General features: G+C 37.5%; 91 protein-coding genes, 1 tRNA gene and 1 pseudogene. 29 read left to right on the plus strand and 64 right to left on the minus strand.

Going from position 1 to position 89659, the window contains the following annotated elements:
- Positions 1-166: 166 nt before the first annotated feature.
- From ACE198_RS19530 to ACE198_RS19555, 6 genes are all read right to left on the minus strand, one after another.
- A complete protein-coding gene (locus ACE198_RS19530) occupies positions 167-2461 on the minus strand; it encodes a thiamine pyrophosphate-dependent enzyme (RefSeq protein WP_375376747.1) in 2295 nt (764 codons plus the stop codon).
- A complete protein-coding gene (locus ACE198_RS19535; RefSeq protein ID WP_375376748.1) occupies positions 2461-3474 on the minus strand; it encodes a 2-oxoacid:acceptor oxidoreductase family protein in 1014 nt (337 codons plus the stop codon). The genes ACE198_RS19530 and ACE198_RS19535 overlap by 1 nt, the downstream gene beginning before the upstream one ends.
- Positions 3475-3750: 276 nt before the next feature.
- A complete protein-coding gene (locus ACE198_RS19540) occupies positions 3751-4470 on the minus strand; it encodes a LutC/YkgG family protein (RefSeq protein ID WP_375376749.1) in 720 nt (239 codons plus the stop codon).
- Positions 4471-4472: 2 nt separating this feature from the next.
- Entirely contained in the window at positions 4473-5897 is a 1425-nt protein-coding gene (locus tag ACE198_RS19545; protein ID WP_375376750.1) for a LutB/LldF family L-lactate oxidation iron-sulfur protein, read from the minus strand.
- A gap of 83 nt (positions 5898-5980) precedes the next feature.
- Positions 5981-6697, minus strand: a complete 717-nt coding sequence (locus ACE198_RS19550) for a (Fe-S)-binding protein (protein WP_098572552.1) — start codon at positions 6695-6697, stop codon at positions 5981-5983.
- A 221-nt stretch (positions 6698-6918) separates the two neighbouring features.
- On the minus strand, positions 6919-7647 hold the full coding sequence (locus tag ACE198_RS19555) for a FadR/GntR family transcriptional regulator (RefSeq protein ID WP_375376751.1): 729 nt from the start codon (positions 7645-7647) through the stop codon (positions 6919-6921).
- A gap of 321 nt (positions 7648-7968) precedes the next feature.
- On the opposite strand from ACE198_RS19555, the gene ACE198_RS19560 reads away from it, so the two are divergent.
- Complete coding sequence (locus ACE198_RS19560) at positions 7969-9660, plus strand: L-lactate permease (RefSeq protein WP_098572550.1); 1692 nt, start codon at positions 7969-7971, stop codon at positions 9658-9660.
- Between the two features lie 119 nt (positions 9661-9779).
- Positions 9780-11525 carry a B12-binding domain-containing radical SAM protein gene (locus ACE198_RS19565; protein ID WP_375376752.1) on the plus strand — a complete coding sequence of 582 codons (1746 nt, stop codon included), beginning with the start codon at positions 9780-9782 and terminating at the stop codon, positions 11523-11525.
- Between the two features lie 18 nt (positions 11526-11543).
- Here the strand turns inward: ACE198_RS19565 and ACE198_RS19570 are convergent, their stop codons facing one another.
- Entirely contained in the window at positions 11544-11681 is a 138-nt protein-coding gene (locus ACE198_RS19570) for a hypothetical protein (protein WP_180230027.1), read from the minus strand.
- Complete coding sequence (locus tag ACE198_RS19575; RefSeq protein WP_166257651.1) at positions 11681-11842, minus strand: hypothetical protein; 162 nt, start codon at positions 11840-11842, stop codon at positions 11681-11683. The genes ACE198_RS19570 and ACE198_RS19575 overlap by 1 nt, the downstream gene beginning before the upstream one ends.
- A gap of 140 nt (positions 11843-11982) precedes the next feature.
- Here ACE198_RS19575 and ACE198_RS19580 point away from each other — a divergent pair, with 140 nt between their 5' ends.
- The 6 genes from ACE198_RS19580 (at position 11983) to ACE198_RS19605 (ending at position 17016) form a co-directional block, all read left to right on the plus strand.
- Entirely contained in the window at positions 11983-12336 is a 354-nt protein-coding gene (locus ACE198_RS19580; RefSeq protein ID WP_375376753.1) for a DUF3905 domain-containing protein, read from the plus strand.
- A 110-nt stretch (positions 12337-12446) separates the two neighbouring features.
- Positions 12447-13574: a CdaR family transcriptional regulator gene (locus ACE198_RS19585; protein WP_375376754.1), complete on the plus strand. Its 1128-nt coding sequence runs from the start codon at positions 12447-12449 to the stop codon at positions 13572-13574.
- Positions 13575-13695: 121 nt separating this feature from the next.
- Complete coding sequence (gene glcD / locus ACE198_RS19590) at positions 13696-15159, plus strand: glycolate oxidase subunit GlcD (RefSeq protein ID WP_375376755.1); 1464 nt, start codon at positions 13696-13698, stop codon at positions 15157-15159.
- Positions 15156-16481, plus strand: coding sequence for a (Fe-S)-binding protein (locus ACE198_RS19595; protein WP_375376756.1), 1326 nt, complete (start codon positions 15156-15158; stop codon positions 16479-16481). Before glcD ends, ACE198_RS19595 begins: the two co-directional genes overlap by 4 nt.
- 39 nt (positions 16482-16520) lie before the next feature.
- Positions 16521-16688: a multidrug transporter gene (locus tag ACE198_RS19600; RefSeq protein ID WP_375376805.1), complete on the plus strand. Its 168-nt coding sequence runs from the start codon at positions 16521-16523 to the stop codon at positions 16686-16688.
- A gap of 130 nt (positions 16689-16818) precedes the next feature.
- The gene (locus ACE198_RS19605) at positions 16819-17016 is read left to right on the plus strand and encodes an alpha/beta-type small acid-soluble spore protein (RefSeq protein WP_026566245.1); all 198 of its coding nucleotides are present in this window, start codon (positions 16819-16821) and stop codon (positions 17014-17016) included.
- Positions 17017-17060: 44 nt separating this feature from the next.
- Here ACE198_RS19605 and ACE198_RS19610 read toward each other — a convergent pair whose 3' ends face one another.
- The 6 genes from ACE198_RS19610 to ACE198_RS19635 all read right to left on the minus strand — a co-directional run bounded on the left by ACE198_RS19610 (position 17061) and on the right by ACE198_RS19635 (position 24301).
- Positions 17061-18302: an anti-sigma factor domain-containing protein gene (locus ACE198_RS19610; RefSeq protein WP_375376757.1), complete on the minus strand. Its 1242-nt coding sequence runs from the start codon at positions 18300-18302 to the stop codon at positions 17061-17063.
- Positions 18299-19048, minus strand: coding sequence for an RNA polymerase sigma factor SigI (gene sigI, locus ACE198_RS19615; RefSeq protein WP_375376758.1), 750 nt, complete (start codon positions 19046-19048; stop codon positions 18299-18301). The genes ACE198_RS19610 and sigI overlap by 4 nt, the downstream gene beginning before the upstream one ends.
- A 309-nt stretch (positions 19049-19357) precedes the next feature.
- Positions 19358-19822, minus strand: a complete 465-nt coding sequence (locus tag ACE198_RS19620) for a hypothetical protein (RefSeq protein ID WP_098572542.1) — start codon at positions 19820-19822, stop codon at positions 19358-19360.
- Between the two features lie 277 nt (positions 19823-20099).
- Positions 20100-21467 carry an aldehyde dehydrogenase family protein gene (locus tag ACE198_RS19625; RefSeq protein WP_375376759.1) on the minus strand — a complete coding sequence of 456 codons (1368 nt, stop codon included), beginning with the start codon at positions 21465-21467 and terminating at the stop codon, positions 20100-20102.
- A 15-nt stretch (positions 21468-21482) separates the two neighbouring features.
- Complete coding sequence (locus ACE198_RS19630) at positions 21483-22580, minus strand: SDR family oxidoreductase (RefSeq protein ID WP_375376760.1); 1098 nt, start codon at positions 22578-22580, stop codon at positions 21483-21485.
- 140 nt (positions 22581-22720) lie between these two features.
- Entirely contained in the window at positions 22721-24301 is a 1581-nt protein-coding gene (locus ACE198_RS19635) for a peptide chain release factor 3 (protein WP_375376761.1), read from the minus strand.
- Positions 24302-24476: 175 nt separating this feature from the next.
- Here ACE198_RS19635 and ACE198_RS19640 point away from each other — a divergent pair, with 175 nt between their 5' ends.
- The 3 genes from ACE198_RS19640 (at position 24477) to ACE198_RS19650 (ending at position 27169) form a co-directional block, all read left to right on the plus strand.
- Positions 24477-24737, plus strand: coding sequence for a hypothetical protein (locus tag ACE198_RS19640; protein WP_251456326.1), 261 nt, complete (start codon positions 24477-24479; stop codon positions 24735-24737).
- A 150-nt stretch (positions 24738-24887) separates the two neighbouring features.
- A complete protein-coding gene (locus tag ACE198_RS19645; RefSeq protein ID WP_251456328.1) occupies positions 24888-26627 on the plus strand; it encodes an AAA family ATPase in 1740 nt (579 codons plus the stop codon).
- A 125-nt stretch (positions 26628-26752) separates the two neighbouring features.
- On the plus strand, positions 26753-27169 hold the full coding sequence (locus ACE198_RS19650; protein WP_251456330.1) for a YkvA family protein: 417 nt from the start codon (positions 26753-26755) through the stop codon (positions 27167-27169).
- Positions 27170-27194: 25 nt separating this feature from the next.
- Here ACE198_RS19650 and ACE198_RS19655 read toward each other — a convergent pair whose 3' ends face one another.
- Both ACE198_RS19655 and ACE198_RS19660 read right to left on the minus strand, forming a co-directional pair.
- Positions 27195-27320: a YjcZ family sporulation protein gene (locus ACE198_RS19655; protein ID WP_375376762.1), complete on the minus strand. Its 126-nt coding sequence runs from the start codon at positions 27318-27320 to the stop codon at positions 27195-27197.
- A gap of 34 nt (positions 27321-27354) precedes the next feature.
- Positions 27355-27450 carry a YjcZ family sporulation protein gene (locus ACE198_RS19660; protein WP_098572537.1) on the minus strand — a complete coding sequence of 32 codons (96 nt, stop codon included), beginning with the start codon at positions 27448-27450 and terminating at the stop codon, positions 27355-27357.
- Between the two features lie 244 nt (positions 27451-27694).
- Here ACE198_RS19660 and ACE198_RS19665 point away from each other — a divergent pair, with 244 nt between their 5' ends.
- A complete protein-coding gene (locus tag ACE198_RS19665) occupies positions 27695-28501 on the plus strand; it encodes a glycerophosphodiester phosphodiesterase (protein ID WP_251456334.1) in 807 nt (268 codons plus the stop codon).
- A gap of 86 nt (positions 28502-28587) precedes the next feature.
- Here ACE198_RS19665 and ACE198_RS19670 read toward each other — a convergent pair whose 3' ends face one another.
- The 4 genes from ACE198_RS19670 to phaQ form a co-directional block, all read right to left on the minus strand.
- The gene (locus ACE198_RS19670; protein ID WP_098572535.1) at positions 28588-29424 is read right to left on the minus strand and encodes an undecaprenyl-diphosphate phosphatase; all 837 of its coding nucleotides are present in this window, start codon (positions 29422-29424) and stop codon (positions 28588-28590) included.
- Between the two features lie 223 nt (positions 29425-29647).
- Positions 29648-30847, minus strand: coding sequence for a coiled-coil domain-containing protein (locus ACE198_RS19675; RefSeq protein WP_375376806.1), 1200 nt, complete (start codon positions 30845-30847; stop codon positions 29648-29650).
- Positions 30848-31068: 221 nt separating this feature from the next.
- The gene (locus tag ACE198_RS19680) at positions 31069-31668 is read right to left on the minus strand and encodes a hypothetical protein (RefSeq protein WP_375376763.1); all 600 of its coding nucleotides are present in this window, start codon (positions 31666-31668) and stop codon (positions 31069-31071) included.
- Positions 31649-32086, minus strand: coding sequence for a poly-beta-hydroxybutyrate-responsive repressor (gene phaQ, locus ACE198_RS19685; protein WP_098572532.1), 438 nt, complete (start codon positions 32084-32086; stop codon positions 31649-31651). The genes ACE198_RS19680 and phaQ overlap by 20 nt, the downstream gene beginning before the upstream one ends.
- 145 nt (positions 32087-32231) lie before the next feature.
- Between phaQ and ACE198_RS19690 the strand changes: the two genes are divergently transcribed.
- Positions 32232-33014 carry an alpha/beta fold hydrolase gene (locus tag ACE198_RS19690; protein WP_375376764.1) on the plus strand — a complete coding sequence of 261 codons (783 nt, stop codon included), beginning with the start codon at positions 32232-32234 and terminating at the stop codon, positions 33012-33014.
- 74 nt (positions 33015-33088) lie between these two features.
- On the opposite strand, the gene ACE198_RS19695 is transcribed toward ACE198_RS19690, so the two are convergent.
- The 9 genes and pseudogenes from ACE198_RS19695 to ACE198_RS19735 form a co-directional block, all read right to left on the minus strand.
- Positions 33089-34141, minus strand: a complete 1053-nt coding sequence (locus tag ACE198_RS19695) for an alpha/beta fold hydrolase (RefSeq protein WP_375376765.1) — start codon at positions 34139-34141, stop codon at positions 33089-33091.
- Between the two features lie 5 nt (positions 34142-34146).
- Positions 34147-34695: a polyhydroxyalkanoate biosynthesis repressor PhaR gene (locus ACE198_RS19700; RefSeq protein WP_375376766.1), complete on the minus strand. Its 549-nt coding sequence runs from the start codon at positions 34693-34695 to the stop codon at positions 34147-34149.
- Positions 34696-34713: 18 nt separating this feature from the next.
- The gene (locus ACE198_RS19705) at positions 34714-35367 is read right to left on the minus strand and encodes a hypothetical protein (RefSeq protein ID WP_375376767.1); all 654 of its coding nucleotides are present in this window, start codon (positions 35365-35367) and stop codon (positions 34714-34716) included.
- Between the two features lie 38 nt (positions 35368-35405).
- Positions 35406-36833: pseudogene (locus ACE198_RS19710) on the minus strand (iron-containing alcohol dehydrogenase); the annotation flags it as partial.
- A gap of 224 nt (positions 36834-37057) precedes the next feature.
- Entirely contained in the window at positions 37058-39817 is a 2760-nt protein-coding gene (ppc, locus tag ACE198_RS19715; protein ID WP_375376768.1) for a phosphoenolpyruvate carboxylase, read from the minus strand.
- Positions 39818-39987: 170 nt separating this feature from the next.
- Complete coding sequence (locus ACE198_RS19720; protein ID WP_375376769.1) at positions 39988-41139, minus strand: cadherin-like beta sandwich domain-containing protein; 1152 nt, start codon at positions 41137-41139, stop codon at positions 39988-39990.
- Positions 41140-41223: 84 nt separating this feature from the next.
- The gene (locus tag ACE198_RS19725) at positions 41224-41673 is read right to left on the minus strand and encodes an SRPBCC family protein (RefSeq protein ID WP_375376770.1); all 450 of its coding nucleotides are present in this window, start codon (positions 41671-41673) and stop codon (positions 41224-41226) included.
- Positions 41674-41811: 138 nt separating this feature from the next.
- Positions 41812-42696, minus strand: a complete 885-nt coding sequence (locus tag ACE198_RS19730; protein ID WP_375376771.1) for an aminotransferase class I/II-fold pyridoxal phosphate-dependent enzyme — start codon at positions 42694-42696, stop codon at positions 41812-41814.
- Positions 42696-42986 (minus strand): hypothetical protein, encoded by a 291-nt coding sequence (locus ACE198_RS19735; RefSeq protein ID WP_375376772.1) that lies wholly within the window; start codon positions 42984-42986, stop codon positions 42696-42698. The genes ACE198_RS19730 and ACE198_RS19735 overlap by 1 nt, the downstream gene beginning before the upstream one ends.
- A 178-nt stretch (positions 42987-43164) precedes the next feature.
- Between ACE198_RS19735 and ACE198_RS19740 the strand changes: the two genes are divergently transcribed.
- Positions 43165-43800 carry a YczE/YyaS/YitT family protein gene (locus tag ACE198_RS19740; protein WP_375376773.1) on the plus strand — a complete coding sequence of 212 codons (636 nt, stop codon included), beginning with the start codon at positions 43165-43167 and terminating at the stop codon, positions 43798-43800.
- 74 nt (positions 43801-43874) lie between these two features.
- On the opposite strand, the gene ACE198_RS19745 is transcribed toward ACE198_RS19740, so the two are convergent.
- The 10 genes from ACE198_RS19745 to pabB all read right to left on the minus strand — a co-directional run bounded on the left by ACE198_RS19745 (position 43875) and on the right by pabB (position 53641).
- A complete protein-coding gene (locus ACE198_RS19745) occupies positions 43875-44531 on the minus strand; it encodes a YcnI family copper-binding membrane protein (protein ID WP_375376807.1) in 657 nt (218 codons plus the stop codon).
- A gap of 31 nt (positions 44532-44562) precedes the next feature.
- Positions 44563-46212, minus strand: a complete 1650-nt coding sequence (locus tag ACE198_RS19750) for a copper resistance protein CopC (protein WP_375376774.1) — start codon at positions 46210-46212, stop codon at positions 44563-44565.
- Between the two features lie 310 nt (positions 46213-46522).
- Positions 46523-47890, minus strand: a complete 1368-nt coding sequence (locus ACE198_RS19755; RefSeq protein WP_375376775.1) for a 4Fe-4S binding protein — start codon at positions 47888-47890, stop codon at positions 46523-46525.
- Positions 47877-48257: a hypothetical protein gene (locus tag ACE198_RS19760; RefSeq protein ID WP_375376776.1), complete on the minus strand. Its 381-nt coding sequence runs from the start codon at positions 48255-48257 to the stop codon at positions 47877-47879. Before ACE198_RS19760 ends, ACE198_RS19755 begins: the two co-directional genes overlap by 14 nt.
- A 237-nt stretch (positions 48258-48494) precedes the next feature.
- Positions 48495-49229, minus strand: coding sequence for an urease accessory protein UreH domain-containing protein (locus ACE198_RS19765; RefSeq protein ID WP_375376777.1), 735 nt, complete (start codon positions 49227-49229; stop codon positions 48495-48497).
- Positions 49230-49262: 33 nt separating this feature from the next.
- On the minus strand, positions 49263-49835 hold the full coding sequence (locus ACE198_RS19770; RefSeq protein WP_375376778.1) for a YdhK family protein: 573 nt from the start codon (positions 49833-49835) through the stop codon (positions 49263-49265).
- Between the two features lie 173 nt (positions 49836-50008).
- Entirely contained in the window at positions 50009-50779 is a 771-nt protein-coding gene (locus ACE198_RS19775) for a nucleotidyltransferase domain-containing protein (RefSeq protein WP_375376779.1), read from the minus strand.
- Between the two features lie 2 nt (positions 50780-50781).
- Positions 50782-51648 (minus strand): aminodeoxychorismate lyase, encoded by an 867-nt coding sequence (gene pabC, locus ACE198_RS19780; protein WP_375376780.1) that lies wholly within the window; start codon positions 51646-51648, stop codon positions 50782-50784.
- Between the two features lie 2 nt (positions 51649-51650).
- On the minus strand, positions 51651-52244 hold the full coding sequence (gene pabA, locus ACE198_RS19785) for an aminodeoxychorismate/anthranilate synthase component II (protein ID WP_375376781.1): 594 nt from the start codon (positions 52242-52244) through the stop codon (positions 51651-51653).
- Positions 52241-53641: an aminodeoxychorismate synthase, component I gene (gene pabB, locus ACE198_RS19790; RefSeq protein WP_375376782.1), complete on the minus strand. Its 1401-nt coding sequence runs from the start codon at positions 53639-53641 to the stop codon at positions 52241-52243. The genes pabA and pabB overlap by 4 nt, the downstream gene beginning before the upstream one ends.
- A 174-nt stretch (positions 53642-53815) precedes the next feature.
- On the opposite strand from pabB, the gene ACE198_RS19795 reads away from it, so the two are divergent.
- From ACE198_RS19795 to ACE198_RS19810, 4 genes are all read left to right on the plus strand, one after another.
- The gene (locus tag ACE198_RS19795) at positions 53816-54511 is read left to right on the plus strand and encodes a response regulator transcription factor (RefSeq protein ID WP_375376783.1); all 696 of its coding nucleotides are present in this window, start codon (positions 53816-53818) and stop codon (positions 54509-54511) included.
- Entirely contained in the window at positions 54508-55866 is a 1359-nt protein-coding gene (locus ACE198_RS19800) for a sensor histidine kinase (protein WP_375376784.1), read from the plus strand. Before ACE198_RS19795 ends, ACE198_RS19800 begins: the two co-directional genes overlap by 4 nt.
- A gap of 68 nt (positions 55867-55934) precedes the next feature.
- Positions 55935-56726 (plus strand): PepSY domain-containing protein, encoded by a 792-nt coding sequence (locus ACE198_RS19805; RefSeq protein WP_251456371.1) that lies wholly within the window; start codon positions 55935-55937, stop codon positions 56724-56726.
- Between the two features lie 125 nt (positions 56727-56851).
- The gene (locus ACE198_RS19810; RefSeq protein ID WP_251456373.1) at positions 56852-57334 is read left to right on the plus strand and encodes a PepSY domain-containing protein; all 483 of its coding nucleotides are present in this window, start codon (positions 56852-56854) and stop codon (positions 57332-57334) included.
- A gap of 186 nt (positions 57335-57520) precedes the next feature.
- Here ACE198_RS19810 and ACE198_RS19815 read toward each other — a convergent pair whose 3' ends face one another.
- The 3 genes from ACE198_RS19815 to ACE198_RS19825 form a co-directional block, all read right to left on the minus strand.
- The gene (locus tag ACE198_RS19815) at positions 57521-57715 is read right to left on the minus strand and encodes an IDEAL domain-containing protein (protein ID WP_098572509.1); all 195 of its coding nucleotides are present in this window, start codon (positions 57713-57715) and stop codon (positions 57521-57523) included.
- Positions 57716-57870: 155 nt separating this feature from the next.
- Positions 57871-58713 carry an ABC transporter permease subunit gene (locus ACE198_RS19820; protein WP_375376785.1) on the minus strand — a complete coding sequence of 281 codons (843 nt, stop codon included), beginning with the start codon at positions 58711-58713 and terminating at the stop codon, positions 57871-57873.
- A complete protein-coding gene (locus ACE198_RS19825; protein WP_375376786.1) occupies positions 58706-59614 on the minus strand; it encodes an ABC transporter ATP-binding protein in 909 nt (302 codons plus the stop codon). The genes ACE198_RS19820 and ACE198_RS19825 overlap by 8 nt, the downstream gene beginning before the upstream one ends.
- A gap of 268 nt (positions 59615-59882) precedes the next feature.
- On the opposite strand from ACE198_RS19825, the gene ACE198_RS19830 reads away from it, so the two are divergent.
- Positions 59883-60734, plus strand: a complete 852-nt coding sequence (locus ACE198_RS19830; RefSeq protein ID WP_375376787.1) for an alpha/beta fold hydrolase — start codon at positions 59883-59885, stop codon at positions 60732-60734.
- An 81-nt stretch (positions 60735-60815) separates the two neighbouring features.
- Here the strand turns inward: ACE198_RS19830 and ACE198_RS19835 are convergent, their stop codons facing one another.
- Positions 60816-61415 (minus strand): response regulator, encoded by a 600-nt coding sequence (locus tag ACE198_RS19835; RefSeq protein ID WP_375376788.1) that lies wholly within the window; start codon positions 61413-61415, stop codon positions 60816-60818.
- Positions 61408-62550 (minus strand): sensor histidine kinase, encoded by a 1143-nt coding sequence (locus tag ACE198_RS19840; RefSeq protein WP_375376789.1) that lies wholly within the window; start codon positions 62548-62550, stop codon positions 61408-61410. Before ACE198_RS19840 ends, ACE198_RS19835 begins: the two co-directional genes overlap by 8 nt.
- A 273-nt stretch (positions 62551-62823) precedes the next feature.
- Here ACE198_RS19840 and ACE198_RS19845 point away from each other — a divergent pair, with 273 nt between their 5' ends.
- A complete protein-coding gene (locus tag ACE198_RS19845) occupies positions 62824-63606 on the plus strand; it encodes an alpha/beta fold hydrolase (protein ID WP_375376790.1) in 783 nt (260 codons plus the stop codon).
- 68 nt (positions 63607-63674) lie between these two features.
- On the opposite strand, the gene ACE198_RS19850 is transcribed toward ACE198_RS19845, so the two are convergent.
- Genes ACE198_RS19850 through ACE198_RS19865 form a run of 4 tightly spaced genes read right to left on the minus strand, consistent with a single transcriptional unit; the run spans position 63675 to position 66434 of the window.
- Positions 63675-64745, minus strand: coding sequence for an alpha/beta fold hydrolase (locus ACE198_RS19850; RefSeq protein WP_375376791.1), 1071 nt, complete (start codon positions 64743-64745; stop codon positions 63675-63677).
- A gap of 19 nt (positions 64746-64764) precedes the next feature.
- Entirely contained in the window at positions 64765-65331 is a 567-nt protein-coding gene (locus ACE198_RS19855) for a polyhydroxyalkanoate biosynthesis repressor PhaR (protein ID WP_375376792.1), read from the minus strand.
- A 22-nt stretch (positions 65332-65353) separates the two neighbouring features.
- On the minus strand, positions 65354-65977 hold the full coding sequence (locus ACE198_RS19860) for a hypothetical protein (RefSeq protein ID WP_375376793.1): 624 nt from the start codon (positions 65975-65977) through the stop codon (positions 65354-65356).
- On the minus strand, positions 65967-66434 hold the full coding sequence (locus ACE198_RS19865; RefSeq protein WP_375376794.1) for a hypothetical protein: 468 nt from the start codon (positions 66432-66434) through the stop codon (positions 65967-65969). The genes ACE198_RS19860 and ACE198_RS19865 overlap by 11 nt, the downstream gene beginning before the upstream one ends.
- Before the next feature lie 585 nt (positions 66435-67019).
- Here ACE198_RS19865 and ACE198_RS19870 point away from each other — a divergent pair.
- Positions 67020-67823, plus strand: a complete 804-nt coding sequence (locus tag ACE198_RS19870; RefSeq protein ID WP_375376795.1) for an alpha/beta fold hydrolase — start codon at positions 67020-67022, stop codon at positions 67821-67823.
- 104 nt (positions 67824-67927) lie between these two features.
- On the opposite strand, the gene ACE198_RS19875 is transcribed toward ACE198_RS19870, so the two are convergent.
- From ACE198_RS19875 to yknW, 7 genes are all read right to left on the minus strand, one after another.
- Positions 67928-68521, minus strand: coding sequence for a YitT family protein (locus ACE198_RS19875; RefSeq protein ID WP_251456396.1), 594 nt, complete (start codon positions 68519-68521; stop codon positions 67928-67930).
- Between the two features lie 195 nt (positions 68522-68716).
- Positions 68717-69595: a GNAT family N-acetyltransferase gene (locus ACE198_RS19880; RefSeq protein WP_251456398.1), complete on the minus strand. Its 879-nt coding sequence runs from the start codon at positions 69593-69595 to the stop codon at positions 68717-68719.
- 64 nt (positions 69596-69659) lie between these two features.
- Entirely contained in the window at positions 69660-70826 is a 1167-nt protein-coding gene (gene trpB, locus ACE198_RS19885; protein ID WP_251456745.1) for a tryptophan synthase subunit beta, read from the minus strand.
- A 181-nt stretch (positions 70827-71007) separates the two neighbouring features.
- The gene (locus ACE198_RS19890) at positions 71008-72201 is read right to left on the minus strand and encodes an ABC transporter permease (RefSeq protein ID WP_251456400.1); all 1194 of its coding nucleotides are present in this window, start codon (positions 72199-72201) and stop codon (positions 71008-71010) included.
- On the minus strand, positions 72198-72890 hold the full coding sequence (locus ACE198_RS19895; RefSeq protein ID WP_251456402.1) for an ABC transporter ATP-binding protein: 693 nt from the start codon (positions 72888-72890) through the stop codon (positions 72198-72200). The genes ACE198_RS19890 and ACE198_RS19895 overlap by 4 nt, the downstream gene beginning before the upstream one ends.
- On the minus strand, positions 72887-74008 hold the full coding sequence (locus tag ACE198_RS19900; protein ID WP_251456404.1) for an efflux RND transporter periplasmic adaptor subunit: 1122 nt from the start codon (positions 74006-74008) through the stop codon (positions 72887-72889). Before ACE198_RS19900 ends, ACE198_RS19895 begins: the two co-directional genes overlap by 4 nt.
- On the minus strand, positions 74008-74679 hold the full coding sequence (gene yknW / locus ACE198_RS19905; RefSeq protein ID WP_375376796.1) for a YknW family membrane protein: 672 nt from the start codon (positions 74677-74679) through the stop codon (positions 74008-74010). Before yknW ends, ACE198_RS19900 begins: the two co-directional genes overlap by 1 nt.
- 178 nt (positions 74680-74857) lie before the next feature.
- Between yknW and ACE198_RS19910 the strand changes: the two genes are divergently transcribed.
- Positions 74858-75076, plus strand: coding sequence for a hypothetical protein (locus ACE198_RS19910; protein WP_375376797.1), 219 nt, complete (start codon positions 74858-74860; stop codon positions 75074-75076).
- A gap of 15 nt (positions 75077-75091) precedes the next feature.
- Positions 75092-76192 (plus strand): AI-2E family transporter, encoded by a 1101-nt coding sequence (locus ACE198_RS19915; protein WP_251456410.1) that lies wholly within the window; start codon positions 75092-75094, stop codon positions 76190-76192.
- 91 nt (positions 76193-76283) lie between these two features.
- Here the strand turns inward: ACE198_RS19915 and ACE198_RS19920 are convergent, their stop codons facing one another.
- The 7 genes from ACE198_RS19920 to ACE198_RS19950 form a co-directional block, all read right to left on the minus strand.
- On the minus strand, positions 76284-76841 hold the full coding sequence (locus ACE198_RS19920) for a hypothetical protein (RefSeq protein ID WP_251456412.1): 558 nt from the start codon (positions 76839-76841) through the stop codon (positions 76284-76286).
- Positions 76842-76843: 2 nt separating this feature from the next.
- Entirely contained in the window at positions 76844-77476 is a 633-nt protein-coding gene (locus ACE198_RS19925; RefSeq protein ID WP_375376798.1) for an SCO family protein, read from the minus strand.
- A gap of 119 nt (positions 77477-77595) precedes the next feature.
- The gene (locus ACE198_RS19930) at positions 77596-79275 is read right to left on the minus strand and encodes a cbb3-type cytochrome c oxidase subunit I (protein ID WP_375376799.1); all 1680 of its coding nucleotides are present in this window, start codon (positions 79273-79275) and stop codon (positions 77596-77598) included.
- A 14-nt stretch (positions 79276-79289) separates the two neighbouring features.
- Positions 79290-79757, minus strand: coding sequence for a cytochrome c oxidase subunit II (locus tag ACE198_RS19935; RefSeq protein ID WP_251456415.1), 468 nt, complete (start codon positions 79755-79757; stop codon positions 79290-79292).
- Between the two features lie 12 nt (positions 79758-79769).
- The gene (locus ACE198_RS19940; protein WP_375376800.1) at positions 79770-79919 is read right to left on the minus strand and encodes a hypothetical protein; all 150 of its coding nucleotides are present in this window, start codon (positions 79917-79919) and stop codon (positions 79770-79772) included.
- A gap of 195 nt (positions 79920-80114) precedes the next feature.
- Positions 80115-81059, minus strand: coding sequence for a heme o synthase (gene cyoE / locus ACE198_RS19945; protein WP_285850887.1), 945 nt, complete (start codon positions 81057-81059; stop codon positions 80115-80117).
- A gap of 211 nt (positions 81060-81270) precedes the next feature.
- Positions 81271-82254, minus strand: a complete 984-nt coding sequence (locus ACE198_RS19950; protein WP_375376808.1) for a 2-hydroxyacid dehydrogenase — start codon at positions 82252-82254, stop codon at positions 81271-81273.
- A 220-nt stretch (positions 82255-82474) separates the two neighbouring features.
- Here ACE198_RS19950 and ACE198_RS19955 point away from each other — a divergent pair, with 220 nt between their 5' ends.
- Entirely contained in the window at positions 82475-83347 is an 873-nt protein-coding gene (locus tag ACE198_RS19955) for a DNA-3-methyladenine glycosylase family protein (RefSeq protein WP_375376809.1), read from the plus strand.
- A 198-nt stretch (positions 83348-83545) separates the two neighbouring features.
- Here ACE198_RS19955 and ACE198_RS19960 read toward each other — a convergent pair whose 3' ends face one another.
- Entirely contained in the window at positions 83546-84478 is a 933-nt protein-coding gene (locus ACE198_RS19960; protein ID WP_375376801.1) for a DMT family transporter, read from the minus strand.
- A gap of 208 nt (positions 84479-84686) precedes the next feature.
- On the opposite strand from ACE198_RS19960, the gene ACE198_RS19965 reads away from it, so the two are divergent.
- From ACE198_RS19965 to ACE198_RS19980, 4 genes are read left to right on the plus strand one after another with little or no spacing between them, the layout of a single operon-like run.
- A complete protein-coding gene (locus tag ACE198_RS19965) occupies positions 84687-86285 on the plus strand; it encodes a spore germination protein (protein WP_375376802.1) in 1599 nt (532 codons plus the stop codon).
- Positions 86282-87391, plus strand: a complete 1110-nt coding sequence (locus tag ACE198_RS19970) for a GerAB/ArcD/ProY family transporter (protein ID WP_375376803.1) — start codon at positions 86282-86284, stop codon at positions 87389-87391. The genes ACE198_RS19965 and ACE198_RS19970 overlap by 4 nt, the downstream gene beginning before the upstream one ends.
- On the plus strand, positions 87388-88599 hold the full coding sequence (locus tag ACE198_RS19975; RefSeq protein ID WP_375376804.1) for a Ger(x)C family spore germination protein: 1212 nt from the start codon (positions 87388-87390) through the stop codon (positions 88597-88599). Before ACE198_RS19970 ends, ACE198_RS19975 begins: the two co-directional genes overlap by 4 nt.
- Positions 88596-88820 (plus strand): hypothetical protein, encoded by a 225-nt coding sequence (locus tag ACE198_RS19980; protein ID WP_098572479.1) that lies wholly within the window; start codon positions 88596-88598, stop codon positions 88818-88820. The genes ACE198_RS19975 and ACE198_RS19980 overlap by 4 nt, the downstream gene beginning before the upstream one ends.
- A 123-nt stretch (positions 88821-88943) precedes the next feature.
- Here ACE198_RS19980 and ACE198_RS19985 read toward each other — a convergent pair.
- Positions 88944-89015: transfer RNA gene (locus ACE198_RS19985), tRNA-Val, on the minus strand.
- Between the two features lie 262 nt (positions 89016-89277).
- On the opposite strand from ACE198_RS19985, the gene ACE198_RS19990 reads away from it, so the two are divergent.
- Positions 89278-89487, plus strand: coding sequence for a hypothetical protein (locus ACE198_RS19990; RefSeq protein ID WP_251456433.1), 210 nt, complete (start codon positions 89278-89280; stop codon positions 89485-89487).
- Positions 89488-89659: the final 172 nt, after the last annotated feature.

The following is an 89659-nucleotide window of genomic DNA, read 5'->3' on the forward strand; positions in this document are numbered from 1 at the left end:
GCTCCCCGAACCGCCCGCGGAAAGCGAAGCCGCCTGGAACGGAAATCAACAGACTAGTTTAATGAGCCAAACAAAAAAGACTGTCGATTTAAAACCCGAAATCCTTCGGATTTGTCGACAGTCTGAAACACTCCCAAAAGGAAGTGTCTTTGATCTATTCTACTATTTACAACATTGGATTTTCATCTTTTGCTTTTAGACGCTGCCATCTTTTCTCAACTTCAGCTTCAAACTCTTCTAACATTGGCTTGTTCTCTTCTTTTAGTAGATGTTTTGTTTTTCCCATATACTTTAACCAATCCGAAAGTGGAATTCGTTTATTCTTTTCTTCTGGATTGTAAGTGATTGTTGTAACACCCTGTTCGACTTCATAAAGCGGGAAGAAACAAGAGTTTACCGCAGCCTCCACAATGGTTGTGCCAAAACGGTCATCGGATTTCCAGTTAAGTGGGCATGTGATGAGAATTTTACCATAAACTGTTCCAACATTTTGTGCATACCATTGTGCTTTTGCACCCTTTTTCACTAGGTCCTGAGGGAATGCCTCGGAACCAGTAAATACATATGGAATATTCGTTGCTGCCATTATTTGTGCGGTATCTTTATGATGGAAAGCTTTACCACGCTGTGTTTTTCCTACACCAGAAGTACTTGTCATATGACCGATTGGCGTGGAATATGACATTTGTGAGCCGGTATTCATGTAGCCCTCATTATCATATTCAAGCATAATTAGCTTATGACCACGAAGAGCTGTACCAATAGCTGATCCCATTCCGATATCCATTCCGCCATCGCCAGTAATCATTACAAATGTAGCATCATCAGATACTTGAATTTCACCGCGGCGTTTTAATTCCATGAATGCTTCAACTGTACCTGATAACGTTGCAGCACCGTTTTGGAATAAATTATGCATCATTGTTTGCTTATGGGATGTGCTTGGATAGGATGTTGTTGTTACATAGGCACATCCAGTTTGGAATAGTGTAACGATGTCTCCTTCAATTCCTTTAAAGAACAACTCAAGACCAGCAAAAATACCACAGCCCGGACATGCACCGTGACCTGATGCAATTCGTTTCGGTTTACCAGTTAAGGCCCTAAGTGGTGGAATTTTCACTTTTAATTTATTGGTTTCTTCATCCATCTTTACATCAATTAATCCGGTTTTAAAGACATCCCCATGTTGTGGTAAAATAACTGGTTTGAGAATTTTCTCAGGATTGCCAGGGATATGTCCATAGTAATCAAATGGCTTTTCGGCAAAGCCTTTTTCCAATGTATCCAATGCCATATCAAAGAAAGCCTCGGCATCACTTGCATAGAAATCCTTACCTCCAAGTCCAAATACACGACTTAACACAATCGTCTTGTTGTCTTTGTCATCTTGAAGGGCAGATTTCACTTCATGTGTAAGATTAGGCCCATTTGCTCCATAAGAATCCGCGCGTTCCCCAATTAATAATGATTTTACATTCTTAAGAGCTTCGCGAATTTCTTTTGCTGGGAATGGACGAATAATATTCGGGCTGATCACACCAGCCTTTATTCCTTTTTCACGAAGTTGATCCACAACATCTTTAGCAGATTCTGCTGCAGAGTTTAATAGAAATAAAGCTACCTCTGCATCTTCCATTTTATATAAATCTAGTATAGGATATTCTCTTCCAGAAAGCTTCGCGTATTCTTCAGCTACTTCTTTAAATACCTCACCAGCATTATACATTGCTTCTGACTGCTGGAAGTGATTATTAAGGAAATCATCTCCGCTCATATGCGCACCAATTGTTACTGGTTTACTTAAATCCCTGATAAAGTTGTAATCTGTTGGGCATTCACCCACAAATTGCTGCACAACACTGCGATCCTTAAAGAATTCCACCCGGCGCTTTTGGTGAGAAGTAAAGAATCCATCATAAGCCACAATAACAGGTAAACGGACTTTAGAATGTTCTGCAATTTTTAAAGCCATAATATTCATATCATAAACTGCTTGCGGGGTTTTTGCTGTTAATATGACCCAGCCTGTATTTAAAGCATAATATAAGTCAGAATGATCTCCGCGAATATCTAATGGACCACTGACAGCACGTGTAACAAGATTCATTACCATAGGAAAACGAGTACCTGATTGGACTGGCATCTGCTCAAGCATATACAAGAATCCATTTGCACTTGTTGCATTGATTACCCTTGCACCAGTTGCTGCTGCACCATAGCAAATCCCGGCCGAACCATGCTCACCATCTGCAGGAATCAGTTTAATATCATGTTCTCCACGTGTTTTCATTTGATCTAGAAATTGAGCAACCTCTGTGGAAGGCGTAATTGGGAAGTATCCCATAATATGATAATTGATTTGGGCTGCAGCCATTGCGGCCATTTCATTCCCTGATTCAAAAGTAGAAATTTGTTCTGCAATCCTTTTTGCTGTTAATTTATCTTCTAAAATAGACATTATTGGACCCCTCCTGCAATATACGGAAAGTTTTGCTTTACGCGGTGTTCATCTGCATACCCAAGTAACTCACGAAGATCACCAAGGGCATCTGTTGGACAGGCCTCCACGCATTTCAGGCAGCCCTTACAGTATTGATAATCAATACCTTTAAGGAACATTTGTTTTCTGCCGCGCTTATCCTCCCCTTCTTCCCAAACGAAACAAAAGTCCGGACAAACATTGTCACAAGCTGCACAGTTAATACATTTCTCTTGCTGGAATTCTGGAAGGAATCCTTGGCGTGAGCCGCTTAAATCTTTATAAATACTATTAGCTTGTGAAACCATGACTCCACCGATTTCCTGGGTCATGTATCCAAGCATTGGCAATGAACGGGTAAAGGATTTTCCTTCCGCACCGGCTGGTACTTCGTATGTTTTAAATTGAACCTCATTATAACCGCGATCAAAAGTACGGATATTTGGTTCAACTAGATGTGGGTATTTTTTTGTGAACGTTTTCCTTATTACATCTCTCATTGATTCTGGATCTAAAAAGTCACAAATGCGATAGAGTGCACCTAGCATGGCTGTATTTACTTTCGTTTTTTCCTCAACGGCAATCGAAAGGGCATCTATTATAGCAAGTGTACCGTATTGCAATTGTAAATCCTTTTTTACTTCATCAAAATCTCTCGAGGTATTAACGAGTACGATACCATCAGCATTTAATCCGCTGACAACATTAACAGTTCTATATAAAGCTTCATGGAAAACCCCAACAATATGTGGTTGTTCAATTGGACTATGGTCTCTAATTTCCACTTCTGGTTCACAGAAGCGGATGAAACTCTTTACTGGAGAGCCCTTTTTTTCGGATCCGTAGGATGAAAAATTGGATCCTTTCAAGCCAAGACTCAAAACGCCTGCCTCCGCCAACATTTTTCCAGCAAGGTTAGCACCTAACCCCCCAATTGATTCAAGACGGATTTCAAAAAATCCTAGTTCATTTTTTTTCGGTAAAATAGACATAATGTCCCTCCCTGACTTCGTTCAATAAAACTCCACGAAATAGACATAAAATTTTACTATCCCACAACCATTGTAAAACGAATATTTTTATTAATCTGTGATAAAAGTCAAACACAAAGAAAAAAATTTTGTAACACAAAAGTTAATTATTGAATAAACGCAAGTATATATGATATTCAAGACGACATTTCATTATATAACAGATTATAAATTGTTGTATAACAGGATAAAACAAAAAAGGCCTGCACCGATTATGGTACAGACCTCTAAAAATTTTTATAAATCATTAATGACAATATATGATGCCTTTACAGGTCCATGAACTCCAACGACAAGATTCAATTCAATATCTGCAGAGTTACTCGGTCCAGTAATAAAATTGATGCATGAAGCTACGTGACCAGTTTTCTTATGAATCTCCCGCATCTTTTGAGATGCTTGCGTAATGCGCGGTACTAGTGTACTTTTCGGTATAAGTGCGATATAGGTGGCAGGGAGAAAACTGACAGTTCTCCCCTTATTCTCATCGCTAAACAATACGACCGTTCCGGATTCAGCCAGTGTTATTTCACTAATTGTAATCCCCACATTGGCCTTCTCTGCTTTTGCAATGTTTTGGTGCCCCTTGCTATGATTCCATTCGTAAACTTCTATATTCTGTGCTGGCCATTCCTTTTTTATAAGTGGATCGAGTCCCCACTTGGAAAAGCGTTCATCTTTCCATGTGACAATCGGACCACCGCCAAAGCCAGAGACTACTTCATTTAGGACTGAAGGTAAATCATTGCTATCAGTTACATAAAGGCGCGTATGAATTTTTTCACATTGCTCTTTAAGAACCTCTAACAATTCATCTTGTGTAGCATCCTTTAATACCTCATATTGGGGCTGGAATTTCCAGGCCGGCCTTTCAACGGGGGAGGAAATGCGCGGCCGCCCAAGACTGCCCGCAATTTGGTTTAGAAATTTATCTCGATTGTGAATCGTCCCAACCATGATTATTTGCCTCCTTTTTCACGGTTTTTAAACCAATCTCTGAATCGCTCTTTATTTGGTGCCGGAAAATCTCGAATATCTGTCCAAGCCTTTAATGGACCTGGTCCTTTAGTTATCTTCTCACCCACTGTAAAAGGGTTCATGGCAGCGGGTGCCATCTTAGATCCTATCTTATACATGATTGGAGAGGCTGCCCCTAAACCAAAAGCTTTCATTAATAGCTTTTCGGATATTGGTGCTTTTCCCTCTTTTTCGACAATAACTTCTCGGTGTTTATGAAGAAGGTTATGTAACGGGATTTTTACTGGACATACTTCTGTGCAAGCACCACATAGGGTAGAAGCGTAAGGAAGCTCTTTAAATTCGTCATATCCGCCTAATAATGGTGATAGGACTGCACCGATAGGGCCGGAATAAATAGAGCCGTATGAGTGCCCGCCCACATGCCGATACACTGGACATACGTTAATACAGGCAGCACAGCGGATACACTGTAAAACAGATTGGAACTCTCCCCCAAGTATCTTGGATCTTCCGTTATCAACAATGACAAGGTGAAATTCCTCCGGACCATCGACATCTAATGCTTCTTTCGGTCCTGTTAACACAGTAATATAGCTAGTTAATTTCTGACCTACCGCACTTCTCGTTAGTAAACTAACTAAAACTTCCATCTCTTCAAAGGTTGGAACCAGTCTTTCCATTCCCATAACTGTAATTTGTGTTTTAGGTAATGCTGTTACTAAATCAGCATTTCCTTCGTTAGTTACTAGACTAAAAGAACCAGTTTCGGCCACAGCAAAATTACAGCCAGTAATTCCGATATCGGCTGATAGGTATTCCTTACGAAGCATCTCACGGGCATGCCATGCTAATTCTTCTGGTTTTGATGTTTTTGTGTAACCTAACCTATCCGTAAACACATCACGAATTTGTTCTTTATTTTTATGAAGCGCTGGTACAACAATATGTGATGGGGGATCATGATCATCAATTTGAAGAATGTATTCACCAAGGTCTGTTTCTATAACCTCACATCCCTCTTTTTCCAACATTGCATTTAAACTGATTTCTTCAGTTACCATCGATTTCGATTTAACAATTTTCTTGGCTTCCTTCTTTTTTACAATCCCTTGGATGTACTCATTTGCTTCTTCCTTAGTTTGTGCAAAAAATACATGTCCGCCACGCTTGGCAACATTCTCACTTAGTTGTTCTAAATAATAATCCAAGTTTTCCAGTACATGTTGGCGGATTTCTTCTCCATGCGAGCGCCATTCTTCCCAGTTTCCTAGTTCCTCAGCGGCGACTCTTCTTTTTACACCCATACCGTCCTGTGCTCCAGCAACAGCCCCGCGCATGAAGTCATCATGAATTCCTTTATCAACACGTTCTTTAAAATGTTCTGTGCTAATCTTCATTGCCATACAATCATTCCTCCATTCTTCTAAGTTAATAAAACTTGTCTGTTGATTTCCGCTCCAGGCACTTCAATCAACAGAGTCCAAAATCAACGGCTATTTAATACCTCGGCAATATGCATTACCTTGATTGGCTTACCAACTCTATCAATTCTTCCGCCGATATTCATCAAACAGGCTGCATCCGCACCGATTAGATACTCAGCCCCAGTTTCTTCAACGTGTCGGACTTTTTCATCCACCATTTGCTCTGAAATTTGAGCCATTTTTACCGCAAAAGTCCCCCCAAAACCACAGCATTGTTCCTTCCCAGGCAATTCAGTAAACCTTAGACCTTTTACATTACTTAATAGAATCATAGGAGCTTTCTTTACACCCAACAATCTTGTCATGTGACAGGAGGTATGATAGGTTACACTTCCTTCAAAACGGGCACCGACATCTTCAATTTTCAAAACATCAACAATGAATTGCGTAAGTTCAAATGATTTTTCAGCAAGTCTTTTTGCTTTTGGTTCCCAAACCGGGTCTCCCTTAAAGATATGCTGATATTCATGGAACATAGTTATGCAGGACCCTGATGGAGAGACTATGTATTCAGCATCGCTAAACGTGTCGATCATTCGTTTCATAGCTTCTTTTGTTTCTTTAACATAACCACTATTATATGATGGCTGCCCGCAACAAACTTGCGATTCAGGAAAATCAATTTCACACCCGAGCCTCTCAAGTAATTCGACAGTGGCCTTTCCTACATTACTTTTGAACATATCTACAATACAAGTTGCAAAAAGTGTAACCTTCATGATTGTCTTCCTCTCCTATTTTTCAAATTTACACGAGTTCCGCTGATGAACTGGTCATCTGATGACTAATTGAAAAAAATTAAGATTTTTATATCATTCATACTACAATAAAAGTAGACCCTATTGAAAGTGCTTCCAGTAAAAAAAAAGAAAATTTTAAAAAACATGCGTTCCAAATTAGTTTGGAGGCTGCATGTTTTTTGAATTAATTATACAAAAAGTTAGCTTGTAAAATTCGCAGATTGAAAATATTTTTGTAATACGGCTTCAACGTTCTCAAGATGTAAAAGCATAAACTTTCTTGCTTTTTCTTCATCCTGTTCTTTAACCGCTTCAAATATATCCTTATGTTCATCATAAAGTCGTTCCATCGTGGTTTGTTTAGAAAAGAGCCAAACACGACGTGTTTCTTTCATGGTTTCTCCCATTAATCCAGAAACATGATTCATCAAGCTAAGCAGCAAAGGGTTTTGCGCGGCATCGGCAAGAGCAAAATGAAATTGGAGATCAGCTTTTTCGCCCAGTGTTTCATTCCCTTGAGCATTTCTCATTTCTTCAAGTGCTTCCTCCATCATTACTAAATGGTGACTTGTTCTTTTTTTCGCAGCTGCAGCAGCCGTTCCAATTTCAATAATCTTACGAACCTCTAATAATTGAGCAATGTCTTCTTGGTTCATTAAAATAGCTGTTGATAGTGGGAAAGTAATTTGATCTGATTCAAATTCCTTTATGAAAGTACCTTCCCCTTGCTTCATTTCAACGAGCCCCATCGCTCTTAAAGAGGTTAACGCTTCACGGATGGCGGAGCGGCCTACTTGGAAATTTTCTGCAAGTTGTTGTACCGAATCAAGTTTTTCCCCAGGTTTAACCTGACCCGTTCGAATCATTTCATATATGGCCTCTGCTACTTCTTCATAGATCTTTTTTGGTTTTATTTTTTTATAATTCACCGGTCCAGCCCCTAACAAGCATTTGTTTCTTAGATCCATCTTCATTATACAGTTTTTTCAAAAATCTGCCTATATAATCAACTTTATCACTATAAACAAGATTCCACTATTCGTTACGTAATAATATTTAATAATGGAAATTTTTTAAAAAAAGATTGAATTTCTTCGGTTTCGTCCCTATAATTCATTTTAGAAGCAAGAAACATCTAGTCATCTGATGACCTTGTCACCATTTGTAAGCGATTGCTAATTTAAGGGAGGGTAGAATTTATTATTTGGAGAAAAAATCAAAAAAAGCTAATTCGGGGGGATTAAGCTATTATGACATTTACTCAAAACTTTACAGCAGTGGGAGATAATCTCGCATTATCTGCTGTTGTTGCACTAATTCCGATTCTTTACTTTTTCTGGGCTTTAGCCATTAAACGGATGAAAGGCTATCTTGCAGGAGTATCTACACTTGCTATAGCCTTGGTGATTGCTATTTTTGCCTATAAAATGCCTGCAGGTATGGCATTTATGTCGGCCTCACAAGGTGCTGTCTATGGAATACTGCCGATTGGCTGGATTATCATTACATCAGTATTCCTCTATAAACTTACTGTAAAGACTGGACAATTTGATATTATTCGAACCTCTGTTGTTTCTATTACGGAGGACCGCCGTTTACAAGCATTATTGGTAGCGTTTTCCTTTGGAGCTTTTCTTGAAGGTGCCGCTGGTTTTGGTGCACCTGTTGCCATTTCCGCTGCTCTTTTGGTAGGATTAGGATTTAATCCTTTATATGCTGCAGGGCTTTGTCTAATTGCTAATACTGCACCTGTTGCATTCGGAGCGATTGGTGCACCGATTATTGCCATGGAAGGGCCAACTGGTATTGCAGCAACAGAGATCTCAAAAATGGTAGGCCGCCAGTTGCCATTTTTATCGGCCTTTATCCCATTCTATCTAGTATTTATCATGGCCGGCTGGAAAAAAACGAAAGAAGTCATGCCAGCTATTCTCGTATCAGGAGTAGCATTTGCTGGTACTCAATTTTTTACCTCTAACTTTATGGGACCAGAACTTCCCGATATCTTATCAGCTTTAGTTTCCTTATTTGCACTAGCTGTCTTCTTAAAATTCTGGAAGCCAAAAACAATCTTCCGATTTTCTTCTGAGCAAGAACTTGCTGCTACATCGGCAAGGAAACTTAAAACACAAGAAGTTAAACATACGGGAGGGCAAATTTTCAAGGCATGGTCACCTTTCCTATTGTTAACAGCAATTATTACATTATGGGGTATTCCTACCGTTAAGCTTGCATTAACTGGTCATTACGAGGGGGCAAACGCCATCTTAAAAGCAGTTAATTCTATTGGGCATGCACTTACATATATTCCAAATGTGCCATTAATAAATAATAAAATCATTAACACAGCAGGAGCTCCAATCCCAGCAATATATAAATTGGAACTTCTTGGAGCAGCCGGTACAGCAATCTTAATCGCAGCAATTTTAACAAAATTCATCGTTGGCATCTCTTGGAAAAATTGGGCTATTACTTTTGGCGAAACCATCAATGAATTAAAATATCCAGTCATTACAATTGCTGCTGTTGTTGGTTTTGCCTATGTTACGAATGCATCTGGAATGAGTACTACTCTTGGAATGACACTTGCCAAAACAGGTTCATTACTATTTCCGTTTTTCTCACCTTTCCTTGGCTGGCTTGGTGTGTTCATTACTGGGTCTGATACTTCTGCAAACTTATTATTCGGTAACCTCCAAAAAATCACTGCGACTTCTATTGGTATGGATCCGGTGTTAGCTCTGGCAGCTAACTCTTCCGGCGGAGTAACCGGAAAAATGATTTCACCACAATCAATAGCTGTTGCCTGTGCCGCTGTTGGACTTGCAGGTAAGGAATCCGAACTGTTCCGCTTCACAATCAAACACAGCTTCTTCCTAGTAATAATTATTGGAATTATGACCTTTGTTCAGAGTCATTACCTCAGTTTTATGATTCCTTAATAATTATTTTGTAAGACCCATGCCAAACCGGCATGGGTCTTTTGTATCGTTTGCTTCTTTTTTTCTCTAAACTAGGCTATAATAAAATATTGTTTTCATTTATGCAAAGGAGTTTTTATATGAATGTTATTTGTTCAACCCTGAATGCTAAGTTTATTCATACCAACCTAGCGATTCGCTGTCTAAAGGCTTATGCAGCACCAGATTTTAATATACAAATTAAGGAATATACCATAAAGGACCCTATTTTAAATATTGTGACAGATCTCTATCAACAGAAACCGAAGGTGATTGGATTTAGCTGTTATATCTGGAACATTGAAGAAACCATTAAAGTGGTGAATCTGTTAAAAAAAGTGGACCCATCGCTAGTTATTGTTCTAGGCGGACCTGAGGTTACTTATGACACACGTGAATGGATGGAAAAAGTCCCTGAGGTGGACTTTATTGTTATGGGTGAAGGTGAACAAACCTTTAAACAGTTACTAACTGAAATCCAAAATAATCATAACTTTAAAAAAGTACCTGGAATTGCCTTACGTGAGAATCAGCAAATAGTCATTACTCCCCAAATGAATAAGTTGGACCTAAAGGAATTACCTTCACCCTATCGTTTCCCTGAAGATATCTCCAATTTAGGCAAACGAGTCACCTATATTGAGACTAGCCGTGGTTGTCCATTCAGCTGTCAATTTTGCTTGTCATCGATTGAGGTGGGTGTCCGATACTTTGACCGTGAAAAAATTAAAGAAGATATACGCTATTTAATGGCTAATGGGGCAAAAACAATTAAGTTTGTCGATCGTACCTTTAATATTAGCAGGAGTTATGCTATGGAAATGTTTCGTTTCTTAATTGATGAACATCTTCCTGGAACCGTCTTTCAGTTTGAAATTACAGCAGATATCATGCGTCCTGAAGTAATTGAATTTCTTAATCAAGAAGCACCTAAAGGTCTTTTCCGCTTTGAAATCGGTGTTCAATCCACCAATGACTTTACCAATGAACTGGTGATGCGAAAACAAAATTTTTCGAAACTGACTAGGACAGTCTCAATGGTAAAAGAAGGTAGGAAAATAGACCAGCATCTTGATTTAATAGCTGGTTTACCTGAAGAAGATTACGCTTCTTTTCGAAAGACTTTCAATGATGTATTTGAGCTCCGTCCGGAAGAGCTGCAATTAGGTTTTCTAAAAATGCTCAGAGGCACAGGAGTAAGGCTTCGGGCAGATGACCATAAATATATATATATGGATCATTCTCCCTATGAAATCTTAAGCAACAATGTCCTCTCTTTCGACGATATTGTTAGAATTAAGCAAGTTGAGGATGTGTTGGAAAAATACTGGAATGACCATCGGATGGATGCTACTGTGGAATATTTAATAACCAATGTATTTCCTTCACCGTTTGACTTCTTTCAAGAATTTGGTTCTTTCTGGGAAAGCCAAGGCTGGTCCAGAATTGGTCATCAACTTGAAGATTTATTCCGTAGACTGTATACCTTTTTAGAACACCAGGATGTTGCTGAGCTTGATGTTATTGTTGGGCTAATGAAGTATGATTACCTTTTGAAGCACAAATTCAAACCAAGAAAACCTTGGTGGGAAGCAAGCTTTAATAAAGAAAAAAGAACACAAATTTACAAACAAATTTCCGAACATCCGTTTATTTTAGGGGATTCGTTTGTTGAACTTGGCCTCGATGAAAAAGAATTGTTTAAACATACGATGCTTGAAGAACTCACCTTTGATTTATCAGAATTCCTAACAAGCGGGAAGATTTTTAAACATCCTTCATGTCTTTTAGCTTATTTTGACCCCATGAACAGTCGTACACAGATTTTTTCATATTTAGAAAAATAACAAGCCGGCGTTGCCGGCTTATTTCTTTTTATTATTTTTCTTCTCTTTTTGTGTCACCTGCATAATGTCATATAATTTTGTGCCGTTAACATCGCCAAATTCGATGCTGAATTCTTCAGTAGGAATACGTGGTGGGGTTTTACGGCGGCTTTTCATTAACTTCTTCCCTTTTTCCCTAGTTTTGAGTTTCGATTTTGAAATCTAATCGCATTGTTATTATCAGTGAATTCCGCTGAAAATTCACTTTCTTGAACATTTTTATGAGGTGTTTTTGTATATTTTTCCACTGCATCAAATTCTGCTTTACGTTTTGCCATCAAATAATCCTCCCAGAAAATAGTTTAACCTTACTACCCTAGTTTTGAACAAACTAAAGGTAATCATTCCTTTCCTTTTTTTTCATAAATAAATTTGCTCTACTCGAAGAAAATAAAGAAAAAACAGGAGTGATTTGAAAATGAAAAAAATGAAAAATACACAGTCCCCCGAGCCAGTAAGCTTGAATGAAACCATGCCTCATCAAATCAGTGCCCCTAGCTTTGAGGGTACTGGAATAAAAATGGAGCCTCCCTTTGTTAATGAACATGGTGTTACGATTGGTGATAGTATTTATGCCTCGCCTAATTCTCCTCTAGAGAACTGGACAAAAGATACCGACCCTTCGATTATGGCGGGAGATAAATGGGTTCATCCGACTAATGATATTGGCTGGAACACAAGTGAAAACCGTGAGTTATTGGAAAGTAAAAAGAAACCGCAAGCATACCCTTTTATGCATCCTTCAAAAGATGTAAGTCAAGGAAGTGATTAAGTTCATCATTTTCACCAAACTCTGGATGACACATCCAGAGTTTTTTTTACCAAACAACCTGCAGGCAAACACTGCTATAATAGAAGCAGTTGTTCTTGGAGGTGTCACCCTTGATATTACCTGAATTAGCTGAAAAAATTGTCAAAGAAGTCCAGAAGTTAATTGGTGAAGATATTATTGTTGTAAACACGGAAGGCTATATCATTGCAAGCACTGACTTCGATCGAGTAGGGTCTTTCCATGAAGGAGCTTTGATTGCATTACAACAAAAAAGAAAGATGATCATTACACATGAAGACCAATTAAAGTTAACAGGTGTAAAAGCTGGGATTAATTTACCGATTTTCTTTCAACATGATGTGATTGGAGTAATTGGAATTACTGGCGAACCAAATAAAGTTACCCCTTTTGGTGAAGTAATCCGAAAAATGACTGAACTCCTTATTAGTGAAAATTATTATGCCGAACAGTTTGAATGGCATACGCGAGCATTAGAATCATTCATAATGGATTGGGTCCAAGCCAAAGAGTGGAATTACTCTTTCTTAGACCGAGCTAAGCTTCTTTCAATTGACATAACAGTCAAAAGATTGGTTGTAATTATTGAATTTATCGGGTTAAACGCACCACTTTCGAGGGATAGTTGGACAATGATTTTTAATAGGTTTCAGCAAAATTCAAAAGAAGTTGTCGCTAGGTCTGGCAATGATAGGATGGTATTACTCATAAATTGCTCTAATCGACCTACACGGGAGAGTATTGAGAGACGTTTACAGCATTTTTTTCAATTCTTGACAAACAATTTCGGGATTCAAGCGATTGCTGGTGTTGGTCAGGCAACGAATTCTCAGGAAATTAGTGATTCCTATCGACAAGCTGAAAGATCTTTGAACATAGCAAAGTTAAATACCTCGATTATTTTCGATGAAGATTTGACTCTTGAAATGATTTCTGAAGAAATAAATCCCAAAACCAAAGCTGATTTTATTACAAGAACCATTGGACCCCTTTTGAAGGAAACAGAACTATTAGAAACCATTAAAGAATTATTTAAGCAAAATCATTCGTTGAAGAACACATCGAATACATTACATATACATATCAATACCCTCCACTATCGTTTAAAAAAAGTTGAGGAATTAACACAATTAACCCCTAATAATATCCATGATTTAGTTACATTGTATCTTGGCATTCTCTTTTTGGATGAACAAACAAAAATCAAAAAATATTATTGAGTTTTTTTAGATGTTTATCCATAGCAGGCAGATGCCTGTTTTTTTTATACTTAATTTAGAACATAAAAACACATTTACCTTGTAGGCGTATTCAGTGAATGAAGTGAATGGAGGAAACAGCATGCTTTCCAAAGTAGTAAAAGACAAATTAATCAGCATTGTTTCAAGGGAAAATTTTGATGATGCCAAAACCGAAAGACTTGTTTATTCCTATGATTCAACCCCAAACTTGCAGGCAATGCCGGATGCGGTTGTCAGCCCAAGGAATACAAAGGAAGTTTCAGAAGTTGTTAAGGTATGTAATGAAAATAAAGTGCCTATTGTACCGAGAGGTTCCGGGACAAATCTTTGTGGAGGCACATGCCCAACTGAGGGTGGCGTAGTTATTCTTTTCAAGCATATGAACAGTATTGTTGACTTAGATGAAGAAAATTTAACGATTACTGTCCAGCCAGGGGTCATATGCCTGGATGTAGCTAACGCTGCTTCAGCAAAAGGACTTTTTTATCCACCCGATCCAGGTTCAATGAAAATTGCCACGATTGGTGGAGCCATTAACGAAAACTCTGGTGGATTACGTGGACTTAAATATGGAGTCACCCGGGATTATGTGATTGGTCTTGAGGTTGTCATGCCAAACGGAGATATCGTAAGAACAGGTGGAAAACTGGCAAAGGATGTCGCAGGGTATGATCTTACCCGGTTAATGGTAGGTTCAGAAGGAACTCTTGGGATCATCACTGAAGCAATTTTAAAACTTATCCCCATGCCTGAAACTAAGAAAACGATGCTAGCCTTGTATCAGGATCTAGAAGCTGCAGCAAAATCTGTTTCCAAAATTATTGCCAATAAAATTATACCTGTCACACTTGAGTTCCTAGATCAACCTACGATCAGAGTAGTTGAAGACTATTCTCAAATTGGATTACCTACAGACGTTCAAGCAGTTCTATTAATTGAACAAGATGGCTCACCTGAAGTCGTCGAACGTGATATTGAAAAAATCATCAAGGTTTGTAAGCAGGAAGGTGCCGTCTCCGTTCAAGTAGCATCTTCAGAAGAAGAAGCATTAGCCTTAGCTGCTGCAAGGCGCACAGCACTTTCTGCACTTGCACGACTCAAGCCAACTACTGTACTTGAAGATGCTACTGTCCCAAGGTCAGAAATAGCGAAAATGGTAAACGCAATTAATAACATTGCTGACAAATACAATCTGCAAATTTGTACCTTTGGCCATGCAGGTGATGGAAATCTCCATCCTACATGCCCAACGGATGCAAGAAATCACGAAGAAATGGAACGTGTCGAGATGGCTTTTGCAGAAATCTTTGAAAGAGCAGTGGAACTTGGCGGAACCATTACAGGTGAGCATGGTGTCGGAGTTATGAAAGCACCGTATCTTGAATGGAAACTGGGTAAAGAAGGAATTGCCGTGATGAAAGCCATTAAACTTGCTTTGGATCCAAATAATATCATGAATCCGGGTAAGGTTTTTGCAAAAAGTTATAGGAAGCGCGTGGTAGTTTCTGGCCAGGGAACAGTTTTCGCAGCAGACGACAAAAAACACATGGTGGTTTCAAAATGACAACAGTGAAAGAAAAAGAAATCATCCAAGAACAGTTTAAAGTGAGAATGAATGAAGATGAATTATTAAATTGTATGCGCTGTGGTTTTTGTTTACCCGCGTGTCCCACATATATTGAATCAGGCTATAAAGAATCACATTCCCCGCGGGGCAGAATCGCCTTAATGAAGGCTGTTACCGATGGTTTAATTGAACCGGATGAAGACTTTGAGCGTTCGCTTAACCTATGTCTTGGCTGCGTAGCATGTGAAACTGTTTGCCCATCTGGAGTAAAGTATGGTCATTTACTTGAAGAAGCACGTGATATTGTCAGTCAGAATAAGAAACACTCATTATCGACTAGCATCGTTCGAAAAACAGTTTTCGAGGGATTGTTCCCACATCCAAAACGAATGAAAAATGTGACAGGGCTAATTGGGTTTTACCAACGTTCTGGTTTACAAACTATGGCGAGAAAAATTGGATTTTTAGGTATGTTGCCTGAGCATTTAACCTTAATGGAAAAAATACTTCCTCCAGTTTCAACGATGAAAGAACTGAAAAATAGACCGGTTCATGCAGAACCAATTGGAAAACAAACACACCGAGTTGCTTTCTTTAGCGGCTGTTTGATGGACTCCATGTTTATGAAAACAAATGATGCTACCATTAAATTACTCCAACTGGCTGGTTGTGAAATTGTTATTCCTGAGGAGCAAACCTGTTGTGGTGCCCTGCACGGTCATTATGGTGAAAAAGGAGGTTCAAAAGATCTTGCCAAGAGAAATATCAAAGCATTTGAGGATTTAAATGTTGATTTTATCATTACGAATGCCGGCGGTTGTGGTGCATTCTTACTTGGTTATGATCACTTATTAAAAGAAGACCCAGAGTGGAGTGACCGCGCTAAGAAGTTTACCGAAAAAATTCAAGATGTAACTGAAATTTTAGTTTCAGTTAACTTCCATGAAAGGGTAAAATTAGAGCTCCCACCTCAGATAATTACTTATCAGGATTCTTGTCATTTAAGAAATGTGATGAAAACTGCATCTGCCCCTAGGCTCCTTCTGCAGTCCATTAAAGGAGCTAAATATGTTGAAATGAATGATGCAGACCGTTGCTGCGGTTCGGCCGGTATATACAATATTATCGAATCAGAAATGTCAATGAAAATGCTTGATTACAAAATGGACCAAGCAAAAAATACCCACGCTTCCACAATTGTTACTACTAACCCTGGCTGCTTATTACAAGTAAAAGTTGGGATTGAAAAGGAAGGACTTGCTGATAAAATGCGAGGTGTTCACATCGTTGACCTCTTATTAGAGGCAGTGAAGGTATAGTAAAAAAGAGCCGTTTGGCTCTTTTTTATTTAATTGGCTGTGTTAAAAATTAATTTTAACACTCTGTTGATTGGAGTGGAAGGCACGAAGACTCCTGCGGGAGTACGGGGCAGGGGAGACCCCGCAGGCGCTAAAAGCGCCGAGGAGGCTCTCCGGCACGCCCGCGAACCGCTTGTGCCTGGAACGGAAATCAACAGACAAGTTTAACACAGCCATTTTATTAAAAATTTATATCCAATAACGAAAAACATTTCCACTTATAAAACAACAAAATAAATTAATAATACCTATACAGAGGTAAAATTATCTCTGTATTGAAAATAAGGAGCTGATTTATATGGCTAATAGCAGTAACAAGTTGTTAGTACCTGGGATTGAACAATATTTAGATCAAGTTAAATATGAAATCGCCCAAGAATTTGGAGTCAATTTAGGGTCAGATACAGTTTCAAGAGCAAATGGATCTGTAGGCGGGGAAATTACAAAACGCCTTGTCCAACAGGCACAAGCACAATTATCTGGACAACAACAATAATTTCATAAATATGGAAAAAGTCCGGAATTACTTCCGGACTTTATTTATCTATTTCTTCCATGAGAATTTTTATTTTTTTGGTCATCATCTTTATTTTTATTGATATGATGTTTATAGTTTTTATCCTCATGTTTATTTATTTCTTTTTCTTTATTTTTCCATTTACTTTGGTTTTTATCGATACCATTATGATTGTCTTTCTTTTTAGACTTTTCTTGGTTCAACGAATTTTTGTTCTCAGCTTTTTTTTCTTTGAAGGAGTCTCTATGACTGTCTTTCCCGTTAGACTTTTCTTGGTTCTGTGATTTTTTGTTTTCAGCCTTTTTTTCTTTTTGTTTATTATTTTGTTTTATAGGCCGCTCTTGATTTTGTTTTATATTATGTTCATCTATCTTTTTCAATTGTCCAGGTGGATTAACTTTTCCATTTATCCATTTCTTTTCCAATTGCCTTTTGTTTTCTGCAAATGCCTTATTTTGAACGGCCTTATTTTCTGTTTGTTTCTTCACTGGCCCTGAAGGAGTAGAGTGAACAGGCTGTTTCTTTTGTTTAGGTTTACTATCAGAAGTTTTCTTTTTATCTTTCGTTTTCACTTCATTTGTTCTATTAATGGAAACTTTGGTGTTATTATCGTGTAATTTACCAGCTGTAATGCCAAGTTTATGCGCTTTTTTTAATTCTTCTTTAGTAGGATTTACAACTATAAGTTCAACCTTTTGTTTGTCAACTGATGCTTTAATTTCTTCAATGTTTGCTTTAAGTTCCTTTTCCACTTTTTCATCAGGATCGGTGGTCCTTACTGCGGAAATGGTAACGTGTTCTTTTGTACTCAAAAAACCTTCTTTATTCATTTCAGCGAAAATCGTTTGTGCTAATTCAGAAACATTTTTCTTTTTCCAATTAGTCAGGTGTGAGACAATCTTCTTACCATCATTGTTAAATCCTATAATTTCAACAACCTGCATCTTTTTATTAACACCAAGTTCGATACTTGGATTAACATCAATTGACATATAGGCATACGCTTTATTACTTTGATACATTGGGAAAAATGAGCCAAGTATAATAACGAACGCAGCCACTAGTGCCCAAACAGGTTTAAATTTAAAAATGCTATTAAACCAACTAAAAGGATTTGAGCTTTTAACATGATCTATGGGAAAAAAGTGAATTTCTTCCCCAATTGCATAGGGCTGATTTTGCCTTCTGCTATGTAAAAACTCACCTTCAGGGGTCATAAGCGTTAGGAATTCTTCTTCTATTTCCATTATAATTCCCTTTTTCATGTGTCTAGCACCCCCTTTATATAATCTTTCATATAAACATAATCACTAGATAATATAAGTGCAATGGCAATAATATATTTCCTATTTCGTTCAATCGTCTTCCTGCTGACATCTACCATTTTCTCTAACTGTTTAATGGGCAGCCGTTTATTATTAAATAACATTTCTTTTAATTCTTCGTTTTCGACTAACAATTTTGCAGCGATAATTGCGTTTTTGCGTGCATCGACATGCTTAGGTGAATTCTCAACTAAGTCAGAAAAACTTAAATCAAAAGTAGTTAATAATTTCTGAAAATGAACAATTTCATCTTTTCTTAATTGTTCATCATTCTTTTTCTTGTAATCATCTAATGAGAGTTCATTAACAATAATTGTTCCAGCTGTTTCTTCTTCATTTGTATCATTAGTTAAGTCAAAACTTAAATGTTGATTTTTGGATTGCTTACGAATATAGTCAATTACTCTTCTTTTGATTATGACTTCAGAAAAACTCAATAAGGAGTTCCCACGCTCTGTAGAATATTTCTCAATCGCTTCATTGAACGCGATGAGCCCAATACTAAATTCATCATCGGTTTCATAGATATATCGTTTGCATACAGAAGATACTGTTTTTGCTATAAATGGTTTGTAGGAATTAATAATTTCATCAAGTAAATAACGGTCACCTTGTTGAATCAGAAGAACCGTTTCTTCCAAGGTGTTCTTCTTTTTCTTTTTGTCCATAAACAATAAACCTAGCATATGCTCACCTCTATTCGACCAATTATAACATATGAGTGTTATCTTGGACTTTTTTGGGGGTAAGCATTTAAAAAAAACAGCCCCAACAAAGGCTATCTTTTCCTGTTTATTGTTATAACCCTTATTTATTTATTTTTCTTTTTCCCAAACCACATCCTTTTATCTTGTTCCTAATGTATAAAAAGTTTATTTTCACTACATAGTTACGCTCCATCTGAAGCAATTTGTGGGGGTTCATTTTAAAAAAATTTTCCCAATAAAAAGCTTCAAACCAGAATATCCTGATTTGAAGCTTTTTATAAGTAATTTTTATTTTTGAAACTTTAAAGACAATAAAAATTTAATTAAAAAACCAATAAGCAACCCAGGGATTAAAAACAGCATCGGTAAAAAAACTGGGCCAGGATGAATTTGAAAAATTGTAACCTTAGGCGATACCATTAATCCTACAGTAACAAAATAGGCACCGAAGACAAATGGAAAAAACGAGTATTTTTCATTTTCAGGCATAGCTGAACGATAACCATCCCACAAGGAAAACAAATAGACACACGGGTAAAACATAAGCCATTGATAATTAAGTACCTTCTCTGCATTGTTAATTTCTCCTAAGAAACTATACATGATTGCCGAATTAAAGTGACTATTTGAATTGATCATTACTTCTAATGTAACAAACAATATTCCTTTGATATATTGACCCATTAACAATTGACTAAAACCAGGAAAAGCAATATTCCAAAAAACAGCTTCAAGTTTGCTCATCTTTTTCATCGTACAGTCCCGCTTCTCGTGGCATATTTTTAAAGCTAAGAATTCACTTAACTTAGTTTATCCATCTCTGCCAAAAAATAGCGGATATTCTATTATTTTTCCCAACTTAATTCTTTTTGAGGATGCGTAAGTAGGTTTTTGAAAATATAATCCAGTTTCGATTAGCTTGGAAATAACTTTTAAAAAGCTGAAGAAATAATGGGTATTTTCCTTGATAAGGATACCAATGAATTTCACTCTTTTTCCGGCCGAGGTCCTCGACAATAGCTTTTTCATGTCAAAAAATTCTTAACCCGGCATCCCCATGGTACCTGCCGATTCCACTTTGTTTTGCCCCTCCAAAGGGAAGGCCATGATGGGCAATACTAATAATAGCGTCATTTATCACTACTGCTCCTGATACGAGTTTAGAGGATACTCTTCTGGCTTTTACATGATCAGTTGACCAAACGCTTGCATTTAACCCATAAACCGTATCATTTGCAAGACTAATTACTTCAGCTTCACTCTCAAATGGAATGACTGGCAGAATCGGTCCAAAGGATTCCTCCTGGATTATTTTCATATCATGGTTCACATTTGTAACTACAATAAGCGGTAAAAACATTCCATTGTTCCATTTTTCAGGCATTAGACCTGTCTCAAGTCTTGCTCCCTTGCTCAATGCATCCTCTAACTGGTCTCTTAAAATTTCTATTTGAGCTGGGAAAGTCATCGAACCGACATCGTCATCTTCATTGTTCCCCTGTTTTAAGTTTAAAATTTCTTTTTTTAGTAAAGATAGAAATTTAGGATAAATTGATTTTTCAACATACAGCCTTTCTGCACTCATACATACTTGACCACTGTTAGTAAATGCCGCCCACACTGCCCCTTTTGCCGCACGCTCCAAATGAGCGTCTGCAAATACAATCATTGGATCCTTGCCGCCAAGTTCTAGGGTTGTTGGAATTAGATGTTTTGAAGCAACTTGTTGAATGATTTTCCCAGTCCGGACAGATCCAGTAAAGAAAATATAATCTGGTTTCCCATTTGTGAAAGCTTCCCCTACCTCTTTTCCACCATGTGCAACTTGAACAACTCCCATAGGAATGCCCGCTTTAGCAAAAATCCCCTCCATACATTTCCCTACTAGTGGAGTTACTTCTGATGGTTTTAAAATCACTGTATTCCCAGAAGCCAAAGCACTAAGCATCGGGACCATTGCCAATTGAAAGGGATAATTCCATGGAGAAATTACCAAAACCACTCCCCTTGGCATGTATTCAATAAATGATTTCTTTCCTATCAATAAAAGAGGCGTTTTTACTCTTTGGCGCTGAAGAATTTTCTCCCCATGTTTTATTATGTGATCAATACTGTCCAGGGTTGGCATGATATCAGCTACCAAGGCCTCCGTTACCACTTTTCCAGTGTCCGCAGCGATTGTTTTTGCTATATCTTCCATCTGCTCTACGATAATATCTTTAAGTCTTAATAGATACTTTCCTCTTTCAGACATAGTCAGATTACTCCACTGCTTAAACGCTGTTTTACTCCTATGATAAAAGGAATCGACTTCGTTAACAGATGTTACAGGAATTTCCCCCAGCCGCTCTCCTGTTGCTGGGGCAACTATTTTAAGCTTTTCTTGAATTGCATCCATTTATTATCACCCCCGTTAAATAATTTTAATATGAAAGGTTGGGTTATCTTTTTGTTGTAAGTAAAATTCTGTCATTGGTTTAATTCCATCTTTAAAGTCGGGACAGGCGATCCCTGATTCCCTTAGGTCTGTGACAGCTTGTGTACAATCGAATTGTCCCCTCCAAGTAAAGTAGTCCAATGCTTCTTTCTCTACTCCCAGAAATTTGCGCAACGGTTTAATAGAAAGGAACCATTTCCCGACAGTTAATGGAATCATTCCTTTTGGTTGTTTGTTTAGCATTTCTTTCATCAGGATTTCATATATTTCTGAAGCACGGTAGGGATGTGGGTCTGTTAGATGATACGTTTTTCCAGCAGCATTGTCTAATTGGCTAAGATACACAGTTGCTTGAATAATATAATCGATGGGAACAAGGTTCACATAAGCTTCACCTTTCCCTAGTCGAGGTATGAGAGGAAGAAATTTCAACCGATCTAAAAAGTTCATAATAAAATAAGGGCCATCAAATTTAGTGGTTTCTCCCGTATCGGAATGGCCTTTGACAATCCCCGGCCGAATGATAGTAACAGGTATTTCTTTTTTTAATGTTTCCACTAAAACCTCTGCTTCATATTTCGTTTGTTCATAATGATTTTTAAAACCAGGTGGTGTAATAAGTTCCGTCTCATAAAGAGTACCTTCTCTATTTCCGACCACATAGGCAGTACTAAAATAAATATATCTATTTAGGTTTGGTAATCTTCGCACCCATTCATTTACGTTTTCCGTACCATTTACATTCACTATTTGCGCTATTTCTCTTGGAACCGCTAAATCATAAATGGCTGCTAGATGAAAAACATGGGTAACCCTTTGTTGTAAGATTTCCTGTTCTTCTTCTGTAATAGCAAGAAACGGTTTGGTTATATCTCCAACAATAATGTGGAAGGTGTACTCATCTAACCCGTATTCCGCTATTATAGCTTCCGATTCTTTTTTTGCTCTTTCAACCATATTAGGCAGGACTAGGACAAAAACAGATCCTATCAATTGATTATTTTTTATTACTTCGCGAATCAATTGATTACAAATAAACCCAGGAAACCCAGTAAAGAAGAAACCATTTCCCAACTTATCTCCTCCTTAGTCTTTATCAAGACGATTGTAATCATTGTAAAGTCCTAAGAAAAGATTTGTCCATGGGTAATTAGTCTGAATTTTCAGTTTAATAAACATTAAGAAAAGTGGCGGATTCTATTCCGCCACTCTTCTTAATCATTTTGATCCATTGGATTATAGAGTTTAACCGATGGATTTTTCTCTTGAAACCATCTGAGAGCAAAGTCATTTTCAAACAAAAATACATAATGATCATATCTATCTTTCACTAACATTGAACGAGAACTCGATAGATTTTCATCAACCGTTTCACTATCTACCCACCTGGCAATTTTTGAACCCATTCTTTCCATTAAAACTTCGGCATTATATTCATTTCTCATCCGATGCTCAAAAACTTCAAATTGTAATTGACCAACGGCACCTAATAAATAATCATCCGTTTTAACGGTTTTATATAGCTGAATGGCTCCTTCTTGAACCAGTTGCTGAATTCCTTTATAAAAGGACTTCTGCTTCATGACGTTTTTAGCGGAAACCCTAACATATAATTCTGGTGTAAATTGCGGAAGTCTTTCATATTGAAAATCATTTTTCCCGGTAGTCAAAGTATCACCAATTTGATATGTGCCTGTGTCATATAATCCGATAATATCTCCACTAACCGCTTCATCGACAGTATTCCGTTCTTCAGCCATAAATGAAGTTGATTGCGAGAGCTTGATTTGTTTATTCAAACGCGGAATATTCACTGTCATTCCCCGCTCAAATTTCCCAGAACACACACGGACAAAGGCAATCCTATCTCTGTGGGCAGGATTCATATTTGCTTGAATCTTAAACACAAAACCTGAAAATTGTTCCCCTAACGGATCAATTTCTCCTATGGATGAATTGCGCGCCATTGGAGGCGGAGCAAACTTTAAGTATGACTCTAAGAATGTTTGAACTCCAAAGGCAGTTAACGCACTTCCAAAAAATACTGGTGTTAAGTTACCTGCTGCAATTCTTTCAGCTGAGAACTCATTCCCTGCTTCATTGAGGAGCATAATTTCATCTAGTGTTTGATCATAAAGTCCAGAATTTTTTAGTGGATGGTCTCCGGCAATCTCTCCGTCATCATTTAACGGTATAAAACGGTCATCATCCTCTACTCGGAACTGTTCCACTCGATTGTTATATCGATCATAAATACCAAGGAATTCTTTCCCCATCCCAATCGGCCAGTTCATCGGATATGATTCTATGCCTAGAACCTCTTCTAATTCAGCTAACAGTTCAAGCGGCGGCTTGCCCTGACGATCGAGTTTATTCATAAATGTGAAAATAGGAATCCCGCGCATCCGGCATACTTTAAATAGTTTGAGTGTTTGTGCCTCTATCCCCTTGGCAGCATCAACGATCATTACAGCACTATCTACAGCCATTAAAGTACGATACGTATCTTCACTGAAATCTTGGTGTCCAGGCGTATCCAAAATGTTAACTCGGAATCCTTCATAGTCAAATTGCATGACACTGGAGGTAACGGAAATCCCCCGTTGCTTTTCAATTTCCATCCAGTCACTGGTTGCAAACTTTCCTGTTTTTTTCGCTTTTACAGTTCCCGCGTCTCGAATAGCTCCTCCGAATAATAATAATTTTTCGGTTAGCGTAGTTTTTCCGGCATCTGGGTGGGAAATAATCGCAAATGTCCGGCGTGACAATACATCTTCTTTAAAATTGTTACCCATTTCGTTTTCCTCTCTTTTGACAATAAAAATTTTTGTCCATAACTTCAATCTTATCTCTCAAACGGAAACTTTGCAATATTTCTTTAAACCCGAAAGCATAAAGAATATAATGAAAGAAAGCGGTAATGATGAAAAATAAATATCGTGATTACATAACACATCGGAGGTACCTGACTTGGATATTACTAAAATCGATCAACAGACTTTGAATTTATTGCATAAAGCCTTTGAAATTATCCTCAACGAAAACAAGATTTCTTATAAAAAAATAGGTATTGCTGAAGAGGATGCCCAATTATTGTTCTTGATTGAAGGAAAAGATGAAAAAGTTCATGTTTTTAAATGGAATAAAGCATCCTGTATCGGTGCCAGCATTGGCTCAATTGCTCAAAGTGTATTACATCCAATCATTCCACATCTTCGCTTATTATCGTAGTTTTTATAAACCACACCAGCGCATTTTAAAAAAATTGTGCTGGTTTATTTTTTTATGCGGGCATTTCTAGTTTCCCAACGATTCCCACATCCATTTTTCTGGAAACCCCTTTATAATAGAGGAGAACTCTGTTGAAGGAGATGAAGAAAATTGAAACCAAGTATAAAAAAAGTCTCGAAATTTATTCCGCTCATTGCAGCGTTAATATTAGTTATTGCAGGAATCGTCTGGATTATTCAAACTACCAATAATGAAGTTGCTATACCATTCTCCTCTGTTGAGAAAACTATTCAAGCACAACAAGGGAAAACTGTAAGTATAACTGAAAAACCCGATGGAAGCCTTTATATTCATGCTGGTGAAACGGTATATCTTTCCCATGTCCCACCGAACAGCCAAATGGTAGATAAATTGGTTGTTAAATATAATATTGAATACTCCTATTCAAAGAGCAGTAAATATGGAAAATGGATATTAGGCGGCGTTATTCTTCTGTTGGCTGGAGCAGCATTCACGCTTCAAAAAACAAAAGGTGGATTGGGAATAAATAATTCAATGAAGAATAGTGTTGCAAAGTCGCGAACCCTTCCCTCCATTAGTTTGAAGGATGTAGGTGGACTCGGGGACGAAATGAAGGAAGAAATTTTACAAACTCTCTCGATCCTAAAAGAACCTGAGCGTGCTTCAAAATTAGGGATTACACCACCAAAAGGTATTCTTTTGTACGGCCCGCCAGGTACAGGTAAAACATTACTCGCTCAAGCAATTGCCCGTGAATTAAACGCTGCTTTCTTTTCGGCAAGCGGTTCGTCATTTAATGAAATGTTTATTGGAGTGGGGGCTAGCCGGGTCCGATCATTGTTCAAAGCAGCAAGAAAGCAAGGCCCTGCCGTTGTTTTCATTGATGAGGTCGATGCTTTAGCAGCAAAAAGAAAGGCACATGGCGGCGAGGAAGCCGAAAAAACCTTAACAGAATTACTTGTACAACTTGATGGCGGACATTCAAATGATGGAATTCTTTTTATTGCTGCCACAAACAGAAAAGACATGTTGGATGAAGCCTTCCTTCGTCCAGGAAGAATCGATTTTTCCTTCCATGTACCACTTCCAGATACAAAAGGAAGAAGAGAGATAATTGCTATCCATGCTAAAGATAAATCATTTGATAAAGATGCTCTTGCACAATTAGATGAATTGGCAGAAAGTACTTCAGGTTTTTCAGGTGCAGAGCTCCAATCACTTTTCGAAACGGCTAGCAGAAGAGCTGTTCGGAACGGCCAAGAGTCCATCCAAAAGCAGGACATTGACTATGCCCTTGATCGAACGATTTTAGGAAGCACTTCCCGGTCATTACAAGATTATGATACAAAACGCAGGGTCGCAATTCATGAGGCTGGTCATGCCATTGTAGCATCATTGACGAAACCTGGTTCCGTTAGGAAAGCAACCATTATCCCTCGTGGAGAGGCGCTCGGTTATGTTGCACCAATTCCAAAGGAATTGCATCTATCTACGACCAGTGACTTATTAGAGCGCGTAGCAATGATATTAGCTGGCGGGGTTGCTGAGAGAATTCATTTAGGAGAACACAGCATCGGCGTAAGTGGCGACGTTCAACAAGCAAAACAAATTATCGAACAAATGGTAGATACTGGTATGCTTCAAGAAGGATTTACATTGACCTTCAAAAAACAAGATAAAGAAGAAAAGATGCAAGAGCTATTTGAAAAAGCTTTACAAAAAGCAGAGAGTCTTATTAATAACCATCAATATCAGTATCAACAATTAGTCGATGCATTATTAAAAAAAGAAACACTTGAAGGCTCAGAGATTGAAGAAATAGTTTGGGGAACACCGGCAACCATAAGTGATAATATGGTCTTAGTATAAAGATAGCCTATGAAAACCAGGTGCTGTTTATTGGGCACCTGGTTTTCATTTATGATGAAATATCTAATGTTTTTTTTATTTGGTGGTAAACTAAGCATGGACTTCACAAAAAGGAAGTGAATGCATTGTTCGGTAAAACTAAGGTTTTTGAAAAAGAGCAGCATAAATATTCTAACGAAGCTAAAGAATACCTTGGCAACCCGCAAAAAACAGAAGGATTGCTTAACAAAGCGATCAAAATGGCAAATGAGAAAAAGGGAAGTTTAGGAGATGTTTGGGAAAAACTGCAATTATTTTTTGAATTAGTTAAAGCCTATTCAAAAGGTGAATATAAAAATGTCTCACCCAGCACAATTCTTACTGTCATTGGTACCCTTCTTTACTTTGTTTCGCCACTTGACTTAGTACCAGATTTCATTATTGGTCTGGGGATCCTGGATGATGCAGCTTTGATTGGCTTTACTGTAAAGAAAATCTCCAATGAATTAGATGCTTTTAGTAAATGGAAACGGGCTTTTTCAAATGAAAACCCGCTTGATTAAACAAGCGGGCCTCCATTTTACGTTTTTATCTAAAGCAAGCTGCACCGACAATAATCAAGAGGATAAATAATACTACGATTAAAGCAAAACCGCTGCCGTAACCGCAACCTCCATATCCGTATCCGCATCCTCCAAATCCGTAACCAAACATTTTTCAAGACCTCCTTTTTATCTAAGTTGATTTCTTAGTAGCACCATGAAGCCCCAATAATGATTAACAAAATAAATAAAACGACCAGTAGGGCAAATCCGCCGCCGTATCCACCAGCAACACCTGACATTTACATTACCTCCTTTTCTTAATTCCATATATCCTATTCACTTGATTAAAAATGTGCGATAGACACATATCCAAATTACCCAGTTTAATAAAAAAGAAGAAGCCCATAATTAAGGAAAAATTCAAGTACAATAAAGGAATTAGCCCTCAGAAAAATATTTTTTACAATTTTATCCTCTTCGAATTGACATTCTTATCTATTTTTCATACCATGTTCACAAATATATATAGATTGGGGCACCAACTTGAGAAATGCTGCTACGCTTTTATTCGTACTTATCATGATCATATACAGAGCAATCACACGGTTTAGTGAGAAAAAGAAAGAAACCCTCCCCTTGAAAATCGGTCATAGAGGTGCGGCAGGCTACTGTCCAGAGAATACAATTTCATCCTTTAGGAAAGCCGTAGAATTAGGTGTCGACTACCTCGAGCTTGACATTCAAATGACAAAAGATCATGAATTAGTTGTGATACATGATCCAACCGTTAACAGAACAACAAATGGGAAAGGGAAAGTAAAGGATTTTACTTTACAAGAAATTCAAAGTCTTGATGCAGGAAGTTGGTTTCATTGTAATTTTACGGGTGAGAAGATCCCCTCTCTCTCTGAGGTATTTGAGGAGTTTGCAGGGAAAATCGGCTTTTTAATTGAATTAAAAAAACCCTCACTTTATCCCCTGGTTGAGGAAAAACTTGCGGAGGAATTGAAGAAAAGAGAGTTAACATCCGTTGACAAGCAAATTATTGTTCAGTCCTTTGACCGTGGTGCGCTAAAACGGTTTCACGACCTTCTGCCTACCATTCCAATAGGCATTTTGATTAAAAACTCCGGTGTGAAGATGATTTCGAATAAAAATTTAAAGTCCTTTACAAGCTATGTGTCGTATGTAAATCCCAAAATAACCATGGTGAATAAGCGGTTGATTAAAAGAATTCACCACCATGGCTTTAAAACAATGATTTGGACTGTTAATAAAAAGAATGACTTAAAAACGCTTAATCATTTCCATGTTGAAGGAATTATCAGTGACTTTCCAGATTTATCATAAATAGAAATAGGGTCTATTATTGACTTAATAGACCCACTTACATTCTTTATTAACCTTTTGGTTTAACAATACAGAGAAGGCACGGATTAGATAAATATTACATACAGGATAATAGCCAGCACAATCCGATAAATAGCAAATGGTAATAATCTTATTTTGTTAATAAGCTTTAGGAAAAAGCGTATAGACAAAAGAGCGAAAATAAAGGCACTAATAAATCCTGCAATAAAAATTGGAAGGGCATCCAACGTCATATACTCCCAATTCTTTAATAAAGAGAGAAAACTAGCTCCAGCCATGATTGGCACAGCCATGATAAAGGTAAAGTCTGCGGCAGCACGGTGACTCATCCCCATCAAAACTCCTCCTGAAATTGTTGAACCCGAACGAGAAAATCCTGGCCAAAGTGAAAAACATTGAAACAAGCCAACAGTCAATGCTTGTTTGTAGGTAATTTGGTCAACTGTTTGTACTTTTGGACGTTTTGGACCAAAAATATCCGCAAGAATCATTAGGATCGCCCCAATAACTAAGCCAATTAAAACAGTTGCAGTTGAAAATAAGTGCTCATCAATATAGTCGTTAAAAAGGACGCCTAGTACACCGGCAGGGATTAAACCCACAATTACTTGAGAAAGTTTTAAACGGCCTTGTACTTGTCCTGAAGCTGCTTGTTTTTTTAAGCGCCCCAATCCTAATAAATCAATAAAACGATCTTTAAAGGTGACAACAACCGCCAATATGGAACCAAGTTGGATAACGACTTTAAATGTGTTTGCTCCATGCTGTGTTAAAAACTTTTCGGATTGCAGCCACATATCATCCACGATAATCATGTGCCCGGTAGATGATACGGGGGCAAATTCTGTTAATCCTTCTACCAGCCCTAGAATAATAGCTTTAATAATCATAAGTAGTTCCATTTCTGATAATCTCCTAACCTTGTTGCAAAAGTATTGTAAGTGATTAAATTTATAACTCATCTATTTTACTCATTAAACAATAACAATGCAATATTTTTTAAATTCCAATTTACTCTCCACTAATAATAACGCAATTATTCAAAAATTAGTTTCATGTATATTTTTCCAAAGAAAAAATGCAGCCTTAAATTATTGCCACATTCAGTGTTTTTTCATTATATGGTTAGTCGTTGATAATTCTCATAACACGCCCATTAAACTTCTTTTTGTAAAATCCTTGCGTTAAATCTGCAACGGCTATTCCGGTTGAACCTTGAGAACCAATAAATTTACCTCCGCCAAGGTAAATCCCTACATGCCCATCTATTTTATAAGTGTCAAAAAAAACTAGATCTCCAGGACGCGCCTCACTTAGGGTAACTCTTTCCCCAGTATTTTTTAGGATATCTGTATGAGCGCCCACTTTAAATCCTGCCTGTCTGAAGGCCCACGCAACAAATCCTGAACAATCAAATCTACCATGGGCAACATCATAAGAGTTTCTTCCCCCGCCAAATACATAAACGGAGTTCTCAATATATTTTTCTCCAGCATGAATGACCACATTAATGGCTTCATTGGTGGTTGTAGGTAATGGAACATCCAAATTCACGGTTTCATTATTTTTATCTGTTCCCTTAGAATTCTGAGCCTCGTTTAATAAGAGCGCTTCTTTTATTGCTAGTGTTCCATCTTTCTGTTGTAAATCAGCTTTCTCAGAAAGTTTTTCCAGCTCTTTCATCTTAAGTTCTGCTTTTAAAGCATCATTTTGCTTTTTTTGTTCTAATATTTGTTCTTGCATCCATAAAAGTTCTGTTTTCATATTTTGCAATTCGTTTAACTTTTTCACCACTGAAGATTGTTTAGTTTGGACTTCATCCTGATCTTCTTTATAATGTTTAACTAGATCTTGGTCTGCTTCCACCATCGAGGCAACTGCACCAAGTCTTTCTACAAAATCACTAAAGCTCGAAGAACCTAGAACAACGTGTATATATCTAACCTGACCACCACTTTCTTGTAGCGATAAGGCACGTTTTTTTATTAATTCATTTCGTTTATTAATTCTCTCTTGAATGGATACTATTTCTTGCTGAAGATCCTGTACTTGGGATTGTGAGGCTTTTACCTTTTCTTCTGTTTGTTCAATCATTTTTTTATTATCTTTAATGGCTTGCTCAACTCTAATAATTTGTTCAGCTAGTCTAATTAATTCATCTTGGACTTGAAAAATTTCTAAATTTGCTTTTGAAATATCTGTTTGAAGACCTGTTCGCTGATCCTGTACACTTTTAAGATTATTTTCCTTTGCATATACTGATGGACAAGAAAAAACACTCCCGATTCCCATAATAAAGGTCGTACATAGTGCGATTATCTTCATTTTCAAATTGGTTCCCCTGCCTTCTTAAAATAAACATCCAGCATCTAAGACGAATTATGTATTTTAAATTCTAGGTTACACAACAAAATTCCTATGTAATTAACAAATTAAAAGAACCACAATCTCTATAATAGTTAGAAGAGAGATTGTGGCTCTTATGACTTGCAATCGATGCTTATATTCCCCAATTCTTTCAATTCTCCTTAGTTGATAACTAGTAGTTACGGCATCTTTACAAATTCTTTAAGACTACCTTTGCTTCGGTCAACAATGTTTAAATGAGTATCTCTTGCCAATTTAATATATTCCTTCCTAACCTGCTGCCACGCATTGCGCCGGTCACGACCAAAAGTTACGCTTGATTCTGCATTTTTTTCAAAATTATCTTCAAGTTGGTCGACAATCTGAAAAACTGATTTAATTGGCGTTAATGCAAGCTTCTCTAATTGTTCAGATACCTCTAAAACCTTTTTCTTAAGTTCTTCTCTCTCATTCACCGGAAAGTCCTCATCTTTGATTTCTTCTTTACCGAATGAAAATTGCTGCATTAGTTCAGAAACCATCTCTTTGTTTGTTTTTTTCGACTGCTCATACAAATTCGCAACCGATTTTCTAAATTGCTTATTGAAATTAATGACTTCTCTTAAGGCATTAATGTATGCATCTTCTCTATTCTCTTGAAGCTGTTCTGCCCGTTCACTAGAAAGCTCAAATTGATCCCAAAAAGTGTGTACAAATGACCCTGGAGCCACCGATTCTTCTGCCGTTGGTACATTCTTTTCTTTAACAGTCTGGACCGTTTCATTTTTCTTCTGTGCCATCGTCTTTCCTCCTCTTTCTATTATTGACTTTCTCTATTGGATCCTTCTTATGGAACGAAGGAATATAGAGCTCAAAGAAACTGGTGTACATTTTGAAAAATTGATCCAATAACGATTGATAGGATTCTAGTTGGTTGGCATAACCATTTAAGTATGTTATTCCTGCTTTAGTAATTGAATATTTTCTTTTAGCAGGACCGCTCCCAGTTGTATCCCATTCTGAAGATAGAAGCTCGTCCTTTTCTAGTTGTCTTAGCAGTCTGTATAAATTCCCCTGGTCAAGCGTCTTAAAACCGAATGCCTCTAGCTTCTGGCTAAGTTCATACCCATGCAGTGACACCCTGCTAAGAAGCAATAAAATAAATGGCAGCACAAAATTTTTTGATGGATTGATCGTTTGATTGTCCTGATTCACCATATTTTTATCACCTCGCCCTGTATATGTGTATTTTACACCTATGAGTAATATTTTGTCAACTCAGCAAATATTTATGAATAAAAGTTAGAGTTTTCATTTACTGTTATTTGCCAATAAGCTAATAAAAATAAAAGGGTGGTGCGAAATGGAAACAGCAAGAATAAGTAAATTGGGAGTTCCTTATATGCACTTAGGGACAGGCGAGCCGTTAGTCTTGATCCATGGATTAGGTGAAGTAAAAGAAGGGTGGGAAGACCAATTTGAATTGGCTAATCAGTATGAATTGATCATCCCTGACTTACGTGGTCATGGAAAATGCAGTAAGACAGAAGGCATATCAATAAAAAATTTTGCCTTAGATATCCTCGGTTTGTTAATGGAATTAAAAATTGAAACCGCTCATATTTTGGGTCTTTCAATGGGTGGTGCAGTTGCGCAAGAGATTTACCGACAGGCACCGGAACGCTGCCGCACTCTCCTGTTAATTAGTTCATTTCATTACTTTCCTAAGAAACTGAAGAGTGTTTTATTTGAACCACGAAAAGAACTTCTCCAGCAAGTTTCATACATGAAGGAACACTCAGATTATGCAGCACGGATGGCACTTTATTCGTGGAATAAGGACACAGTTGAGAAGTTTAATAAGTTTTTCCAACCAAAACCGCAGATATTTGTTGACTCATTAGTAGCATGTTTTGAGGTAAATAATTTATCGTTATTACCAATGGTAGATGTTCCGACACTTATTATTGGAGGTCAGTACGACTCCGTCTTGCCTGTTTGGATTCAGGCTTGGATGCACAGGCTTATTCCAAATTCAGAATTTATTATTATGAGAAATACCGGCCATCTGGCCAAATTGGAGGCAAAAGACCGGTTTAATCGACTCTTAAGGACATTCCTTGCTAAACAAAAAGCTGCTTCATAACTAGTTAAAGCGGGATGGAGGGGAGTCCTTCCCGCTTTTACTTCCTTCTTAATTTAATTAAGAAATTCCTAATTTTATTGTGACCGTGAGCAGAGCCATTTATCCGCAAAAATGGCAAACTTTCCAGATAAGGCTAAAGAAACGTGTCCACCATCAAATACCTCGTATGTCTTATCTTCACTAGAAACCATGTCCATAACAGGGAGGCTTTGTTTCTCTAGTATCAAGGTATCTCGTGATGTTGAGAAGACAAAGAATGAACAATGGATATTTTTTAAATCTACTTTCCTTCCACCAATCGTTAACTCTCCTTTTAGGAGTTTGTTATCTTTATAGAGATCATTAAATAGCTGTTTGAAGGCAGCCCCTGAAAACGATGCGGAGTCTTTTGTCCACTTGTCCATCCGCCGCCATTTTTTAACATATTCATCATCATGTGCACGGGAAATCAGGTTTACCCATGGACTAACGTAGACGGGTGAAAGTCCCCTAAACATTCCGTACATTATTTCAGATGGAATAACACCATAAACCTCAGAAAGTCGATCAAAATTTATAGTTCCTTTTTGGAGTCCGTTTAACCACTTATCCGGAACGATTCCTATACTGAAATCAATTGGTACCGTTGCTAGGACTAAATTCTTAATAGGCAAGTTTGTTAGCGAGGTAAAAATAGCAACAATTGTGCCTCCTAAACAATAGCCGATCATCGATATTTCTTTTGCACCGGAATGTCGTAACGCACGTTTGACACCATTTTCTAAATAATCAAGGATATAATTATCAAGAGTGAGCTCACTATCTTCATAAGCAGGAGAACCCCAATCAAGGAAGTAAACATCATATCCTCTTTCCGTTAATCCTCCTACTACACTACTTCCTTCCCCGACATCTAAAATATACGATTTATTAAGCAGTGAGTAGACTAAAAACACAGGGATTTGGTATTTTTTTTCTTTAGCAGGATGATAATATAATGTTGATTTATTTTTTTTCCAAACAATTTCTCTCTTGGTTGGAACAATATCCGGTTTCGGTTCTGTTAAGACTTTATAGACTTGTTCCCACCTTAAAGATTCCTTTTTCAAATCAACTAATGGAATATTTCTTAGTGCTTTAGCTATCATCTTTCTCAGCCCCTTCCATCCTCACTGCCAGTCCCAGTCAGAACAAGCTCATTGTCCCTGTTCTTAATCTGCACTGGCAGTACAAGTTTTTTCAAGGCTGCAAGTTCCTGTTTAATATCTGTTAATTGAGAGATTTCTTGTCTCAAATTTTGAAACTCTGTTTGAATGAAAGCTGATTCTTCCTTTATCTGTTTTATAATCGTCACCATATCTTGAAACATTGCAACGTTACCCGTACTAAGGAATTCTAAACTATCCTGTAAATTCCAAACCTGCTCTTCTAAAATATCAATTTTTTCTTCGGTTTGAAGAGATAATTTTGCTACATTTGCAATATCTTTTTTGGTTGGAATATTCATTACACCTGCCATGAGTTCTTGGTTCTTTCTTAACCGCTCCATATATCTTGCATGACTATCTGTCCCCACACTAAGCAGTCGAACGAACTCATTATTGTTAGTGATCATGTATAGCATGCCATTCAATTGTCTTTCCCACATTTCACTTATTCTTCTAAATCCTTGCAACGGATCATAGATTTTTTCCTTCGACATTGCTTTTTGCCTCCTTATTTAGGAATTTATCATCTCTTCTTCTTTCTCCAAATATTTATTAAATGGAAACATCAACGGTTTAATTTGTCGTGCAAATAAATTAACAAAACCTTTTTGATTTTCATATATTAGGTTTCCAACTTGTTTAACACCTTTGATATATTGCTTCCTGATTTTTTTCCTAAGGACCACATATTGCTCGATCGTTTCAAGATATTTATCTATTGATTGATTTTTGCTAATAACTTGGCAAGGTGTACTTAGAATCGAAATGGTTCTTTTTTGAAGTTGATCAATCTGGGCATTGATTTCTTTGTATGACTTGAGTGGAAAGAAATGCTGCAGACTCGTGGTGGACATCAAAAATTCCTCTCTTGCAGTCCTTTCCCATTCAGTAAATTCCTTATCAAATCTCTCTGCCATTTCTTTTATGTTTTCTTGATTCCTTTGGATGCTATCAGCAAAAAACAATGCTTCCTTTAGAAATATCTCGTCTCGGAAGTCTGAACGCTTAGACCATTCGTCTAATTCTTGAAATGCTTTGCGCCGGAGAATGTCTAAGCTTGACAGTTGTGCAGCGCTCACCTCTTTTTCTCTAATTTGTTCAGCCTCCTTATTGATGATTTCGAGGATAGGTTCTTGTTCTTTTTTAATTTCTCTTTTCTCAAACATCCTACTCGCATCCTTATATGAAAATTTTATTCTTCCATTTAAATACCACTAAAGGCCTGACGATAAATTTCTTCAAGTTCGCCTATAAATGGTTGTTTTGGATTTGCAATCGTATCTTGATCGTCAAATGCACGTTCTGCGAGAACTGCTACTTTGCTATCAAATACTTCTTTACCAACCCCGCTTGCTTCTATATTCATCGGGATTTCTAGTTCCTTTGTTAATTTAATAATTGCATGGACAAGGCTTTCAATACCTTCTTCAGTCGTACCGGCAGGCAGCCCCAGCATTTTAGCAATTTCCGCATAACGTTCATCAGCTATGAAGTTTTCATATTTAGGGTATGTCATGAACTTATTTGGTTTGGCTGCATTGTAACGGATTACATGTGGCAAAAGAATCGCATTGGCGCGTCCATGTGGTATATCAAATTCAGCCCCTAAAACATGGGCAAGACTATGGTTTATTCCTAGGAAGGAATTGGCGAAAGCCATCCCTGCTATTGTAGAAGCATTATGCATTTTTTCACGGGCAAGTTCATTACTTCCATCTCGGTAAGCTATTGGCAAATACTTAAAGACTAGTTGAATGGCTTTTAATGCAAGTCCATCTGTAAAGTCATTGGCCAATACGGAAACATACGACTCAATCGCGTGTGTTAACACATCCATCCCTGTATCAGCGGTAACATGCTTCGGAACTGTCATAACAAACTGTGAATCGATAATGGCTACATCCGGTGTCAATTGGAAATCCGCGAGAGGGTATTTTATATTTGTTTTATTATCTGAAATAACAGAGAAGGCTGTGACCTCTGAACCGGTTCCGGATGTTGTTGGAATCGCAACAAATTTTGCTTTTCCACGTAGTGCTGGGAATTTAACTACTCTTTTACTAGGATCAAAGAATTTTTGAGTTAAGCTATGAAAATCAGTTTCTGGATGTTCGTAAAATAGCCACATCGCTTTTGCGGAATCTATCACAGAGCCGCCGCCAAGAGCAATAATACAATCTGGCTGAAATCTTCTCATCCGCTCTGCACCAATTATTACTGTATCAATGCTAGGTTCAGGCTCGACTTCGGAGAATGTTTCAAATTGGATTTTCCTTTGATTCTTGTTTAGATAGTAAACAACCTTGTCAACATACCCATTTTTGACAGCACTGTTACTTGTGACAATAAATGCCTTTGAGATTCCTGGTATAGAGGCTAGCATTTGGATTGAATTTTTTTCAAAGAATATTTGCGATGGAACTTTAAACCACTGGGTAAATGTTTTTCTCTTTGCAACCCTTTTAATATTTATGAGATTTTGTGCCCCTACATTTTGTGACACAGAGTTCCCTCCATAAGTACCACATCCGATGGTTAATGACGGTAATGATGTATTATAAATATCCCCGATTGCACCATGTGTCGTTGGTGTATTGACCATGATCCGCCCTGCCTTCATACGAAGTGCAAACAAATCTACTAAGCATTGGCCTATATCCTCTTAATAATTACTTGGATACTTTTCTGGTTAAAATATAGCACGATGGATAAATCGAAAAATGTCGAATTTTGCGCAAATATGAATGAATAACCATTCATTTTTAAATAATTCATAAAACGTTCATAAATTTTCCCATATATATAAAAAAGCCCTAAATCCTTTTTGAAAAAGAATTTAAGGCTTCCTTTCATAAATCAACCAGTATTCCGTAGTCCAGCAGATATTCCACTGATAGTTAGCAAAACTTCAATTAATAAGTCTTCGTTTGATCCACCCTGATTTCGCAGTTCTTTTATTAACTCTACTTGTAAAAAGTTTAATGGATCGACATATGGATTTCTTCTAAATACCGATTCTTTAATATTTGGTGTATGATCAAGCAATTCATTATCGCCTGTAATTCGGAGAAGAATTTCTTTGGTACGCTCATATTCTTCAAGAATATTAGTAAATATCCGTTCAGCCATATTTTGGTCTTCAACAAGGGATAAATATTCTCTAGCTGTGGTGATGTCTGCTTTCATTAAGGCCATTTGTAAATTATCAATTGTTGATCGGAAAAACGGCCACTTTTCATACATATCCTGGAGAATATGCAAATTTTGTTCGCTCTTTGCTGCAAACCCTGTTAAACCGGTTCCGGCTGCATACCATGCAGGGAGCAATTGGCGGCTTTGTGTCCAAGCAAATACCCATGGAATGGCCCGTAAATCTTCAAATCGTCCTTGATTTTTTCTACTCATCGGTCTGGAGCCGATGTTTAAATCCCCTATCTCTTTTAGTGGTGTTGCTTCAGTGAAATAGGTAAGAAAATCTGAATCACCAAACACCAATGATTGATATTTTGTTAAGGCTAAACTCGATATTTCTTCAATCGATTCAACCCAAATTGGATCACGTCGGAAACCTTGCTCTGCTTCCTTAGAGATATGTGCAACGGCTAAAAGTAATGTAGAGGTAGCTTGTTCTAAACTACGGTAGGCAATATCCTCAAGCAAATATCTTGAAGATAATACTTCACCTTGCTCGGTAATTTTTACACCATCCCCAATCGTTTCAGCCGGCTGGGATAGGATACTTTTATTTAATGGACCTCCGCCACGGCCTAACGAACCACCACGACCATGGAAAAACTTTAGTCCGATTTGGTACCTTTTCGCCATTTCATGAATCTCAATTTGTGCCTTATATAGTTTCCAGTTAGCTGTCAGTGTACCACCATCTTTGCTTCCATCCGAGTACCCAAGCATGATTTCCTGCTGATCACCCAATATTTGCAAATGATTACGATAGACAGGCATCTCGAAAAGTGTTTCCATTATTTCTGGCCCAGCTGTTAAATCGTCGATTGTTTCCAGTAATGGTGCCACGTGTAAATGACTTTCTAAAGTGCCATCTGCGTGAAGGCGATAAATCCCAGCCTCTTTTGCAAGTACCAGTACCTCAAGCAAATCACTCGGTGATTTTGTCATGCTCACAAGATAAACGGAAATAGCTCTCTTTCCGAATTCTTCGTGTGCCTTCTTAATTGTTTGGAACACTTTAATCATTTCCTGTGTTTCCGTTGAGTAGTCTTCATTTAATAGCAAGAGTGGACGAGGATCTAATAATATATTTTGCAATATTTTTAGTTTCTCCTCTTCAGAAAGACCCGCGTAATTCTCGGTGATACTGACTTTGCGTAAAATTTCTGTTATGGCTGCTTCATGTTCGCCGCTATGATTTCGAATATCGAGTGTAGCTAAATGAAACCCAAATAATTGTACTTGTCGGATCAGCTTTTGAATAATTTTTGATTCATGTCCTGCTGGATGATGCTTTTTCAAACTCCTTTTAATCACATACAAGTCTTCTAATAATTCTTCGGAAGATTTATAGCCCAAGTCCGTTTTTCCAACTTGTTTTACACGTTCAATAATAATTGCAAAGGCACGGCGGTATGCCTCACCCTTATTTGGCCATTTTTTGTCATCCGTTAAATAAGTATCCTCTTGCTCAATTAATGTAAGAAGATCCTCACTTACCTCCACCCTAGAAGTGGAATGACTGTATCGTTTCATTAATTCGACTAAAGCTTTTTTATATTTTTTTAATACGAGTCTTCTTTGTCTTTTCAAGGTCTCCCAAGTGACATCATGTGTAACATTTGGATTTCCATCCCGGTCACCACCGATCCAGGAACCAAAACGTAAGAAATTAGGAACTTCCCATTGTGTATTAGTGAAGTTCTTCTCTAAACATTCTGCCACTTCTTGATGAATTTCAGGCAGTACTTCGAAAAGAGTTTGATCAAAATAATACAAACCATTTCGAACTTCGTCTAAAACAGTAGGCTTGTTCTGTCGTAATTCATCCGTTTGCCAAAGTATTGAAACTTCGTTAAACAAACTTTCTTCCAGCTTTTTTCTTTCTCTTCTTGTTAATAACGGGTGATCGAGGTTTTTAAGAATATCAGCAATTCGCTGCTGAATCTCAAGTATGGAGCGTTTCGTTGCCTCTGTTGGATGAGCTGTAATTACAAGCTCAAGAGATAAAGTATTTAAAGTATCTTGAATGACTTCTTCTTCTATATTATTCTCTTTAAGCAAAAGAATCGCACTTTCAATAGAAGCAGGTTGGACAACCCTTTCCTCTTGAAGTTGGTACTGTCTTCTTCTACGCATACGATGGTTCTGTTCCGCTGCATTAATTAAATGAAAATACATTGAGAATGCTCGAATAACTTGTTTCCTCATCGGAGCATCTAGACTAGAAATTTCTTCTTTTAAGGCATTATAAATTGATTGATCAAAATTTTCTCTTAAAGTTTTACACATTAAACGTATTTTTTCCACTTTATCAAATAATGCAGAACCACTGTGATTAATCAGAATATCTCCTAATATTTTACCCAGTAATTTTACATCACGACGCAACGGAAGACTGCTGTCATTTACTTTTACTTCTGTTGTCATACTGCCACCTTCCTTTAATCTCAAAATTCGCTAAATTTTTTATTTATTAATATACCACAATTTTGTTGGACGTGTTAAAGATAAGTTTTCTTTTTTTTTAATAAATTTTTAATTATACGAAAAAAACCTGCATTGTGCAGGTTTTTTAGGGTTATCTAATACGTACTTTTTTAAGATTCTTTATCAAACACAAGCACATATGTCTTTCGATCACCATCATCATACGTAACGACGACAGAAATAATTGTTTTCTTGTCATTTTCCAGTTTTATTGTTTTGCTCGTTCCACCTTCAATCGAGATTTCCGAACGGCTATATTTTGCAATCGGCTTTAGTGTTATTTCATCAGCATCACTTGACACCGTGATATGATAAGTAAACTCATCGCTTGTAAAGTTACTATCCCATGTTCCTTCAGACACTGACAGTGAAGAAAGTAATGCTTTACTTACTTTTTCGGTATTTAAAGAACTTTGCTGCTGGGATGTCGGCTGTGCAGAATTAGGTCTAGTATTTATTCTTGTACTAGGCTGGATAGATACTGGATTATTTTTCTGATTTGCTGCAGGGGCTTTGACTTCAGCTGGTGTATCTTCCACTGCTTTATCCTCAACAGCTTTCATCCTTGTAACGTGGATGGTATAAATCTTCTTTGTGCCATTTTCAGCAGTTACCGTGATCATAATATCTGACTGTCCTACGGGAAGTGAAACATCCACCCCATTTTTCCCTGTTATTGTAGAATTCACTTTTATTGTTGATGTTGCTTCTATCGCTGTCGGTTTAAATGTAATGGCAGGAATTTCATTTGGAACATTGACATTATATTCATTAACATCTGAAGAAAATTTGGGTGATAACTCGCCTTTTGATAGTTCAATACTTTTTAAGAAATTATTCGCATTTTTCTCTCTTGTTACCGTCAGAGTATAGGTATTTGATGAACCAGTTCCATTATTTACAGATATAATAAACTTATTTTCCCCTGTTTGAAGCGCATAAGTCCCTATTGTCCCCTTGACAATCTCCTTACCGTTAATCGTAATCGATGCATCTGTATTAGAGCTATCTACTAAAAGCTTAATATTTTCAACCTCGTTCCCAACTGTGGCAGTATATTCAAATATGTCTGCAGCGAATTTCTGGTCGAGCTCCTTGCCTTCAATTTCTAATTTTGAAAGATTGCTTGCTAATTGGTTTTCTTGAACTGTTGACGTGTTAGTTTCAGCATAAACAGATGGTATGGATGATCCAGCTCCCACCCATGCCAGTGAAATAACTAGAAATACATTTAGGGCTTTGTTTGGTTTTGATTGTTTCATCGTTAATCCTCCTGTCCTCTATCTTTCGGGATAGTGGAATTTGGACTAACTTTATCATGGTTTGCTTAAGTTTAGCTTAAATTTTTACCTGCGATGAAATTCTTCTAATTTAGTAGAAATGACTGACACTACCTCATCATCTGATTTTTGGAGTGCTTTTTTAAAAAGGGAATTAGCTAAAGATCCCATTGGCCCTGTTGCATTGATTTCTAGAAAGCCCGTCACACGAGTTTTATTTTTATTTAATGCCTTTGCTTCAAAATAGCCCTTACCTAAATATTTTTCATTTGAACGTTTTAAATCAAAAGATACCCTGGATGGTTCGTTCCACTCTTTAATATCTATCAATAAACTAACCTTTTTTTTCATTACTCCAAGATCACTCTTAAATTCCCAACAGATTTGACGTTCATTTCTTTTTTCATGTTGAATATAGCCAGGTACAAGTGGTGCCCAATTGTTTTCGTCTCGAATAAAGTCCCAAATCACTTCAATCGGGATATCTAATTCTAAATGTTGTAAATCGCTGAGCATTTTATCCCTCTTTCATTTTCAAAGTAAAAGACCCTCTTGCGAAAGAAGGTCTTTTAAAAAATATATGTAGATATTTAAATTTATAGAAGAGGCAAGAAGGAGTTTGCCCAAAAAATCACCATTACGTATGATGTTACTTTACTTCTTTCTTGAATATTCCATTAGGAATTCATGAATTCTTTCAGCCGCTTGGGATAGTCGTTCTGGTGGTTGCACCATAGCAATCCGAACATAACCCTCACCCAGTTTTCCAAACGCATCACCAGGAATGACAGCCACTCCAGCTTGGTCAATTAATTCAAAGGCAAACTCACGGGATTTCCATCCTGCTGGGATGCTTGCCCACACAAACATGGTTGCTGGGGACTTGGCAACTTGCCAACCACTTTTTTCAAGCCCAGAAATCAATACATTGCGACGCAGCTCATATTCATTCACCTGTGTTTTAAGAAAAGCAAAATCTGAAGTTAATGCCCTTACTGCTGCTTTTTGAATCGGGTAAAAGACTCCATAATCAATATGGGATTTAAATGAAGCCAAGATATCAATGGCTTGCTCATTGCCGACGACATACCCGATCCGGCATCCTGCCATATTAAAGGTTTTTGATAGGGAATTAAATTCAATTCCAATCTCTTTTGCCCCAGGGACCGACATGAAACTAAGCTGTCGATTCCCATCGAAAATCAACTCAGAATACGCGAAATCATGAACAACCAAAATATTGTGCTGCTTAGCAAAGGTAACTACCTTGTCAAAAAATGACTGATCAGCTAAAGCTGTTACAGGGTTACCAGGATAACTGATAATCATCATTTTGGTTTTATCCAGCACATCTAGCGGGATTTTTTCTAGCATTGGCAGGAACTTGTTTTCAGCTAATAACGGCATCGGATAGATAATCCCGCCTGCAATGTTTACACTTGCCTCATAAATGGGATACCCGGGATCCGGTACCAATACATAATCACCAGGATTAATGATTGCCGAAGCCAAATGAGCAAGACCATCCTGAGACCCCATCAGCTGCAATACTTCAGATTCAGGTCAACCGCATATCTTTGCTTATAAAAATAACTTACGGCATGATTAAATTCAGGTATCCCTGTTAGGGTATAGCCATATTTGCTTGAATCACTAGCACAATCAATCAATGTATCGACAACAAAAGACGGCGGTGGAAAATCTGGACTTCCTACACTTAAATCAATGACATCCTTACCAGCTTTGATAGCTTTCAGTTTTCGATTAGCTATCTCTTGAAAAATACTAGCCGACATTTTTTTTACTTTTTCTGATGCAACGAGATGCATAGATATCCCCTCTATCCTAAGAAAAATTTAACTATTCTAACATATTTAAATTATATCAATCTAATGAATTCAATTCTATATATCAATATAATCATTGATTATTATTCAATCATACTTTAGAATCTTAAGATAGGTTTTAATATTCAGATAAAAGGTTTTATGTGGGGGTAACTAAAAAATGAAGCTGGTTCAGTATTTATTATTTTTTGCAGGACTAACCTTTTTTGGCTTAGGAAATGCAATTGCCGTTAAGGTAAAATATGTGGGCCTACATCCTTGGGAGGTACTGAATGTTGCGCTATTTGAACATTTTGGTTTAACCATTGGAACTTGGGGTGTCATATGCGGACTGATCCTGATATTTATTTCTATTTTTGTAGCGAGGAGTTATATTAACATAGGTACTATCCTTAATGCCTTATGTATTGGACCTATCATGGACTTTTTCCTCTGGTTAGATATTCTTCCAAAAGCAACAGATACTTGGGTTGATTACCTCATTCTTCTCTGTGGAATCATCATTACAGGGGTCGGCGGCGGGATGTATGTTGCAGCAGGAATCGGTGCGGGTCCTCGAGATGGCTTTATGTTATCCATCTCTGATAAAACTAAGTTATCAGTTAGTCAAGCTCGCATTACGGTAGAAAGCATAGTATTATTGATTGGTTTATTGTTAGGTGGTCCTGTTTTTATAGCTACTTTCCTTTATACATTCATTCAAAGTCCAATTTTCCATCATTCTCTAAAGCTATTCAAGGCATTAGTAGAAACAATCACTAAGAATAAACGCCGAGCTCAAGATATTGCCCTATGAATAAGACCAGGAAGCCACCATATTTTAACCTTTTAAAAAAATAGAAGATGCACACGGCATCTTCTATTTTCTTTTTATTTTTTTCGGATTGCAATAATCAGTGCAGCGAATGAGAGTAACGCTGCTAAACCCGATAAAATTAGTGATAAAGATGTAGATGTTTCTGTTTTCTTTTCAGTCACTTCTGTTTTCGTTTTTGAGTTATCCTTTGTTTGTGCCTTATCACTATGTTCTGATGTTTGACTGCTATGTTGGTCTGTGTTGGAAGTAGTTACAATATCTGTAATAGAATGGGGTGCGTCAGACCCTTCCCCACCGGTCCATTCGACTATACTGCCATCCTTGTAATATTGAAAAGCATCCCAAGCAGCTTTGGTTGCCTTTTCCGGGTTTTTCGCTACAAATACAAATTGTTGGAATTGACCACTTAAAATCCCTTCCCCAGTTGTTTCGAAGGTAAATGTTTTTACTTTACCACTAGCATCCTTTTCAGATGAATAGGTCCAGCCTGGAACGGGTTGATAAGACATAATTTCTACACCAGCTGGTGCTTTGACCGTTACTTTTGTGGTGGCTACATCCTTTTCAACTGGCACTTTTAAAGTATAAGTTTCCCATGCGCCTGTTGAAGATGTTTTTGGCATTACTGTGACATGAGCACTTGCCATACTTGAAAAGATAAATAAGCTGATTACTGCCGGAATAAATACTTTTGAAATTCTGCCAATCATTTTTTTCATTGTTAACTCTCCTCGAATGTTTTTATTGGCTTCCCACTAAAACGTTGAAATCTGTATCGATACTTTCTAATGACTTTGTTAAAACGTGTACATGTACGTTCCACTTTCCAGCCATGGTAAAATGTAAACCCTTTACTCCGTACTTTCCTTCTGCCGTTTTTGCTAGGTTAACCGTTTCTTTTCCCATATCCATTTCAAGCATTGTAAACGTTAGGTGTAATTGTTCAATATCTTTGATGGGCTGTCCTGCTTTATCTTTTAATGTAACTTCAAATAAATTCGTTCCAATTATATTTGGGGTTGCTGCCAGTGTAATTTGCTTGCCCTCATTTACTATATTGGTTTCCTTGAACGGCCCCGGCGACTGCATGGCTGTTGGTAAATTGGTTAACACGACCGAAAGAATAAGGATGATTAGACCCGTCAAAAGTTCACCCTTTATGGGAGTCCCTAATCCCTTTGCAGTACCCCTTTTTCCTTTAAGAAAATTCACCCCAGCAAGCACTACCATTAGGACAAATAAACTAACTTTACCTATTAATACCTGTCCATAAGTTGTTTGGACCAGGGCTGAAAGGTTGGGAATATATAATAAGCTGCTATATATTCCTGTACAGGTTAAGAGCAGAACAATAATTAAGCCCCATTTGGAGAAGTTTTTTATCATTCTAAGATAATCCTGTTTGAAATCCGTATTTTTTCTTAATGAAAGGAAGCCGATAAAACCAATTAAACTTCCAATCCAAATCGATGCGCCGAATAAATGAAGGAAATCCATTGCAATCGGTAAAAATTGATTTGATTGGGAAGCGGCATGACTTGTCATAGACTTTGTCCATAGCAAGGCACTTCCTAGAATAAAACAAGCCCACAAAATGATTCGTTTCGTGCTCTCTGCCATCCCCATGAAAGAGGTAAGTAGAACAAGCGTAATGAGGAGAGCGATTTGAATAATCCATGAATGCCCATAACTCGTATTCATTAAGACATTTTCAATTAATGGAAAGCTGAACACTTCACTCCATGGGAATCCAGATTCAATCGATGCCTGTAGTGGCAAACTTAATAAAAGGCTAAAGAATAGGAGGGTTAGACTCGCATTAATTAGTCTCCGGAACTTCTTTTCAACTGATTCTATCTCCCTTAATTTATAGGACATGACCATCATATAAAAAAAGATTAGCCCGACATAACAAGCATTACTAAAATATTGAAGCCAACGAATGACGATTAGATCGGCCTTGGGCTTGTAACCCTTTGTTACCTTATTGGAAGTTGCTGAATTTTGACCTTCATCACCAACCTGAAATGGAATGACACCTTCGACCGGATGGCCATCACTTGAAACCACCTTCCATTTAATCCGGTAGGATCCATCGGGAAGGCCATTCTTTAATCCACTCGTTAAGATAGATGGTTGTTTTGGATCAATTCGGCCATTCTTTTTATCGACTCGATTCCCCTCTGAATCAAACACTTTTATGGAGTTAAAGGCCGGTTGGATTGATTCATCAAATTTTATCATAACCTCGGATGGTGCCTTTTCAACTGTTTCATTTTCTAATGGTGTAGACTTTTTTATGTAGGCGTGCGCCGAAGAAATAGACGGAAATAAAAATAGAAACAGGGCAAAGATTAGTAGTAATGTACTTATCTTCTGTTTTGTTTGCAACCCATCACACCCTTATCACCAAAATCATTGTTGTAATAACTAAACTTTATGAAAAATAGTTTCTACTGTCGATACAATGATAATGATAAATAGGGTTAATAACAATATCTTTTCTAGACCAACTTGTGACTAATTGTTGAACTTTTACGGTTATTGAGGAATTTTTATTTATAATTATCCTTAAAAAGTTTGGTTTGCAAGTAATAATCATAAAAGGAAGAGATTATCAAAAACCTCAGAATAGGTTTTTGATAATCCCTTCCCCTTTTTAAAATTATTTATAATAAATAAGGCATTATTTAATCCTACATCAAACTCTATGCATCATAGGTAAGGAGAATAAATAAATATTTGTGATTGCTAGGACAGTCATAAGCGCGTAATATGGCAGCATAGCTTTAAAAGATGTCATTTTGCCTCTACCCATTCTGTACACCACATAACAAGTACCTACCAACCCGATTAATATCACTATATACTGAATCATTTGTACGGTTGGAGTTGAGGCGAGACTTAAACTTGCTGGGTTAGTATCTACTCCAAATAATCGGATTGAATTAAACCATACTGCCTTCCCTTCTGTGAAGATGTGGAATAGGTTATGAGCCAGATGACCAGCAAGATCCAAAGGAATAATCGCATAGCCAAAACGAGTAAAGTTCTTTTTGATTGAACCTTCCATTCCAAGTAGTGATGCTAGTTTTGCAGTACCTAACATTAAAAAAATTGGTAATGCCATGGCAATGATAAAGGCAATCGTAAAGTTCACAACATAGTTTTCTGTACCAGTCACAGAACCAATTGCATTCAGTATATCCTGCCATGGTTCAAGCATGGTTATATTTTGTACGAACACGATACCCATAATAACAGCAGCTAGAGAAGCATGCTCAAGCTTCGGATTTTTTAATCCCCACAATTCTTTTGTAGGAATTCTAGTTGTAATTTTAACCGAATTGCTTGGACAGTTTTTCACACAGTTTCCGCAAATATTACATTCTGCACCGGACTCCATTGTTTTAGGAAATTGGAACATTGGGCATCCTTCAACACCCTCGGTTCCTTTGTAGCAAGATTGGACTTTACAGGTTTTACAAATATCAGGAGTCGCCTGTACGTTTAATGCACCAGAGCGTGAATAGTTTCCAGCAAGACCACCAAGGAAACAGAGTGTTTTACAAAAGGTTCTTCTTTCATAAAAAACAGAAGTGGCTACAACCATGGTTACGAGTAAAAGCAATAGGTAACCTGAACCTCTTGGCGACTCTACAATTCCCCACACATGGTCACTATAAGTTATGGCAATAAAGAATAAATCTATCAACCAAATTCCATATTTCCTTAAAAACTTAGGCATCGGTCGCTTGCTGCCAACAAATTTACGAACAATATCACTTAATTTACCGAACGGACATATCGCACACCAGAAGCGTCCGGTTAGTAAAAATAGAACTGGAATAATCGGCCACCATAACACCCATGTCATCGTTGTACCAAAATTTTTACTCGGATCCACGGTACCCATTACTAATTCGTAAACTATGATGGAAAATATGAAAATAACAATCCATTGAAAGATTCCTGGGTACCATTTGGTTTTCACAAACTTTTTCACAACTGGTATAGATAGGAGATCAAAAGGTTCCTTTTCTGGTAAGTTTTTCTCAGGCATTGCCATTGTTTACATCTCCCTTCCGTCTAAACCATCTATTCCAGACACCTATTAGGACAAATGATAGATTCACTGCCCCATATGTACTTAACACTTTATAGTTTGGTGGTGATTCAACCACTGGTCCATGATGATCGTGATCTTCATCACCACTTCCCTCCATGTCGGTTCCACTTTCATGGTCCATTCCCTCCATATCGGTTCTGCTGTCATGATCCATAGTGGCATGATCACCAACGGATGTTTCCTTTTTTAGATTCTCTGTTGCTTGTTTTAAATTGGGGGTATGAGAATGCCCCTCATCTGCAAATACCCTTACATCGAATGAAAGGATAAATGATAATGCAAAAATAAATAAAAATAGTTTCTTCATTTTTCCACCTCCAAAAAGCTATTTTTGTATCTAATGTTCATATGTTTAATGTAATGGGGAAATTTGCAGATTGTATGCATTTTTGTTGGAGATAATATGGAGTATTGATTTTCTGTTCATTTGTTCATTGATTTGTAAAATCTGACTTCAATTTTTTGTTACTATAGCCCAAAATCTCAAAAAAAAGAAGAACCAAAACGGCTCTCCTTTACTACTTTACTTTTTGTGTTGTTATTCTTATAAAGACCAATAAGTTAATGTATCAAAAATTCCTAAGAGAAACATCAAAATACCGGCAATCCTTTGTATCACCATTCCAAACTTTCTCCCTTTTTTCATTATCACTCCACTACCGCCGAGGAACCAAATGATAAAAATAAAAATCAATAGTGGAATTGCAGTTCCAATTGCAAATATTGGAGGTAGAATAAACCCATAAGTACTAGACAATACGACAGGCATTAAGGTGACAAAGAAAAGTACAAACATAGTCGGACAGAATGCTAATGAAAAACTAAATCCTAACATAAAAGAGCCGAATGGATTTTCACTCTTGTATTCATTTAATCCCTTTAATAGATTTAATGTTCCTGTTAATTTAATAAAACCCATCATAAATAACCCAACTATCATTAATAATGGCCCCATAATCTTCCGAATCCATGGAAAATATATGGTGAGATTTTGTTCCATTTCCCTTCCAAGCAGCCACACCAAAACACCTAATAAAGAAAATGCTACTATTTTACCGAAAGTGAAAAAGATAACATCCTTCCAAGCGATTTTCTTTTGAATAGAACGGTTACCATAAATTGTTACAGCACTAATATTACCAGTTAGCTGACAAGGTGCAAGAGCCCCAATAAGTCCTAGAATAAACGCAAAGACTATTGGCCATGCTTCTAAACTATAGGCTATATTGGAAAACGGTTTACTAACAAATGAGCTAAATTGACTTAATATACTGTACATTTAATCACCTAAATCAATATATATATATACCTTTTATTTAGTTGAAAGTTCGCTTTCAGATACCCACTTATGATTTGTAACTTTTTCTCCTCCATCAATCGGAGTGTAATCAACCACATATACAGTTGTTTGTTCTGCTGAATCAATTGTCCCAGTAGCACCCATCATACCTTCCATGTGGTCTGCTTCTAAGATAACTTCCGTTCCAGGTTTTAATGATGCACTACCTGCATTCTTAATTTCTTCTTGAATCACCCATTTATGGTTTTTCACTTTTTCCCCACCTGTTGTCGGAGTATAAGAAACCACGTACGCTGTTGTATCATATGCTCCCACTATTGTTGCTTTAGCACCATTCATGCCTTCCATATGGTCTACATTGATAATAGCTTGACTTCCCACTTTATAGCTTGGATTCGCTTTTTCCTTTAAACCAGTAGGAATCTCACCCGAACTTGAGTGTTTCATATGATCCATATTCGTACTATTATGGTCCATTTTTTTATTTTCATCAGAACTCTTCTCATTACTATTGTTAGCACACGCAGTCAACATCAGCATTAAGAACAAAGAAACAAATCCTACCACCAATCTTTTACTTTTCATATTTACCTCCTAAAATTATATTTCAAATGGTATTCTACAACAAAAATTTGCAGAAACTATGAATTTTTATCCCTCTAACAATTATCAACCGCTAATATTTAAATAAAACAATGAGCCACTTTTGATATAAAGTGGCTCACAAAGTAATTTATATTTTTTTGAGACTGAGATGATTATGCCCAAACCTCATCAAGAATATCTCGGAATAGATTATCCAAAATCGGGGTCATATCCTCATTGGATACTTTAAGGGTTTTCGCGTATTCCTCAAGCCGATTGATTTCTTTTTCTAAAAAGTCATTTATGGCATTAACCTTCGGCTCAAGATTAAGTTCATCCCCACTGATTTTCCTTTCAAGCAACATAAGGATTTCCTGCTTTAACTGACCCTCTTCAAGAAGCTCTTCTACCAATGTTTGAAATTCAATTGGCGGGACCGTATTGTATCTTTCAATCCATATACATGCTAAAACGGGTCTAAGGACATAAAAGTACTTTTTAATTTTCACATGATCTCCACGGAGATAATCGCGAAAATTTCCTTTTGCCATATTTAAGTAATGATAGAGGGCGGATTGCGGTAAAAACACTTGATTCTGGATTGCCTTCAATTTATCTACTAAAGAAAAGGCTTGATAATAAACAATTCCCGAATGGAGCCACTCCATCAGCGGCGGATTGGATTTCCTAAACAGTTTGAGCGCCTTTCTTATTTCCCAGCCATTTATATCAAGGAGGGCATTAATTGGAAGTTCGATCACCTCTCGCTTTTGATCAATGCTCAAATACCAGTCCTTTTTTTGGACATAAATGAACCGAACATCGTAATCACTATCCTTAGAAGGAAATCCCCATGCCCTGCTCCCAGATTCGACGGCCAGACAGATTTTCACTTCAAATTGCTCTTCAATTTTTTGGATTTCAGCGAGTATTTTTTCTTTCAAAGTTATTCACTCCTTAATCCATGCCTTGACCACAGACTTTTACAATAATGGCGATATTCACGATGCAATAGTTGTACTATCTGGCCTCGTTTACCAGGAAATTCATGTCCTTCCAATGTAGAAATGGGGACGATCTCTTGAATGGAATTAGTAACAAACATCTCATCGGCTTCTAGGCTGTGTTCCAAGGAATAAAGCCCCTCTTCTACACTCAAATTATGTTTCTTCGCTAACTCACAAACAAACTGGCGTGTAATCCCATTTAAAATCCCCGTTTGTACGGAAGGGGTGTATAAGCAATTCCCTTTTACCCAAAAGATATTAGAGACAATCCCTTCTGCTATGCACCCTTTCTCATTAAGGAAAATCCCTTCTGTATCCACAGCATGTCCGATTTCCTTTTTTGCAAGAATATTATTCATAAAATGATGGGACTTCAGACGTTCACTTCCTTCGGGACTGTTTCGTCTCAACTCCAATAAAACCGCTTTTTTTTCCGTTAAGTCCCCTGCCTGAGGTAATGGTTTAGGAAAAAAAAGAATGTTTGGGTTAATATACGGTTCTACTTGTAAACCAATATCCCCAATCCCCGCTGAAACATTTAGCCTTAGGTAAGCATTGTTCAAATGGTTTACTTTTAATAATTCTTGCAGGATATTATTCGTTTCTTCTCGCTCAAAACGATAGTTGATGTTTAGAACTTCTAATCCTTGATTAAGTCGCTCTAAATGGTCATCCAGTAAGAAAGGATGTCCTTCATAGACCCGGAACGTTTCAAATAACCCCATGCCATATAAAAAACCATGATCGAACGGGGAAAGCACTGCCTTTTCTTTTGTTAAAAATTGTCCGTTTATATATATCACCATAATTAATGACCCTTTTGCACAACGATATTTTTATAATGATGGACAAAGTTTCTCAAAAGATCCTTTCCTGAGGTAGTCAATATAGATTCTGGGTGGAACTGTACTCCTTCAATTGGTAACTCCTTATGACGGATTGCCATAATTTCTCCTTCTTTTGTCCAGGCGGAAATCTCAAAGCATTCCGGCAATGTCTCTCGTTTGACGATTAAGGAATGGTATCGAGTAGCCGGAAAAGGATTTGGCAAGCCCTGAAAAATTGTCTTTCCATCATGATACATATCGGATGTTTTCCCGTGCATCAGCCTTTCCGCGCGAATTACATCGCCATTAAAAGCCTGAGCAATTGCTTGCTGGCCTAGGCACACACCAAATATTGGGATTTTCCCTGCGAATGCTTGAATCGCGTCCAAGCTGATTCCTGCTTCATTTGGACTGCATGGCCCTGGAGACACCATTAAGAATTCAGGCTGTAGTTCTGCAATCTCTTCAATCGATGTTTGATTATTTCGCTTAACCACTAATTTCTCTCCCAATTCACCTAAATATTGCACTAAATTAAAGGTAAAAGAATCGTAATTATCTATCATAAATATCATTTCTCTACCTCCTCTGCCATTTCTTTCGCTTTCCATAGTGCCGCTGCTTTTTTCATTGATTCTTTGTACTCATGCTTTGGATTAGAATCAATAACGATTCCTGCTCCTGCCTGCACATGTGCCATCCCATCTTTAACAAGCATGGTGCGGATAATTATGTTTAATTCTAAATCGCCGCTAAAATCAATCCAGCCAAGCGAACCGGTGTACACTCCTCTTTGAACGGGCTCAAGTTCCTCGATTATTTCCATTGTACGGACTTTAGGTGCACCAGTTATGGTCCCTCCAGGGAAAACAGAATCAATAATATCAAAACTTGATTTGTCATTCGCTAATTCTCCTCTTACATTGGAGACGATATGCATGACATGTGAATACTTTTCAATGACCATAAATTCATTGACCTCGACGGTCCCATACTTACATACCCTGCCAAGATCATTTCTTTCTAAATCCACTAACATCACATGCTCCGCACGCTCTTTTTCATTTTCAATTAATTCATTAGCAAGCTGGATGTCTTCTTCGTGGTCTTTCCCCCTCGACCTAGTACCTGCAATTGGGCGGGTACTTACCACTTGTCCATCTTTTTTCACGAGTAGTTCTGGTGACCCGCTTACAAGTTGAAAGTCTGGCGTATGCAGATAGGCCATATATGGAGATGGATTTAAGGACCTTAATTGTTCATACACTTCAAGTGCTTCTACTTCAATCTGTTTTGATTGGCGGACGGCTAGATTCACCTGAAATACATCGCCTTGTCCAATATATTGCTGAATCTTAGTGACAGCCTGTTTAAACTGATCTTCGGTCATTGAAACCTCTAGATTATTATTGTTACTTTCTCTAGGCTTTTTTGTTTGAATGGAAGGGATATCTTGAATCCATTGATTTTCCCATAAGGAAATTTTTTCTTCCATCCCCTGATCATTTTCAGCTAAAAACATAAACCACAAAATCTCTTCTTTATGATCAAAGACAAACCATTCCTTCACAATAAAAAAGTAGATTTCTGGCAATCCTAAATCGTCTGATGCTAGTTCTGGAAGTACTTCAATGTAACGAGCGTAATCATAGCTTATGTATCCAATGGCACCTCCCAGGAAACTAGGAAGCCCTTCTATTTTATCAACATGATACCGGCTCATATATTCCATCAATAAGTGTAATGGATTTCCTTCTTGTTTCTCGGTACCATTTTCATTTTGAATTTCAAGCATATGGTTTTTCCCTTTTATTATCGTCTCAGGCTGAAGGGCAGCAATGCTATAACGCCCGCCGCGGCCGCTTTCCAACAACACATGATGGGTGTTTTCCTCAGCCAATACACGATATTGACTGAAAAACCTTGAATTAGTAAAAGGAATTTTCTTACAGTATAAATGTAGTTGTGTCAACCAATTCACTCCTTAACTTTTCTCTTTTTTCATCATACTTGAAAAGGGTGTCAGGCACCACTCTTGTTGTGAAGTTGCAGGTCGATATTTTTTCAATTAATAAAAGGAATTTATCACCCTGCTATGGAAAAGTGTAATAAATTAGTAATATTCAATTTCTTAGGGGGATCAATTATGAAAAAGGAAACCATTCTAGTGGTTGAAGATGAAGAAAAGATCGCTCGGCTTCTTGAGATCGAACTTGAGTACGAAGGATATGTGGTAACAAAGGTAATGGATGGTCTTGAAGCATTTGAAGCATACAAGAAGGGGAAATGGGATTTAGTATTACTTGATGTAATGCTGCCTGGAATTAGCGGAATTGAATTGCTCAGGCGGATTCGGGTAAATGACCAAGTTACACCTGTTCTTTTACTAACTGCCAAAAGCTCGGTTGAAGATAAAGTGTCAGGACTGGATTATGGGGCAAATGATTACATAACAAAGCCCTTTCAAATTGAAGAGGTGTTAGCACGGGTCCGTGCTGCTTTAAGGGTGAAATCTGTAGAGCATCCTCAGGAAGACGGAAGTTTATTAATATTTGCTGACCTCAAAGTAAATCCAAAAACAATGGAAGTTTTTCGTGGAGAAGATGAAATTGAATTAACTCCTAGAGAGTTCGATTTGTTGGTTTATTTATTAACAAATAAGCGGCAAGTATTAAATAGAGATCAAATTTTGGAAGCAGTTTGGGGATATGACTTTATCGGTGACACAAATGTAGTGGATGTTTATATTCGATATGTCAGAAAAAAATTAGAACAGCAGAATAAGCCCGCATTAATTCATACTGTCCGTGGTGTCGGGTATGTTTTAAAGGAAGCTAAATGAAACTTAGTAATAAAATAAATTTTTATACTGCTGTGTTATTTGCCGCCTTATTAATCGTGATGAATCTATCGGTTTATTACACCTTTAACAAATTAATTCTCAACAGTGAATTAAACACCTCCGCAAAGGAAATGGAAAAAACGACAAATGATATTGGGAAATCACTTGGCTCTATATCTGAGGGAGAACTATTACGTTCTTACGTCCCTATCAATGGAATGATCCAATTTGTCACAGAAAATAACAAACCCTTATCAACAGTTACAAGCCCCACAGAACAGGCTTTAATTGGACGAAAAGCCAAGTTTCACCAAGGGGAAGTTAGTACTTTTATTGTTTTTCAAAAAAAGTCTTATACCTTTGAGTCAATGCCTATTATTTTGCTTGATGGAAGTGTGGCAAATCTTCAAGTGACTAAAAGCATTCAGCCGGCAACTGATAACTTAAAAATTCTGAGGCTTGTCTTGATTTTGGTGACACTTCTAGCACTAATTCCTGTAGTTGTTTCCAGCCGGATTCTTAGTAAACTGATTACCAACCCTGTTACATCCATGATTAAGACTATGAAAGAAATTAGACAGAGCGGCCGCTTCAAGAGGCTGACGCTTGATGGAAAATCAAAGGATGAACTTTATCAAATGGGAGAAACCTTTAACCATATGATTGATTTACTTGAGACAAATTACGAAAAACAAAAACAGTTCGTTTCAAATGCGTCTCATGAATTTAAAACCCCCTTAACCATTATTGAGAGCTATGCAAGTCTTTTAAAGCGGAGAGGTTTAAAGGAACCGGAGCTTTTTGCCGAATCGATTGAAGCGATTCACTCCGAAGCAGTTCGCATGAAAGACATGACTGAACAGCTGTTACTGTTGGCTAAGCATCACGAGCAGTGGAATATCCAAAAGGCTGAGCTTAATCTTAGTGATTTTATGCTGCAAACGGTTAAAGCCTTTCAAAGTGCTTATAATAGAGAAATACATTTTCAGCAGAAAAAATTACAGAAAACAGTTGTTACGGATGAAAGGAAACTAAAGCAGCTGCTGTATATCTTTCTGGATAATGCACGGAAATATAGTGATGATGCCATTACAGTTAATATCGGCATAATGCATGATGAGGCATTTATAAGTGTGGCCGACAAGGGAATCGGCATCCCAAAAGATGAACTGCCAAAGGTCTTTGACCGTTTTTACCGTGTTGATAAAGCAAGAACTAGAAAAAAAGGCGGTTCTGGACTTGGCTTATCCTTAGCAAAGGAAATTGCTGACGCCATTGGTATCAGGATTCACCTTGAAAGTGAAGAAGGAGTTGGAACCACGGCAACTCTTTTTATTAAAACTACTAAAAATTAATCCATTTCTCAGCATTTTCTAATCTTCATATTAGAAAATAAATGTACTTAACGTGGTGAGGTGATATTATGAAGAAAAAAACTGGGATTTGGGTGATAATAGGCTTTCTTTTTTTTGCCTTTCTCATTTATTTTAGTTGGCAAAGATTCGGTCCGACCGAAGCATCGGCTGAAATTCTATCAAAACAGGCAGCGCAAAAACTTGTCCAGGACCGCTATCAGGGAACTGTTATTCAAATTAACTTAACTGACAAGCAATACCATATAGATTTAGAGAAAAAGGATACTATTTATCAGATCGAACTAAATGCGATTTCTGGAAAAGTCCTTTCATTTGTCAAAAAAGAATCGAAGTCTCCACCTCTTAATGAACCAGAGGTTACATTTAAATCAGAAGATGAAATTAGAAAAATCATCTTAGCCAAGGTTAAAGGAACGATTACATCCTTTGAAAAAATAGTCAATGAGGACGAAACGATTTACAAGGCTGTTGTAAAAGAAGGAAATAATCAAACTACACTCTCAGTGAATGCACTTACAGGAAAGATTCTTTCCTCCATTACTACTCAAACCAATACCTCCTCTAGGCGGCTTACCGAGAAAGAGGCTCGCGATATTGCAAAAAAACAAGTGAATGGGATTGTTGAACATATTTGGCTGGAGACTAAAGGCGAACAAACCTACTACCTGGTCGAAATTGAGACACAAGATGACAGAGAAGCAATTGTACAAATACATTCCATTACAGGCAATGTTATATCCGTTTCATGGGACGATCGCAGTAGTGATGATGATGATGATGATAAGAGTGATGATTCTAAACAACGCGGCAAGGACGATAAAAAGGAAGATGATGACTAAAGTAAAGAACAGATAGTTTACCTAATGATAATTCTCATTAATTTCTAATGTTATTCCCCCTTTTGCTCTAATCTTCACTGGATATTCTATAAGTGTAGTAAACAAACACAAAGGAGGAATTATTAATGAAAAATAAATTTATTGTTGGTGCATTATCTGGGTTATTAATCTTGGGCGGTGCCGTTGCAGCGGGGGCTTCAAAAAATGATACACGAGCTGAGGACTCTATCCATCAGGAAGATAAAAAAATAAGTACAAATGTAAATGGAAATGACCAAGGCCAAACAACTATTAAAGTGGAATCTGATGACAGCAATAGTACAGCAGCGGCAAATCCTAATTTAATAACGGTGGAAAAGGCAACAGAGATTGCACTTAGTGAAGTAAATGGAACAGTTGATGAAATTGAACAAGAATTTGAGCATGGTAGAATGGAATATAAAGTAGAGCTAATCACGAACACGGGTGAAGCAGAGGTAAGGATCGATGCTGAAACTGGAAAAGTTGTTAGTGTTGAGCACGATGATGATAACGATAGTGATGACGATAATAAAACCGATGACGGCGCTCATCAAAACAGACACAGCGGTGATGACGATAATAACTGAGAACAAAACTTGTGAGGAATCCCCGAATAAAGGAACCTATCCCATTGGATAAGTTCCTAGTTTTTTTGAATCATTTATAAAATTAGATTATTGTTAATGACATTCATTTATATGTAAACAGAAAGAATCCCATCCATATATTGGATAGGCTTCTTTTTAGAATAATAGGATCCGTTAATCGATAACTTAAGAAATCTTTTTTAGCTCTTCTGTTAATTTTAGGAATAGTTCCTTATCCCCGTTTAGTAATGTGTGGTCGATTTCCTTGCGGATTTTCTCCCGTCTAAATTCTAGCAGGGCATTTTTTAGAAACATTTCTGCAACAACAGCATCTGTATTCTCATCCGAATGTTGTGGTGAATTAAGTAATTTCTTTTCCATGGAAATCAACTCCTTACGTTTTTTCTAATTATACAGTTAATTTTCTAAAAATTCAAACACTTTATTCAAAAAAACCAAAAAAATTTTCGCAAAAAAGATTGGTGTCAGGCACCACACAAAGACACTTGTGCACCCCAGGGAGACAAATGCGGATTTTAGTGAATTTGGCTTTCAAAAAGGGTGTTTCTCTGGTTAAATTTGGTGATGATTTTAAGTAGGATTCCATTAGCCACCAGTAAACCAACTCCAATTAAGAATAAGGTTAGTGGACTTAGGAAGAAAAGCCCACTAACTTGGCTGATAATAAGGCCGACGACAGGTAACACCATAATACCGCCAAATTGTTGTGCTTCCTGAAAAGATTTTACTCTGGCGGAAACCAGCACATTCAAAACAATATTAAAAATTACTAAGGCTGGGATCACCCAAAACATTAAAAGTAACCAGGTTGAATTCATAAATAAAATTTCATTAAAAATCCGATAAGTAATTAGATTTACAATCACGGCATTTAGTAAAAAAGCTGCAAACGTTATGGCGATTGTAGGGATGAAGGATGCAATCACCTTGCCAAAAAACAATTCAGAAACTGTGATCGGAGCAAATAATAAAGTTTCCAATGTATTTCTCTCCTTCTCCCCTGCAAAGCTGTTCGAAGAAGTAACCATAGAATTGATAATAGCAGACATTAAGAAAAACGGGATGATCATAAAGTTTAAGAAAAAATAAACCGATTTGTAACCAAGTGTGGGAAGCGCAGATAGGGTATTTCTTAACTCTTCATTCGGAAAGTTCTTAATGATGGCATTGATTGGTTTTTCTAAATCTTTTGAGGATTCCCCAATTAATTCTGTATTTAGACCAACATACGCAAATATTGCTGGGAGAAAAATGCATAGAAATAAAGGTAGGATTATCATTGGTACCCATATCTTTTTGGAAGAAAAAGTATTCTTAATATCTTTTTGAGCGACGGCAGCAATAATGTTCTTATTCATGCTTTTCACCCCTTATTTTAAAATATAAAGACTCCAAACTTCTATTGGTAATTTCACACGAATGAATCCACGTTTCGCTTAAAATACTCTTAAGTAGAGCTGGTATTTCATTTTTTGAGGGAAGATTAAACTCAATATTATGCCGATCTTTTCTAATGTAAGCAAAGCCCCTATATGTCTTAGAGTCGATTGGTAAGAGACCAGTTTCAACCAATAAAGTAACATTCGTCAAATATCGATCCTCTAATTCACTTCTAGTTCCCTTCTCAACGATTTGACCATCCTTTAAAAATAGGAAGGTGTCACAAATAGTTTCCAGTTGGTGCAGAACATGTGAACAGATGACAATCGTGACCTTTTCTTCCTTATTTACTTTTTTCAGGTAATGAATCACATCGTTTATCCCTTCAGGGTCTAACCCATTTGTAGGCTCATCCAAGAACAAAAGCGTAGGTTTATGTAGCAGGGCCTTTGCTAGGGTAATTCTTTTTTTCATCCCCGTTGAAAACGTGCCCACCAAATGGTCCTTCTTTTCAATCATTTCAAATTGCTCAAGTAGATGAGTGATACGCTTGGGGTCATAGGCATTATAGATTTTAGAAAAGAAGACCAAATTATCCCAGGCACTCATGTCATGGTACAGGGCGGCACTCTCCGTTACAATCCCCGCCCTCTTTCTAATTTCATCACCCTCTGTTTGAGGGTCATATCCCATTACCCTCATCTTACCGCTCGTAGCATTAATTACTCCATTTAACAAACGAATCATCGTTGTCTTTCCAGCCCCATTTGGTCCAAGCAGACCAATAATACTACCTTCCTTAATCGAAAAAGAAACACCCTTTAAAATATCACGCCCATTAAACGCCTTATCCACATCAAACGCTTCAATAATTGACAACCTACATTCCCCCCAAATTTGGTGTCAGGCACCGCAAAAAGACACTCTCTCAAGTTTTCCACGACGGATGGACACTTCACCAAAAATAACCATTTTTATTAAATTTTATCAGATTCTTATGGGAGGTTTGTACTGTTATTTTGAAATTTATATAAATTGCTGATATTAATGGGTTTTTATTTTTAGGCTATATTTTTTGGGTATGTACAGATATTTAGGGAACATTATACTCATCTATTTTATTAACAAGAGTAGGTGAGAGATCTTGATGGAACAAACCGTCTTGGCAGGTTATCAACCAGTAAATAACATTAATGTTTATTACGAGTTTTATCCTAATCACACATCTGAAAAAACGTTTGTTTTATTACATGGCTTCCTTTCTTCCACCTTCACATTTCGCCATTTAATTTCTTTATTGAAAAAGGAGTACCAGGTTCTATCTATTGATCTTCCTCCCTTTGGGAAAAGCGCCAAATGTAACCGCTATGTATATTCTTACAAAAATTTAGCCGATACAGTAATCCAGCTTACAGAATCATTAGGGCTTAAAAAAATGACGTTTATTGGTCATTCTATGGGAGGACAAATTGTTTTAAATATCCTCCATATGATGCCAGAACTTGCGGACAAAGCTATTCTTCTCTGCAGTTCAGCTTATCTCAAGCGTTCAAAATTGCCTTTGATTATTACAAGTTACCTACCCTATTTCCATCTTTTCGTAAAATATTGGTTTGCACGGACGGGGGTCAAGAAGAATCTTCAGGACGCACTTTATAATCACGCCATTATTAATGACGAAATGATTAACAGTTACTTACAACCATTTTTAACAGATGAAATTTTTGTAGCTCTTACAAGAATGATTCGTGATCGCGAAGGAGACTTGCCTGCCCAAATTCTTAACCAAATAAAAACACCTTGTTTATTACTATGGGGGGATCATGATAAATCAATGCCCCTTAATATTGGTGAGAAGTTAAACAAGGATTTAACTAATTCAGAGCTCATTGTTTTAAAAGATTCTGGACACGCCCTTCCTGAAGAACGTCCTCGGGAAGTTTTTGATTATATTAAAGGTTTTATTGATAAGCAGTACCATACCGCAGCTGAAGCCTAGTTGCTTATTCCTAATGGATTGGATTTGGTCTACTATGAAGAAACAAAAAATGAACGGTGCCTGACACCGTTCATTGACAACTTATTTAAACCAGCCTTTTTCTTTGGATTGAGTAATCGCCTCGATACGGTTTTTTACTTCAAGTTTATCTAGGATTATTGAGATATAGTTTCTAACTGTTCCAGTCTTGATACTTAGCTCTTCTGCGATTTCCTTTGTATTTTTACCATCTGCAACGAGCTCCAACACTTCTTTTTCTCTGTCTGTTAATGGATTTTCCTCCCCATACACATCATCCATAAGTTCTGGTGCATAAATTCTTCTTCCTGACATTACACTACGGATTGAACTTGCCAACTCTTCACTTGGACTGTCTTTTAACAAATACCCGTTCACACCTGCTTTCAACGCACGTTGGAAGTAACCGGTTCTGGCAAAAGTAGTTAATATGATTACTTTACAGCCTAGACCCTTTAGTTCTTCTGCTGCATCTAGACCACTCTTACCTGGCATTTCGATATCCATAATACAGACATCAGGTTGGAATTTTTTCACCAGTAACACGGCCTCTTCACCGTTTGATGCCTTTCCAACCACTTCCATGTCTTCTTCCAAGTTAAGAAGTGAACCAAAAGCGCCTAATAGCATTTGCTGATCCTCAGCAATCACGATTTTAATCATTTTTCTCCTCCTTTTCCATCCTTGGTTTAACATCATTTGGTACTTTTATGATCAATGTGGTTCCTTCTTTGGTTATCATTTCTAGACTCCCATTAATAAATTCCAAACGCTCTTTCATGCCAATCAGCCCATGGCAGCCTTGCATCGACTCTTTCTCCCCCTTAAATACTCCATCATCGCGAATGGTCATTACCAATTCCTGCATTGATTGAATAATGGATATGAAGCAAGATTTCGCACCACTGTGTTTGACAACATTATTTACAGCTTCCTTCATACACATGCTGAGAATGTTTTCTGTAAACAGAGTAACATTTGATGGAGTAAAATCTCCTTCACTGCTAAAATTAATTTCAGCCGCGTGAAGGATTTGTTCTACACGGGCAATTTCGTCTCTTAGTCGGATTCCACGCATCGATGACACCATCTTACGCACCTCACTTAATGCTGTTCGGGCTGTTTGCTGGACATCCTTTAATTCATTCCGTGCTTGCTCCGGGTCCTTTGAGATTAACTTTCGGGCCAAATCCGTTTTCAACCCAATAAGTGAGAGCTTTTGTCCAAGGGTATCATGAAGGTCCCGGGCAATCCTCTGCCTTTCCTCTATTTTAACTAACTCTGAAATCCGTTTGTTGGCATCCAGTAACTTTTCTTCCAGTTGACCTCTTTCCTTCCTGTTATGGATGCTAAACGGGAGGAGGATAACACTAATCCAGATGATAATAACAAAGGGTAATTGCTGTAGAAATAATTTTTCTTGCATGACAATACTGAAGTTAATGGATACCGACGTACTAAACAAATGAATAAAATACAACGTTAAAAAAGCAATTCTTTCTTTAATATTGCCGATAAAATAAGCAAGAAAAAAAGCAAAGTAAACATAATTGAAAAGACTTGTGGCAGTAATAGAAATACCAATCAGGATCAACGTCCATAGATAGACGGGCCAGCCTTTAGATATAAACGCAATTCTGTAAAGAATAAAGAATAATAATGTGAGTAATATCCCCACTACTATTTCAATAGTTGAGGGGGATTGAAAAATAAAGTAAAACGGTAAAATGCCAAGAACCGTCCAAATATACGGAGCAATTCCATTGTTTTTTTGAAATGTCAGATACTTTTTTATCATAAGGGAACCTCATTTTCAATTAACGTCCTTAATCCTTTTATCATAACTCAAAAATGCCAGGTTGTACTCCAATTCACTCCATTTTAGCTAAAAACCTTCTCTCTTTTTACACGATTATCTTTTGAGACAGGTAACTCTGATATCTGTGCATTACATCCATATGTAATATTTCCCCATAATTACATATATAATAAAATAATCGTACTTTTATACCCATTTAGACCATTCAAATATTGGAAATAACAGTTGTTATTATACAACTAGGAGGAATGAATGTTGAGTGAAATATTCAAAAGTTACTCCGGAATTCCTTATTTGCGGTTTGGTGCAGGTGAGCCTTTGGTTTTTATTCACGGTCTAGGTGAAGTAAAGGAGGGCTGGGCAAACCAGTTTGAGTTTGCGAATCAGTATGATTTAATCATCCCTGATTTACGGGGGCATGGAGAGTACACTGCACCAGGGGAGATCTCCATCAAAAGCTTTGCCTATGATGTCATTAGTATATTAAAAGAGCTGGGAATTGAAAGCGCACACATATGCGGGTTATCAATGGGGGGAATGGTTGCCCAAGAAATTTATCGTCAAGCACCTGGAATGTGCCGGTCTTTGATGCTAGTAAGTACTTACCATTATGCTCCAAAGCAATTCGGAACGCTTTTTATTAATTTCAGGAAAGCCTTAGGGGAAATTAAATCACCTGAAATGGTCACAGAAAGATCTGCAAAGGTTTGTCTTTATTCATGGAGTAAAGAAAATATCGAGACCTTCTCTAAATTTTACAAGCCAAACCGTGAATTCTTTTTTAAATCAATGGAGGCTTGTTTACAAGTAAATAACATAACATTACTCCCACAGATAAAAGTGCCAACGCTAATTATAGGCGGGCAGTACGATTCAGTTATACCCGTTTGGGTTCAGTTCCTAATGCATAAACAAATTAGGCACTCAGAATTTGTCATCTTCAGGAACACCGGCCATGTTGCTAAATTAGAGGCAAAGGATGAATTCAATAAAGTTCTGAGGTCATTTTTGAACAAACATAAAAGAGCAAGTTAGGAGTGAGGAAACCTCTCTCCTCTCCTAACTTGCCCTACTGGAATATATCTGTTTATTCCAATCTATATTTAAAAAAGACGATTGGAACGACTAGACGCCCATTGATCAACAATTTCTGCTAATAAACCAGATAATGCAAGACCAACATGCCCTGATTCAATGCAAACATACGTTTTGTCTTCACTCGATACTAAATCTATAATTGGTTTACTTTGCTCTTCTAAAACTAAATTGTCTCTAGACCCTGAAACTACGAATAGATTGGCACGAATATTTTTCAAATCCGCAGCCTTTTTCCCAACCATCAACTCCCCTTTAACCAGCTTGTTACCTATAATCAATTCATTGACAAATTGTTTATAGGCTTCACCAGCAAAAGGCACTTGATCCTGTGTCCATTTATTCATCCGGCGCCATTTTTCAACATAACGGGAATCGTGGGCCCGATTTAAAAGCATGGTATAATTGGTAAAATAGATTGGTGATCCAATGGCTCTAAACATCAATTCCACATATTTAGGGGGAACAACTCCATAAACATCCAGAAAAAGATCGATATTAATATCTCCACTTTGGAGACCTTCCACCCATTTTTCCGGCCCTACAAACGTACTGAAATCAATAGGAACCGTGGCTACGATTAAATTTTTTATTGGTTCCTCGGCTACAGATGCGTAGATAGAGGCAATCGTACCGCCTAAACAATATCCAACGAGTGAAATTTCCTCCGCTTCAGAATGGCGAAGCGCCCGCTTAACAGCCGTTTTTAAATATTTCTCGACATACGTATCGATACCAATCTTTTTGTCTTCATAGCCTGGTGTACCCCAATCCAATAAATACACTTCATAGCCCATCTCAGTTAAGTTTTTTATCACACTTTTCTTAGGATCAATATCTAAAATATATGGTTTATTAAAAAGCGAATACACAAAAAATAATGGAATCTCATACTTTTTCTGTTTGGCAGGGTAATGCCATAAAACTGATTTATTCTTTCTCCATACTTCAGTCCTTGGAGTCTGAGCAACCTTGGGTTCAGGTTCAGATAAAAGTTTTACGACATTCGCCCAACGGTCCATTTCTTTTTGATAATCAAATTCTGGAATGCTTCCCTTGAACGGTGCTTCTGTTCCCAAGCTCCCCCCTCCATTTCATTTATTTCGATTTCTCTGATTCTGCTAATTCCCGCTCCACTTCTTTGTCCTTTTCAAGAAGACCTTTTAATGACTCAAATTCTTCTTTAAAATTAGTTAATTTCTTTAACTCTAACTTCATTTCTTGGAGTTCGGCCTTTAATTCTTTGGTCTTTATTTGCTCTTTTTTCGTTTTTACTAACTCTGTTTTAAGCTGCTTTGTTAATTTAATGATTTCTTTTGCAATATCCACAACACTCTCGATTTCTCTAGTTTGCGACTTCATGGAATCCTGCAAATCCAAGATTTGTTCCTCAAGAGCTTCAATTTTTTCCTCGGCTTGGACCGTTAATGATGCAACATTAGCTATATCATTTTTAGTTGGTAAATTTAGAACGCTTGCAAGTGTTTCCTGATTCTTTTTAAATGCCTCAAGATACCGAGAATTAATTTCCGTTCCGGCATTAGACATTTTTATGAAATCCTTGTTAGCCGTCCAATGATTGATAAAATCATTTATTTGTTTTTCCCATAATTGACTAAGCTCCTGAAAGGATTCAACTGGATCGTAAGGTTTTTTACCAGACATTACTCTCACTCCTTTTTAGTCATTATTTGGATTGATCGGTAGAATCCTTCATATAATTCTGAAATGGCAATATCGCAGATTTCACTTGCTTAGAAAACATATTTACAAATACTTTTTGATTTTCATATAAAACATTGCTGGTTTTCTTAACACTCTCAATATATTTTTCTCTGCCATTTTTTCGATAAGCAATATACTGTTCAACGGTTTCTACATATTTATCTAAAGAATTTAATTGTCCTGTTAATAATGCTTTAGTTGGGGTTAATAATAAATGAGCTGTTTTAGTTTGAATGTCCTCAACAACTTTGTTAATTTCTTCATATGATTTCACAGGAAAGAACTGCTGTAGTGGAGTGGTGGTCATAAGTAATTCTTCGCGCACTGCCTCCTCCCACTCTTTAAGTTCCATCCCAAATTGCGTCGAAACGGTGAGGGCATTTTCCTGATTCTGTTTAAGCATTTCCACGTAGTTCTTGACTGCTTCTAAGAAAAGTGTATCTCGTTTATTTAAGCGATTTTCCCAAGCATCTAATTCATTGAATCCTAACTTCCAAAGAAGGTCTAAGCTTGAAGCATCTTGTTCCTCTTCAACCTCTACTTTTTGATTTTCTGATTCTAATACTTTTTCAGTTTTATTCGTCATGTTTTTTCTCCTCCAAATTCAATTCAAATAATTGTTTTAACTCATTTAGCTCTTCTTCCAAGCTTTTTAGTTTACATGCGTGGATTTCCCGTGTTTCCTTTTCCAATACTGCTTGCAAAGCTCCCAATGATTCACGAATCATTTTTAACTTGTTCCGGTTCTCTTTCTGTCTTTTATTCATCCAATAGATAGATTCATCCAAAAGATCTAACTTTTCCTCATAATCTACGATTCTTACAGAAATAGCACTTATTTCATCTTTATTTGGAAGTCCAAGCTGATTTAATCTTCTTGTTGCTAATCTTCTGTGAATTTTTAAATGCTTCACATGTGTTTCCATAGCATTTCCAAATGCAATAGTGAATTTTCTGTTATTTGTGTATGCATGGATTCTCTTATTGATTTCTGTTTCTATTTTTTTATAAAAAGAATCTCTGTCTTGATGCATGGACTCCATGTACATCCCTCTTCACTAACTGACCAGTTTCTTCTATTTACTGTACACTGGCAGTTGTCCCACCGTCAACATCTAGTATATGACCATAAACATAATTAGAAGCTTTGAGGCTAAGAATAGTGCTGGACCTTTCATGTTATTAAAAATAGCTGCAATTGCTTCGAAGGGTCCCCAAAATCATTAATTAGAATAGTAATATAGTTAATATTATTGTAGTAAACTGAGGTTTTGTAAACCTCCCTCTTTCGACAATATCCACAAAAGTCTTCGTCCCTTAAAAGAGCGAAAAATTAATGCTGTTAAATTAAACAAACATCTTCAAAACACTCCTTTAGACCGAAGGAAATCCCAAAAATTACCGGAACGATTTTTAAATAATATTATCTGGTGTCAGGCACCGAATAAAAACATTTGTCCACCAAGGAATGACGCTAAGGTATGCACAAACAAATACGCCACTCTGAATTTGTGATCCTTAGGAATACTGGTCATATTGCCAAATTAGAACAAAAGGACGCATTTAATAGAGTTATTCGCAACTTTTTAAAGAAACACTCAAAAGTAAGCTAAGGGAGGATTGAATTAATGCCAATAGCTACTGGAAATGGGATTAATCTTTATTATGAGGTTCACGGAGAGGGTGAACCATTGCTTTTAATAATGGGGTTATCACTAAATTCAAAATCTTGGTTCAGGACACTCCCTGCTCTCAGTGAGCACTTTAAAGTAATTATTTTTGATAATCGCGGGACAGGTCTTAGCGGCAAACCAAATTTCCCCTATTCAATTGAGCAAATGGCGGAAGATGCTAAATGTGTCTTGGATGCTGCCGGAGTAGAAACAGCCCATGTATACGGCATTTCTATGGGTGGGATGATTGCACAAAGATTATCACTATTGTATCCTTCTAGGGTCCGTTCTCTTGTGTTAGGTTGTACAACCTCTGGGGGTGCAACCCATGTCCAGCCTAGTGCAGAAGTCTCGATGCTAATGCTTTCAAGGGGTTCTGCGGTTGCAACACCAGAAGAAATGGCTTGGGCCACCGCTCCAATCCTATACAGTCAGTCATTTATAGAAAAACAACGTGAATTAGTAGCAGAGGACATACAAAGAAGAATAGAGATACCTGTTCTCCCTTACGCCTATATTCTTCAACTTCAAGCCTGCTTAGCTCACGATACCTCCAACGTGATTGACCAAATCGAATGCCCTGTCTTGGTTATCCATGGAGACGAAGACAAATTAGTTCCCTATCAAAATGGGGTAACCTTAGCTGAGAAAATTCCAAATGCTGAATTTTTGACAATTACCGGTGCTGGCCACATTTATATAACCGAGGCCAATGATTTAGTAAATGAAAGAGTAATAGAATTTTTAAAAAATCAATAATGATAAAAAAATGCCCGTTCGCTAATTGAATGGGCATTTCCTTAAATTTGGCGGATTCTATTTTAAGCTTTTATCTAGGAATCTCATCATCTCAAAATACTCTTCTAAGTAATTTGAATAGATAGATCGATCGTTCGATAGGCTACCAGAAAGGTTGCTAAGGAGTAGATGGCCTCACTTAACCCAAAGATGAAAATGGAACTCCCGAAAATGAATACATTCAATAACAAGATAATTTGTCCGATTGAAAATGAAGAATGTTTACTTAAGAGGATAGCTATCACTTCTGTTCCATCAAAACAGCCACCGAATCGAATCGTTATGCCGACACCTAGTCCTAAACTTATTCCGCCAAGGACAATTACTAGGAGGGGGTTAGTGGTGAGGACCGGAAGTGAATCGAATATATAGGTTTCAAACGAAAGAATGAGGATGGCGAATATGCTGAGCATAAGAAACCTTCTTCCTAGAAACCGATAGGCAAGGAGGAAAAAAGGTGTGTTTAATACCAACAAAAACAATCCTATTTCTTCTTTTGTAATATGAGCTAGCAGGATACTTATGCCGATAATTCCTCCATCAATCACATGATTTTCCACCAAAAATAATTGTAAGGATAAGGTTACAAGCGTAGCACCAAAAAAAATGAACAATAGCCTTTTATAAAAAGAACATGCCTCTGCTCTGCTTAAATCCATATAAAAGTTCATCCTGTTACTTATCATACTTGTCCCCTTTATCAACCAAATTCCATAGATTATTTGTTTAAATATATTCAATAAACTCGAGAAACATTCTCTAACCCCCAGATATAAAAAAAGAACCGCTAATAGCAAATGGGTAATATGTACTAGCTGTTCTCTAATGGAGTTATCTAATGGTGTCAGGCACCATCATGCCTGTGAAGTAAGCGGGTGTTTGAATTCATTTGGTAACGTGACGTTTGTTTGATTCTTTATAAAAAGGACATTATCGGTTTTATATAGCTGTTTTTCATATCCTAATTCATGCTGATCGGGATGAAAATGGAAAAAGACTTTACTGCAATCCAGCGGGACAATCGCACTTAACACTGTTTGAAAATTTACCTTTCGAGAACTGACAATATCATAAAGGTGGATACAATCCCCCTCTCTTTGAAAGATCACCAGTGCGTTCTCATTCTCAAGATAGTAGAGGTCCTGGCTAAAAACCATAATACAATAAAACATGAGGAGCTCCTCACAATTTGAAGTTCCGAATACTTCCGACAAAACCTTACGATTCCTCGCTAAATTATAGATGTACTCTAAATCATCTGAATTGCTAACATCTAATTTTCTCATTTTAGAAGACGATGGAGGCATATGATGATAGTCCAATATAAATTGCACTTCATCTCTAGAAGAAAATCCAAATTTCGGGTAAAAGTCCAATACTGTTTGATTGGCAAACAAATAAATCATATCAACATGTTTATATTCGTCTAACACAATCTCCATCAAGCGTCTCGACAATCCCTTATTTCGATAATCAGGGTGTGTCATGACAGTACCGATTTGGATTGCTTGTTTAACATCCGCATTTACGACCAAGTTTACAAGATTAACGGATACATTAGCTACCACTCTATTATGAACAACAAATGAATACGGCAGATACTTATCTGTCCAATATCCATTTTTGTACCACGTTTCAAACTCTATTCCAAACGTATCAGTGGCCAATTGATTAAAGCTTTTCCTTAAATACTCATGATCTTTATAACCTTTTATTAATAATAAGTCTTTCAAAGAACTGCTCCCCCTAGAAACAAAAAAGGATGAGCCATTTATCGGCTTATCCTTATGTATATTATTATTTTTTCAACATCCTAAACACCTGCTCAACATCCTTATCACCGCGTCCTGATAGGTTAACAATTAGGACATCTTCGTTAGATAATTCTTTTGCAAGCTTAATAGCATATGCGACGGCATGTGAACTTTCTAACGCAGGGATTATTCCCTCCGTTTTGCTTAACAATTGGAATGCCTCTAGGGCCTCTTGCCCAGTCACTGTTACATACTCTGCTCGCCCGCTTGTTTTCAAATGGCTGTGCTCAGGACCAACACCAGGATAATCCAGCCCCGCAGCAATCGAGTACGTTGGTTTAGGCTCCCCGTTTTCATCAAGTAATGTTAAACATTTAAAGCCATGAATCACCGCTGGAATTCCTTCCGTCAAAGTTGGTGCCTCAGCTGGTTCGACCCCAATTAAGCGCACACCTTTTTCGTCAATATAATGGGCAAAAGCACCAATGGCATTGCTGCCACCTCCAGCACAAGCAATCACCGCTGTCGGCAGTTTTCCTTCTTTTTCAAGTATCTGCTTTTTCGATTCTTCGCTGATAATTGCCTGGAAGTGCTTGACCATGGTCGGATAAGGATGCGGTCCTACAGCCGAACCAAGTAAATAAAAGGTATTTTTATAGTTTTGCACCAAGTCACCCAAGGCTTCATCTACAGCATCCTTTAAACGCCCTTGGCCTTTATCAACAGGAACTACTTTCGCACCTAGTAATTCCATTCGGAAGACATTGAGCGCTTGGCGTTCCGTATCAAGTTTACCCATATAAATAATGCATTCCATCCCAAACATGGCACAGGCAGTTGCTGTGGCCACACCATGCTGTCCTGCACCTGTTTCAGCAATAATTCTCTTTGCTCCCATTCGTTTTGCTAAAAGAATCTGGCCAATGGCATTATTAATTTTGTGTGCACCCGTATGGTTTAAATCTTCTCGTTTCAGATATATTTTTGCCCCTTGATTTTGTTTGGTTAAATTTTCTGCAAACGTTAATGGATTTTCTCTACCAATATATTCTTTTAAGTAATACTTGAATTCCGATATAAATTCAGGGTCATCCTTATATCGATTAAATTGATCTTCTAATTCGTTCATTACCACTTGCAAATCCTCGGGAACAAAACTTCCGCCAAATTCCCCAAAATAACCTTTGCTCTCTACACTAAGTCTCTCCATGCTCATCTCGACTCCTTCTAAACTATTATTCTAAGTCAATCCTACCACGAATTATTATCTGAATATTCCTGTAATTATATTATCACATTACCCATAATCTGCAAACTGATAACTATACGGCAATAACAGGAAAAAGCCTACACCTTCGTGTAGACCCTCGATCTAGTTTCCTCATCTTTCCTTATTCATATCTTAGGGAATCAATCGGGTCAAGCTTAGAAGCCTTGTTTGCTGGAAGTAGTCCAAACACAATCCCAATAACCATTGAGAACAACATCCCACCTACTACCACCTGCCAAGACACTAAGGATGGCCAACCTGCAAAGAAACTAACAATGGTGGACGTTCCCCAGCCAAGCAAAATCCCGAGCATACCTCCTATAAAAGTTAGTGTCATCGATTCAATTAAAAATTGAGTCAGCACTTGTCCTCGGGTAGCTCCAAGCGCCATACGAATCCCGATTTCCCTTGTCCTTTCGGTCACGGATACGAGCATGATATTCATAACACCAATTCCACCAACAAATAATGAGATTCCTGCTATACTCCCGATAATTAATGTCATGATTTTTGTGATTTGTCCTACCCCTTGAGCGATTTCTTCCATATTAATAACTTGGTAGGATTTATCCGTCCTATGCAGATTATTTAATAATTTAGCAGCCTTTTTACCTGCGACCTGCAGTTGTTCAGCTGACGCTGCTTGCAGGGTTACTTGGGTAAAATCACTGCTACCGTAAATCGTTTTCCACGTTTGGAAAGGCAGATAAACCTCCATTGACCCAAATGATAGAAGACCAGTTGGTTTCTCTAAAACCCCAATGATTTCAATCGGTTGATTGGCAACCATAACAACCTTTCCAACTGGATTTTTCCCTTTAAATAGTTCCTCTTGCAATTTATTACTGATTAATGCTGCACGGCGGCCGCCAAGAAAATCAGAGGTTGACAAGCTCCTTCCCTTTGCAACTTTCAACTCATTTAATTTTATATAGGCCTGATTAATTCCAGTTGAAGAGGCATCCACGGAATCTTTTTGAAATTTAACAGAAGACAATTGGGTGCTTGACGCAACAACACTTTTAATTTCCGTAATTTGTTCCAACGCTCTGATATCTTCCTGATTGAAGGGAGCTTGCTGAAATATATTGGGGTTCGCACGTATTTCTTCATCGGAAGGCTGATAAAATAACTCAATCGTATTCCCGGGCCCAGTAATTTGTGATTTCAGCATCGCTTCCCCGCCCTGTCCGATGGCTACGACGATAATAACAGCTCCCACCCCAATAATAATCCCAAGCATTGTTAGAATACTCCGCATTTTATGGGCCTTTAGTGAGCTTAATGCCATAATAAGATTTTCCATAAAACTCATCCTGCCGGCCCCCTAACACCATCAAAAGGCGACTGAATCATTCCATCCCTAACCATAATTGTTCTGTTCGCGTATTCAGCCACTTCTGATTCATGGGTAACAATAATAATCGTTACTCCTTCATTATTCAGTTCACTAAATTGTTCCATAATGTCCTTGCTTGTTTTTGAATCAAGGGCACCTGTGGGTTCATCCGCTAGAATAATCTTTGGTGTATTGACAATAGCTCTCGCTATGGCAACACGTTGCTTCTGTCCTCCAGATAGAGCATTAGGCAGATGGTTCATGCGGTCGGCAAGACCTACTTTCATTAATGCCTCTTCTGCACGAGCCTGGCGCTCTTTTTTGGAGATTCCTGCATAAATCATTGGTAATTCAACGTTTTTTAAGGCCGTCAAGCGCGGGAGCAAATGAAACTGCTGAAAGACAAAGCCAATCGATTGATTTCTAACCCTGGCCAATTCCTTGTCATTATAATGAGAGACATTTTCCCCGCCAAGATAATACTCACCCTCTGTCGGTTTATCCAAACAACCAATAATATTCATTAAGGTTGACTTTCCTGAGCCAGATGGACCCATGATGGCAGCAAATTCACCTTTATGAATGGATAGACTAATACCATTTAGGACAGGTACACTTTCTTTTCCCAACAAAAACGATCTTGAGATGGATTCTAGCTGGATCATTTAACGGTCACATCCAACCCATCTTTTAGTTTGTCAGGTCCATTAATGATGACTTTGTCTCCTTTTGTAACACCTTCAACGATTTCAATCTTCTTTCCTGATGTAATGCCAGTTTTGACATTTTGTTTTTGCGCTTTTCCATCCTTTACGAGATATACAAAGGGCTGATCCCCCTCATCAAATAACGCATCGAGCGGCAGGACCATCGCTGTCTTTTTATCTGTTTCTATCTCCATAATGACTTGGAAGCCTGGTTTCAACGTTTTTGTATCACCGGAAATCTTTACTGTGACAGGATACTGCACAGCCTGTGTACCATTTTGCAAACTCGCTTGGTTCTGCTCTGGCAAAATAGATGTCTTCGTGATTTCACCCAGCCACTCTTTGCCCGGCAATGCCTCTGATTTGATGATCACTCTTTGACCCTTGTTAACTTTAAGAGTATCGTATTCGGACAGTAGTCCTGATGCTGTCATCCCTGCTAATTTCCCAATATGTATAATAGGTTCGCTTGTTGCATCAAGTGATGTTGCTGGCTTTTTGGCTGTCAAAACAATTCCAGCCATTGTACTCTTAATCTCTAAATCATCCTGGCGTTTACTAATCAAGTCTTTTTGAAGTTCTGTTTGCTTAAGTTCGATGTTAGCTAGTTCCTTTTCCATCTCCAGCTGTTCAAATTCAGGAGAAAGCTGCTTTTTCGCTTCCTTTTTTCCAACCTGCTCACCTAAGGTCTTTTCTTTGTCTTCAAGTTGCTCCAATTTCTTATCGATTTGGTTTATTTTTAAATTAGCGGATTCGACCGCTAATTTATTCTGCTCAATCTCCAACTCAAGCTGTGGATTTTCTATTTGAGCCAAGACAGCACCTTTCTTGACTGTCTCTCCTTCCTTGACGAGCAGCTTCTTGATATCCCCTTTGTCTGGTGTCGCATAGACCATTTGTTCTTGAGGAAGCTTTACTGTTCCAGGAATCATTAATAGAGAGGAGATTTCTTCTTGGCTGATTTCCGTGGTCTTAACGGAATGCCCCTTTGCAAGGACCTGCCGGTAGACACTTACAGAAATCATTATGATAATTAATAATATTACACTAATGCTAATCCAAATTTTCTTCTTCATTATAGCTTCGGCGCTCCCTGTAAAAGAGTACCGACCAAAGCAAAGCCAATACTAACTACGAAGAAAATCACCGCAATTGTCCATGCCAGCCCTTTAGAAATTTGCGCTGTTTTATGAAGTCCCAAGGCAGTCAATATAGCAGACCAGATTCCAAATACTTCGATGGAACCTAAAACACCAGCTTTATCCTGATTGAGAAGCCCTGCCAAACTAGTAATATATATTTCTGGATCCCCGCCGATGGCATATCTGATTCCCATATTCAATATAAGTCCTGCTGCACCAATAATCATGATAAAAGTATTCATAGATAATAATTGTTTAAAAGAAACAGTGGAACTAGCAATCTTGACAATCGCTAATTGAATAGCACTGCTCACTAAAACACCAATAATAGGCGTAATGATGCCCGTAACTAATACTGTTACTTTTGTTATGGTTAACACCAAATCAACTTGATCTTCAGGCACTCCTTGAGCAATTAAAGTAGCAGCGTCTAGTGATAGAGCCATAAACGCCATACCAATGGCATAAAGGATACTAATAATAGTTAATGGTACCCAAATTTTCGGACTTTGCTTAATTCGCTCAAACTGCACTCCAGGACTCGTAAACATTCCTAATAACTTAGGACTCTCTTTTTGTATATTTACTTCTGTTTGCAATTCCAAATCCAACACCCCTTCTCTCCTCTTATGTAAATTATTCCATTTAAGTATACGACAAACTAAGCCGAAAGTTTCATTTTTTTTAATATCCCCATCTGGTGCCTGACACCAAAAGTAATACTATTATTTGTCTTCTATTCCAAGTTTTTGATATAATTTTAGTTAAACTAATTGAAAGGCTGTGTTAAACGTTAATGTTGATTTTAGCACTCTGTTGATTGGAGTGGAAGGCGCGAAGACTCCTGCGGGAGTACGGGGCAGGGGAGACCCCGCAGGCGCTGTAAGCGCCGAGGAGGCTCCCCGCAGGCGCTGTAAGCGCCGAGGAGGCTCCCCGCAACGCCTGCGGAAAGCGAAGCGCCTGGAACGGAAATCAACAGACAAGTTTAACACAGCCAATTGAAAAAAGGGGAAAATAATGTCAAAAAGAAAATTCCAATATGGGTTAATCCAAATCCTTCTAATATTAACCATCATCTTTGTTTCAACAAAGATTTCATTTTTATTTATGCCGATCGGTATCTTTTTCTCTACTCTTTTTTTCCCAATTCTGATAACCGGATTTCTCTTTTTCTTACTAAATCCAATCGTTAATTTTCTTCAGCGCCAAAAAGTGCCAAGAATTCTTGCCATCCTAATAATTTATGTAGTGTTTATTGGTATTCTTGTTTTAGCGATTGGCAACTTGGTTCCTGCCATCACAGAGCAATTTACCGCACTTGCTAATGCACTTCCTGATTATGCCAACAAAACCTTGCAGTATTTTGATAAGCTTTCACGAAGTTCCGAATTCAAATGGATCATGGAGGAGCAAAATGATCTTTTGGAAACCGGTAAAGAAAAACTGATTGCCTATGCGAATACCTTGCCGGATAGGATCACTGGCGGTATTTCCAATATCCTTGGTGTGTTTGCCAATATTGCTGTCATCCTAGCTACCGTTCCGTTTTTACTGTTCTATATGTTTAAGGACGGACATAAGTTCCCTAAGGCTGTAACTAAATTCCTTCCTGTATCATATCGGGAAGCAGGATTGCTTATGTTGAAAGAGACGGGTGAAACACTTTCCTCCTATATACAAGGGCAAGTTATTGTTGCCCTATCAGTAGGAATACTTGCTTTTATTGGCTACCTGATTATCGATCTGCCATTTGCACTAGTTATGGCCGTAATTGTTGCGTTTACCAACATCATTCCATATGTCGGCCCCATTCTTGGCGGTGCACCCGCTGTAATTGTAGCTTTATTTGATTCACCCACAAAAGCTTTATTAGTTATTTTAATTATTGTGATAGCCCAGCAGGTGGAAGGGAATGTATTATCTCCGCTCATTCTTGGAAAATCACTTGATACCCACCCCGCGACAATCATTATCGTCTTGCTCGCTGCCGGAAATTTAGCTGGTATCTTGGGAATGGTTTTGGCAGTACCGTTTTATGCCGTAGTCAAGACCATTGTTTTAAATGTAATCAAGTTTCTGAAGGCTCGAAAGAGGGCAACCATAACAAACGAACCTTAGGATTCTTTAATAAATATCTAATTCAAAAAACTGTTAGGATCTTGGTTCCTAACAGTTTTTTATGTTTTTATGCTGGAAATCACAAAATACATTACTCGTATTTCTTAGGATCGACAAAAGCCTTATAGAGCAAATAAATGACCATACAGATTGCAGTTGTAATAAATCCCCAGCCTAGAGTAATTTGTTCAATAATTAAATAGTTGTTACATAATTGCACGGGGGAATATATATATAACCACCCCATTGCGGAAAACATGATAATAAAATAATAAAAAGTGATATGTTTACCAACAGGTCTAAGTTTTTTCCAGCTATCCCTTAGTGGGATCCCTGCCAATATAGGTAAACTAGTAAATTTAAACACTTCCATACTCTGTAAAGTTAATGCTTCATCCATTGACCTTGGCAGTGTCCAATAAGCGACGATGATGATAAACAATATGATTCCTGGTATTCCATTTCCGTTCCATTTTTCAAAAAATCGTGGGAATCGTAGTTGAAAAATACGGGCAAGGAGAAATCCGGTGAAAATTAACAGCGGCATTTGCATATGCATGTGAATAATCATGACAGATTCCATTAAGTTTGCCACAGGAGGCAGTGCAAGGAATAGGAGGATCAATAAGCCATATAGTGATTGCTTCATAACTATTCCCCCGCTTCCATGTCAAGAATCCCTGTAAGCCTTTTAGCAGCTTCATCCGTTTTTTTGTAGTCTAAAACATCTAGAAGTCTGCCTTTTTTATCAACAATATAAAAAGCTGAATTATGGGCAAAATTACCGTATTCATCGGGAATGACAATCACACCAAATGCTTTTAACAATGCATCTAATTCTGTTTTATTTGCAATTCTTGCCATCCTCCATGTTTCACCGTCACTATTAAAATAGCCTCTATATTTTTCCAACGTGGCTGGGTCATCCCTAGAAGGATCGAAGCTGATACTTAAAAAGGCAATATCTTTGCCCATATATTTGCTTGGTACCTTATCATAAACTTTCGACATATTCATTTCTAATTGAGGACAAACCGTTGTACAGGACGTATACAAAAAGGTAATAAATACATATTTGCCTTCAAATTCAGAAATAGAATATTCCCTCCCTTTGCTGTCTTCTAAGGTTACATTAGGGAATTGGGGTTTATCGTCAATTAGTTCTTTTACCCGCGCAGTTTCTGCCGTGAAAGCTGTGAAACCATCTGTTCCGAAATAAAACAATGCACAGCCAAATAAGATAACAAGCAAACATGCAAATGTATGATGTCTATTTTTGATCATGAAGATCACTTCCTACATCTATTTTTTGAAGTGGAAAGAGATAGCCTTAGCCACCCGAGCTATCTCTCTCATTGAAAACCTTCCAGATAAAGCGCCTACTGGCTTTTAGCTTTTCGTAATCACCATGTTTTAAACGGTGGTGACCCCGGAGGGGCATTGACGATAAATTCCGTTAATGGGATAACATAGGCCATGGCTACAACTAATAGCATAACAACAATCCAAAGGCCCCAACGCTCTGTCCAGTATGGTGTTTTGGTTGCATTTTCTTCCTCTTCCGCAATCGGAAATTCTGTTTCACCTTTTGGCGCAAAGAACATCATATTGACAACAGCATACACTTGAAGAATAACACCGATAATTAATAGTGTTCCTCCCACAGCTAAGCACATTAAATACGGGTCCCAGCTTAATGCTGTTGCATTATCGCCGTAGGTTGTATAGGATGTTCTTCGAGGAGAACCAAGTAATCCAACCCAATGCATAGCACCTGACATAAATATCATACCAATTGTCCAGATCCAAGTTTGTATTACGCCTAATCTATTTATTTGTGGAGTTAGAACACGTTTTGAAATATAAGGAACTAACCAATAACTAATTCCAAAGAAAGTCATTACCACCGACATTCCGAGTGTTAAATGGAAATGCCCAACAATCCACATGGTATTATGAACAACTTGGTCTAGCTGGTTTGTACTTTGGGCAATCCCGCCTGCACCTGCTGGAATAAAGGCGACCATAGCAATAAATGGTGCTAGGAAACGAACATCCCCCCATGGCATTTTCTTATACCAGCCAATTAGACCTTTTCCACCTTGTTTCCTGGCAGTCCGCTCAAATACAGCAAACATAGCGAATGCGGTCATTAATGATGGGAAACCAATCGCCAAACTCATAAATACATGCATAAATTTAACTGCTTCAGAAATTCCGGGGTCAATAATCTGATGATGGAATCCACCAGTGATGTTCATTACAACTAAGGCAATAATAACCACACGGGTTAAGGTATCACTCCACCGTCTCCCACCGATAATTTTTGGTACAACAACATACCATGCAGACACGGCCGTTAAATACCAAATATTAACCAGCGTGTGTCCAAACGCCCAAAATAGTGTCCGAGCAACCATGACATTAATTGTTTCAACCCACCCAAAGGCCCATGGAATAATGGTTAAAACTTCAATTGCAACTGGAATTAGAGCAAAGAACAAAAGGATAAACACACCGGTTGCAAAGTAAGCAAGAATAGGCACATGTTGACCTTTGTTGTTTTTTCTCCAATTAGCGACATTGATAAACGCCCCAATGCAGCACATCCAAACGCCTAGGGCAATGAATACTAACCCGATATAGAAAGCCGGATGTGCTGCCATCGGCGGATAAAATGTATACATAACTGATGCTTCGTTCATTAGAATTGGCACTATGCATAGAATAAAGCCGACAATCTTCATTCCAAAACCAATCCAAGCTATCTTCCTTACTTTCGGCAGCAGTCCTCCTAAAGTATGGGAAAGTGATGCATAAAAGTATCCAATCGTAAAGAAGGCAGTTAAGACAACAACTAATAATAAACCATGTGCTGTTAATACTTGATAATAGTTAAGCCATGATGGCAGTTCTAGAAGTCCTGACCTATTTAGTCCTTGCAGCAGTCCTAATATTCCGCCCAGAAGTAGTGCTGTAAATGCTACAATGATATATGTTTTTGTTAAAACGGCATCTTCCTTACTGATTCCCATTACTTTATTTGCTTGATCTTTTAGTGTATGTGATTTTGCTGTTTGCATTTTCTTTCCCCCCTTTATTTAACCGTAATCGTTGTACTCATTGCTTGGTGACCAGCACCACAGTATTCGTTACATAACACTAAGTAAGTGCCTGGTTTATCAAACTTTTGGGTGATTTTTTGAATATGTCCTGGCATTACCATTGCATTCACGTTTGTTCCAGCTACCTCAAAGCCGTGGACCACATCTTTGGAGGTTAGTGTAAAATGCACTGTAGAACCAGCAGGAACTTCAAAATTACCTGGATTAAAGCTAAATACTTGTAAAGTCATCACAACTTCATATTCATTTTCACCAATTTTAGTAACACCTGGTTTATCGAATGGTGCGATTTGGTCCACTTTTTGTGGATCAATAATTTCCTTATTGCTTGGTGGAGCCATATCCAAGGCAAATGCTTGATAGCCTGTGATAAACATAAAAATCATGATTATCCCAAAACTTAAGGTCAGCCAAATTTTTTCATCAAGATGCATCTTCATTCCAAATCCCCCCTAAACTCTAGACATGTAAAGTCCATATAATAAGAAATACGTAAGTAGAATGACTACTCCCACAACACTTACGGAAATCCATGTTCCTTTTAACGGTGCTTCTTGAACTTCGCCTGCCTTCGTTTTGTTGTTTCCTTTTGCAGCTCCCATTCCGAATCATCCCCTTTGTGATTTTCATACTTATATCATAGTTGGGAACCATTCTCAGTGTAGTGAACCGCATCACACATCTTCCCATTTTAAAAAATAAATACGTTTAAAAGATCCGATTAATAAAAAAAAAGTCCAATCGATTGTAGGCATTGTATTTGCCTACAGCGATCAGACTTTTTCATATAATTTCTTTTACCGATGGAAGATCGGTAAGGTAACCACAATCATCATGAGGAAGATAATGGTTATATAATTAACTGAGTATAAGAAATTCACTTGGGCCCATTTATGGTTATCTTTGATAAAAAAACCGCTGATACTTACCACCAACCACCCTGCGTTTAGCAAAGCAGCTATGACCATAAAGGTTGTTCCAAGTGAATCTAAAAAGAATGGCAATGGAAACAAGCAAGCAATATACATGACCATTTGCCGTTTAGTCACGGAGAGTCCACGAACAACGGGAAGCATCGCCACCCCAGCCGCTTTATATTCTTTATATTTCTTAATGGCTATCGCAAAGGTATGCGGCATTTGAAAAATAAACAAGATTAAAAACAAGATCATTGGTACCTTTTGAAATCCAGGTGCGATTGCTGTCCAGCCAATTAAAGGTGTAACCGCACCAGACACACTGCCAATTATGGTATTAAAGGTATACTTTCGTTTCGACCACATGGTATAGGGAAAACAATAAGTAAACCATCCGACGAAACCATATAACGCAGCTTCGAATGTCGTAAACAGTAATAAAATAAACCCAACTACGGTAAGTGAAATTCCAATGATTAATACTTGCTTAAGTGAGAAATTCCCAGTCACCGTTGGACGATTCTTTGTACGATCCATTACTGTATCAATATCAACATCGTACCAGTTATTGAGCGCAAGTGCCCCGGCAATCACCATTGTACTTCCGAAAATAGTCAAAAGTAATAAATCCACATTACTTGAGAGAGGGACATCCGTAAAATATAAAGCTAACCAGAATCCTGCAAAAACCGGCAGGACATTAGCGGTTAAAACATTTGCTTTAAATAGTAACTTTAGATCAGTCATTAAACTAGATAGATTTCGTTGATTTACTATAATAGACCTTCCATCCTTCTGTAGAGAAGGTACCTCATTATTACTCATATAATATCCTCTCCTAAGAAGTAATTCTAAACAAATTTAATACTATCATACCATATTTAGATTATCATAATAATTGGTGTCAGGCACCCGAAAATGATTGTTGTATATTACCAATTGTCCGAAACCTGATGGATTTTTGAGGATGTTCCCCTCATCTTAGATAAAAAAGGCGTAGAGAATCACTTTTTTAATGATTCTTTACGCCTTTTATTTATCGGACTTCGCTTAGCACCTCTTGATTTATTAAGGAAGGCGGCTGTTTTCCCTGGAGACCAAGCACTAGATTTTCAGCTGCAAGTTTAGCCATTTTCAATCGTGTTTCATAGGTTGCGGAACCAATATGCGGCAATGTGACTACGTTATCCATTTTCAACAGCGGGTGATCTGGGTTTACTGGTTCTTGTGTATACACGTCAAGTCCTGCAGCTAAAATCTCTCCGTTTTGAAGAGCCCAAACTAAGGCATCCTCGTCTATCGTAGCCCCGCGCGAACCATTGACAAAAATGGCTGATTTCTTCATTAATTTAAATTCCTTTTCCCCGATGAGTTTAACAGTGTTTGGAGTTAGCGGCGTCATTAAGCAAATGAAATCAGCTTGCTGACAAATTTCTTCAAGTGAACAATAGGTTGCATGAAAGGTTTGTTCGGCTTCTGGATTTCGCGTCCGATTATGATACAAAATAGGCATATCAAAGCCAAAATGAGCCCGTTTGGCAATAGCCGAACCTACTCCTCCCATTCCGATAATTCCTAATGTCTTATGATGAACATCTACGCCAAATTGCTCTTCACTAATTTTCGATGTCCACTTCCCTGACTTGACCAACTGGTTTAATTCTGGCATTCTTCTTGCTGTTGCTAGTAATAAGCCAAAAATGGTATCGGCAACACTATCATATAAAACACCAGGTGTATTGGTTGCCATAATTTTTCGTTTTGTTATTTTCTCAAGATCTAAATTATCGTAGCCAACTGAAATATTGCTTATTACTTTTAGGTTAGGGGCCTGCTCTAAAAACTTCTCATCAATTTTTAAGCTCGAGCCTAGAATTCCTTCTGCATCCTTTAATTCTTGGTAAAATTCAGGAAGTGTGGTTGCATCTAAGTCTTCAAAATAAATAACATCACAGGCTTTACGAACATACACCAAAACGGTTGGATCGACTTTTTTATAGACAATAACTTTTGGTTTCAACAATGATTCCTCACCTTCATTATTAGATCCTTCATAGAAGCTTTAATTACATAATCAATATACACTTATTCAAGTGGAAAATAATAGATTTTTGATTGTAGCATCAAGATAGAAACATTGTTTTCTACACTTTTATGATAAAAATAGATTATAGCAAAATGCCGGGGGAGATAAAGTGACGAATCCTAGAAATACCTATGAAGAGGAATCATCCAAAGTAATAATTGAGCTACCTGAAGAATTTGACCTGAAAGCAAACCTTGGTTATCTAGAGCGGAATAAAAATGAATGTATGTATGAAGTTGAAAATGATACCATTACAAGGGTCATTGCAATTGATGAAATTCCAACCCTTGTCAGAATAAAAGTCAATGATTCAAATCAAATGGTTGTACACTTTTTAAAAGGTAAACCGCAGGAGACTATAGATGTCGTCCAATATATTCGAGAATGGTTTGACCTTGATAATGACTTAACTCCCTTTTATCAAATGGCAAAAACAGACCCATTCCTTAAAATGACTGTAGAAAAATTTTATGGATTACGTCTCATCGGAATCCCTGATTTGTTTGAGGCACTCTGTTGGGGTGTCTTAGGGCAGCAAATTAACTTAAGCTTCGCCTACACATTAAAGAAGCAATTTGTAGAAAAATTCGGTGAGTCAATCGATTGGGAAGGCAAAAAATATTGGATCTTCCCCTCCTACAAAAGAATTGCTAAACTCACACCTATTGACCTGGCAGATATTAAAATGACTGTTAAAAAGAGTGAATATATTATTGGGATTGCGCAATTAATGGCCAGCGGTGAATTATCCAAAGAAAAATTAAGGGAAGCCGAAAACTTTAAAGAGGTCGAAAAAAGCTTAATTAAAATACGTGGGATTGGTCCATGGACAGCTAATTATGTGCTGATGCGCTGCCTGCGCTTCCCTGCCGCCTTCCCTATCGATGATGCAGGTTTAATCAATGCTATTAAAACCCTACTTAATATGGATAGAAAGCCAACCAAAGAGGAAATCCTAAAGATTTCTATCCCATGGAGAAATTGGGAATCCTATGCAACCTTTTATTTATGGCGTGTTCTCTATTAATTAAGAAAAGCGCAAGCGCCCTGGTCAGCGGCGTATGGCCTCCTCGAAAGAGCTAACGCTTTTTCTTCGTGCGATGAATCAAAAATTATTATTGACCTGCTTATGCCTATGAAAAAACCGAAAATATTAAGTTTCGAAATGAATCTTTAATTTTTTCGGTTTTTTAAGTTATCGATTATTGGTCCTGCTATGGTTGTATCATACCGTGCTTTCCTCCTCTAAAATGGTATCAACGTGTTTCTTAGCCTTAGACCTTCCATCTGCGACAAGAATGGCTGAATACAAAACCAATGCAATTCCTAACACCTGCCATCCCCGTAGTTGTTCCCCCAGAAAAAGTACTCCAGTTCCTACTGCAATGATAGGTTCAATCGTTGCTAAAATGGACGCTTTACTAGCTTCTAAATACTTTAGTCCTGAAGTATACAAAACAAAAGCTGCAACCGTTGATACTAGAGCTAACAACACCGCTGCCACCCAAACATCAGCATATTGAAATTGATCAGTCTTTTTAATTATGTCACTTGTCAATAACATGAATATACTCGTATAAAGAAATGTGTACGTTGTAATGGTCCATGCAGAATACCTTTGGGTTACAGGTTTACTGAAAATACTGTACAACGCATAACAAAATCCAGATAAAATCCCCATGACCAAGGTTTTCATTTGTATACCTTCTTGGCCTAGTGGCAGCAGGCCTACAACAAAGGCACAACCTGTAATAGCAAGAGCAAGTGCCCACCCTTTACGAATAGTCAGGGACTCCTTAAAAAAGAGCCGAGACAGGATGGTTACAAACAGAGGACCTGTATATAAAAGTGTTACTGCAAGGGATAAACTCGATTGAGAAAAAACTTCAAAATAAAAAAAATTAAATAAAGCGACACTTAAAATTCCTGCACAAGCGAAAAAAATATGATCTTTTAATCTAGTACGTAATTGATCCCGATAAAATACTGTCATAACTAGGATTAGGATAACAAAGGTAAAAATACCACGAATGGCAACTACCTCCCAAGCCGTGAATCCGCGAGCATACAAAGGGGCAATAAATAAACCAATAAGTCCCCAACATACCGCACCTGCAATTGTAATAATGTAAACTCTTAAACTCGATAGTTTTTCCATTTTTGCACCTCATATTTCCCAAGGAAATGACTCCGATTAATCAATTCGCCGTTAACCCTGTCAAATCCTTTTAATAAACAATAATTGCAATTTACCTTTCCAAAAAGCCATTTCGATCAAATACTAAACGTATTAATTAAAGAAGATAGTGGAAAAATAAATCTTGTCTACCATATTTTGCATATAAACTAGGTTGCTAAAGAGGGAAATGATATTGGATTGGAAAAAACGAATGAGAAAAGTTCTTTTTAAAACCTCCGACAAGAAATTACCGCTGGAACAGACTGATGAAAAGGCACTTACCGCCCAAGATAATCTTTCCAATAGTTTACAGGAAAACATCAGTGCTCTGAAATCCATCTACAGCAAATGTCCAGATGTGATTTTCCGAACGTTCTTGATAGGAAATTCGCAAAAAGCTGTACTAATTTATATTGAAGGGCTATCAAATATTGAAGAAATGGATAAGAATGTGTTGTCCGAACTTATTAACCTTGAATCAGAAAATGGGTTAGATTATTCTGTTCTGGAGAATCTTCCGGTTTCAAATATAAAGCAAGTAAATAAGATTCAAGATGTGATTAATCAAATATCAACAGGAAACCCCGTTGTTTTAATTGATCAACATTCTCAGGGTGTCACGTTGGGATTAGCCAAATGGGAAAAACGTTCCATTGAAGAGCCTAGTGCCGAATCCGTTGTTCGTGGTCCGAGAGATGGTTTTACAGAAACTTTAAGTGTTAATATTTCACTTTTGCGTAGAAAATTAAAGAGCCCCGATTTAAAAATGTTCTCTATGAACATTGGACGTTACAGTCAAACTCAAGTTGTTGTTATGTATATTGACGGACTTGTGGACCAAACGCTGCTTGAAGAAATCAACAACCGATTAAGTCGTATCGATGTTGACGGTATATTGGAAAGTGGCTATATCGAAGAGTTTATTGAGGATTATCCTTTTTCTCCTTTTCCACAAGTTTTAAATACCGAACGACCAGATGTATCTTCTGCAAATTTGTTAGAAGGCAGAGTAGTTATTTTAGTTGATGGAACTCCATTCACAATTATTGCACCCATCACCTTTTATTCATTATTTCAAGCTGCAGAGGATTATTATCAACGTTTTTTGATGGGAACTTTAGTACGGTGGCTGCGATATGCATTTTTACTGATTGCTTTATTGCTGCCGTCTACATATGTGGCAATCCTTACTTTTCATCAAGAAATGGTCCCAACAACGCTATTGATAAGCGTTGCTAAATCAAGGGAAGAAATACCCTTCCCAGCCTTAGTAGAAGCTCTTATTATGGAAGTTACATTCGAAGCATTACGAGAGGCGGGTCTCCGTTTACCCAAGCAAGTTGGCTCTGCCGTTAGCATAGTTGGTGCATTGGTAATTGGACAGGCTGCAGTGTCAGCTGGACTCGTTTCAGCTCCGATGGTGATGGTGGTAGCAATCACAGGGATTGCTTCCTTTTCCATTCCCCGTTATAATGCAGCGATTGCCATACGCATGCTTCGTTTCCCCATCATGTTTATGGCAGGAACAATAGGACTGCTTGGGATCATACTTAGTCTACTAACAATTATTATACATTTAAGTACGATTCGTTCATTTGGAGTACCATATTTAGGACCGATGGCACCAATGAAAGGAAATGAGATGAAAGATGTTTTAATAAGGGCACCATGGTGGTCTTTGAAGAAGCGTCCTCGTTTAACAGGTTCCGGAAACACAAACCGCCAATCCTATGGACAAAAGCCAGGTCCCGCCCAAGAAGATGAACAGGAGATGAACAAGACATGATAGAAAAAGGAAAAATTTCTGGCTCTCAAATGGCAATTATGATGAATCCAGCTATTTTTGCAACAGTTTTACTATTAGTACCTGCCATTACCGCGAAACACGCAAAGCAGGATATGTGGTTATCACCGATTTGGTCATCTCTTATGGGATTTTTGGCTGTTTTTTTAGCTTATAAACTAAATAAGATATATCCCAAGAATACCCTTATCGAATATTGTGAACTTATTTTAGGAAAAGTCTTAGGAAAAATCCTTGGAGCTCTATACTTATTTTTTTATTTCCATATTACTGGCATTATTGTTCGTGAATATGGTGAATTTGTTTCGGGTACATTTCTTCCACATACTCCCATGCTTTTTATTTTTGGCACGATGATTTTGGTATGCTCTTTTGCGGTTTATGGTGGACTGGAAGTAATAGGCAGATGTTCTGAAATGATAGTCCCGGTTGTGCTTCTTTTGTATCTAGTGATTTTTATCATGCTTTTAAAAGATTTAGACATTCAGAATATGTTTCCATTTATGGCAAATGGAATAGCACCTTCTCTTAAAGGGTCCATTGTTCCGCAAAGTTGGTTTAGCGAGTATATTCTCATTGCTTTCTTCTTACCTTATTTAACCAATCGAGAAAAAGGGTTGAAATGGGGATTAATCTCAGTCACAAGTGTGATGTTCTTTATCGTTCTGACTAATTTTACTTCCCTTTTATTATTTGGAAATCTGACATCAACATTGACTTATCCAGTCATGATAGCGGCACAATACATTAGTATGGCTGAATTTTTGGAACATCTGGAAGCGATTGTAATGGCTATTTGGGTTGCAGGAACATTTATCAAAATTTCGGTTTTTTATTATGCATTAACTCTAGGAACGGCCCAATGGCTTAAGTTATCAGATTTTCGCCCGCTTGTGTTTCCAATTGGATTTTTGTTAATTTCTTTTGGGGCATGGTCAGCACCTAGTTTACAAGAACTTTCTCATTTTCTTAGCACTTCAGCACCATTTTATTTTCTTTCATTACAAATTATCGTTCCATTCATTCTCCTCATAATTGCTTTAATTGGCAATAAATTCTTTCGGAAAAAAGAGACGACGACAGGATGAGCAACGAAAGTTTACAAACTATAAAGAAAATATTCGCTCTAGTTTTCATAAATATTATGGTTCTGCTTTTATCGGGCTGCTGGGATAGAAAAGAGGTAAATGACTTGGGGTTGGTAACGGCAGCAGGCATTGATAAACTATCAGATAAAACCATTGAGCTTTCTGTTCTTCTCTATATCCCTAAAAGTGCAGGCAGCGGTCAAAGTATGAATGGAGGCAGCGAAGCAGGCGATGCCCAGACTTTAGTGAGGTCCGCAAAAGGGGTAACGATAGCTGAAGCCATGTCAAAACTTCAGGAAAAATTGCCGCGTCATATTTTTTGGGGACATACAGAAGTATTCATCTTCAATGAAAAGTTAGCAAAGAAGGGTCTTCTAAAACACGTTGATTTTATTATTCGGCATCCCCAACTGCGTGAAAGGTCACAACTATTTATTTCTAAACAAAAGGCAAAAGAAGTATTGAGCTTGCTTCCGCCTTTGGAACGGGATCTAGCAGCTGTTCTTCGTGAATTAGAAACCCTAAAGGTAGGGATGGAAGTAACCGTCAAAGATTTTGCGTTAATGGTGTTGAGTGAATCTGGAGATTCTGCTGTTCCTTGGATCAAGATGTTACCTCCTGAAGGAGGAAAAAAGAAAAAAGAAACGATTGCTTACATTGCGGGTACCGCTATATTCCAAAAAGATAAGATGGTTGGTAAAATTGATGATTCCATCACTAGAGGGGTTCTGTGGCTTCGAAATGATATTAGGCTGGCAACTGTAACCGTTAAACCAAAAGGAGCTAACGGATATGTCTCGTTGAGTTTACAGAATGCATCATCAAAATTAATCCCAAAGGTTGATAATGGAAAGTGGAAAGTGTTACTTAAAGCTAACGCAGAAGCTGATATCGTTCAAAATACAACTCCATTAGATATGACCAATATTGAAGTGATAAAAAACTTACAACACCAGTTAAAAAAGGAAGTTGAAAATAGAGTGAAACTCGCATTAGTTCATGTCCAGAAAGATATGAAAGCAGATATTTTTGGTTTTGGTGATACATTTAACAGAAAATACCCTGATTTGTGGAAAAGGGACAAATATCGTTGGAATGAAATCTTTCCAACTATTGAAGTAACAATTGACCTGGACATTAAAATACGCAGACAGGGAATGAACTCAGTGCTTTCTGCCATTATTCCAGAAGAGGTGAAACAAAAATGAGATGGGGCCCTTTATTTGGAAGTACGTTTATTGTTCTTTGTATGACGCTTTTCCAATGGAAAAAATTAAATCGCAATCAAAAAAAGGAGAAAGCAGCATTCGTCAGCTTGACGATTTTGGGATGGCTGCTAATGAATTTACTGTTCACTTTCCCAAATATCCCAGGACCTACTGAAATGATCGATTCCATATATAAACCTCTTGGGAATCTGTTGGAATAGAAAAAGCTAAACTTGACTATATTGTTATTTAACCTGGCTTTAGTAAAGCAAAATGGACTCCCGACGTGACCATTGTGTGACTTTCGCAAAAAAATCACCTTCATTTGAAGGTGATTTTTTTGATGATCTGGGTGGGGATTGAACCCACGACCCCTTGCCTGTCAAGCAAGTGCTCTCCCCCTGAGCTACCAAATCGTATTATAAAATTTTTTATGACCCTATCCTTGTCAAGGATGTATTCTCACACTGAACTATCAGATCAATATATTAAGTACAAATATAATTATAATAAAATTTATAAGAATGTCAATATCTTTTTCTCTCCATTTGTAAAGAGCTACTCGCCACAATTAACCAAATAGAACATTAGTTCTATACATCTTGAATTAAGAACAAATGTTTGGATATAATAATATTATAAACCAAGAAAGGCGTGATCCAGATGGAAGGACTGTTTATGCGTTCAATTGAGGAAAATATTCCATTAGAAATGATTTACCTAGCCGATAACCAAGAATTATCCCAACGGAAGTTGATTGTGAAGGAAATGAATGACGAATATATTCGCGCCTTTTGTCTGCTTCGAAAACAAATGCGCACCTTCAAACGTGAAAATATCCTATCCATTATGCCTGAATCCCGTACTAACCACCGCTATCTTCACTAATTCTCACACCCACATTCACACCATATTCCTCCCCCCTATTATTAAAACGTATTGTCAAAACTTTTATATTAAAAAAGTTAATAATCCTTGATTTAAAGGGATTTAAATGCAAAAAACTTGCCACCCCCGTGAAATTAGGTTAAAAGTGAGGTTACCACACCGAACACCTAAT

The sequence above is a fragment of the Neobacillus sp. KR4-4 genome (genome assembly GCF_042136325.1).
Taxonomy (GTDB): domain Bacteria; phylum Bacillota; class Bacilli; order Bacillales; family Cytobacillaceae; genus Neobacillus.

Excerpts from the sequence above, each read along its gene's own strand:
- ACE198_RS19530 (WP_375376747.1), bottom strand. The coding sequence starts at position 2,461 with ATGTCTATTTTAGAAGATAAATTAACAGCAAAAAGGATTGCAGAACAA.
- ACE198_RS19535 (WP_375376748.1), bottom strand. The coding sequence starts at position 3,474 with ATGTCTATTTTACCGAAAAAAAATGAACTAGGATTTTTTGAAATCCGT.
- ACE198_RS19540 (WP_375376749.1), bottom strand. The coding sequence starts at position 4,470 with ATGGTTGGGACGATTCACAATCGAGATAAATTTCTAAACCAAATTGCG.
- ACE198_RS19545 (WP_375376750.1), bottom strand. The coding sequence starts at position 5,897 with ATGGCAATGAAGATTAGCACAGAACATTTTAAAGAACGTGTTGATAAA.
- ACE198_RS19550 (WP_098572552.1), bottom strand. The coding sequence starts at position 6,697 with ATGAAGGTTACACTTTTTGCAACTTGTATTGTAGATATGTTCAAAAGT.
- ACE198_RS19560 (WP_098572550.1), top strand. The coding sequence starts at position 7,969 with ATGACATTTACTCAAAACTTTACAGCAGTGGGAGATAATCTCGCATTA.
- ACE198_RS19565 (WP_375376752.1), top strand. The coding sequence starts at position 9,780 with ATGAATGTTATTTGTTCAACCCTGAATGCTAAGTTTATTCATACCAAC.
- ACE198_RS19570 (WP_180230027.1), bottom strand. The coding sequence starts at position 11,681 with ATGAAAAGCCGCCGTAAAACCCCACCACGTATTCCTACTGAAGAATTC.
- ACE198_RS19575 (WP_166257651.1), bottom strand. The coding sequence starts at position 11,842 with ATGGCAAAACGTAAAGCAGAATTTGATGCAGTGGAAAAATATACAAAA.
- ACE198_RS19580 (WP_375376753.1), top strand. The coding sequence starts at position 11,983 with ATGAAAAAAATGAAAAATACACAGTCCCCCGAGCCAGTAAGCTTGAAT.
- glcD (WP_375376755.1), top strand. The coding sequence starts at position 13,696 with ATGCTTTCCAAAGTAGTAAAAGACAAATTAATCAGCATTGTTTCAAGG.
- ACE198_RS19595 (WP_375376756.1), top strand. The coding sequence starts at position 15,156 with ATGACAACAGTGAAAGAAAAAGAAATCATCCAAGAACAGTTTAAAGTG.
- ACE198_RS19605 (WP_026566245.1), top strand. The coding sequence starts at position 16,819 with ATGGCTAATAGCAGTAACAAGTTGTTAGTACCTGGGATTGAACAATAT.
- ACE198_RS19610 (WP_375376757.1), bottom strand. The coding sequence starts at position 18,302 with ATGAAAAAGGGAATTATAATGGAAATAGAAGAAGAATTCCTAACGCTT.
- sigI (WP_375376758.1), bottom strand. The coding sequence starts at position 19,048 with ATGCTAGGTTTATTGTTTATGGACAAAAAGAAAAAGAAGAACACCTTG.
- ACE198_RS19620 (WP_098572542.1), bottom strand. The coding sequence starts at position 19,822 with ATGAAAAAGATGAGCAAACTTGAAGCTGTTTTTTGGAATATTGCTTTT.
- ACE198_RS19625 (WP_375376759.1), bottom strand. The coding sequence starts at position 21,467 with ATGGATGCAATTCAAGAAAAGCTTAAAATAGTTGCCCCAGCAACAGGA.
- ACE198_RS19635 (WP_375376761.1), bottom strand. The coding sequence starts at position 24,301 with ATGGGTAACAATTTTAAAGAAGATGTATTGTCACGCCGGACATTTGCG.
- ACE198_RS19655 (WP_375376762.1), bottom strand. The coding sequence starts at position 27,320 with ATGTTTGGTTACGGATTTGGAGGATGCGGATACGGATATGGAGGTTGC.
- ACE198_RS19660 (WP_098572537.1), bottom strand. The coding sequence starts at position 27,450 with ATGTCAGGTGTTGCTGGTGGATACGGCGGCGGATTTGCCCTACTGGTC.
- ACE198_RS19670 (WP_098572535.1), bottom strand. The coding sequence starts at position 29,424 with ATGGAACTACTTATGATTATTAAAGCTATTATTCTAGGGCTGGTAGAA.
- ACE198_RS19675 (WP_375376806.1), bottom strand. The coding sequence starts at position 30,847 with ATGAAGATAATCGCACTATGTACGACCTTTATTATGGGAATCGGGAGT.
- ACE198_RS19680 (WP_375376763.1), bottom strand. The coding sequence starts at position 31,668 with ATGGCACAGAAGAAAAATGAAACGGTCCAGACTGTTAAAGAAAAGAAT.
- phaQ (WP_098572532.1), bottom strand. The coding sequence starts at position 32,086 with ATGGTGAATCAGGACAATCAAACGATCAATCCATCAAAAAATTTTGTG.
- ACE198_RS19690 (WP_375376764.1), top strand. The coding sequence starts at position 32,232 with ATGGAAACAGCAAGAATAAGTAAATTGGGAGTTCCTTATATGCACTTA.
- ACE198_RS19695 (WP_375376765.1), bottom strand. The coding sequence starts at position 34,141 with ATGATAGCTAAAGCACTAAGAAATATTCCATTAGTTGATTTGAAAAAG.
- ACE198_RS19700 (WP_375376766.1), bottom strand. The coding sequence starts at position 34,695 with ATGTCGAAGGAAAAAATCTATGATCCGTTGCAAGGATTTAGAAGAATA.
- ACE198_RS19705 (WP_375376767.1), bottom strand. The coding sequence starts at position 35,367 with ATGTTTGAGAAAAGAGAAATTAAAAAAGAACAAGAACCTATCCTCGAA.
- ppc (WP_375376768.1), bottom strand. The coding sequence starts at position 39,817 with ATGACAACAGAAGTAAAAGTAAATGACAGCAGTCTTCCGTTGCGTCGT.
- ACE198_RS19720 (WP_375376769.1), bottom strand. The coding sequence starts at position 41,139 with ATGAAACAATCAAAACCAAACAAAGCCCTAAATGTATTTCTAGTTATT.
- ACE198_RS19725 (WP_375376770.1), bottom strand. The coding sequence starts at position 41,673 with ATGCTCAGCGATTTACAACATTTAGAATTAGATATCCCGATTGAAGTG.
- ACE198_RS19730 (WP_375376771.1), bottom strand. The coding sequence starts at position 42,696 with ATGGGGTCTCAGGATGGTCTTGCTCATTTGGCTTCGGCAATCATTAAT.
- ACE198_RS19735 (WP_375376772.1), bottom strand. The coding sequence starts at position 42,986 with ATGCATCTCGTTGCATCAGAAAAAGTAAAAAAAATGTCGGCTAGTATT.
- ACE198_RS19740 (WP_375376773.1), top strand. The coding sequence starts at position 43,165 with ATGAAGCTGGTTCAGTATTTATTATTTTTTGCAGGACTAACCTTTTTT.
- ACE198_RS19745 (WP_375376807.1), bottom strand. The coding sequence starts at position 44,531 with ATGATTGGCAGAATTTCAAAAGTATTTATTCCGGCAGTAATCAGCTTA.
- ACE198_RS19755 (WP_375376775.1), bottom strand. The coding sequence starts at position 47,890 with ATGGCAATGCCTGAGAAAAACTTACCAGAAAAGGAACCTTTTGATCTC.
- ACE198_RS19760 (WP_375376776.1), bottom strand. The coding sequence starts at position 48,257 with ATGAAGAAACTATTTTTATTTATTTTTGCATTATCATTTATCCTTTCA.
- ACE198_RS19765 (WP_375376777.1), bottom strand. The coding sequence starts at position 49,229 with ATGTACAGTATATTAAGTCAATTTAGCTCATTTGTTAGTAAACCGTTT.
- ACE198_RS19770 (WP_375376778.1), bottom strand. The coding sequence starts at position 49,835 with ATGAAAAGTAAAAGATTGGTGGTAGGATTTGTTTCTTTGTTCTTAATG.
- pabC (WP_375376780.1), bottom strand. The coding sequence starts at position 51,648 with ATGGTGATATATATAAACGGACAATTTTTAACAAAAGAAAAGGCAGTG.
- pabA (WP_375376781.1), bottom strand. The coding sequence starts at position 52,244 with ATGATATTTATGATAGATAATTACGATTCTTTTACCTTTAATTTAGTG.
- ACE198_RS19795 (WP_375376783.1), top strand. The coding sequence starts at position 53,816 with ATGAAAAAGGAAACCATTCTAGTGGTTGAAGATGAAGAAAAGATCGCT.
- ACE198_RS19800 (WP_375376784.1), top strand. The coding sequence starts at position 54,508 with ATGAAACTTAGTAATAAAATAAATTTTTATACTGCTGTGTTATTTGCC.
- ACE198_RS19805 (WP_251456371.1), top strand. The coding sequence starts at position 55,935 with ATGAAGAAAAAAACTGGGATTTGGGTGATAATAGGCTTTCTTTTTTTT.
- ACE198_RS19810 (WP_251456373.1), top strand. The coding sequence starts at position 56,852 with ATGAAAAATAAATTTATTGTTGGTGCATTATCTGGGTTATTAATCTTG.
- ACE198_RS19815 (WP_098572509.1), bottom strand. The coding sequence starts at position 57,715 with ATGGAAAAGAAATTACTTAATTCACCACAACATTCGGATGAGAATACA.
- ACE198_RS19820 (WP_375376785.1), bottom strand. The coding sequence starts at position 58,713 with ATGAATAAGAACATTATTGCTGCCGTCGCTCAAAAAGATATTAAGAAT.
- ACE198_RS19830 (WP_375376787.1), top strand. The coding sequence starts at position 59,883 with ATGGAACAAACCGTCTTGGCAGGTTATCAACCAGTAAATAACATTAAT.
- ACE198_RS19835 (WP_375376788.1), bottom strand. The coding sequence starts at position 61,415 with ATGATTAAAATCGTGATTGCTGAGGATCAGCAAATGCTATTAGGCGCT.
- ACE198_RS19840 (WP_375376789.1), bottom strand. The coding sequence starts at position 62,550 with ATGATAAAAAAGTATCTGACATTTCAAAAAAACAATGGAATTGCTCCG.
- ACE198_RS19845 (WP_375376790.1), top strand. The coding sequence starts at position 62,824 with ATGTTGAGTGAAATATTCAAAAGTTACTCCGGAATTCCTTATTTGCGG.
- ACE198_RS19855 (WP_375376792.1), bottom strand. The coding sequence starts at position 65,331 with ATGTCTGGTAAAAAACCTTACGATCCAGTTGAATCCTTTCAGGAGCTT.
- ACE198_RS19860 (WP_375376793.1), bottom strand. The coding sequence starts at position 65,977 with ATGACGAATAAAACTGAAAAAGTATTAGAATCAGAAAATCAAAAAGTA.
- ACE198_RS19865 (WP_375376794.1), bottom strand. The coding sequence starts at position 66,434 with ATGGAGTCCATGCATCAAGACAGAGATTCTTTTTATAAAAAAATAGAA.
- ACE198_RS19870 (WP_375376795.1), top strand. The coding sequence starts at position 67,020 with ATGCCAATAGCTACTGGAAATGGGATTAATCTTTATTATGAGGTTCAC.
- ACE198_RS19875 (WP_251456396.1), bottom strand. The coding sequence starts at position 68,521 with ATGGATTTAAGCAGAGCAGAGGCATGTTCTTTTTATAAAAGGCTATTG.
- trpB (WP_251456745.1), bottom strand. The coding sequence starts at position 70,826 with ATGGAGAGACTTAGTGTAGAGAGCAAAGGTTATTTTGGGGAATTTGGC.
- ACE198_RS19890 (WP_251456400.1), bottom strand. The coding sequence starts at position 72,201 with ATGAGTTTTATGGAAAATCTTATTATGGCATTAAGCTCACTAAAGGCC.
- ACE198_RS19895 (WP_251456402.1), bottom strand. The coding sequence starts at position 72,890 with ATGATCCAGCTAGAATCCATCTCAAGATCGTTTTTGTTGGGAAAAGAA.
- ACE198_RS19900 (WP_251456404.1), bottom strand. The coding sequence starts at position 74,008 with ATGAAGAAGAAAATTTGGATTAGCATTAGTGTAATATTATTAATTATC.
- ACE198_RS19915 (WP_251456410.1), top strand. The coding sequence starts at position 75,092 with ATGTCAAAAAGAAAATTCCAATATGGGTTAATCCAAATCCTTCTAATA.
- ACE198_RS19920 (WP_251456412.1), bottom strand. The coding sequence starts at position 76,841 with ATGAAGCAATCACTATATGGCTTATTGATCCTCCTATTCCTTGCACTG.
- ACE198_RS19925 (WP_375376798.1), bottom strand. The coding sequence starts at position 77,476 with ATGATCAAAAATAGACATCATACATTTGCATGTTTGCTTGTTATCTTA.
- ACE198_RS19930 (WP_375376799.1), bottom strand. The coding sequence starts at position 79,275 with ATGCAAACAGCAAAATCACATACACTAAAAGATCAAGCAAATAAAGTA.
- ACE198_RS19935 (WP_251456415.1), bottom strand. The coding sequence starts at position 79,757 with ATGAAGATGCATCTTGATGAAAAAATTTGGCTGACCTTAAGTTTTGGG.
- ACE198_RS19940 (WP_375376800.1), bottom strand. The coding sequence starts at position 79,919 with ATGGGAGCTGCAAAAGGAAACAACAAAACGAAGGCAGGCGAAGTTCAA.
- cyoE (WP_285850887.1), bottom strand. The coding sequence starts at position 81,059 with ATGAGTAATAATGAGGTACCTTCTCTACAGAAGGATGGAAGGTCTATT.
- ACE198_RS19960 (WP_375376801.1), bottom strand. The coding sequence starts at position 84,478 with ATGGAAAAACTATCGAGTTTAAGAGTTTACATTATTACAATTGCAGGT.
- ACE198_RS19965 (WP_375376802.1), top strand. The coding sequence starts at position 84,687 with ATGATATTGGATTGGAAAAAACGAATGAGAAAAGTTCTTTTTAAAACC.
- ACE198_RS19970 (WP_375376803.1), top strand. The coding sequence starts at position 86,282 with ATGATAGAAAAAGGAAAAATTTCTGGCTCTCAAATGGCAATTATGATG.
- ACE198_RS19975 (WP_375376804.1), top strand. The coding sequence starts at position 87,388 with ATGAGCAACGAAAGTTTACAAACTATAAAGAAAATATTCGCTCTAGTT.
- ACE198_RS19980 (WP_098572479.1), top strand. The coding sequence starts at position 88,596 with ATGAGATGGGGCCCTTTATTTGGAAGTACGTTTATTGTTCTTTGTATG.
- ACE198_RS19990 (WP_251456433.1), top strand. The coding sequence starts at position 89,278 with ATGCGTTCAATTGAGGAAAATATTCCATTAGAAATGATTTACCTAGCC.